General features: G+C 48.7%; 83 protein-coding genes, 5 tRNA genes, 4 pseudogenes and 1 riboswitch (1 of these 93 cut by a window edge). Of the genes and pseudogenes, 57 read left to right on the top strand and 35 right to left on the bottom strand.

All coding sequences use genetic code 11. From position 1 onward, the window contains the following. The 5 genes from GCWU000325_RS02675 to dacB all read left to right on the top strand — a co-directional run. Positions 1–296 carry the final stretch of an isoprenyl transferase gene (locus GCWU000325_RS02675; protein WP_006254486.1) on the top strand. 454 nt of this gene lie to the left of the window's left edge, so 296 of the gene's 750 nt are visible here — the last part of the coding sequence; its start codon lies beyond the left edge, outside the window; its stop codon occupies positions 294–296. A 6-nt stretch (positions 297–302) separates the two neighbouring features. Continuing rightward, positions 303–2,930, top strand: coding sequence for a BamA/OMP85 family outer membrane protein (locus tag GCWU000325_RS02670; protein WP_006254485.1), 2,628 nt, complete (start codon positions 303–305; stop codon positions 2,928–2,930). 119 nt (positions 2,931–3,049) lie between these two features. Continuing rightward, positions 3,050–3,568: an OmpH/Skp family outer membrane protein gene (locus GCWU000325_RS02665; protein WP_040599209.1), complete on the top strand. Its 519-nt coding sequence runs from the start codon at positions 3,050–3,052 to the stop codon at positions 3,566–3,568. 53 nt (positions 3,569–3,621) lie between these two features. Next, positions 3,622–4,152, top strand: coding sequence for an OmpH/Skp family outer membrane protein (locus tag GCWU000325_RS02660; protein ID WP_006254483.1), 531 nt, complete (start codon positions 3,622–3,624; stop codon positions 4,150–4,152). A 102-nt stretch (positions 4,153–4,254) separates the two neighbouring features. After that, positions 4,255–5,475, top strand: a complete 1,221-nt coding sequence (dacB, locus tag GCWU000325_RS02655; protein ID WP_006254482.1) for a D-alanyl-D-alanine carboxypeptidase/D-alanyl-D-alanine endopeptidase — start codon at positions 4,255–4,257, stop codon at positions 5,473–5,475. A gap of 35 nt (positions 5,476–5,510) precedes the next feature. On the opposite strand, the gene GCWU000325_RS11880 is transcribed toward dacB, so the two are convergent. Both GCWU000325_RS11880 and GCWU000325_RS02650 read right to left on the bottom strand, forming a co-directional pair. Beyond that, a complete protein-coding gene (locus tag GCWU000325_RS11880) occupies positions 5,511–5,657 on the bottom strand; it encodes a hypothetical protein (RefSeq protein WP_006254481.1) in 147 nt (48 codons plus the stop codon). 594 nt (positions 5,658–6,251) lie between these two features. Next, positions 6,252–6,995 carry a lipopolysaccharide kinase InaA family protein gene (locus tag GCWU000325_RS02650; protein ID WP_006254477.1) on the bottom strand — a complete coding sequence of 248 codons (744 nt, stop codon included), beginning with the start codon at positions 6,993–6,995 and terminating at the stop codon, positions 6,252–6,254. 192 nt (positions 6,996–7,187) lie between these two features. Between GCWU000325_RS02650 and GCWU000325_RS02645 the strand changes: the two genes are divergently transcribed. Both GCWU000325_RS02645 and GCWU000325_RS02640 read left to right on the top strand, forming a co-directional pair. Next, positions 7,188–8,336 carry a glycosyltransferase family 4 protein gene (locus GCWU000325_RS02645; protein WP_006254475.1) on the top strand — a complete coding sequence of 383 codons (1,149 nt, stop codon included), beginning with the start codon at positions 7,188–7,190 and terminating at the stop codon, positions 8,334–8,336. A gap of 172 nt (positions 8,337–8,508) precedes the next feature. Continuing rightward, positions 8,509–11,076 carry a YfhO family protein gene (locus GCWU000325_RS02640; RefSeq protein ID WP_006254474.1) on the top strand — a complete coding sequence of 856 codons (2,568 nt, stop codon included), beginning with the start codon at positions 8,509–8,511 and terminating at the stop codon, positions 11,074–11,076. 129 nt (positions 11,077–11,205) lie between these two features. Here the strand turns inward: GCWU000325_RS02640 and lipA are convergent, their stop codons facing one another. Continuing rightward, positions 11,206–12,114, bottom strand: a complete 909-nt coding sequence (lipA, locus tag GCWU000325_RS02635; protein ID WP_040599202.1) for a lipoyl synthase — start codon at positions 12,112–12,114, stop codon at positions 11,206–11,208. Between the two features lie 43 nt (positions 12,115–12,157). Here lipA and GCWU000325_RS12135 point away from each other — a divergent pair, with 43 nt between their 5' ends. The 4 genes from GCWU000325_RS12135 to GCWU000325_RS02615 are packed head-to-tail and all read left to right on the top strand — an operon-like array spanning position 12,158 to position 18,153. Continuing rightward, a complete protein-coding gene (locus GCWU000325_RS12135) occupies positions 12,158–12,646 on the top strand; it encodes a hypothetical protein (protein WP_040598804.1) in 489 nt (162 codons plus the stop codon). Beyond that, complete coding sequence (locus GCWU000325_RS02625; RefSeq protein ID WP_006254470.1) at positions 12,631–13,443, top strand: metal ABC transporter permease; 813 nt, start codon at positions 12,631–12,633, stop codon at positions 13,441–13,443. The genes GCWU000325_RS12135 and GCWU000325_RS02625 overlap by 16 nt, the downstream gene beginning before the upstream one ends. Before the next feature lie 29 nt (positions 13,444–13,472). Then, the gene (porW, locus tag GCWU000325_RS02620) at positions 13,473–17,246 is read left to right on the top strand and encodes a type IX secretion system periplasmic lipoprotein PorW/SprE (RefSeq protein WP_006254469.1); all 3,774 of its coding nucleotides are present in this window, start codon (positions 13,473–13,475) and stop codon (positions 17,244–17,246) included. 25 nt (positions 17,247–17,271) lie between these two features. Next, on the top strand, positions 17,272–18,153 hold the full coding sequence (locus GCWU000325_RS02615) for a carbohydrate kinase family protein (RefSeq protein WP_040598802.1): 882 nt from the start codon (positions 17,272–17,274) through the stop codon (positions 18,151–18,153). Between the two features lie 576 nt (positions 18,154–18,729). Here the strand turns inward: GCWU000325_RS02615 and GCWU000325_RS02610 are convergent. Together GCWU000325_RS02610 and GCWU000325_RS02605 are read right to left on the bottom strand one after the other, a co-directional pair. Beyond that, the gene (locus GCWU000325_RS02610; RefSeq protein WP_006254466.1) at positions 18,730–19,812 is read right to left on the bottom strand and encodes a DUF4435 domain-containing protein; all 1,083 of its coding nucleotides are present in this window, start codon (positions 19,810–19,812) and stop codon (positions 18,730–18,732) included. 44 nt (positions 19,813–19,856) lie between these two features. Beyond that, positions 19,857–20,696: an AAA family ATPase gene (locus GCWU000325_RS02605; RefSeq protein WP_006254465.1), complete on the bottom strand. Its 840-nt coding sequence runs from the start codon at positions 20,694–20,696 to the stop codon at positions 19,857–19,859. 253 nt (positions 20,697–20,949) lie between these two features. Here GCWU000325_RS02605 and GCWU000325_RS02600 point away from each other — a divergent pair, with 253 nt between their 5' ends. The 3 genes from GCWU000325_RS02600 to GCWU000325_RS02590 all read left to right on the top strand — a co-directional run bounded on the left by GCWU000325_RS02600 (position 20,950) and on the right by GCWU000325_RS02590 (position 24,930). Then, on the top strand, positions 20,950–23,988 hold the full coding sequence (locus GCWU000325_RS02600) for an outer membrane beta-barrel protein (RefSeq protein WP_006254462.1): 3,039 nt from the start codon (positions 20,950–20,952) through the stop codon (positions 23,986–23,988). 262 nt (positions 23,989–24,250) lie between these two features. Beyond that, the gene (rplS, locus tag GCWU000325_RS02595) at positions 24,251–24,622 is read left to right on the top strand and encodes a 50S ribosomal protein L19 (protein ID WP_006254457.1); all 372 of its coding nucleotides are present in this window, start codon (positions 24,251–24,253) and stop codon (positions 24,620–24,622) included. Positions 24,623–24,854: 232 nt separating this feature from the next. Further along, a tRNA-His gene (locus tag GCWU000325_RS02590) sits at positions 24,855–24,930 on the top strand. A gap of 685 nt (positions 24,931–25,615) precedes the next feature. Here the strand turns inward: GCWU000325_RS02590 and GCWU000325_RS02585 are convergent. From GCWU000325_RS02585 to uvrA, 3 genes are all read right to left on the bottom strand, one after another. Beyond that, a complete protein-coding gene (locus tag GCWU000325_RS02585) occupies positions 25,616–26,683 on the bottom strand; it encodes a glycosyltransferase family 9 protein (RefSeq protein ID WP_006254454.1) in 1,068 nt (355 codons plus the stop codon). A 29-nt stretch (positions 26,684–26,712) separates the two neighbouring features. Further along, positions 26,713–27,324, bottom strand: coding sequence for a DUF4254 domain-containing protein (locus tag GCWU000325_RS02580; RefSeq protein ID WP_006254453.1), 612 nt, complete (start codon positions 27,322–27,324; stop codon positions 26,713–26,715). 150 nt (positions 27,325–27,474) lie between these two features. Next, positions 27,475–30,321: an excinuclease ABC subunit UvrA gene (gene uvrA / locus GCWU000325_RS02575; protein WP_006254452.1), complete on the bottom strand. Its 2,847-nt coding sequence runs from the start codon at positions 30,319–30,321 to the stop codon at positions 27,475–27,477. A gap of 443 nt (positions 30,322–30,764) precedes the next feature. On the opposite strand from uvrA, the gene GCWU000325_RS02565 reads away from it, so the two are divergent. From GCWU000325_RS02565 to GCWU000325_RS02530, 7 genes are all read left to right on the top strand, one after another. Then, positions 30,765–32,900 carry a TonB-dependent receptor gene (locus tag GCWU000325_RS02565; protein WP_006254450.1) on the top strand — a complete coding sequence of 712 codons (2,136 nt, stop codon included), beginning with the start codon at positions 30,765–30,767 and terminating at the stop codon, positions 32,898–32,900. Positions 32,901–33,793: 893 nt separating this feature from the next. Then, positions 33,794–35,269, top strand: a complete 1,476-nt coding sequence (rpoN, locus tag GCWU000325_RS02555) for an RNA polymerase factor sigma-54 (RefSeq protein ID WP_006254446.1) — start codon at positions 33,794–33,796, stop codon at positions 35,267–35,269. 56 nt (positions 35,270–35,325) lie between these two features. Beyond that, positions 35,326–35,943: a phosphatase PAP2 family protein gene (locus tag GCWU000325_RS02550; protein ID WP_006254445.1), complete on the top strand. Its 618-nt coding sequence runs from the start codon at positions 35,326–35,328 to the stop codon at positions 35,941–35,943. Between the two features lie 90 nt (positions 35,944–36,033). After that, positions 36,034–36,540 carry a 5-(carboxyamino)imidazole ribonucleotide mutase gene (purE, locus tag GCWU000325_RS02545; RefSeq protein WP_006254443.1) on the top strand — a complete coding sequence of 169 codons (507 nt, stop codon included), beginning with the start codon at positions 36,034–36,036 and terminating at the stop codon, positions 36,538–36,540. 27 nt (positions 36,541–36,567) lie between these two features. After that, positions 36,568–38,469: a 4-hydroxy-3-methylbut-2-en-1-yl diphosphate synthase gene (locus tag GCWU000325_RS02540; RefSeq protein WP_006254442.1), complete on the top strand. Its 1,902-nt coding sequence runs from the start codon at positions 36,568–36,570 to the stop codon at positions 38,467–38,469. Positions 38,470–38,774: 305 nt separating this feature from the next. Further along, positions 38,775–39,377 (top strand): MarC family protein, encoded by a 603-nt coding sequence (locus tag GCWU000325_RS02535; protein ID WP_040599196.1) that lies wholly within the window; start codon positions 38,775–38,777, stop codon positions 39,375–39,377. Between the two features lie 594 nt (positions 39,378–39,971). Further along, positions 39,972–41,153, top strand: coding sequence for a dicarboxylate/amino acid:cation symporter (locus GCWU000325_RS02530; protein ID WP_006254438.1), 1,182 nt, complete (start codon positions 39,972–39,974; stop codon positions 41,151–41,153). Positions 41,154–41,218: 65 nt separating this feature from the next. Here the strand turns inward: GCWU000325_RS02530 and GCWU000325_RS02525 are convergent, their stop codons facing one another. The 3 genes from GCWU000325_RS02525 to GCWU000325_RS02515 are packed head-to-tail and all read right to left on the bottom strand — an operon-like array spanning position 41,219 to position 44,802. Next, complete coding sequence (locus GCWU000325_RS02525) at positions 41,219–41,959, bottom strand: nitroreductase family protein (protein WP_006254437.1); 741 nt, start codon at positions 41,957–41,959, stop codon at positions 41,219–41,221. 31 nt (positions 41,960–41,990) lie between these two features. Beyond that, positions 41,991–44,318, bottom strand: a complete 2,328-nt coding sequence (locus tag GCWU000325_RS02520; RefSeq protein WP_006254436.1) for a ribonucleoside-diphosphate reductase — start codon at positions 44,316–44,318, stop codon at positions 41,991–41,993. 40 nt (positions 44,319–44,358) lie between these two features. Beyond that, complete coding sequence (locus GCWU000325_RS02515) at positions 44,359–44,802, bottom strand: hypothetical protein (protein WP_040598799.1); 444 nt, start codon at positions 44,800–44,802, stop codon at positions 44,359–44,361. Positions 44,803–45,181: 379 nt separating this feature from the next. Here GCWU000325_RS02515 and GCWU000325_RS02510 point away from each other — a divergent pair, with 379 nt between their 5' ends. Next, entirely contained in the window at positions 45,182–45,769 is a 588-nt protein-coding gene (locus GCWU000325_RS02510) for a hypothetical protein (protein WP_006254433.1), read from the top strand. A 144-nt stretch (positions 45,770–45,913) separates the two neighbouring features. Here the strand turns inward: GCWU000325_RS02510 and GCWU000325_RS02505 are convergent, their stop codons facing one another. The 7 genes from GCWU000325_RS02505 to nusB all read right to left on the bottom strand — a co-directional run bounded on the left by GCWU000325_RS02505 (position 45,914) and on the right by nusB (position 51,502). Next, positions 45,914–47,107, bottom strand: coding sequence for a saccharopine dehydrogenase family protein (locus GCWU000325_RS02505; protein WP_006254432.1), 1,194 nt, complete (start codon positions 47,105–47,107; stop codon positions 45,914–45,916). A 116-nt stretch (positions 47,108–47,223) separates the two neighbouring features. After that, positions 47,224–47,808 (bottom strand): DUF6621 family protein, encoded by a 585-nt coding sequence (locus GCWU000325_RS02500; protein ID WP_006254431.1) that lies wholly within the window; start codon positions 47,806–47,808, stop codon positions 47,224–47,226. After that, entirely contained in the window at positions 47,805–48,242 is a 438-nt protein-coding gene (locus GCWU000325_RS02495; protein ID WP_006254430.1) for a DUF5606 family protein, read from the bottom strand. Before GCWU000325_RS02495 ends, GCWU000325_RS02500 begins: the two co-directional genes overlap by 4 nt. Positions 48,243–48,626: 384 nt before the next feature. Then, complete coding sequence (gene coaE / locus GCWU000325_RS02490) at positions 48,627–49,202, bottom strand: dephospho-CoA kinase (protein ID WP_006254428.1); 576 nt, start codon at positions 49,200–49,202, stop codon at positions 48,627–48,629. Next, positions 49,186–50,199 (bottom strand): CdaR family protein, encoded by a 1,014-nt coding sequence (locus GCWU000325_RS02485; protein ID WP_006254427.1) that lies wholly within the window; start codon positions 50,197–50,199, stop codon positions 49,186–49,188. Before GCWU000325_RS02485 ends, coaE begins: the two co-directional genes overlap by 17 nt. A 48-nt stretch (positions 50,200–50,247) precedes the next feature. Beyond that, positions 50,248–50,550 (bottom strand): preprotein translocase subunit YajC, encoded by a 303-nt coding sequence (yajC, locus tag GCWU000325_RS02480; RefSeq protein WP_006254426.1) that lies wholly within the window; start codon positions 50,548–50,550, stop codon positions 50,248–50,250. Between the two features lie 22 nt (positions 50,551–50,572). Beyond that, positions 50,573–51,502: a transcription antitermination factor NusB gene (nusB, locus tag GCWU000325_RS02475; protein WP_006254425.1), complete on the bottom strand. Its 930-nt coding sequence runs from the start codon at positions 51,500–51,502 to the stop codon at positions 50,573–50,575. 1,124 nt (positions 51,503–52,626) lie between these two features. Between nusB and GCWU000325_RS02470 the strand changes: the two genes are divergently transcribed. The 4 genes from GCWU000325_RS02470 to GCWU000325_RS02455 all read left to right on the top strand — a co-directional run bounded on the left by GCWU000325_RS02470 (position 52,627) and on the right by GCWU000325_RS02455 (position 55,903). Then, complete coding sequence (locus GCWU000325_RS02470; protein ID WP_006254419.1) at positions 52,627–53,997, top strand: alpha/beta hydrolase family protein; 1,371 nt, start codon at positions 52,627–52,629, stop codon at positions 53,995–53,997. A gap of 160 nt (positions 53,998–54,157) precedes the next feature. Further along, positions 54,158–54,778 (top strand): 50S ribosomal protein L25/general stress protein Ctc, encoded by a 621-nt coding sequence (locus tag GCWU000325_RS02465; RefSeq protein WP_006254418.1) that lies wholly within the window; start codon positions 54,158–54,160, stop codon positions 54,776–54,778. 106 nt (positions 54,779–54,884) lie between these two features. Next, positions 54,885–55,448: an aminoacyl-tRNA hydrolase gene (gene pth, locus GCWU000325_RS02460; protein WP_040599192.1), complete on the top strand. Its 564-nt coding sequence runs from the start codon at positions 54,885–54,887 to the stop codon at positions 55,446–55,448. Next, a complete protein-coding gene (locus tag GCWU000325_RS02455) occupies positions 55,445–55,903 on the top strand; it encodes an RNA-binding S4 domain-containing protein (protein WP_006254416.1) in 459 nt (152 codons plus the stop codon). Before pth ends, GCWU000325_RS02455 begins: the two co-directional genes overlap by 4 nt. Positions 55,904–56,230: 327 nt before the next feature. Here GCWU000325_RS02455 and GCWU000325_RS02450 read toward each other — a convergent pair whose 3' ends face one another. The 5 genes from GCWU000325_RS02450 to ftcD all read right to left on the bottom strand — a co-directional run bounded on the left by GCWU000325_RS02450 (position 56,231) and on the right by ftcD (position 65,599). Continuing rightward, positions 56,231–58,132 (bottom strand): GH32 C-terminal domain-containing protein, encoded by a 1,902-nt coding sequence (locus tag GCWU000325_RS02450; RefSeq protein WP_006254414.1) that lies wholly within the window; start codon positions 58,130–58,132, stop codon positions 56,231–56,233. A 704-nt stretch (positions 58,133–58,836) separates the two neighbouring features. After that, complete coding sequence (gene hutI, locus GCWU000325_RS02440; RefSeq protein ID WP_040598797.1) at positions 58,837–60,111, bottom strand: imidazolonepropionase; 1,275 nt, start codon at positions 60,109–60,111, stop codon at positions 58,837–58,839. A gap of 99 nt (positions 60,112–60,210) precedes the next feature. Next, positions 60,211–61,686 (bottom strand): histidine ammonia-lyase, encoded by a 1,476-nt coding sequence (hutH, locus tag GCWU000325_RS02435; protein ID WP_006254410.1) that lies wholly within the window; start codon positions 61,684–61,686, stop codon positions 60,211–60,213. Positions 61,687–61,701: 15 nt separating this feature from the next. After that, positions 61,702–63,720 (bottom strand): urocanate hydratase, encoded by a 2,019-nt coding sequence (locus GCWU000325_RS02430; RefSeq protein WP_006254409.1) that lies wholly within the window; start codon positions 63,718–63,720, stop codon positions 61,702–61,704. Positions 63,721–63,883: 163 nt separating this feature from the next. Further along, positions 63,884–65,599: a glutamate formimidoyltransferase gene (gene ftcD / locus GCWU000325_RS02425; protein WP_006254408.1), complete on the bottom strand. Its 1,716-nt coding sequence runs from the start codon at positions 65,597–65,599 to the stop codon at positions 63,884–63,886. 48 nt (positions 65,600–65,647) lie between these two features. Between ftcD and GCWU000325_RS02420 the strand changes: the two genes are divergently transcribed. The 3 genes from GCWU000325_RS02420 (at position 65,648) to tilS (ending at position 68,703) form a co-directional block, all read left to right on the top strand. After that, positions 65,648–65,869, top strand: a complete 222-nt coding sequence (locus GCWU000325_RS02420) for a hypothetical protein (protein WP_040598795.1) — start codon at positions 65,648–65,650, stop codon at positions 65,867–65,869. Between the two features lie 608 nt (positions 65,870–66,477). After that, positions 66,478–67,254 (top strand): radical SAM protein, encoded by a 777-nt coding sequence (locus GCWU000325_RS02415; protein ID WP_040598794.1) that lies wholly within the window; start codon positions 66,478–66,480, stop codon positions 67,252–67,254. Between the two features lie 6 nt (positions 67,255–67,260). Beyond that, on the top strand, positions 67,261–68,703 hold the full coding sequence (tilS, locus tag GCWU000325_RS02410) for a tRNA lysidine(34) synthetase TilS (RefSeq protein WP_006254403.1): 1,443 nt from the start codon (positions 67,261–67,263) through the stop codon (positions 68,701–68,703). Between the two features lie 144 nt (positions 68,704–68,847). Here the strand turns inward: tilS and GCWU000325_RS02405 are convergent, their stop codons facing one another. Continuing rightward, entirely contained in the window at positions 68,848–70,665 is a 1,818-nt protein-coding gene (locus GCWU000325_RS02405) for a M6 family metalloprotease domain-containing protein (RefSeq protein WP_006254402.1), read from the bottom strand. A gap of 357 nt (positions 70,666–71,022) precedes the next feature. On the opposite strand from GCWU000325_RS02405, the gene dnaA reads away from it, so the two are divergent. The 6 genes from dnaA (at position 71,023) to hpf (ending at position 79,589) form a co-directional block, all read left to right on the top strand. Beyond that, on the top strand, positions 71,023–72,342 hold the full coding sequence (gene dnaA / locus GCWU000325_RS02400) for a chromosomal replication initiator protein DnaA (RefSeq protein WP_040598793.1): 1,320 nt from the start codon (positions 71,023–71,025) through the stop codon (positions 72,340–72,342). A gap of 93 nt (positions 72,343–72,435) precedes the next feature. Continuing rightward, entirely contained in the window at positions 72,436–74,259 is a 1,824-nt protein-coding gene (recQ, locus tag GCWU000325_RS02395) for a DNA helicase RecQ (RefSeq protein WP_006254400.1), read from the top strand. Between the two features lie 781 nt (positions 74,260–75,040). After that, positions 75,041–75,207, top strand: a riboswitch (TPP riboswitch). After that, positions 75,204–77,444, top strand: a complete 2,241-nt coding sequence (locus tag GCWU000325_RS02380; RefSeq protein ID WP_006254396.1) for a TonB-dependent receptor — start codon at positions 75,204–75,206, stop codon at positions 77,442–77,444. Its footprint overlaps the riboswitch before it by 4 nt. Before the next feature lie 63 nt (positions 77,445–77,507). Then, a complete protein-coding gene (pnuC, locus tag GCWU000325_RS02375) occupies positions 77,508–78,110 on the top strand; it encodes a nicotinamide riboside transporter PnuC (RefSeq protein WP_006254395.1) in 603 nt (200 codons plus the stop codon). A gap of 160 nt (positions 78,111–78,270) precedes the next feature. Beyond that, on the top strand, positions 78,271–79,221 hold the full coding sequence (locus GCWU000325_RS02370; RefSeq protein ID WP_244832871.1) for a tyrosine-type recombinase/integrase: 951 nt from the start codon (positions 78,271–78,273) through the stop codon (positions 79,219–79,221). Between the two features lie 23 nt (positions 79,222–79,244). Next, positions 79,245–79,589 carry a ribosome hibernation-promoting factor, HPF/YfiA family gene (gene hpf, locus GCWU000325_RS02365; protein ID WP_006254392.1) on the top strand — a complete coding sequence of 115 codons (345 nt, stop codon included), beginning with the start codon at positions 79,245–79,247 and terminating at the stop codon, positions 79,587–79,589. Between the two features lie 47 nt (positions 79,590–79,636). Here the strand turns inward: hpf and GCWU000325_RS12495 are convergent, their stop codons facing one another. Beyond that, entirely contained in the window at positions 79,637–79,768 is a 132-nt protein-coding gene (locus GCWU000325_RS12495) for a hypothetical protein (protein WP_262480463.1), read from the bottom strand. Positions 79,769–80,223: 455 nt separating this feature from the next. Here GCWU000325_RS12495 and GCWU000325_RS02360 point away from each other — a divergent pair, with 455 nt between their 5' ends. The 17 genes from GCWU000325_RS02360 to GCWU000325_RS02280 all read left to right on the top strand — a co-directional run bounded on the left by GCWU000325_RS02360 (position 80,224) and on the right by GCWU000325_RS02280 (position 98,656). Then, the gene (locus GCWU000325_RS02360) at positions 80,224–80,703 is read left to right on the top strand and encodes a hypothetical protein (RefSeq protein WP_006254390.1); all 480 of its coding nucleotides are present in this window, start codon (positions 80,224–80,226) and stop codon (positions 80,701–80,703) included. A 314-nt stretch (positions 80,704–81,017) separates the two neighbouring features. Then, positions 81,018–81,100: transfer RNA gene (locus tag GCWU000325_RS02355), tRNA-Tyr, on the top strand. Between the two features lie 32 nt (positions 81,101–81,132). Continuing rightward, positions 81,133–81,205, top strand: a tRNA-Gly gene (locus tag GCWU000325_RS02350). 7 nt (positions 81,206–81,212) lie between these two features. Next, a tRNA-Thr gene (locus tag GCWU000325_RS02345) sits at positions 81,213–81,284 on the top strand. A gap of 99 nt (positions 81,285–81,383) precedes the next feature. Further along, positions 81,384–82,577: an elongation factor Tu gene (tuf, locus tag GCWU000325_RS02340; RefSeq protein ID WP_006254388.1), complete on the top strand. Its 1,194-nt coding sequence runs from the start codon at positions 81,384–81,386 to the stop codon at positions 82,575–82,577. A gap of 86 nt (positions 82,578–82,663) precedes the next feature. After that, positions 82,664–82,736: transfer RNA gene (locus GCWU000325_RS02335), tRNA-Trp, on the top strand. A gap of 19 nt (positions 82,737–82,755) precedes the next feature. Next, on the top strand, positions 82,756–82,950 hold the full coding sequence (gene secE / locus GCWU000325_RS12625) for a preprotein translocase subunit SecE (RefSeq protein WP_006254387.1): 195 nt from the start codon (positions 82,756–82,758) through the stop codon (positions 82,948–82,950). 12 nt (positions 82,951–82,962) lie between these two features. After that, positions 82,963–83,505, top strand: a complete 543-nt coding sequence (gene nusG, locus GCWU000325_RS02325; RefSeq protein WP_006254386.1) for a transcription termination/antitermination protein NusG — start codon at positions 82,963–82,965, stop codon at positions 83,503–83,505. Positions 83,506–83,563: 58 nt separating this feature from the next. After that, entirely contained in the window at positions 83,564–84,007 is a 444-nt protein-coding gene (gene rplK, locus GCWU000325_RS02320) for a 50S ribosomal protein L11 (protein WP_006254385.1), read from the top strand. Positions 84,008–84,025: 18 nt separating this feature from the next. Next, on the top strand, positions 84,026–84,724 hold the full coding sequence (gene rplA / locus GCWU000325_RS02315; RefSeq protein WP_006254384.1) for a 50S ribosomal protein L1: 699 nt from the start codon (positions 84,026–84,028) through the stop codon (positions 84,722–84,724). Positions 84,725–84,735: 11 nt separating this feature from the next. Beyond that, positions 84,736–85,254 (top strand): 50S ribosomal protein L10, encoded by a 519-nt coding sequence (gene rplJ / locus GCWU000325_RS02310; protein WP_006254383.1) that lies wholly within the window; start codon positions 84,736–84,738, stop codon positions 85,252–85,254. 55 nt (positions 85,255–85,309) lie between these two features. Then, positions 85,310–85,684, top strand: a complete 375-nt coding sequence (gene rplL / locus GCWU000325_RS02305; RefSeq protein WP_006254382.1) for a 50S ribosomal protein L7/L12 — start codon at positions 85,310–85,312, stop codon at positions 85,682–85,684. Positions 85,685–85,821: 137 nt separating this feature from the next. Next, positions 85,822–89,631, top strand: a complete 3,810-nt coding sequence (rpoB, locus tag GCWU000325_RS02300; protein ID WP_040598790.1) for a DNA-directed RNA polymerase subunit beta — start codon at positions 85,822–85,824, stop codon at positions 89,629–89,631. Positions 89,632–89,650: 19 nt separating this feature from the next. After that, entirely contained in the window at positions 89,651–93,928 is a 4,278-nt protein-coding gene (gene rpoC / locus GCWU000325_RS02295; RefSeq protein WP_006254380.1) for a DNA-directed RNA polymerase subunit beta', read from the top strand. A gap of 505 nt (positions 93,929–94,433) precedes the next feature. Next, the gene (locus tag GCWU000325_RS02290) at positions 94,434–95,621 is read left to right on the top strand and encodes a hypothetical protein (RefSeq protein WP_006254377.1); all 1,188 of its coding nucleotides are present in this window, start codon (positions 94,434–94,436) and stop codon (positions 95,619–95,621) included. 1,113 nt (positions 95,622–96,734) lie between these two features. Next, the gene (locus tag GCWU000325_RS02285) at positions 96,735–96,917 is read left to right on the top strand and encodes a hypothetical protein (protein WP_040598787.1); all 183 of its coding nucleotides are present in this window, start codon (positions 96,735–96,737) and stop codon (positions 96,915–96,917) included. Positions 96,918–96,958: 41 nt separating this feature from the next. Continuing rightward, positions 96,959–98,656 carry a hypothetical protein gene (locus GCWU000325_RS02280; RefSeq protein ID WP_040599183.1) on the top strand — a complete coding sequence of 566 codons (1,698 nt, stop codon included), beginning with the start codon at positions 96,959–96,961 and terminating at the stop codon, positions 98,654–98,656. Positions 98,657–99,137: 481 nt separating this feature from the next. On the opposite strand, the gene GCWU000325_RS02275 is transcribed toward GCWU000325_RS02280, so the two are convergent. From GCWU000325_RS02275 to GCWU000325_RS02265, 3 genes are all read right to left on the bottom strand, one after another. Then, positions 99,138–100,820, bottom strand: coding sequence for a RagB/SusD family nutrient uptake outer membrane protein (locus GCWU000325_RS02275; protein WP_006254372.1), 1,683 nt, complete (start codon positions 100,818–100,820; stop codon positions 99,138–99,140). Positions 100,821–100,894: 74 nt separating this feature from the next. Next, on the bottom strand, positions 100,895–103,603 hold the full coding sequence (locus GCWU000325_RS02270; RefSeq protein ID WP_006254371.1) for a SusC/RagA family TonB-linked outer membrane protein: 2,709 nt from the start codon (positions 103,601–103,603) through the stop codon (positions 100,895–100,897). Positions 103,604–104,235: 632 nt separating this feature from the next. After that, complete coding sequence (locus GCWU000325_RS02265) at positions 104,236–107,262, bottom strand: T9SS type A sorting domain-containing protein (protein WP_006254370.1); 3,027 nt, start codon at positions 107,260–107,262, stop codon at positions 104,236–104,238. Positions 107,263–107,456: 194 nt separating this feature from the next. On the opposite strand from GCWU000325_RS02265, the gene GCWU000325_RS02260 reads away from it, so the two are divergent. Then, positions 107,457–107,633 (top strand): hypothetical protein, encoded by a 177-nt coding sequence (locus tag GCWU000325_RS02260; RefSeq protein ID WP_006254369.1) that lies wholly within the window; start codon positions 107,457–107,459, stop codon positions 107,631–107,633. A 469-nt stretch (positions 107,634–108,102) separates the two neighbouring features. Here GCWU000325_RS02260 and GCWU000325_RS02250 read toward each other — a convergent pair. The 3 genes and pseudogenes from GCWU000325_RS02250 to GCWU000325_RS11870 form a co-directional block, all read right to left on the bottom strand. After that, a pseudogene (locus GCWU000325_RS02250) lies at positions 108,103–109,107 on the bottom strand (hypothetical protein); the annotation flags it as partial. 46 nt (positions 109,108–109,153) lie between these two features. Further along, positions 109,154–109,831: a hypothetical protein gene (locus tag GCWU000325_RS02245; RefSeq protein ID WP_244832869.1), complete on the bottom strand. Its 678-nt coding sequence runs from the start codon at positions 109,829–109,831 to the stop codon at positions 109,154–109,156. Beyond that, on the bottom strand, positions 109,800–110,003 hold the full coding sequence (locus GCWU000325_RS11870) for a hypothetical protein (protein WP_154646553.1): 204 nt from the start codon (positions 110,001–110,003) through the stop codon (positions 109,800–109,802). Before GCWU000325_RS11870 ends, GCWU000325_RS02245 begins: the two co-directional genes overlap by 32 nt. A gap of 138 nt (positions 110,004–110,141) precedes the next feature. Between GCWU000325_RS11870 and GCWU000325_RS12560 the strand changes: the two are divergent. Beyond that, a pseudogene (locus tag GCWU000325_RS12560) lies at positions 110,142–111,443 on the top strand (IS1380 family transposase). 172 nt (positions 111,444–111,615) lie between these two features. On the opposite strand, the gene GCWU000325_RS02230 reads toward GCWU000325_RS12560, so the two are convergent. Further along, the gene (locus tag GCWU000325_RS02230) at positions 111,616–112,293 is read right to left on the bottom strand and encodes a hypothetical protein (RefSeq protein WP_244832867.1); all 678 of its coding nucleotides are present in this window, start codon (positions 112,291–112,293) and stop codon (positions 111,616–111,618) included. Beyond that, a complete protein-coding gene (locus tag GCWU000325_RS11865) occupies positions 112,262–112,465 on the bottom strand; it encodes a hypothetical protein (protein ID WP_154646552.1) in 204 nt (67 codons plus the stop codon). The genes GCWU000325_RS02230 and GCWU000325_RS11865 overlap by 32 nt, the downstream gene beginning before the upstream one ends. A gap of 163 nt (positions 112,466–112,628) precedes the next feature. On the opposite strand from GCWU000325_RS11865, the gene GCWU000325_RS02225 reads away from it, so the two are divergent. After that, positions 112,629–112,838, top strand: coding sequence for a hypothetical protein (locus GCWU000325_RS02225; protein WP_006254360.1), 210 nt, complete (start codon positions 112,629–112,631; stop codon positions 112,836–112,838). A gap of 101 nt (positions 112,839–112,939) precedes the next feature. On the opposite strand, the gene GCWU000325_RS02220 is transcribed toward GCWU000325_RS02225, so the two are convergent. Together GCWU000325_RS02220 and GCWU000325_RS11860 are read right to left on the bottom strand one after the other, a co-directional pair. Beyond that, a complete protein-coding gene (locus GCWU000325_RS02220; protein WP_006254358.1) occupies positions 112,940–113,350 on the bottom strand; it encodes an A1S_2505 family phage non-structural protein in 411 nt (136 codons plus the stop codon). Next, positions 113,350–114,231: a DUF1810 domain-containing protein gene (locus tag GCWU000325_RS11860; RefSeq protein WP_006254357.1), complete on the bottom strand. Its 882-nt coding sequence runs from the start codon at positions 114,229–114,231 to the stop codon at positions 113,350–113,352. Before GCWU000325_RS11860 ends, GCWU000325_RS02220 begins: the two co-directional genes overlap by 1 nt. Before the next feature lie 173 nt (positions 114,232–114,404). Here GCWU000325_RS11860 and GCWU000325_RS02210 point away from each other — a divergent pair. Both GCWU000325_RS02210 and GCWU000325_RS11855 read left to right on the top strand, forming a co-directional pair. Continuing rightward, positions 114,405–115,130: pseudogene (locus tag GCWU000325_RS02210) on the top strand (transposase); the annotation flags it as partial. 101 nt (positions 115,131–115,231) lie between these two features. Next, positions 115,232–115,343, top strand: a pseudogene (locus GCWU000325_RS11855) (IS5/IS1182 family transposase); the annotation flags it as partial.

Here is a 115,343-nt window from a genome sequence, read left to right as displayed (position 1 = left end):
CTGCCCGCACAGCGAAAGGCGAATTGGCACTACAAGATATTACCGAAAAGACCATAACGGAGGCTCTTACAACTTCGTTTATGCCTGATCCGGACTTGCTGATCAGAACGGGAGGCGAGTTGCGTTTGAGCAATTACCTTCTTTGGCAGTGTGCCTATTCCGAACTCTATTTTTGCGATACGTTTTGGCCTGATTTTAATGAAGAGGCCTTTTATGCCGCCGTCGCAGATTACCAAAGTCGCGAAAGACGTTTTGGCAAAACAAGTCGGCAGGTAGAACAAACAACAGAAAAATAATAGTATATGAAAATACGACCGCTGTTAGTCTTGCTCTTCTCCTTGATGGTTGGGGCAGCATACGCTCAGAATACTTTCAAACAAGTTAATCCGGATATTACTTATACTGTTTCGCCCGCGAAATATGTGCTGGGTGGATTGGTCGTCGATGGTGTCAGCGGGTTTGACCCCGATTTGTTGCAGAGCATCGCAGGCTTGGAGATTGGCGCCACGTATGAAGTGCCCGGCGCAGATATGTCGGAAGTAGTGCGCCGCTATTGGGAGCAGAAACTCTTCTCTGACGTTTCACTTACGGCGGATAGTATTGTGGGCAACACAATATATCTGCACGTGCATCTAAAGGCGCAGCCGCGCATTTCCAGCATCGTTTATTCCGGCGTGAAGAAGTCGGAACGTGAAGCCTTGGAAAAGAGTATAGGCTTGAGAGTCGGCGGACAGATTACGCAGGATATGGTTAATCGCGCTAAGATTATCATTAAGCGTTATTTTGATGATAAAGGTTTTAAGAATGCCGCGATCGACATTCGAATGAAGGATGATGTTACGAAAGAAAACAACGTGCTCATCGATATAGATATAGATAAGAGCAATAAAGTTAAAGTCGAGCATATCTATATTACCGGCGTGTCGCACAAAGAAGCTTCCAAACTTAAACGTGCGATGAAGAAAACGCGCGAAAAGAGTTTGATCAACTTCTTTCGCTCGAAAAAATTCTTGCCCGAGAAGTACGAAGAAGATAAGACATACGTGCTCAATCGCCTTAATGCTTGGGGCTATCGCGACGCAATCATAACTGCGGATTCGGTTGCTGCAACGAAGCCGGACTACGTCAACGTCTACATCAATTTAGATAAAGGAAAGAAATATTATATTCGCAATATCAACTGGGTTGGAAATACTGTTTATCCCACTGTGATTTTGCAGAACATTCTACAGTTGAAAAGAGGCGATATCTATAATCAGACGCTTTTGAGTAAGCGCTTAAATGAAGATGACGACGCTGTGCGTAATCTATATTACAACAACGGTTACGTTTTCAACAACGTAGAACCCGTCGAAATGACCATTGATGGCGACTCGATCGACTTGGAGATGCGCGTTAGTGAAGGCCGACAAGCGACGTTTAATCGTGTGAATATTTCCGGCAATACCCGTGTTTACGAAAACGTTATTCGCCGCGAATTGCGCACCAAGCCTGGTGACCTCTTTAGTATGGAGGCTATCAAGCGCTCTGTGATGGATCTTTCACAAATGAATCAGTTTGATCCGGAAGCCTTGGGAAAAGCTATGAGCTCGGCCATCAAGCCCGATCCTCAAAACGGAACGGTAGATATTTCCTATCCGCTGACGCCAAAGGGCGGTGATCAATTTCAGATTTCAGCAGGTTGGGGGCCGACGGGTATTATCGGTACGGTCGGCGTGAAGTTTACCAACTTCTCTATACAGAATCTCTTTAAGAAAGGCGCGAAACACAGAGTCTTCCTCCCGCAAGGCGATAATCAGACGCTCTCGATCAATGCGCAGACCAATGCCTCCTATTATCAGAGCTATTCGCTTTCATTCTTAGAACCCTGGTTCGGCGGAAAGCGCCCCAACCAGCTGTCTTTCTCCATTTCCTATTCAAAGCAGACGTCAGTGGCTTCGAGTTATTACGACCGTAACTACTATAATAATATCTATAATGGGTATATGTATGGCGGTTACGGATCTAATTCCAATTACTACAATTATACAAACTATTACGATCCCGATAAGTACGTCAAGATGTTGGGCATTTCGCTCGGCTTCGGTAAACGTTTGCGTTGGCCGGATGATTATTTTATGTTCACGGCCGAACTCTCCTACACACGCTATATGATGAAATCTTGGGAGTACTTCCTCTTCACCAATGGTAATAGTAATAACATCAACCTCACGTTGAGTTTGAGCCGCAACTCTACGGATAATATGTTCTTCCCGCGCCGCGGTTCTGATTTCCTATTCTCCGTTTCAGCCACTCCGCCTTTCTCTGCGTGGAACGGCAAAGACTATAAAAATCTTGCCACCAATCCGCGAAGCGCCACCTATCAGAAAGAAGCGCAAGAAAAGTACCGTTGGATCGAATATAACAAGTGGAAGCTGAAGTTCCGCACGTATACCGCACTCACCAGTTCCAACAAAACGCCGGTATTGATGACGCGCGCCGAGTTTGGTATCTTAGGTTCTTACAATAAATACAACAAGTCGCCTTTCGAAACCTATTATGTCGGTGGCGATGGTATGGGCGGAATGTCCTATGGCTATGCCACCGAGACCATCGGTTTGCGTGGTTACGACAATGGTTCATTGGCAGGAAATACCGGTACGAATGCTTATGCCTATAGTCGTATGAGCGTAGAGTTGCGCTACCCTCTGCTACTCGAGGGTTCAACCAATATTTTCGTACTCGGATTCTTAGAAGGCGGTAACGCTTGGACCAACGTCAAAGACTTCAATCCCTTCAACATGAAGCGTTCTGCCGGTCTCGGTGTTCGCGTTATGTTGCCGATGATCGGAATTTTAGGTATAGATTGGGCCTACGGTTTTCAAAAGAGAATCAACGGCGTAAAAGCAGGTGGCAGCCAGATCCACTTTATAATGAATCAAGAGTTCTGATCGCCCCGCTTTTTCTTGACGAGTGCATAAATTGTTGCCCGATAGCGTAACAAGCCCCGCGATGAGCCGTCATGAATAATGTATTAAGAAAGAGAACGAACGATAAAAGCATAATTAGAATGAAAAAGTTTTTGATGCTGTTCCTCCTTTTAGGAGCATTTACTTTGCAGGCGGCGGCACAGAAGTTCGCCTTAGTTGATATGGAATACATTATGGGCAACATCCCCGCCTATGAGCGTGCCAACGAGCAATTAAATCAAGTTTCCAAGAAATGGCAAGCCGAAGTCGAGGCCAAAGATACCGAAGCCAAGACCCTCTACAAGAAGTATCAGAGCGAGTCAGTCTTCCTTTCTGCCGACCAGAAGAAAGAGCGCGAGCAAGCCATTGTCGCTAAAGAGAAAGAAGCGTCCGAATTGAAGAAGAAATATTTTGGTCCCGAGGGTGAATTATACAAAAAGCGCGAAAGCCTTATCCGCCCTATTCAGGACGATATTTACAGTGCGATCAAGTCCATCGCCGATCAGCGCGGCTTCCAATTGATTTTGGATCGCGCCAGTGAGACGGCAGGTATCATCTTCGCATCTCCCTCCATTGATATTAGTAACGAAGTACTCGCCAAATTAGGTTACTCCAATTAAATTGCCTACTTTCGCGACATTAAAGTGCATAATAATTAAAAACAGATAGAAACATGTTGAAAAAGATTTTGTTGCTGGCTCTTTTCGTAGCCCCCTTGAGCCTATTTGCTCAAAAGTATGCTCAGTTTGATTACGCTAGCATTATCCAAGATATGCCGGCCTACAAAACAGCACAGACCGAACTGCAAAGCATGCAAGATAAGTTTAAGAAGGATCTTGAAGATATGCAAAAAGAATTGCAGACGAAATACGAAAAGTTCCAACAAGAGGTCAACGACAAGACCCCCGAAAATATCCGCTCTCGTCGTCAGCAAGAATTAGCCGAACTTAGCCAGAAGCTCGACCAAGCCAGAGCCGATGACGAAAAAGCTTTGCAAGAAGCATCTTCGCAAAAAATGCAGCCCATCATCACAAAAGTGATGGATGCTATCAATGCTGTTGCTAAAGAAGGCAATTACGTCTACATTATGGACAGCAATGCAGCCCAATCGGCCGGTATTTTCATCAATCCCGCTTTGAGCGAGAACGTAACGGCAAAGATCCGCACGAAGTTGGGCTTGTCTGCAAGCAGCGCTAAGAAGTAATTTTTTTACGCACTACCGAACTCAAATATTCTATATACTTCCTCTTCCCCCTCGGGGGGAGAGGTTTTCTGCAAAATAACGAATCCTCAAGTTTTCTTTACGATGCACGCCTCCTTCAGAACGCTGCTCCTGCTGCTCCTCTCCGTTATTGGTGGTTTTAGTCTCAGCTTTAGTCCGGCCGAGGCAAAGACGGTCGGCATGCAAATGGCCGACGACAGTACAGCCATCAAAATCTGTCAGCGCGTCGACAGTTTGTTGACGCCCGAGCTCCTCACCCGTTCGCAAGTGGGCCTGCATATTTACGACCTTACGGCCGACAGCACCATCTTAGCTTTTGGTGCTGACCAACTGATGCGCCCCGCGTCCAACCAGAAAGTCATCACCGCCGTGACGGCCCTTTCACAATTAGGTACCGACTTCAACTTTCGCACCTCGCTCTACGGCGAAGGGAGCATCAACGACTCGACGCTCGAAGGCAACATCTACATCAAGGGTGGTTTCGATCCCCGTTTCGGCCACGACGACCTCTGGGCCTTGATCCACGCCTTGAATGCACGAGGTGTGCGCGCCATTGCCGGCGACGTCATTTTAGATCTCTCCCTCAAAGACTCTGCCCGTTTAGGTTGGGGCTGGTGTTGGGACGACGACAACCCGCCGCTCACCCCCTTGCTCTACAATCAGCGCGACAACTTTACCGCAGCCCTCTCTGCCGCTTTGAAAGACGCCGGCATCAGGCTTGCCGGCAGCTTGATCGAGGGGCGCATCTCTTCCGGCGCATCGCTCTGGACCGTGCGCAGCCACACGATTGATCAAATATTGCTCCGCATGATGAAGCAGAGCGACAACCTTTATGCTGAGGCACTCTTTTATCAGTTGGCCGCCCACAGCGGAAAAGCCTATGCCGGCCGCAAACAAGCCGTGGCATATATTAAAGAATTAGCACGCCATCAAGGCCTCGCGCCCGCCGATTTCAGTTTTGCCGACGGAAGCGGCCTCAGTTTATACAATTACGCCTCCCCCCGCTTGCTGACCGCTTTTCTCCGCTACGCCTATACCCACGAAGGCATCTTCCTGCACCTGCAGCCCTCGCTTCCGCTTGCCGGCGTCGACGGCACCTTGCGCAAACGTATGACCTCCGGTCCGGCTTACGCTAACGTCTCCGCAAAGACCGGCACCTTGGAAGGCGTCAGCACCCTCTCGGGCTATTGCACAGCCCCCAACGGCCATACCCTCTGTTTTGCCATTATGAATCAAGGCATCTTGCGCCAGTCGGTAGCCCACCGCTTCCAAGATAAAGTGTGCGAAGCGATGACTGCTCCTTAAGCCTGTCCCGCCGTCGCCGTCTCCCTCGCTTACTTTCAGTCGTTGCATCTTCGTTTGTCAACGCTGCTTTCGCCGCCTTTTATACGCCGCCGAAAGTCTGCACCGCCTCCATTCGGCACGGCGCCATCTTCTTTCTTTTTAGGTGAAACGAACACTTCTTTTCGCCCCTCTATTCTCCACATTTCCCAGCCTGCGTCCTATTGCGCAAGCCGGCTCTCCCTTTTTCGTTCGAGGCATTGCCACACTTCATCGCCCACTCTCCGAATAAGTATTGCTTAGTGCGCCGAAACGCTATGTTTTGCGTGGGATAACGCTCCTATATTCTCCCAACTATTTTTCGCCGAAACGGACCTGCCGCGTTTGCGCTCACGAGAATAAAGGTTTGCGCTCACGAGCGTAAAGGTGTACGCTCACGATAAAAAAGGTGTACGCTCGTGAGCGTAAACTAAAATCGTGGGATGGAGAGACTGAACATACGCGTTGCCGCACGAGGCAAAGTCCAACCTTTGCACACCATTGCCGCGACCGTGTCCCCCAAAAGAGCCTTGCCGCCTCAGGTGAAAAAAACGACGTGTAACGTCGTAAAGTCAGAAGAAAAAGAAAGTGGGTGTGCCGCATCCGCAATTCCATTGGACGTAGATGCCGTAGCTATGTGTAGAGGCGTAGCAGGACTTGTCGACAAAAGAAAAGCTGCCAACGATTATTTATATACATCGTTAGGCGAACTAAAAAGAACGTGGGTTGTCGGCGTTGCACCTTTCGCCTACGCCTTTGCCTCAGAGGTCGATGGCAAAGGGGCGGCTGTGGCGGCGAATATAGCGCAACCAAAATTTTTTGCGGGCTGCCAACATCCATTTCAAGCAGTCGGCCGCATTCGCCCCGCGCGCCTCGGCATATTTCAAGGCGAGCAATTCAAAAAAGCAGGTCTGCCCCCACAGACGGGCGAAGTTTTTGCAGCCGCGGCGCACGCTTACCGGCCCGAAATACATCCGGTTCGTGTCTACTAAAGAGAAGCGCCATTTTCCTTCCACTTGATCAAACAAAATATTGCCCGGCGAGAAGTCGCGATGCAAGATGCCTTGTTCGTGCATGCGAGCTGCCAGGGCGGCAAACTGCGCGATGATTTCCATATTCTCAGGCGTGAGTTGCACTTCCGCAAACTCGTAGAAGCGCCGCGAATAGGGGCATTGCCTACTTACGAAATAGCTGCTCGTAAGCCAAAGTCCCTCGCGCTCTTCCCGATACCCGACGGCTTCCGGCGTCTCTATGCCCGCTGCCAGCAAACGCGCCGGATACGTATAGGCGCGCAAGCCTTTCGGCGTGCGAAAGAGCGAGTAGACCAGCTTGCGCCAGCCGCGCGGACGCCCATAGCGCTTGACGTTAAATTCTTCTCCCTCGAAAACACATACGCGTATGCTGTTGCGACTTTCGCGCAAACTGCGTCCGTTTTCAAACTCGCTCACGATGCGGTCCATAAAAGGACGCGCCGCGTCAATCTTGGGATTCGTCAGAATTTTCAATGTGTGGCGTAATTGATTCAAAAGAGGGTGATCGTAAGGCCTTCGCGCGCGCCTCGTCAGAAGGAACATAGCGGAAAAGGGCACGCGGCGCATTTAAGTGAGGGCAAAAGTAGCGTAGGCCGTAAAAACAGCCAAATTATTTGGTTAAAAACTTAAATTAGCGTATTTTCGTCCGCGATTGAAAACCACTTTATGAGAATTGCTTACGACGCCAAGAGGCTGTTTAACAACTTTACCGGACTGGGAAACTACAGTAGGACGCTGCTGGACGGACAATTGAAAAACTATCCGGAAGATTTGCACCTGCTTTATACGCCCAAGGTGCGCGCTACGGAGCAGACGCAGCCTTATATCCGGCGCAATCGTTGCCGCGTTGTGCGCCCGGGGGCTTTGCTTCCCGGAGGCTTTTGGCGCACTTTCGGCCTTGCCGGCCGCGCTGCTAAAGATCGAGTCGACTTATTCCACGGCTTGAGCCACGAATTGCCCGTCGGCTTGGTGCGGCGGCGCATCCCCTCGGTCGTCACGATGCACGACGTAGCTTGGCATACGTTTCCGCAAATGTATCATGCGATCGATCGGCGCATTTATGACCTCAAAGCGCGCTACGCTTGCCGCTACGCTACGCGCATCGTGGCTATTAGCGAGTCTACAAAGCGCGACGTGATGCAGTATTATGGCGTCGGCGAAGAAAAAATCAGCGTGGTTTATCAGCCTGCGCAACCTTTGTTCTATCATCCTCCGACACCCGAAATGGCGCACAGGATTGCCCGCGTGGCGGTTGAAGATTTGCCGCAGGATTATTTATTATATGTGGGTGCCATCAATTCGCGCAAAAATCTGCTCGGATTGGTGAAAGCCGTAGAGCAACTCCCCGCCGCCGACCGCCTGCCGCTCTTGATCGTAGGACGAGGCCGCGAATACGAAGCCGAGGTGCGGAAGTATGTGGCCGAACACCATTTGGACGCTATCATACGCTTCTTGTCGCACATTCGGAACAACGAGGATCTGCAAGCGCTCTACTGCTGTGCGCGCGCCTTCGTCTATCCTTCTTTCTACGAAGGTTTCGGCCTGCCCGTGGTCGAAGCGATGCTGAGTAGCTGCCCCGTCGTGACCACTTCCGTCTCGAGTTTGCCCGAAGCAGGCGGCCCCGCCGCCTTATACGTCGCGCCCGACAGCGTTGAGGAGTTGACGGCCGCGCTGCAAGTCGTTGTCAATGACGAATCGCGCCGCCAAGCGATGATAACGCGCGGTTTGGAGCACGCACAAACGACTTTCTCGCCCGATACCTTGGCCCGCCGGATGCACGATTTGTACGAAGAGGTTATTACCGGACGTTTGTAAGTCGAAGGCCTGACCTCCGATAACGCTGCGGCGTCTTGCTTAGCGCCGGCGGCCGCCTTCGGCCATAAAGATGGGCCTTTTTCGGGTACAGTAGCGCCTGCGCCGATTATAATTGCTACTTTTGCAAGCGCAGGGCCGATCGCCCTTAACCCAGTCAAAAAATAAAACGACAATGAATACTTTCTTGAAGAAAATTTCCGGCGACGCGATAGCTGTATTGCTGTTTCTCGTGATCGCTTTTACTTATTTTATGACGCCGATTAGCCAAGGGCTGGTCTTGGGCGGCCACGACGCGATGGCCGCTGTGGGCCAAGGGCGTGAGAATGCAGAATACGTGGCCGCAACCGGCGAGCAAACGCGCTGGACGAACACGCTCTTTAGCGGAATGCCGACTTATCAGATCGCGCCGGCCTATGAATCGAGTTCGTATTTGGGATTCTTTGCTAAAGCTTACGGACTCTTTACTTCAGGACCGGTACTCTATCTCTTCCTATTTTTGTTGGGCTTCTACATATTATTGCGCGCCTTCAATTTCCGCCCGTGGCTGGCGGCCTTGGGCGCGATCGTCTGGGCCTTCTCCTCGTACTTCTGCATCATTATTGCGGCGGGGCACATTTGGAAAGTGATGACCTTGACCTTTATTCCGCCCACGATTGCCGGCGTTATACTCTGCTATCGTGGAAAGCTACTCTGGGGATCTTTTGTTACGGCGCTCTTTACCGCCTTTCAAATTATGTCCAACCACATTCAGATGTCCTACTACTTTGCCTTTGTCATGTTCTTCCTTATCTTGGCATACGGCATCGATGCTGCGCGCCGCAAGGTCCTACCTCAGTGGGCCAAAGCTACGGGCGTGGTTCTCTTAGCCGGCGTTGTGGGCTTATTAGCTAACGTTTCTAACCTGTATCATACCTACGAATACTCAAAACTGTCTATGCGTGGACCCGCCGAACTCTCTCCGCTGACGCCCGAGAAAGCACAAGCGACGGACGGCGGCTTAGATCGCGACTATATTACGCAATGGAGCTACGGCGTAGGCGAGAGTTTTACGCTGCTTGTTCCCGATTTTAACGGCGGAGGTTCCGGTAGCATTTTAGATCGTCCCAATGTTGACGAACTCAACGGCTATGATCGCTTTTATCAGGCCGCAGGCCGCTTCCAGGAAATCGCGGCCAAGAGCGGACAACAAGTCACTCCGCCCGGATTAGATCAATATTGGGGCGACCAACCCTTCACCGTCGGCCCCGTTTATGTTGGCGCTTTCGTTTGCTTCCTCTTTATCTTTGGTCTCTTCTTCGTGCGTGGGCCTCTGAAGTGGGCACTTTTGGCTTCCACCGTGCTTTCTTTCCTCTTCGCGTGGGGCCATAACAATCCCGCCTTTACCAATTTCTGTATCGATCATCTGCCGCTTTACAATAAATTCCGCACGCCCAGTTCGGCACTCGTCGTGGCTGAGTTTGCCATTCCTTTGTTGGCCATGTTAGCTTTGGCCCGCCTGATTAAAAGTCCCGCCGACGTCTTCGGAACAAAGCGCGGCAAAATTGCTTTCTCCGTCGCTTCAGCCCTTACGGCCGGCCTCTGCCTGCTTTTGTGGCTATTCCCGAGTCTTGCGGGCGATTGTATCAGCGCGAAAGACGATGCCGCACTCACCGCGATGGGTTCTGCCTTAGGCTTCGACTTTGTCAATAGTTACCGCGGCGCAATTTCCGATATGCACCACGCCATTTTGGCCGCTTCAGCTTTGCGTTCGCTCCTTATTATATTGGTAGGCGTCGGCCTCTTGTGGCTTTATTTGCGCGGTATGATCAAGTCTTGGATGCTTTGCGTTGGCCTGTTTGTCGTTTGCCTCTTTGATTTGTGGCAAGTCGACAAACATTACCTCAACGACGCCTCCTTTACCGATCCCGTACAAATGCAAACGTTGACCCCGTCCGCGGCCGAAGACGTCGTGCGCAAGGATAAAACCGACTTCCGCGTATTGAACCTCAGCGAGGGCAATCCGTTTAACGAGACGAGCAACCGCACGGCCTACTTCTTCCAGAGCATAGGTGGTTACAATGCTGCCAAGTTGCACCGCTATCAAGACCTGATCGACCGCTGCTTGAACGATGAGTTGCAAGGCTTCTTAGGCGCAGTCAATATGGCGGGTGGCGATATGCAGCGCGTTCCTGGCGATAGTTTGGCGCCGGTTTTGAATATGCTCAACGCAAAATGGATCATCTTCGGTGCACAAGCCGCTCAGGCCCTTCAGAATCCTTATGCCAACGGCAATGCTTGGTTCGTGACTGACGTAAAATATGTCGACACGCCCGATGCAGAGATGGCTGCCCTCAAGCGTTTGGATACGAAGCATGCAGCCGTGGCCGACAAGCGCTTCCGCACCGCACTTGACGGCTCGCCTTTAGGCACCGGCAGCGTTCATCTGACGCAGCGCAAGCCAAATGAAGTGCGCTACGAAGTGACCAGCGACAAGGGCGGTTTGATCGTATTTAGCGAAATCTACTATCCCGGCTGGAAGGCCACGGTCGACGGTCAGCCCGTCGAGATTGGCCGCGTCAACTATTTGCTGCGCGCCTTGAAAGTCTCGGCCGGCAAGCATCTTGTGGTGATGGAATATCGCCCGACGAGCATTTCCGTGACAGAAGCGATTGCTTTCAGCGCCATCGCTGTGATTTTTGTCCTCCTGCTGCTCATCGCCTTACGCTTACGTCGCAATCGTCAGGCCGAAGCGAAAGATTAAACGCGCAGCAGGGGGTAAAAGCCCTTGCTGCCGACGCAGATAAACAAGCGAAAAGCCGGGTTTGCTTCAAGCAAACCCGGCTTTTTATATGCCCAATGATGAAACGGGAAGAGCGGCAAACTAATTTCGCTATACTTGTTCCGCTTCCTTTTGGCGCTTTTTCTTAACCAGCATTTCCACGAACGAGCGCTCGGCCATGAAAGACGAGCGCACGAGCGGCGAACTCTCGGCACTATCGAACCCTAAGTTGAGCGCGTAATCTTTATATGCCGCAAATTGATCAGGGTGTACGTATTCTTTGACGTCAACTTGCGCCGGACCGGGCTGCAAGTACTGTCCGATCGTAATCATACGGCAACCCGCAGCGTGCGCATCGCGCAGGAGTTCCTCCACCTCTTCCGGCGTTTCGCCTAAGCCCAGCATAATGCCCGTTTTGGCCAAAAATCCGGCGGCCGCCACTTCCTGCAAGACACCCAAACTGTTCTCATACGTCGCCCTGCTGCGGATAGACGGCGTCAGGCGGCGAACGGTTTCCAGATTGTGGCCTACAATGTCCGGCCGCGCCTCTAATACAGTGCGCAGTTCCTCGCCGCGATAGTCCGGAATCAAGACTTCAATCACCACATCCGGATTGGCAGCTCGTATGGCGCGAATCGTCGCAGCCCAGTGGCCCGCTCCCTTGTCGGGAAGGTCATCGCGGTCAACGGAAGTTATCACACAATGTTTTAGCTCCATCAGCCGAATGCTGCGCGCCACTTTTTCCGGCTCATTCGGTTCGGGCGGAAGCGGTCGGCCCGTAAGCGTGGCGCAGAAGCGGCAGGCCCGCGTACAGCGGTCGCCGAGAATCATAAACGTAGCCGTACCACATTTCCAGCAGTGCCCTTTATTCGGACATTTTCCGCTGGAGCAAATCGTATGCAGTCCGTTTTCCTCTACCGTTTTTTCGACGAAGCTAAACTTTTCTCCGCCTTCTATCTTGCTATAGAGCCAGCGCGGTTTGCGCAGATAGCTCCCGCGTTTTATTTTGTCGTGTTCCATTTCTCTAAATATACGCTTGTAAATTACCAAGCTTGGATAAGTCTTGCAAAGATACATTATTTTTTACGTTCTGCTCAAACTCCCCGCCGATAAAGTGCGGCTACAGTTGCCGGCGTGGCATTTGCCCGTGGACGCAGTTTGTTTTTCCTTGCTGACAGGCAGCCAACGACTCATCAATGTCGCGACGCTGCATCGTTTGCTGCCGCCAAACAATGGTTTGCTGCCGCCAAACGATGATTTGCTCCCACCAAACGATGGTTTGCTCCCACCAAACGATCGCTGGTGGCTGCATTTTCGATTCATTATCAAACTATACAAGTCCACAAATCGCAGCGTTTGCAGGGCCGGTTGCAATCTTTTCCGCGCCGCCGCAGACGGCTTTCTTCGCCAATACTTTGTCCGCGTTCATAAGCCGATGCTGATGCGCTGTCGTCCCGCTTCGGCCGACGCCTTGGCGCGAAGAAAAGAGAGAAAGAATTGGTCGTGTTGTGTGCTTTACCTAACTTTGAAGGCTGAATGGCAGACATGTTAGCATACGAGTTTTTCAGAAACGCCCTCCTTGGCGGCTTGCTCGTCAGCATCCTTTGCGCGATGGTCGGCACTTACGTCGTCACGCGCCGCATGGTGATCGTTGGTGGCGGCATGGCCCACGCTTCGCTCGGCGGCGTGGGATTGGGTGCTTATCTGGGCTTCTCTCCGCTGCTAGGTGCCGCGCTTTTTGCCGTATTTTCCGGTTATAGCATCGATTTTCTCAGTCGGCGCAATGTGCGCGAGGACGCGGCCATCGCCATGCTTTGGACGCTCGGTATGAGTTTGGGCATCTTGTTCGCCTATCTCACGCCCGGCTTTATGACCGATTTGCCCTCCTATCTTTTCGGCAATATCCTCTTCATCACGCACGAAGATCTTTGGCTCCTGCTCCTGCTCGTGGTTGCCGTAGGCCTGTTCTTCGGCCTCCTGCTTACGCCCATCGTCACCATAGCTTATGATCGCGATTTCGCCGTCACGCAGGGCTTGCCCGTCAGATGGATCGAGGCCTTGATGATCCTGTTTATGGCGCTCACGCTCGTCGTTTCGCTGCGTATGGTTGGGATCGTGTTGGTCATATCTTTGCTGTCAGTGCCGCAACAGACGGCCGCCATCTTCTGCCGCACGTTTCGCAGTATGATGCTTTGCGCCGGTCTCTTTGCCTTTTCCGGTATCGTTTGCGGCTTATGGGTCGCCGCTCTGCAAAATCTGCCCGGCGGGGCGTGTATTACGATCTGTATGATCCTGCAATACGGACTTTGTCGCTTCATCAAAGCAATAAAAACAAGGAAAATAAGTTAGTATAGTCATCAACCCTCGTTGTTCGTAAGGTGAAAAAGATTATAGCGCTCCTGATATTGGTCGTTCTTCTCGTTGGATGCTCAACGAAGGAGAACACGGCAAGCACGCGTTTTTGGCAATCCTTTACGACGAAATACAATACCTATTATAATGGGCACGAAGCCTACAAAGAGGGCTTGCAATCAAAGGAAAATACGAACAAAGACAATTATACCAAACTCCTGCCCGTATTTCTCGTGGGCAATGAAGCCTCGCGAAGTGCCGGGAGCGGGCAGTTTGACGTCACCATTGAGAAGTGCGAAAAAGCGATTCGAACCCACTCGATCAAGCGTAAGCCCGTCTTGAATGCCAACAAGACCCGCACGCCGGAAATGAAGGCTTACTTGAAGCGCAAGGAGTTTAACCCCTTCCTCAAAAATGCTTGGTTGCTGATGGGTAAGGCGCAGTTTCAGAAAGGCGACTTCCTCGAGGCTGCATCTACCTTCTCTTACATCACACGCTTATACGCAGCCGAACCCATCGTGGCCAACGAAGCCCGCTTGTGGATGGCGCGCTGCTATGCCCAACTCGATTGGTTCTATGATGCGGAGGATGCGCTCAATCGCCTGCACCGCGACTCCATACCCGGACGCTTGCAGCGCGAGGTTGAGACGACGCAGGCAGATCTCCTCTTGCGCCAAGCGCGCTATGCGGAGGCCTTGCCGCGACTCCGACTTGCTGCAAAGCGTGAACCGCGCCGCTTACTTAAAGCTCGCCTCTACTATTTGCTGGGCCAACTCTGCCGGCAGCAGGGCCGCAACGACGAAGCCTATAAAGCCTTGGGGCGCTGCATTAGTTTGAGTCCGCCTTACGAATTAGCCTTCAACGCTCGCATTCTACAGACTGAAGTCGTGGCTTTTCAAGCCGTCCCTGTCGGCCAATCGGATTCGCTCCGCAGTCCGTCAGACCGCCTGCCGGCGATTAGTACACGCGCCGCTTCGGAAGGGATGATCAGACGCCTCCGCTCAATGGCGCGGGCCGACAAGAACAAAGATTATCTCGACCAAGTTTATTATGCAATGGGCAATATCTACTTGGCTCGGCGCGATACGACAGCTGCGATCACGGCGTATGAACATGGGCGAACGAAAGCGACGAAAGCGGGACCTGAAAAGGGATTGCTCTTGCTGCGACTCGGTGAGTTGTATTGGGATCGTGAGCGCTTCGACTTGGCGCAAGGGTGCTACACGGAGGCACTTGCGTTGATAGATAAAAAAGGTGCGGACTACGAACTGACAGAAAAGCGCACGAAGGTTTTGGACAAACTTGTGCCGCATACGAGTGCGATACAGTTGCAGGATAGTTTGCAGGCCTTGGCCGTAGCTCCGGAATCAGAGCGCAATGCTGCGATAGACCGCGTCATAACTGCCTTGAAAAAGAAAGAAGCCGCGGAGCGCCGCGAGCAAGCTGAGGCTGAACGGCAGCAGGATGGGGGATCGGATTTTGCAAGTGAAACGCCGTTGCGGCCGAGCTTAAGGCGCTCGACGCAGAGTCAGGCCTTCTATTTTTATAATCCGATGCTCGTAGCGCAGGGTAAGCAAGATTTCGCGCGGCAATGGGGCCGGCGTAAGAATGAAGACTATTGGCGCCGCTCGCAAAAGGCCGCCGGCGCTTTCCTTGGGCCCAACGGCGAAGTGAATCCAAATGCCGACAGCTTGAGTCAGGCTGCTGATTCCTTGGCTGCGGATACGGACGAACAAAAACTAAAACCGGAGGACGATCCGCACAATCGGGCGTATTATCTAAAGCAACTTCCTTTCACGGAAGAGGCAAAGGAGGCCTCAAACTTAATCTTGCAGAACGCGCTCTACAATGCCGGCGTCATTGAGAAGGATGATTTGACCGATTTTCCTTTAGCTGCGCGCACGCTGGAGCGACTTGTGCGCCACTATCCTAAGTTTGATCGCTTGCAGGACGCTTATTATCAGCTCTATCTCTTGTATATGCGCTGGCAGAAGCCGCTTGAGGCCGAGCAATACAAGCGTCTGCTCGTCGAACACTTCCCCGACAGCGCGATTAGCAAGCGCTTGCAAGATCCAAACTATTTGCACGACGCGCAATTTGCGGTGCAGTTCGAGGATTCCTTGTATGCCGCTACTTATAATGCGTATCGGAAGGGCGATTTCGCGACCGTCGGCGCCAACTTCGAACGCTCGACGCAGAAATATCCGGATGGGGCAAACCGCGACAAGTTCTTGTTTGTTCAGGCTTTGACGCGCTTGAACCGAGGCGAATACAAATCGGCTGAAGACGCGTTGTCGACGCTCGTCAAGCAGTATCCGAAGAGCGAACTTCAACCTATGGCGGAACAAATCGTGAAAGGCCTGCAAGCAGGACGGAAAGTTGGATCCGGCGGTATGGACTTCGGCGGCCTATGGGCGCTTCGTAATGCGCCGAACGACTCTTTGAGCGCGACGAAAAACGGAAAGGCGCCTACGTTTAATGGGAACCGACGCGCCAACTTCTTGTTCTTGGTGGCTTATATCAGAGATTCGCTCGACGACAACCGTTTGTTGTACGATTTAGCCCAGTTCAATTTCTCTAATTTCTACGTTCGCAATTTCGATATATTGAAGCAAAATATGGCGCTCTACGCCGGCGAGCTCTACAACTTGAAAGGCAAGAACGCGGAGAAAGAGCGCAGTCGCGTACTCAACGTTGTTACCTTCTCCGTAAGCGGATTCAGAAGTTTTGATGAGGCGCACCGCTACGCACAAAGCGTATTCAAGTCGCCGGCATTGGCTAACCAGTTGCGTCGTACCCACGTTTATCTGATTTCAGACGAGAATCTGGCGCTGATACCTCGAGTCTTCAGCTTCGTAGACTATCAGCGGTTCTACGACAAGGCGTTTGCGCCGCTTAAGCTCAATACTGATTTGCCGCTGGATGAGAATTATGCGCCCGGCAGTCAGCGTTATGAAGACAAGATCAATCCGATCTATCCTAAAGTCGTGAAACAGACGGACCAAAAAGATAGTTTGCAGACTGCAAAACCCGGTTTGCCGACCGAAAACGTCGATTCCGTTGCGACCAAGCCTGTAATTATCTCCGATACAGATAAGAGTTATCCCGAGAAAGACAACGTTAATTCTGTTGAGAAGGCGTCGAAGAAGGAGGCGCGTCAGGTAGAACCTGAGCAGAATCAAACTGAACCGTCGAAGGATAAGGCTGAGACCACGAAGGATAAGACCGAACAAAAGCAAGATAAGCAAGAGCCGGCTAAGGACAAGGCCGAACCCACGAAAGATAAGACCGAACAAAAGCAGGATAAGCAAGACCCTGCTAAGGGCAAGACCGATCCGCAGCAGGACAAGGCCGAACCTGCTAAGGGTAAGACTGAGCAAAAGCAAGATAAGCAAGAGCCGACGAAGGATAAGCAAGAGGCCGATCCGAAGGCTGAACCCGCGAAGCAGAAGCAAGAACCGACGCCTCCGCCTCCGCCTGTCGTCCCCGAAGATGATGATAGCTATCCGGACGATCCGCCCGCGAAGACGGAGAAACCGGTAAAGCAGGAAGAAGAACAACAACCGGCTAAAGAACCGGCTAAGCAACAGCCGGCGAAGCAGCAAAAGAAGGGCACGCCGACAAAGAAGACGCCGGCCAAGACGAAGCCGCAGCAGCCTGCAAAGCAAAAGACGACTGATCCGACGCAAAAGAAAGAGACCAAGAACCAAGATAAACAGTCTGAAACGCCGAAAAAGGATACTCCGCAAAAGGAAAATCCGCAAAAGCAAGAGGACGATGGCGAATGGTATCCCGCATAGCAACCACAAACTAAAGAGACGAGATATGAATAATCAGTATGTTGTAGGTATGGGTGAAGTTCTTTTCGATCTTCTCCCCGCCGGCGCCGCCTTAGGTGGCGCTCCCGCCAACTTTGCTTACCACGCCCGCCAACTGGGGTTGCGTAGCTGCGTCGTAAGTGCTTTGGGTGATGACGACTTAGGCCGTTTGGCCCAACAACTGTTGGCTGATAAAGGCTTAGAGGTCAGTTTGCAGATCGTACCCTTCCCAACCGGCACGGTCGAGGTCTCGCTGGATGCCGAGGGAGTTCCTTCTTACCAGATCTTTGAGGGCGTGGCGTGGGACAACATCGCCTTTACGCCCAGTTTGAAGGAGTTGGCGCGCGATACCGTCGCATTCTGTTTTGGCAGTCTCGCACAGCGTAGCGACGTATCTCGGCGCACGATCAACCGCTTCTTGGAAGAAATGCCCGTGGAGAGTTGCAAAATTTTCGATATCAACCTTCGCCAACACTTCTACAGTGCCGGCGTTATCGAAAGTTCGCTGAGAGCCTGCAATATCTTAAAGATCAACGATGAGGAACTTGAAATCGTATCCCATTTGTTCCAATTGAAAGGCAGCATAGCTGAACGTTGTCGCCAGTTGGCCGAGCATTTCTCCATCAAGATCGTCGTTTTGACTTGCGGCATCCAAGGTAGTTACGTCTTCACGGCCGGCGACGAAAGTTTTCTTCCCACCCCCTGCGTAGAAGTGGCTGATACGGTAGGCGCGGGCGACTCCTTTACCGCCGCCTTTGTCGCTTCTTTCCTTTGTGGGCGCGATATTCACTTCGCCCATCGCTTGGCTGTCGACGTCTCCGCCTTTGTTTGCACGCAGCATGGTGCAATGCCCATTTTGCCGGCGAAGATTCGCACCTGCTTAAAATGAGATACAACTGCCCTTAGTGGCAGGTTTTTATGCTGCCGACTGCATTTCATCAAGCCGCATCTATGGCGCGCCTCTCGCACGCCTTACGCATAATCACCTCTTCGCGTTTGATAATCGCAGTATCGTTAAAGCGGCCTACATTTCAGTGAAAATGTAGGCCGCTGCTTTGTTCTTGTGTTGCGCCGCCTTAATCTGTACGTGCGCACCTTTGGCTTTTGGTGGTGCAAAGATCGGCTCTGCAGGTTTTCTATCACGAGCGCAAACCTTTTTTGTCGTGAGCGTAAACCTTTTTTCTCACGAGGTGAAGCCTTTTTTGTCGTGAGAAAAAACTGCGTGCGCCAATTTTTCGCGCGGTCAATGATGATGCGCAGCGGTGCAAAATGGAAATGTTGTACGTTGAAAATCAGTTTGCCACTTCCCTAAAAAAGACGGAAGCATAGACCGTTCGTGTTTTTTCGGGGCGTGATGACACTTCGCAGTAGTGCCGCCAAGCAGAGGCTTCACATTTCAGGACAGCCTCTTATTTGATTGGGTTGAGAAGGGGAGTGTGAGGGGCGATTTTGTCGGTAGGCAGGCCTAAGACTTTGCCGATTGATTGCCAGAAGGCGGGAGATCTGCAGCGGTCGGCGCCGATTGAGCCTCAGCAGGCGGTAGAGGTGCTGGCGTGATGGATTGCAAGAAACGGCGCACGTCGGCTTGCACACGGAGGTAAGCCGGGCAAGTCGTGTAGCCCGCCTGTCGCCTCAGCACATCTTCAATCGGGAGTATGCTGTGGCGATAACCGGCAAGTTCGTTTTGCTCTTGCGTATAATGTACGGCCAAACGGTGAATTTCGCGCTCCCGCTCCTTGCGTAGCGTGTCGCAAATGCCTTGCAAGAGTGGCGCAACGACACCTTCAAACAAATCGTGACCACGCATATATAAATATGTATGGTCTTCGTCTAAGCCTAAGCGCTCCAACTCCTCAGATAATGGTTTGTAGGTGGATTTTGCTTCGGGAAACTGCTGCTGCAAACGGGCTATTTTTGCGTTGACTCTGCGACGTAAGGCTGCGATTGTGCGCTCGGGGTGAAAATAGTCGAGACGCGTGAGCATCACGATGTGATAAAAATCGAGCATGGAAAACTGCGGGTAATAGCCGGTGCGATAACACCAGATGTTCCATATGAACAAGGGATAAATAGCCCGTGAATAGTCGGTCAGAAAAGCCTCGAAGTCGAAGAGATGGTGGTCGTTGAGTGTGGCCATAACGCAAGCTGCGTGGAGCGAAGGGGCATAGCATTGATAGTTTTCAATAGCATAGACGTAGGTATGAAAGACATAAGGATTGGTACACAGGATTCTTGAGGTGAGCGTTGCGCCTTGCAGGGCATAATCATAGTCGGCATCGACGCAGGCTATCATATACTTACCCAATTGCGGCCCCAGCTCGTTTTGCAGTACGGTCTTCTTGCCCTTGCGCAAAGAGGAGCGCGAGGGGAGCATAATCTCAAAATAATAATGCTCGCTCTCGAGCGGCTGTAGCAGGTTTCGCCAGAAGCTGACATCGTCGAAACTCTCGACATAGGCGATGATTCGGCGCCGGCGGTGCTTGCCGTCGAGGCGATTCATTGCTGCTATGTAGTCGGAATTGAGATTGCGCGAAAGACGTTTGGCCATAAAGCATTCAGTAAGAGGAGTAACAGGACGTGGCGATGGAGTTGTTAATGCTTATGCCCGTTGAGCGTAATGTCGGATACTTCCGTGACGGCGTCTTGCCAACCATCCATGATTACAGCGGGCGAGTGTGTGGTCAGGATAATCTGCGCTCGCGGATTTAGTTCGCGCACGAGGGAGATCAATTGCTTTTGCCACTCGAAGTGTAAACTGGCTTCGGGTTCGTCCATAAAGAACACGTAGGGCTGGCGGTCCTCCGTCAGGGCCGTTAAGAGGATGAGAAGAATCTGTTTTTCGCCACTGGATAAGACGTAAGGCGAAAGCGTCTCGTCGTATTGCTGAAATTGCAGTTCGTTGCTTTGTCGGTCTATCGTTTTTCCCGTTTCTGCAAACAAATCATCAATCATGTCTTGGAAGCGCGTCTTGATCTTTGCGGCTTCTTCTGCCTCTTGGCGCGCTTCGGGGCTGCCCTTGGTGAGCAAAGCTATCATTCGGTTGCCCACATTTACCTGGTAGTCGAGATAACGCCGCTGCAAGAGGTATAATTGCCAATCAAGCTCGGTCCAAAGCTTTTGGTCCGTGATCTTGGAAAGTGCCTCGCTCTGCACGATCTGGCGATCAAAACTGCGAATCAGGTCATAGCGGACGCTGTCGGCGCTTTGTGGATGAAAATCAATGCGCACGCCTTGTCGCGTGACGTGTTGTAGTTCGCCCGTTTGCGGCGCTTCGTGCAGATAATGCACGAGTTTGTTGAGGATCGTGCTCTTTCCTTCGCCGTTTCTTCCGCTTAAGACGTTTACATCCGGACGCAAGGTCCAAACAATGTGCTTCCTGCCGCTCCAAAGGCTGGTGATGTCTACTTTTTTTATGTATTCGGCGTATTTCATAATAGATTTTGTTGCAGAATTGTGGGTCAATGGCTCTTCTCTGTTTGATTTTAAGCCCTCAAAGCGAAGATACGAGTTTTTTTTGTCGTTGTAAAGTTTTTAGATGGAAAAACAAAGAAAGATTTTTAATGCGTGCCCATTTCTCATTCATCAGTCATATTCTTCAAAAAGAAACTGCGAGCTGTAAAATGTTTTTGTATTTTTGCCACTTAAACATAAATTTCTACACGCTCAGTAAAGCCTGATTAGTTATATGAAAAGAATAGTGTCCTTACTTCTGCTGCTTTCTGCTTTCTTAATGGTGCAGGCGCAACGCTATCAAGTACAAGGGTCGGTCGAAAATGCGCAAACGATGGCCAAACTCCCTTATGTTTCGATCTCAATTTTGCAGCAAAGCGACAGCGCCTTTGTCAGAGGTGCACTGACGGATAGCCTTGGGCAGTTTGTAATCCATATGGATCAGCCCGGAAGTTATCTCGTGCGGTTTAGTTATACGGGCTACGAAGAGGCACTTCGCTACATTACGATCAATGATCACAACGAAACGGCTGATTTGGGCATCATAAGTATGAAGACGGAGGAGAATACGCTCGCGGCAGCCATAGTTTATGGACGCTCAGCCCGTATGCAGCAGATCGGAGATACGACGCAGTTTAACGCTTCCGCATATCGCACGCCGACAGGCTCGACCGTCGAAGCGCTGGTCAAGCAGTTGCCGGGTGTAAGCGTGAGCGACGATGGCACCATTCGATGGAACGGAAAAACAGTCAAGCAATTCTTACTCAACGGTAAGGACTTCTTTAAAGGAGATACGAAAACGGTGATGAAAAATCTGCCGACGGACATCGTGGGCAAGATTAAAGCGTATGACAAAAAGAGCGACTACGCCCAACAAACGGGAATAGACGACGGAGAAGAGGTGACGGTGCTGGATATTTCGACTAAGAAGGCGCTCAACGATTCTTGGATTACAAATGTTGATCTTGGAGCCGGGAATCACGGACGCTATTCGGATCGTTTGTTTGCTACGCGCTTTACGGATAACAGCCGAATCTCGCTCTTTAGCAGCCTGAACAACACAAATGACCAAGGCTTCGGCGGCCCGCATTCGTTTGGCGGGAATAAAGGCTTGACGGCTTCAAAAATGGTCGGCCTCGACTTTTATTGGGACAACAAGATAGAGCAACAAAAAGCAGGGCACTTTGAAGTAGAAGGAAATGTACGCTATTCGCATCGCGACGTAGACTTAAATTCTATTACTTCGACGGAAAATTTCCTAACCTCGGGCGGAACAAGCTCTTTCGTAAATGGAAATCAACACAGCTACAGCCACACCAACAGCTTTTGGGCTAATGCTGAGTTGCGTTGGAACCCGGATTCATTGACGTTTATTGGAATAGAACCCGGTTTCAGCCATAATGCAACCCGCAACAACGGAAAATCGCGCTCGGCAACGTTTAATAAGAATCCGTACACTTTCGCCGGCGTCGAGAATCCTCTTGATTCTATCTTTAGCAATCACAATACAATCCTGACCCCCATTGCTGTCAACCGCAACTTCTCGGAAACGTTCAGCCACGGCAATACAAATACCGCCAATCTTGAGCTTCATCTCGTTCGGCGCTTTGCTCGCAAGGGCCGCAACGTGAATTTGCGCTTGAATGGAGAATATACGCACGCCAACAGCAAGCGTTTCAACGTTTCAGATATTACTTATTATACCGGAAAGCCCGCAAGTTTCCTCAACCAATACGAAACCTCGCCGACTGAGAGCTATGGCTACAGCGCCCGCTTCGGTTACGTAGAGCCTTTAGGCAAGAATTGGTACGCCCAAGTGCGTTATGAATATTCTTATAAGTACCAAGACGGTCGCAGATCCCTCTATGACTTGGATAAACTTGACCCGCTGACTTACGGGAACGCAAACGCTTACCCGCGCCTTGGCACTTTGCCGACCGATGCGCAGATTTTAGAAACCGTGCGCGATTTAGACAACAGCCAGTATGCCACCTACCGCTACTTCAACAATAGCGTAGATTTGGATCTTCGATATGATACGAAGAATATTCGCTTCTATGCCGGTGTTTCTTTCGATCCGCAGCGCACGAAGATGCAATACACTCGCCCAAGTCAGCTCGATACCCTCATAACGCGCTCTGTCTTTAACGTATCTCCGACCTTGCGCTTCCGTTATCGCATGTCCAAGACCAATTCTATCGACATCCGTTACCGAGGTAAAGCCGGTCAGCCGTCAATGACCAATTTGCTCGACGTCGTCGACAATTCCGATCCGCTTAATATCTCGATGGGTAATCCCGGTCTCAAGCCCTCTTGGACCAATACCTTGCGTGCGTCCTATTATGGTTATAATCCGGCGCGCCAAGCCGGCATTATGGCCCACCTATCCTTTGCACATACGACCAATTCCATCAGTACGCGCGTCATCTACAACGATGCTACGGGTGTGCGCTACTCACGTCCGGAGAACATAAACGGTAGTTGGGACTTAGATGGTACGTTTATCTACAACTTTAGTTTTGGTAAGAACAAACAATTCTCCTTAAGCACCTTCACCGATGTTGAATTCCGCAACGACGTGGGCTTCATTAGTCGCATCAGTTCTCCCGCTTTGGCGCCCGCTTTGTTCCAATCGCTGCTGCGTCCCGCTGCATCCATCAAAGCCAACCCGCGTGCATCCTATTATAATAGTGTGTTCGACTCTACGCCGGCTGTTAAAAATTCCGCGCGGAGCTTAGATATTCGTGAGGACCTCAATTTTACGTATCGCGCCTCCTTCTTTGATATTGGCTTAATCGGCACTTTAGACTACGAACATACGCGCAATTCGCTTCAGACGGCCGGTAATCTGAGCGCTTGGTTGTACGCTTACGGCCTTTCGGGCAATATTTCCTTGCCTTGGGGTATGACTGTTTCTTCCGACATCCAAATGAGCAGTCGCCGCGGCTATGTTGATCGCGCGATGAACACAAACGAGTTGTTGTGGAACGCACAAATCGCGCAAGGCTTCTTACATGATAAGTCCTTGACCCTAAGCGTGCGTTTTTATGATCTGCTTCACCGGCAAAGCAACGTGAGTCGGAGCGTCACAGCTCAAATGCGGCGCGACTCTTGGATCAATGCTGTCAACTCTTACTTTATGATTAACCTCAGCTATCGCTTGAATATCTTCAACGGCAAGGCCGGTAGCCGCGAGAAAGGCGAAGGCGGCCGTCGACGCGGTCAGTTTCCCGGCCCTCCTCTCGGCGGATTTGGCGGCGGACATCGCCGTTAAGTCTGCTTGCAGCGTAAGTACTGACACATTATATAATATAAGGAGGGCTTTTGAGGCTCTCCTTATCTGTTTAGAACCGAAGGTGCAAAGCTAAGCGCAGCATAGTTTTTTACGATAAAGGAAGAATAAATCCTTAAAAATTTCCCTGTTTTCGCCGAAATTCGTATTTTTGCACCGCTTTTCCCGCGCCCACTATCCGGAATCAAAGTGGCCGGACACGACGTGAGGAACCGACATATCAACAAATAAATCCTACAAAACAATGGTCGATTTAATCAAAGTTGCAGAAGAAGCTTTTGCTGCGCAGCAAGAAAGGCCGTCTTTCAAAGCCGGCGACACAGTAACCGTAGCATACAAAATTGTCGAGGGTAACAAAGAACGTATTCAGTTGTATCGTGGTGTTGTTATCAAAATCAAGGGTCACGGCGACAAGAAGCGCTTCACCGTTCGCAAAATGTCAGGTACGGTAGGTGTAGAGCGTATTTTCCCGATGGACTCTCCCAGTATTGACCGCATTGAAGTCAATAAGATTGGTAAAGTACGCCGTGCGAAACTCTACTATCTGCGCAAGCTCACAGGTAAGAAGGCACGTATCCGCGAAAAACGTACCAACCTCTCAGACGCTAAGAAATAAAAGTGCTCAACAACGACGATATAAGCCACGGCATCCGTAAGGGTTTTTGCCGTGGCTTTATTTTTGTTGCCACTCTCCGAAGGCTGCCGGCTACCATCTCACTTTTGCACGAGTAGAAGTGCTTCCTGAAGTAAAAAATCTGCTTCCTGCACAGATTTTTTAGGAAATAGTTTGCGCAAAACGGAAAAACCAGTATCTTTGCACTACTTTTCCAAGCGGGAAGAGTTATTATGGTGCATGTAGTTCAGTTGGTTAGAGCGTCAGATTGTGGTTCTGAATGTCGTGGGTTCGAGTCCCATCTTGCACCCTTCTAAAGGAGTCAGCCGCGCGTTGCCTCCTTTTTTGTACCCCCTCGTTTCTTTTTCTTTACTCGCCCGGTCCTCTTTTTAAGGCTCGTCTGCGACCCATCAAGGTTGCCCAAACGTCCGCTTCCACCCTCTTGGTATGTCGGAAGATCGAAAGGTTGCCGATGGCGCGGCGCAATGGGTCGTCGGCTGACCGGCGTCTTATGCTTCTCCTCGTATTTCGTGCTCCTTCGTCCCCATGATCACTCAGCAGACAAGGTAGTTACAGGCGCGAATATTCTACTGCCGAGGTTTTTTATCGTGAGGTGAAACCTTTTTTCTCACGATAGCACACCTTTTTTATCGTGATGTGAAGCCTTTTTTCTCACGATAACAAGCGCCGCAACTCCCTTTTCGCCACTTGCAGGACTTTGTCTGCGCCGTATTTTTCCGGCCATTAAAGTCTATTATCGCACCTTCGTTTTTGCGCTGTGCCATTTTCGGCGTGCTAAGCCCAAACTTCCGCACCATAGCCAAGCGGGAAGTATGCGCCGACGCGCCGTGCGGATTGATATTTAGACCTGCGTTGTCCTTATCCCCAAAAGAGTTTTGTAATCGAAGGACAAAAGAAAAAGGAATTTCGACTATTGCGCCGAAATTCCTTTTTGCTGCTCATCAAAGTCTATATATCCGTCTTTGTCTTTGCGCCCTAATCTTGTTCGGGTGAGATGATTTCTTCTACTTTGTCAATGATCAGTTGGGGCAAAATGTCGCGTAGACAGCGGAAATCACCATATCGACACGGCGCATTGCCGAAGATGGAGCAGGGGCGGCAATGCAAGTCTTGTTGTACTACGTTTTCCTCCGCTTGATGATAGCCCATAAAGCCGGCAAACGGGTGCGTCTGCCCCCAAATGCTGACTACCGGACAGCCTACGAGCGAGGCCAGATGCATATTGCCGGAGTCCATCGAAACCATAGCGTTTAGTCGCGCCATCAATTGGAGTTCTGCATCCAATCCTTTCAGTATGTCGCATACGAAAACCAATCTTTCAAAGCCTTTGCCCCAAGTTGGGCGTAGCATTTCCATCTCCTTCCTGCTGCCAAAGACGAACAAGCGTCCGTGGGAATGCAACTCGAAGTAGAGCTGCACGACCTCCGTCATTTGCTCTAAAGGGTAAATTTTTCCCTCGTGGGCTGCAAAGGGCGCAAGGCCCAGCCAAGGTTCGTGCAGGGTGTCGGTGGAGAATGGGAAAGGGAGATGCAGCGCATCGCCACCCAACTTTAAGCGTTCAAAGTTGAGCTTTACGGGTAGGCCAAGGCGTGCTAAGGTTTCCGCATAAAGCGCAAACGAGGTGGGTAGTGGGCGAAAGATTTTGTGCTCCACGAGCAGGCGCTTCTCGCGTCGGTGCTTGTCGATCACGGCTAAGCGCTTGCCGCGCAAACGCAGAAAACAACGCAGGATTTTTGTGCGTAAGACGTCGTGCAAATCGGCCACGGCATCGCAATCTTGAAAAGGCGCTGTGCGCGAGAGTTGCCATAGGCCGCGCAGACCGCGATATGTTTTGCGAATGTCGGCTCCGAAGAATTGCACATTGGGCGCTATGTGCTTGAAAAGCGGGGCAAGGAAAGGCTGCGAGGCAACGGTAATCTGCATTTGCGGATACTGCGCAGCCAAGGACGCGACAACCGGAACGGTCATAGCGACATCGCCCAGGGCGGAAAAGCGCAAGATCAGCAGGCGACGAGGATGCTTAACTACCGACGAGGCAGGCATAGTGCAAAGTGGGTGGGTGGGGCAAACTTTTATTTGCCTTTTGCGCCGTAGAGTATGGGATTGGTTGCCGGATCGTTGTACATCTTCATCTGTTTGTAGAGCTTCATGTACTTACGCCCTTCGGCAATGTCCGTGAGCAAGGTATCGAGTGCACTGCTCAAATCCTGCTTTTGCTCACGCAAGACGACCAGTTTCGCCTGGCAACGCTCGCGGTGTGCAGCATCGGCTTCCTGACGCGAAACCTGCTCCTCCATATGGTAGATCTTGAGGTAGAGGATGCTGAGTCGATCCACGGCCCACGCCGGCGTTTCGGTGTTGAGTGTAGCCCCATCGAGCGGGCGTACATCCTTGTACGTCTCCAAAAAATAATGATCGATCTGCTCCACAAGGTCGGTGCGGTCCTGATTACTCTTATCAATGCGGCGCTTGAGCGCGAGGGCCTCAACCGGATCTATGTTCGGGTCGCGTATAATGTCCTCCATGTGCCACTGCACTGTGTCGATCCAGCACTTACGATAGAGCGCGGCTTCGATCGTATTGGCCGGGTGAGGATTTACAAAGTCTGCGTCTATATTATCTGTCTTATGGTAGTCGTCAACCGCGGTGCGGAAGATTTTCCAAGCCTTTTCGGTGAATGTCATAGGGCACTAAGCGTATAATATGTTTTATTGGAATAAATCTGCATTTATCAAGATGAAGCAAAGTTACGTTTTTTACTGAACAGCTCAAAGTTTGGGACTTCTTATTCGCCACTTAAGCACGTATTTACGCCAGTCTGTCGGAATTAGAGCCTACATACGCAGTTTGTCTTTCAAATATTGCGCCGTATAACCCTTGCCGAGTTTCACCAATTCTTCAGGTGTGCCTGCACCGACCAGATATCCGCCGTCGCGTCCGCCTTCCGGTCCGAGATCAATCACATAGTCGGCACATTTGATTACGTCTAAGTTGTGCTCCACGATGAGGATGCTGTGCCCTCGCCCGACTAAGGCATTGAAAGCCTTGAGCAAGGTGTGAATATCGTGGAAGTGGAGTCCCGTAGTCGGCTCGTCGAAGATGAAGAGCGTAGGCTCGCTGCGCTCCAAGCTGAGGAAGTAGGCCAGCTTGACGCGCTGATTCTCGCCGCCGCTGAGGGTGCTGCTGCTCTGACCCAACTTAATGTAGCCCAAACCAACGTCGCGGAGCGGCAAAAGCTTCGCAACAATGCGCTTTTGCCCACCTTCTGAGAAAAAGTCGATGGCCTGATTGACTGTCATCTCAAGTATGTCGTAGATATTCCGACCACGATATTTCACCTCTAAGATATCCTTCTTAAAACGCTTGCCCTCGCAGGCCTCGCAGGGAAGCTCGAGATCGGCCATAAACTGCATCTCAACGTGAACTACGCCCTCGCCTTTGCATTCCTCACATCGGCCGCCGTCTGTGTTGAAACTGAAAAACGCCGGCGAGAAGCCCAACTGCTTGGCCAAGGTTTGCTCGGCCATGAGTTTTCGTATCTCGTCGTAAGCTTTGAGATACGTAACCGGATTGCTGCGCGAGGAGCGCCCAATCGGGTGCTGGTCGACAAACTCCACGCGCTTCACGGCGTCGACAGCGCCCGAGAGTTGCAAGAACTCACCGGGGCGATCGGCCGGTTCGTCGAAGTGGCGCTTCAAAGCAGGGTAGAGGATGCTGCGCACAAGTGTACTCTTGCCCGAACCGGATACGCCCGTCACGACGGTCATCACGTTGAGCGGAAACTCGACCGTGATGCCTTTTAAGTTGTTGGCGCGCGCACCTTCGACCGTGATGCTGCGCGTCCACGAACGCCGCGTAGAGGGTACATCGATCGTCTCTTCGCCCGACAAGTATTTGAGCGTGTAGGATGGAAGTTCGGCCGACTGCTGCGGCAAGTCGGTGCTTGGCGCCTGCCCCTCCGCAAACGGATTTGGCCCTGCGAAGACTACGCGTCCGCCCAAACGGCCCGCATCGGGGCCTATGTCGACAATGTAATCGGCAGCCCGCATGATTTCTTCGTCGTGTTCTACTACAATTACCGTATTCCCGAGATCGCGCAAGGCCTTTAAGACGTGGATAAGGCGCCCCGTATCGCGACTGTGCAAACCGATGCTTGGCTCATCTAATATATAGAGCGATCCAACGAGGCTGCTGCCGAGACTCGTGGCGAGATTGATGCGCTGACTCTCACCGCCGGAAAGCGTATTGGCTGCGCGGTCGAGCGTCAGATAGCCTAAGCCTACGTCGACCAAGAAGCGGAGCCGCTGACGGAGTTCGGTGAGTAAGCGTGCGGCGAGTTGCTCCTCGTGCGGCTCGAGTTTGAGCACGTGTTCAAACCATTCCGATAAGTCGGCTACGGACATACGCACCAAGCGGCTGATGCTTTCGCCTCCGACGCGGACGTAGCCCGCCTCGGGTTTTAACCTGCTGCCTTGGCAGACGGGACAAGTCGTTTTGCCACGGTAACGCGCCAACATTACGCGATACTGAATCTTATATTGATTCTCGCGGAGCATTTCAAAAAAGGCATCAAGCGTTACCTGCTCCACTTTTGGGAGCGCCTGCTCCGTTTTGTCGCCGTGCCACAAAATATTTTTTTCTTCCTGCGTCAGTTCAAAGAAGGGCTTAAACACAGGAAAACCACGCGGTGCTTGACGGCGGCAAAACTCTTCGCGCCATTGGCCCATTTTTTCGCCACGCCAACAGACGACGGCACCATCGTAGATGCTCAAAGCCGTATTGGGCACGACGAGTTGCTCATCGATGCCGATCACTTTTCCAAAGCCTTCGCACTCAGGACAAGCACCGGCCGGAGAGTTGAACGAAAACAGTTGGTCAGAAGGTTCTTCAAATTGTATGCCGTCGGCTTCAAAGCGCTCAGAGAAGCGATGCAGCGCCTTAGAGGGGTAAAAGCGTAACATGCATTCGCCTTTGCCTTCATAAAAGGCGCGCTCTACGGAGTCGGTAAGCCGATTGACAGCCTCGTTAGCGGGATCTACGCTCAGACGATCAATAAGCAAAAAAGCCGCATCCGAAGCCTCGACTTCTCGAAGTCGGTCAGCGTCTTGCAAGACATCGTCGATGTGAAGCATCGTCCCATCAAGATCAAGCCGACTTATGCCCTGCTTGAGATAAACGGCCAACTGCTCGCTCATACTTCTATCTGCGCTGCGCACGATCGGGGCTAAGAGCGTAAAACGCGTGCCGGGCGAATAAGATAAAGCACAATTGATAACGTCGGCCCGCGTGTGGCGTTTCACTTCCGCGCCACTTACGGGAGAAATAGTGCGACCAATGCGGGCAAAAAGCATACGGAGATAGTCGTAAATCTCGGTAGACGTCCCTACCGTTGAGCGCGGGTTGCGCGCCGTCGTCTTCTGCTCGATGGCAATGGCAGGAGGAAGCCCTTTGATATAATCACAATCGGGCTTGTTCATACGGCCTAAAAATTGGCGGGCATACGCTGAAAGGCTCTCAACGTAACGTCGTTGCCCTTCCGCATAGAGCGTGTCAAAAGCCAATGAGGACTTGCCGCTGCCGCTTAAGCCCGTAATGACGATTAGCTGCCCCTGAGGGAGGTTTAAGTCTATATTTTTGAGATTATTTACGCGCGCTCCTTTGAGGCGAATAAGTTCTTCCATACACTTCGTTTTAACGAGCAAAAGTAAACTTTTCCTTGCAGACGGCAAAAGTAAAAGCAACGTGAGTTTGGCGCAAACGCCGATTAAGAGCTTAGAAAAGCAGCTTCCGTGTGATCTTAGTGCAGCCGGAGACGTCGGAAGTCCTTTCCCGTGCTCCGAAAGGGGAGAAGCGCGTTGACGCAATCTACTTCGAGCCATTTCCATCTTGCACACCTCAGTCCGCCGCTATCTCAAAGTCAGCTCGGAGCGCAAGAAAACAATACGTTTACCTTCATACTTCTGCCGCCACTTGTAGCGATGCGTATTCTTTTTGCGGAGATCTTTTTCTCTGTTGCCGAGCTTGAGAAGCGGGCAATGATTTATACCTTGTTTTAGGTATTGCAGGCGACTAAAGGCGGACTTATTTTTGCAAAATAATCAGACTTACACAAAAGCGTATTAAAATGATAAAAAAAGTACTTTATCTATCGTTATGTATCTCGATAACGTCTGCCGCACATTGTGTTGCGCAGACGGAGAACCCGCAGGACTCCACGCGGCAACTTAAGGAAGTCGTCGTGAGTGCGACGCGCATCCCCGAAGTAAAATCGAATGCGGCGGCCACAGTGACAATCATCGACCAACGTCAGATTGCCGAAATGAGCAAGACCGCGCCCGATTTAACCCAACTGCTGGGTTTGCTCACGCCCGGCTTAGCGTTGTCGAGCAATACGACGAGTAGTCGTTCGCAGTCGCTTCGTGGAAGAAGTGCGCTCGTCTTGATTGACGGGATACCCCAATCGACGCCTTTACGTTCGACCGACCGCGATATTCGCACCATCGACATCGCAGCCATCGACCACATTGAAGTTGTGAAGGGGTCGACGGCGCTCTACGGCAACGGCGCTATTGGCGGTTTGATCAACATTGTTACGAAGAAGAACGCTACGAACAGAACGATTGCCGGCCAAACTTCCGTAGCCGGTTCTACTTACAATTTCTTTCAACGAAGCAAGGGGCAGGGCTATCGCCTCAACCAACAGCTTTACGGAAAGGTCGGCAAACTCAACTATCTCGTCAACGGCGCATTCGGACGCACAGGGAGCTGCGTGGATGGTGATGGGCAATACATCTCTCCGCGCTACGGACTCGGCGATACTTACACGACCAACGTCCTCGTTAATTTAGGCTATGCTTTGTCGACGAAGAACCGACTCGAATTGATGTACAACTATTATCGTAGCGTGCAAGATACCAAGCTGATTCCCGCTGCCGGAAAATATCTTATAAAGCCGGCTATTGGTGTCATCGGCAATAAAGATCCGCAAGCTGTAGATGAGGGCACGCGCTACAACCACAACGCCTACCTCAAGTTTACGTCTAAAGAGCTGTTTCGCCATACAGATTTTGAAGCAGCCGTATTTGGCTCAAGTTTATATACGATCTTCGACTTCCGAAAAGCAAACCCCGCCCAGCCTCGCTGGGAAGAAACCAGCGGACAGTCGGCCATAAAAGATCGCAAGTTCGGCTTACGCGCACAGTTTAGTTCACATCTCATATTCTCCGACAACGTCTTTACTCGTCTTGTTTATGGTTACGACTATCTTCTTGACAAGACGGCCCAACCCCTCGTTGATGGGCGTCTGTGGATGCCTTGGCTGACCAGCAACAACCACGCGCCTTTTATTCAAACCAAGACTACGTTGTGGCAATACGTTAACATTAAAATTGGCGGCCGTTACGACTTTATCAACGTCAGCGTACCTGACTATGACGTCCTACGCAATAAGCTCAGCGACCCGCAGGTGCGCGTAAAAGGCGGATCGCTCCACTACAACAACTTCTCTTTTAACATGGGATTGTCCTACAATAAGTATCCTGTGTTCCAGCCGTTTGTTGCCTTTTCGCAAGGCTTCTCTATCTTCGACTTAGGGCGTACGCTCCGTGCAGCAAAGGCCGATGTGCTCTCAAAGATATCTACCGAGCCGGTAAAAACAAACAACTACGAAATCGGTGCTTACGCTAACATTGACAACTGGTTGCAACTCAACGGCTCCTTCTTCTATACTTACTCAAAACTGGGTAGTGATCTCAAAATAGAAAATGGTTTTTGGGTCGTTAACCGCACGCCACAGAAGGTTTACGGCGTTGAGTTGAGCGCAGATGCCAAGCTGACCGACAAGCTGAAGGCCGGAGCTAACTTCTCTTGGCTGGAAGGAAAGATAAAGTCTGCATCAGGCAACTGGGATACTTATATGTCGAACATTTCTATCCCGGCTTCAAAACTATTGATGTATGTCAACTATGCGCCCATCAAGGATACTTACGTCCAACTACAGTATCTCCATACGGGTAAACGCGACCGCTTTTCGCCCAATGCCTCCGGCGTTTATCAAGAAGGCGAAGGGCCCGTCAAACGCATCAACCTTCTCAACCTGATATTGGGGGCAAAGGTAAAAGCCTGGGATTTCAGTCTGGCGATCTCCAATCTCTTGAATCATACTTATTATACTCCTCCCTCCATGCTGATGGCTCGCAACGCGGAATATGCACATGCCGACGGCCGAAAGGTTACCCTCACGGCCACATTCAAATTTTGAAGCATATCCGTCGTTAGATAAGTCAACGGTCGCTTTAAGGAGCGGCGAAGACCACTGAGCATCTTGAGCCTTGGCACTACCAAAAAGGCCCTTCGTATAGCGCATTGCCTATACGAGGGCCTTTTCTGTGTGCCCGCTTCAGCTCTTGCAAGTTCTTTAGCGGCTGCCGTTTGAGCAGTAGCCAGGCAACATAAGTACGAGCATCGATGGCGTTTCCCCGTTTCGTATATGTTTTGTCGCTCCTCGCCCGACAAAGGCGTCCCTCCATAGGCAGATCAATCTGCTAAAGAGCGCTTTCAAGACACCAACCGATGTTGCAAAAATTCGCATAGGAGATCGAAGAAATTCTCTTAGGTGATCAGAAAAATTGTCTTAGGTGATCGAAAAAATTGTCCTATAAGACAATTTTTCTTCTCTTATAGGAAAGTTTTTAGACGCCTTATACTGTTGATAATCAATACTTTTTTTCTATCTTTCTCTCGCTCTTCTCTCTGCGACTCGGCAGCTTCTTTTAATGGTAGACCTCAACTTAGAGCCGAAGTCAACGGCTACTACCCGAAAAGGAATGCAACCGGTTTGCGACATTTGAATCGTAAACTACAAGCATAATAAGAACATCATATCCTTTCTCTTATTCTGATTTGCACTTTAGTTGCAGGGCCATAAAGTTTCAAGGTGACTCCGACGTTTTATTCAGCGGCATTATGACCAATTTGTGTGATTCCATAAAAATAGACCGCACTTATTCTCCTCTGAAATGGAAAAAACGCTTCTGCACTATGGCGTGGAAAGCACTAAGCAGATCGCTCACAGAAAAGCGTGGGGGAAATAAACGCAAGGGAGCTTGGGGCTTCTCTTTGTTTCTTCTAAATTTGCACTTGTAAACGACTTATATGCCTCAGAAACTCATACAAACACAAAAGGAAGAGCAAACGCAACAGCTCTCGGCTGTGCAAGTGGCTATGGCGCGCTTGCTCGAACTGCCTGTGATGGATCTGGAGCAACGTGTGCGCAACGAATTGGAAGATAACGCCGCGTTGGAGGAAGTCGGACCTGATAAAAATGAGGAGGATATGGCGGCAGAAACGACGGAAGCGGACGATAATGAGTCGGAGACCGCTGAAGATGAGCCACACGCCGATGATGAGACGGCCGATTACTTGACGGAAGACGATATTCCGGATTATCTGTTGCGACAACGTAACGAGGCCGAGGAGCGCGAGGTGCAACTGGCGGCGACAAATAATGCGTATGATGAGCTTTATCGACAGATCGGTGAGCACGATCTCGATGAACAGCAACGCCGGATTATGGAATATCTTATCGGCAGTCTGGATAATGATGGCTATCTGCGTAAAGATTTGCGCACCATCGGCGATGAATTGGCGATTTATCAGAATTTGGACGTGTCTGAGGAAGAATTGGAGCGATTGTTGCACCTCTTACAGCGATTTGAACCGCGCGGCATCGGAGCACGTGACTTGCAGGAATGCCTTCGCGTGCAATTGGAAAGTCCGGAGTTCAAGAGTTCTTTTAAGGCGCTCGCCATAGCCATCGTTGATCGCTGCTTTAAGGATTTTACGTATCACCATTGGAACACAATAAAGGTACGATTAAAAACAGACGACGAAAGTCTGCAACAAGCAGCACAGCTGATACGTCGCTTAAATCCGAAACCCGGTAGTGCTTTGAATGAAACGACGATCGGCACGGCGCCAACGGCAATACCCGACTTCTATGTTCACGTTGAAGATGATGGAAGTATCAGCGTGCGACTCAATAATGGAGACGTCCCCGAGTTACGCGTAAGTAAGGCGTTCAAAGATACGGTGCGCGAGTTTGGCGGTCATAAAGATTTGAATAAAAGTCAGCGCGACGCATACGTTTATGCTCGCAAGAAAGTGGGGGATGCACAGCTCTTCCTCGAACTCATCAACCGGCGGCGCAAGACTTTGATGGGCGTGATGCGCGGCATCGTCGAACGACAGCGCGACTTCTTCCTGAATGACGACGATGAAATGCTACTCGTCCCCATGACGCTACGCGATGTCGCAGAGAAGGCCGGCGTAGATATTTCTACCGTTTCACGCGTCACGGGAAGCAAATATGTGCAGACGCAACGCGGACTCTACCCGCTTAAGTTCTTCTTCTCCTCTCAATTTACTTCCGGTGAGGGCGAAGAACTCTCGTCGCGCCAAGCCAAAGCTGCACTGCGTGAGGCCATAGCTGCCGAAGACAAGCGCCACCCCTTAGCCGACGAAGCACTGACGATCGTTATGAAAGAAAAAGGTTTCCCCATCTCGCGGCGCACGGTGGCTAAATATCGAGAGCAATTGGGCATTCCGAAGTCAGGACTGCGCAAGCAATAATACAAACTCAAATACATCATATTCGTAGAAAACTCAAAAAGATCCATTTACAAGCGATGTCCAATAAGTATCTCATCTTATCAGCACAAGCTATTTCGCTGCTTTTCTCGCCGTTTTATATGCCGGTCGTAGCGTTTTTAGCCTTGTTCGTTTTTAGTTATATGAGTTTGCTTCCGCCTTCTTATAAGGCGATGCTTTTGCTTATGGTTTGGCTCTTTACTGTCATTCTGCCGCGCTTGTCCATCTTTACTTATCGCAAGCTCAACGGCTGGACGCGCCACGGTTTAGGCCGCCGCACCAATCGCTACGTACCCTATCTTTTGAGTATGATGAATTATGCGTTGCTGCTCTATTTAATGGAGCGCATGCATATGCCTCGTTTCACGCTTGGCATCATCGCCGGGGCGCTTGCGCTACAGATAGTATGCGCCGTGCTCAACAATTGGATAAAAGTGAGCACCCACGCGGCTGCTTCCGGCGGCGTTATCGGCGCATTGCTGGCTTTCTCCGAGATATTTTCGTTTGACCCCACTTGGTGGCTGTGCTTCTCCATTCTGCTTTGCGGCCTTGTCTGCACAAGCCGGCTGATCTTGCGCCAACATTCGCTTAGCGACATCGGACTGGGCGTCTTGATTGGCATACTTTGCGGCTATCTCTGCGTGCGCTTTATGTAAGCGCCTCGCAAATTGATTGCCCTATCGCGCGACCACACATTATTATATATAGTATCAACGTTACCAACAATCAATATAATACAACGAACAATGCAACCACTCATCAGCATCATTATGGGTAGCACCTCCGATCTGCCCGTTATGGAGAAGGCCGCCAAGTTTCTCGACGAAATGGAAGTGCCATTTGAAATAAACGCCTTATCTGCCCACCGCACGCCAAGTGAAGTCGAAGCCTTTGCACAAGGCGCTGCCGCACGCGGATTGAAAGTGATCATCGCAGGTGCCGGAATGGCAGCCGCTTTGCCCGGCGTTATCGCCGCTTCTACCACCTTGCCCGTAATTGGCGTCCCCATCAAAGGCATGTTAGACGGTTTAGACGCGCTCTTGTCTATCGTACAAATGCCGCCGGGCATCCCCGTTGCCACGGTGGGCGTGAATGGTGCGCAGAATGCTGCGATCCTCGCTTTGGAGATGTTGGCTTTGAGCGACGCCGATTTAGCCGAGCGCCTCTGCCGCCACAAAAGCGGACTCAAAAATAAGATTGTGAAAGCCAACGAAGCCTTGGCCGCAGAGCAATATAAGTATAAGACCAACTAAGGTCGCCATTCCACAACACAACAAGCTATGCAAAAGTATCATTGCGGGGCTGAACTTTTCAATTATACGCCCCGCACCTCGCACGAAGTAAAAGTTGGCAATCGTCCGATGGGCGGGCCGTCCAATCCTATCCGCCTGCAGAGTATGACGACTACCAAGACGACCGATACGGCCGAATCCGTGGCGCAGACAGAAAGGATTGTGGCGGCCGGCGCCGACTATGTGCGCCTGACTACGCAAGGTCTGCGCGAAGCCGAAAACCTACGCAATATCAAGGCCGGATTGCAGGCTGATGGCGTCGATGTTCCCCTCGTGGCCGACGTGCATTTTAATCCTGCCGTGGCAGATGCCGCCGCTGCCATCGTAGAAGGCGTCCGCATCAACCCGGGCAACTACGTCGACCCCGCCCGCACGTTCCGCCATCTCGAATATACCGACGAAGAATACGCCGCCGAATTAGACCGCCTCGAAGCGCGCTTCAAGCAACTCTTAGCCATTTGCCGACAACATCATACGGCCCTCCGCATAGGTGTTAATCACGGCTCGCTATCCGACCGCATTATGAGCCGCTATGGCGATACGCCGGCCGGAATCGTTGAAAGTTGTATGGAATTTTTGCGCATTTGCGTCCGCGAGAACTTCCGCGATGTCGTCATCTCCATCAAAGCGAGCAACACGGTCGTAATGGTGCGCAGCGTCCGCCTGCTTTGTGCCGTGATGGATCGCGAGGGAATGGACTTCCCCTTACACTTGGGCGTGACGGAAGCCGGCGAGGGCGAGGACGGCCGCATCAAGAGTGCTGCCGGCATAGGTGTACTCCTGGCCGACGGCATTGGCGATACGATTCGCGTATCTTTGAGTGAGGCCCCCGAGGCAGAAATTCCTGTGGCCTATAAATTGGCCGCCCACGTTGTTGAGCGCGCCGGCCATCCGTTTATTCCCGGTCGCGCCTTTCCCGGCTTCGACTACGTTTCTCCTGATCGGCGCCCCACGATCGCTGTGGGCAATATCGGCGGCACGCATCCGCCCGTTGTCATCTCCACGCGTCTCGACGGCGATGCGCATTTCAGTGCAACGCTGCCCGATTATGTGTATGCCGGGCGTCAACTTCCCGCCGTTGAGCAGCGAAAAGCGGGCGTCAAGTACATTATAGATGCCGATTTGTGGGCCGGTGAGCCTGATACCTATCCGGTCTTCACGACCGAAACCTTGCCTTTCGTCGGGATGTGCAAGGCTAAGATGAAGTTTCTCTTCCTCACCTATCCTGCCCTCGGAGAAGAAGTCAAGGCCTGCTTGCGCCACCATCCGGAGATGGTCATTATTGCGCAGAGCAACCACGCCAACCGCCTCGGCGAACAGCGTGCGCTCATCCACGAACTATGGTCTGAAAACTTGTCCACGCCTGTGGTTGTCTTTCTTCAATCTGCTTTTGGTGATGATCAGCGCGAGGACTTCCAAATCTGCCATGCGGCTGATGCCGGCGCACTTTTCTTCGACGGTTTGGCAGATGGCTTGATGCTCTTCAATACGACGCCCGAGGGGCACCGTCCTTTGGCACACGATCTTCAGGACGATACGGCTTTCGGCATATTACAAGCCACCCGCCAACGTACGACGAAGACGGAATACATCAGTTGCCCGGGCTGCGGGCGCACACTGTATGACCTGCAACAAACCATCGCTCGCATAAAAGCGGAAACGGGCCACCTAAAGGGCTTAAAAATCGGAATAATGGGCTGTATTGTCAACGGACCCGGCGAAATGGCCGATGCAGATTACGGCTACGTTGGTGCAGGGCCCGAGAAGGTAAGCCTCTATCGCGGCAAGGTCTGCGTCGAGAAGAATATCCCGCAAGCTGATGCCGTAAAGCGCCTGCTGGAGTTGATCGAAAAGGATCGAGCGCGCAATGCGGATACGCAAACTGATTGACGCCGCCGTCTATCATCAAGCAAACCATAACAATGCGCTTCCTTGGCTCACAAGGGGGCGCATTTTGGGATACTGAAAGCTGGCAGCGGAGTGCTTCCGGATTGAACAATAGAGGGCTTTCATCGCTTTTTGCCTAAAATAAAACAAGGAAGTCGCGGTCTAAAAGCCGAAATTTGAGGTCTCTTTTATAAGAAGAAGCGGAGCGAAAAGCAAAAAAATATTTGCGAAGAAAGGTGTTTCTCGTTTCTAACGCGTAACTTTGCACCGCAAAATTAACAGTTGAAAAATTTATGTCATTAGATTACATCCTTTCACGCTTAAGTTGGCAGCAGATTGCCAGTACGTTCATCATCCTGTTTGCCATTATCGACATCTTGGGTTCGACGCCGCTCATCATCAACTTGAAAAAGCTCGACCGACCCATCAATGCCGTCTACGCTACTTTGATTTCAACGGCCTTGTTGATAGGATTTTTCTACGCCGGCGACCTTGTGCTCAAGCTCTTCAGTGTTGACATTCGCAGTTTCGCCGTTGCCGGTGCTATGATCTTGTTTTTCATGGCTATAGAGATGATCTTGGACATCGAATTGTTTAAAAACAACGGCCCTGTAAAGGACGCTACACTTATTCCGATTGTGTTCCCGCTCATCGCAGGTCCCGGTGCGTTTACGACGCTCTTGTCTTTGCGTGCAGAATATGCGCAGGTAAACATCATCATCGGTATTCTGATCAATATGCTCTGGGTATTCTTCGTCTTGAAGATGACTGAGAAAGTCAATACCTATTTGGGGAAAGGTACGATCTATATCATGCGCAAGTTTTTCGGCATTATTCTTTTGGCCATCTCAGTGCGTATGTTTATGGTCAACCTTGCACAATTGCTCCAAGGTACGGGCACAGCAGGATAACGCTTTAAGCGAGGCGGCTTTTCCGTCAATCGCGTAAAACTATTTGAGGAGATTTGTCGACAGATGAATTTCCTCTTTTTTATATCTGTTTTCGCGAGGCGATGGCCTGCTCTGTTTCAGCCTGAGTTGAGGCCTATCCGTCCGGTGCTTAAAGCCGTTTCCGCCCCTTTTTCGCTCGCAAGCGGCCGATCGATAGGTGGTAGAGTAGGGCAATATTTGCTTTCATATCATCGCTTTTTTCTGTGGACTTAGTCCTGTATTTCAACTCCTTTCGTCCCACTCCTTTTCACCCCCGTTGGCAACTATTTCGTGTGCGCTCGTGATAAAAAGAGTTTATCATCGTGATAAAAAGACTTTGCGCTCGTGAGAATAAAGGTTTACGCTCACGAGCGTACACTCAGCTGATGGTGCGTGGCGCTTCAAATGTCTATCCGCGAGGCTTCATTGCCCCGCTTTCGTGTAAAAAATAATGCGGGCGGCGGCTTCGCAAACAAGAAAGCCTGCCCGATAAACAGCTTTCCGCCAATTTCTTTCGGGCAGATTCGATTTTCTCCCCGCAGATTGCTATTTTTGCGCCGTTAATTACAGCACGAAATGAAAAAGTTCCGCCTCGGCTTATTGCCCCGCATTATTATTGCTATTATCTTAGGTATTTTCTTTGGCAATTTCTTGCCCGTTCCGGCAGTTCGCGTCTTTGCCACTTTTAATAGTATCTTCAGCAACTTTCTCCAATTTCTCATACCCTTGATTATTCTGGGCCTCGTAACGCCCGCCATCGCTGATATTGGAAAGGGAGCCGGAAAACTCTTGGCTATTACGGCCTTGATTGCTTATCTTGATACGGTCGGGGCCGGATTGATTTCGTATTTTACGAGTGCTACGCTGTTTCCAAACTTGATTCCGGCTCACAATTCTGTGGCTGCCTTTGCGCAGGTTAAGGCGCCGGGGGCGTATTTTACGATTAACATTCCGCCAATACTGGATGTGATGACTTCGCTTGTGGCCTCGTTTACACTGGGCTTGGGCATTGCCTTCTTTTCTTCGCCTCATTTGAAAGAATTGTGCAACGAATTTAAGGATATTGTGGTCAAAACGATCGAGGTAGTCATACTTCCGCTGCTGCCCGTCTACATTTTTGGCATCTTTTTGAGTATGACGCATACCGGACAGGCGATGCGCGTGATTTCTGTCTTTATTTCCGTGATCGGAATCATCTTCGTGATGCACGTAGTCTTGCTCTTGTTGCAATATGTTGTGGCCGGCACGGTGTCGCATAAGAATCCCTTCCGTCTTTTGGCGAATATGTTGCCCGCATATTTTACCGCGTTGGGCACATCTTCCTCTGCGGCGACCATTCCTGTGACCCTAAAACAGACGGAAAAGAATGGCGTGAGCAGCGCTATTGCCGGTTTCGTCGTCCCGCTTTGTGCGACGATCCATTTATCCGGAAGTATGTTGAAAATTGTCGCGTGTGCGGTCGCGCTAATGTTGATGACGGGAATGCCGTTTGATTTCGGCGCATTCTTAGGCTTTATCTTGATGCTTGGCGTTATGATGGTGGCCGCTCCGGGCGTACCCGGTGGCGCGATAATGGCGGCCCTCGGCGTCCTATCCTCGATGTTGGGCTTCGGGCAAAGTGAACAGGCGCTCATGATCGCACTCTACATCACGATGGACAACTTCGGAACGGCTTGTAACGTGACCGGCGACGGCGCAATTGCGATCGTGATGGACCGTTTCTTTAATAAAAAAAGCGCAACTCTTGCTGCCGCTTGACGGGGAAGCGGTTGCGAGTTGCGCGTATCGCATTTTAGTTTGTACAAGGCAAACTCTGTGTCGTTTTAATCCAAAAAGCCTTGTCGGCGTAAAGCTTCCAGTAGCGTGGCACTCAATGCTTCGTTGTCACGTTTGGTATAGCGGCAATCCGTAAAGACTTGCGCGAGCGTCTCTTTCTGATTTTCTTCAACGAATCTTTGATTCTCGGGTAGCGATTCCTTATAGCGGTAATCGCGATCGATACTTTCGTCCGTAATAGGCTGATACTTTTCCTCGTGTAGTATTGCCGAAAGCGGAAGTCTGTCCGTCAGCGGCGGTTCTTCTGCAGGCCAGCCGAGCGTGATTGTAGCTACAGGCATCACAAGGCGAGGCAAAGCCAGCGCATCTATAATCCCGCTCGGGTTGTATACGGTCGTGCCCAAATAGCACAAGCCCAAACCCGCCTCTTCCGCCAAATGGCAGAACGTTTGGCAAAAGAGGAGCGCGTCAGAAGCCGCATTAAGGAAAGAAAGAATGTTGTTGTAGCCGGGCTGTCCTTTGCGCCGCTTCGCCCATTCCGTTGTGCGGTGAAAATCTGCGCAGAACGTGAGCACCACAGGCGCATCCTGAACCATCGGTTGGTTGAAATGGAGCGGCGCGAGCCGCGCTTTGTTCGCAGGATCCCGTGTGGTGACCACGCTATACAGCTGCAGGTTGCCCATCGTTTGGGTTCGCTCGGCTTTCTTCAAGAGTTCATTCAGCAAATCTGAAGGCACGTCTTCAGCAGTATATTTGCGGATCGTCCGGCGCGTAGTTATGTTGGCCATATCTCAATTTTCGTTTTAGTTATTCCTATTTCTAATTGTGCCGAGCGTACCCACAGTCTTTGCAGACCAATCCCCCGTCGCTGTAGATCAGTGTTTCGAGCCCGCAGTGTGGACATTTTTCCCCGTGCACAAGCGTTCCGTCGGCAATATACTTCTTCAAGGCCCGCTCAACCCCAACTTTCCACGTGTTAATGTTTTCGCTCTCCATCTGCATCGAACTAATCAGCTTGATAACTCTATCGATGGGCATCCGATAACGTAAAATGCCGGAAATGAGTTTGGCATAATTCCAATACTCTTTGTTGAATTTTTCATTGAGTCCTTCTACTGTCGTTTTATAGCCGCGTCTGTTCTCAAATTGGAAGTCGTAGCGGTGCGAGCCGTCCGGATTTGTCGATTTAATGATGCGCCCTTTGGTGACCGATTTCGGCAATACGATTCCTTCGTCGTCATCTTGCAGGCCGGTGAAAATCTCGTAGGGCCGCCCATCTAAAAGGCCGACAAAGGCCACCCATTTTTCTTTGTTGTTCTGAAACCTTACGACGTCGCAATCCAAGCTATAGGGCCGATGCTCCACAACTTCAGGCAAGGCGTAAGCCGTTGCCGATGCTGCCGTCCGGCCTGCTTCTGTGTTTGTCACGAGGTTCTCTGTTGCCGTCCCGATATTGATGTGGCAACTCTGATACCCCGATTTCCACGTCGCAAAATAGCAGTGTGCAATTATCGATTCGTCAGCCGTTTCCGGTAAAGCGAAAGTCGGCCGATTGATGCCTTGCGCCTCGAGTGGCGTTGTCGTGAGCGGTTGTTTCTCTTTAAAATATTCTTGTGCCTGTTCGCGTGCCGCTTTCAGCCACACATCAGTCGTGCCGTTCGCTTGTTGGTCCGGCCTGTTGGGCGTTACGATGGTGCAAGCCAAGTTTCGGCGGCCAATCTTTTGCATCCGATCATACAAGTCAGGCGCCACGTTGCGCAGGCGAAGAATGAGCGAATTTTCAGCTTCACGTCCGGCGTCGTAGTCTGAGAATGCCCCGCGCTCTTCCGCCATTTTTACCGTCGACTCGCAAGTAGCTATGGCCAACGACTGCTTAAGTGCTCGCGTATGTGCCCCCGCGGCCGGCGTATCTTGTGATAGACCGAGCGCAGCGAGCGTTTCCGCCTCGCCCGTGAGCAATAGGCCCGTAGGGCGATAGGTTAACAGGTGACGGCGCACTTTTTCCCAAAGCTTTTGTTCGATCATTTTCGCCTCAGCCGGCACTTCTGCGTCGGCTATGTTTTGCAGCATACTGTCGATCTTCTCTTCCTCAATATCTACGAGGTCATCGGCGAGCCGCTGAACCAGAAATAAATGGCGGCGAAACAGCTTATGATCGAAGATGGCTTGTTCTGTAAAAGGTTGCTCCACGTAGCTGTAGAGATTCACCGTAAGCAGCCGGCTACTGTCGTAAGTGGCGAGTGGAATAGTCGCGTTTAGCGTTGCCGCGAGCGCTTGCGGACGTGCTCCGGCGTAGCATCCGGCCAATTGTTCTTTGAGCATGTTATCACTGAAATGGATTTCCGGCGCCTCATTACGCATCGCCTTGCGCAGGAGTTTCTCCCAAAGCCGGCGAGCGTCGATGTTGGTGGCGAGCAGCGGGCTTTCGGCATCGACGGGAAACTGCTGCCGATAGCTTTCGCCTTTAGCCACGGCATACATGAAGTCGTCGTCGATGAGCAGGCAGCAATTGACGCCCGCTGTCGTTCGCATTCGTGCCCCGGCATCTATAAAAGCCTCTGCGTCGGGATGCTTTATACTCAAGGAGAGTGTGATCGCGCCGCAGGCCGTTAGGCGTGCGGCTTCCTGCCGCGAGCGAGCGTAGCGCTCCAGCGCACTGACAACGTCCGGTGTCGCCTTTTCCGATTGCTCCGTTTGAAGTTGCGCGGGATAAATTCGAGATAAATCGTGCCCCAATGCGGCTCCGCGACGCAAAAGGTAGACTTCCTCCTCATCAGCTTGCAGCAGGTCATTATACGAATAAGCCTTTGGCCCAAAACCGATGGTAAAGGCGTCGGAAACCGGCGCTTGCCGATGCGGATTGCCCAAACCGGCCAGCATAGGTGTGGACAGGCTGACGTGATGCGCGGGGTAGAGAAAATCGAAGATCTCCTCCTCGCTTACGGGGTCGGGATATTTAGCTTCGATGCGGCCCAAAGCGCCGGCACAGCGTCGGAGCGTGGCCTCCGGAGTCGTTTCCAGCAGATTGCCGGACGCATCTTTCAGCGCACAGGTCTCAATCCAATGGCAGGCAGCGGCTTCGTTGCCTTCGTAATATTTGCTTGCGGCGCGTAAGGCCTCATCGTAGGTGGGGGTAGACTGTTTCACGATCGACCAATTGGTGACATAATATATTGATACTGCAAAACTAACTAATAAACGGCAAAACGACAACTGCTCTGCGCCCTCTCTTCGTGCTTTTCGGCAAGTTGGCGATTGCTTTACTTTCTTTTTCTATCTCTCTCGGTCGCAAATGACGCTTAAGGAGATTGTAGTCGGGAAGCGCGAGGTTAAAATTCCAACCTCTTTTGTTGCAAACAGCCCCATCGTCTTTTATTTTTGAGTAGTCCATGCCGGGAATTTTCTGTTCCTTGTCTGTAAATAAGCCCCCAAAACTTAGTTTTTGGAAGGGACGGATTGAGCCATTGTTTATTCCACCTCTGAACCGCGCGCCCCGGAATGGAGCAAGTTCGAGGACAGCTCTTTCGTCGAGATTCGATGATTGGATCTCAATGAAAGTGGCCCTAATTCCGTCCTTGTAAATCGCCTCTTTGTTTGCCGAACAACCGATTGACATACGATGGTTTCCCATCCGCACCATTTGTTATCGTGATAAAAAAGGCTTACGCTCGTGATAAAAAAGGTTTACGCTCGTGATGAAAAAGGTTTACGCTCGTGATGAAAAAGGTTTCGTCTCACGAGAGTAAACAGAGATAATGGGAACGCGAGTTGTTAAAAAAGAGAATCAAAGAGCGTGAAAATAAGGCATTGTAAATATAAAAATGCATAATACGGAGCACTTTATCAGGGAATTTTGTACGCAATGAAGCGCCTTGATATAAAAAGGCCTATTTTTGTCTCATCTTTTATCGCTTCCTACGCAATCGACATACGAGATCGGCAGTAGAAAAAAAGAGGAGTATGCTGAAAGATGCTTTATGGATTACTATTAATTTAAAACAATACAGACCATGATGAAGAAGTACTTGTTAGCATTCGTGGCCGCGGTAATGGCTGTTACCGTTTGGGGCCAATCTGCGTCAGAACATCTTAGATTTAAGGGCGTGCCGATTGCCGGAACGCCGGAGTCGTTTGCGCGACGTTTGAAGCAGAAAGGGTTGACTGTGACGCAAACCGATAGGGACGGGGTTCTTCTTACCGGTAGCTTTGCCGGTTATAGAGATTGCTCGATTACGGTGAGTTCTTCGAAAAATAGAAACACTGTATCTTCAGTGAGCGTTGCCTTTCCAAGCAGAAATTCTTGGAGGGAATTGGAAGGAGATTACAGCAATCTAAAATCTATGCTTACTACAAAGTATGGGGAGCCGCACGAAACTACGGAGATGTTTGAGGGAAGCACGGCGCCGAAAACAGATGAAGATAGGATATACAAAGTAAGGTTTGATCAATGCAAGTATTTTTCTATCTTCCGACCTTCTAAAGGGAGGATTCTGCTTCAAATAGTACATTACGGTACGGAGAACTGCTATGTTTTGCTTAGCTATATTGACGAGATCAATTATGGGACGGTCTATGCGCCGGTTATAGACGACTTGTAAGACGATGTAACAGGTAGCGGGTGATCCCCAATTGCGTTTGCAGTTACGCAAAGCGGGCGATAAGTGGAGCAAAAGTACTTATCGCCCGTTGTTTTATTTATACGCTTCCTCCTGATTGGGAACGAGAAGAGTCGAAGCGCGTTTTTAGAGTTCGAGATCCTGGTTGAAGATTTCGTGCCAAGGCAAGCCCTGTTTGTTAAGTTCGGCCATAAAGTTGTCGGGATCAAACTCCTCGACGTTCCATACGCCCGGACGCTTCCATTCGCCTAACATAAACAATCGCGCTCCAATGCAAGCCGGCACGCCCGTGGTATAACTTACGCCCTGCATGCCCGTTTCTTCATAGGCCGCTTGATGTGAGCAATTATTGTAGATATAATAGGTCTGCTCCTTGCCGTCTTTCAAGCCGCGAATGCGACAACCGATGCTGGTTTCTCCTTCGTAGTTTTCGCCAAGCTCTTGCGGGTTGGGCAATACTGCCTTGAGAAATTGCAGCGGTACAATTTCCATACCGTTATAATTGATCGGCTTGATGCTGGCCATACCGATGTTTTGAATAACTCGGAGGTGCGTCAAGTATTCTTGGCCGAAAGTCATCCAGAACCGTGCGCGGCGAATCGTCGGATAGTTCTTAACGAGGCTTTCCAACTCCTCGTGGTGCAGCAAATAGCTCTCTTTGGGCCCGATGTTAGGATAATTGAGCGTTTTGTGGATCTCTAATGGCTCGGTTTCGCGCCATTGACCGTCTTCCCAAAAGAGTCCCTTTTGCGTAATCTCGCGGATGTTGATCTCCGGATTGAAGTTGGTCGCGAAAGCCTTGTGATGGTCGCCGGCATTACAATCGACGATGTCTAAGTATTGTATCTCGTCGAAATAATGCTTTGCGGCGTAGGCTGTAAATATGCTCGTCACGCCCGGGTCAAAGCCGCAGCCCAAAATAGCCGTGAGTCCGGCAGCCTCGAAGCGCTCTTTGTAGGCCCACTGCCAGCTATATTCGAAATGGGCTTCGTCTTTTGGCTCGTAATTGGCCGTATCAAGATAGCTGCAACCGTGACGTAGGCAAGCCTCCATGATGGTTAGGTCTTGATAAGGTAAGGCGAGGTTCATCACCAAATCAGGTCTAAACTCGTCAAAAAGGCGCACGAGTTCGTCGATATTATCAGCGTCGACGCGCGCCGTCTTGATTTTCGGATTGCCAATTGCACGGACGATGTCATCACATTTAGATTGCGTCCGGCTGGCTATCATAATGTCGCTGAAAACGTCTGCGTTTTTTACTACCTTGTGAGCTGCAACGGTGGCTACACCGCCTGCGCCGATTATGAGTACTCTTCCCATTTTATAATTGATTGTTGTTGATGTCTGTCGGATGATGATTGGTAAGCGGCGGTAGGCTTTGGCTGCCGCTAAGTCGGGGTCTTAGGCGGCCAAATTGCCGCTTATTGCTGTTTGTTTCAGAGTTCGTCGCCGCTGATTCCCAAAGCGCTCATCAGCGAATAGCCTAAAATTTCCTGACTAAAGCCTTGGCCGGTCTGCGGCTCCATTGCAAAGAGCGTTACGTTCTTATTTGTCAGTCGGCCGATGGCGTTTTTGATTTGCGGACCGTAGGTTTCCACGTCGCCGATAATCATTATGCGCTCCACAGCTTCAGCTTCGCCGAGCGCAAGAATCGATTGCGCGAACAATTCACCTTTTGTGATAATCGATTCTACGGGAAAACTATGCAACGTAAACTCGCCCAGATTATCGCGGAAGGCCTTAGCGTCTAATTCGTCGGCAAAAACGGCCGGTTGGAAGTGGTCCAGCTTCTTTTTGCTCGGATCGTGCAAAAAGAAGGCCTGCACTTGGTTGTTTCCCGGGCGCAGTCCGCCGTCTAAAGCCACGCAATCGAGCCAACGACATAAGTCGCCCTGTTCAATGCGGCGTTCCAGCATCCGCTCAAAGTTGACAATCAGGTCAAAAGTTACGCGGTCGAGGTAATCAGCATCGGTCAGGATGACGTTGGGCGACCATTCTGCCGGCGTTAAAGGGGCTTTCAAGCTTTTTCCTCCGTCTCTACTGCTTCAGCGGCCTCCTCCGGATCAACGAAATCTTTGTAGCCGGCCTGAACCAGTATGTTATACCATTGTATGAGTTTAATAATGTCAGATTTATGTACGCGTTCGCGGTCATAATTAGGCAATGCCTGCTCCATAAATTCAGCCAATTCTGCAGCCGATGCTTGTTTTGGAGAGAGCAGGGAGGGTTTGCCGTCAAGCGCTTTGCAAATATTGTCGAAGACATTCATTAAAGGCGTATCTTCCTCGTCTGTATACATTGAAACATCGCTGAGTGCCGTGATTCGATCGCGCAAACCGGCGGGAAAACGGCGCTTTTGCTCGTCAAGGGTTTCAAGTATTAACGTGTTACTGCCCCTGGAAACGAGGCGGAAAAGGCCCGGGCGGCCTGCGATAGCCAATATTTGTTCTTTCATTTTGCTGTTTGTGTTTCTTTTGAAAAGTAACGGCAAAGATAATGTTTGATAAAGGGATAGCCAAGTAAATCCCGCCTTTTGTTGGCATCGATTATCAGGCGCTGCCGTCAAATATCAAAGAATTTTTGTTCCAATTCGCTCGCTGAAGATTAAGCGATAGGAGTCGAAAACCTGGAGATGGCAGGGCGCTAACTTGTGTACGGTTGAGCAAGGCTGCACAGCCTTTAATAAGGTCAAGGCTATGTGTAGCGATGGCTTGATCAAACCAAACGAAGGACATAGTCTTTCGTCGTTTTCGCTTGCCGCTTTGAATGCGCGACCATATATATAATGTGTGGGAGGGGAAGATGCGCAAGGGGAGTATGAACAGGGCTTGCGTGCGCTTTAGTGGGGGAGGAGCGGCGTTAAATTGGGCGCGCTATTGAGTTCGTTGTCGATAACAATGTCGGCGCGCTTTAACTTTTCGACTTCAGGCATTTGCAAACTGATCCAACGCAAGGCCGTCGTGCGGTCTATATTGTCGCGATCCATAATGCGGGCGATGCGGGTGTCTTCGGAAGCGTGAACGAGCACCACTTGGTCCACCAAAACATCAAAGCCAGACTCGTACAAAATGGCACTTTCCATATACGTGATAGGCGCTTTTTGCCGTGCATTCCAATCGAGGTAGCACTTGCGTACGAGAGGGTGGACAATGGCATCGACTTGTTTTGAATAGGCTGGCCCTTGGCAAATGTAGGCTGCCAACTTGGGCTTGTTTAGTTCGCCTGTTGGCGAATAAACATCAGCACCAACCAAGGCTTGCAGGGCTTTTCTTACGTCTGAGTTTGTGCGAATGATGCGTTTGGCTTCATCGTCGCAATAAAAAACGGGGAAACCTTTTTCTTCCAACAATCGGCAGATGTAGCTTTTCCCGCTGCCGATGCCTCCGGTTATTGCTCGCTTAATGGGAGTTACCATTATTGTCGCTGTCGGGATTGTCTTCAATGACGTAATCTACGTCTTGCGGGGAAATGCGAACGTGCCTTACGCCCGGCGGGACAGACTTTAACGAGAGGTGGTAGCGCGACGATCGGTTTTCTAACAGACTTTCGTAGTTGACAACCAGCACAAATTGGTCGGCATTCACAGAGCGGTAGAGGTGCATCCCGACTTGGAATGTGACGCTCACGCTTGAAGGAAAGGTGCGCAGAGTCTTGGAGGCGGGGAAGTTGACTTGCTGCACGGGCACTTGGACGGTCTTCTCCACCAAGCGGTCTACGATAATGTTGAGATTGATCTTCTCGGGGACAAACTTCACGCCGGGCGCCGTCTGAAAGGATACCGCCTTCTTCGTGTTGTCTGTCAGCCCCGTTAATCGTAAGGGGACCGTCTGTGCGGCGCGAATGGCGTTCAACTGATTGCGGGCGGCGTAAACCGTAACGCTATCCGGAACGTGGCGCACTTGCATGACGTAAAACGGATCCGCAGCTTCAAACGTGCCATTAACCACTACGGGCACGCGCTTCCGCTCTCCATAATTAAAATAAAATTCTACCTGCTGCGGGCGTTGAGTTATGATTTGCATGCCTTGTGGCAGGCGTTGCGATAAGAGCTTTGCCAGCTCAGCAGACGAGACTATGCCGTGCCCGGAATTGTCAGTGTAGTCGCTAAAGTTGATTTGAATCGGACTCTCGTCCTTATTTTGCGCAACAGTTAAAAGATTAAAGCCTTTATCGCGCAGACTTACGTGAATGCTCTTTGGAATATCGGTCGTGATAACAACATTCTCGGGGACGTTGACCAACTTGATGGGAAACTCAAACTCTTGTTTGTACGTTTCATTCAAGTTTGTAAAAACCCAAAACGCAAAACTGATGAACAAAAATACTAAAAAGGTGAAGAATTGCTTGTTCCAAATCAAGGAAAAGCCCTTCTTCGCCCACCTGTTTAGCTTTTTGCTCAATCGTTCTTCCATCTGTGCGTTTGCGCAGCCCGCTTTCAACGCCGCAGGCTTGCTTTGGCGTTATTTAGGTTGCCCTTTCGGCATAATTGCGGAGCGATCAAATTTGATTTCAACGCCGGTGCTTACGCTCAGCGTAATGATGTCGTTGTCCTCAATGCGTTTGATTGTGCCGTGGATGCCGCCAATGGTGATGACGTCTTGCCCCACTTCGAGCGCATTGCGAAATTTCTGAATCTCCTTTTGTTTTTTATTTTGCGGGCGAATCATGAAGAAATATACGATGGCAAATAAGCCAACGAGCATCACGATCATCTGAATGCCGCCCCCTTGCGGTTGCGCTGCAGCCAAAGGAATAAAGTTCATAGTCTTAATATTGTTTGGGTGTTTATTTTAAAAGTAATTTTTCAGCTTGGAGATACTTCACAACGTGGTCAAGCAGGCCGTTGATGTACGAAGAACTGCGCGGCGTGCTGTAGATTTTAGCGATGTCTAAGTATTCATTAAACGTCACGTTCAAGGGAATCGTCGGGAAGGTGAGCATTTCCGTCAACGCGATCTGCATAATGATTACGTCCATAAAGGCTAAGCGGCCAAATTCCCAGTTTTTGCTGTTGTTGCGGATCAGGTCGCGCATTTCATCTCCACGCTCGATGGTCGTTTGGAAAAGTTCCAGCGCGAATTGGTGGTCGTCTTCCGTGTCATACTCCGGTAAGATCTCCTGTTTCTCCCCACTTGACGGCGTGAAGCGCTTGATGGTTTTCAAGACGAAGCTGTCTACAACGTCCTTGTCGTCATTCCAATAGAGACTGTGCTCTTCCAGAAAATCGACCAACTCATCATTGTTGCAGACATACGTCTTATAGAGTTTGCGAATCAATTCGCGATCTGCCTCGTAGTCGAAATTTTCTTTGTCCATATACATTTGGAAAATCTCGCTTTCGATAAAGAGCGTGTAGATCTTTTTTACGTAGAGTTCCTCATCGTCCCACTCAGCGTGGTGCTCACGATAAGCGTTCAAGGCCTCGTTTTCGTCCAGTTGGCGCAAGAATTGGTTCTCAGCCAGTCGACTATCGGGTGAATTGCTACCTATTTTCGTTCCCAAGCGCTCTGCTCGAGCGGCTCTCATGCCTTCTTTCTTCTCCGCATATTGGCGGATATTGATCAGGAAACCAAGCAAATATTGATAAAGCTCGTGAGCTTTCGACAAGCTGAAGTTTAATTCCTTCAGCGCAACGTCCATTGTCTTTCCCGGGTTTTGATAATATGCATAGATCAGCTGAACCACTTTCAGCCGAATAAGTTCTCGGTTAATCATTCTTTCGTCTAAGAAAAGTGTTGCTTGTTGATAATGGGGCAAAATTACGAAGAAAACTCGCCTTATTCAACTTTTACCGCTACTTTTTCCAAAGTTATTTGCCGCCGAGGCGTAATGGGGCGTCTGCGGAGTGGGAGCGGGGGGTGCGGCGGCTTCCTTGCGCCTTCTTTGTGGTCGCCGAGTTTTAAGCGAAGTTGTATATAAACAATGTGTGTCGAAGGCCGGGATGCTGCCGGCGCAGCAGTTGGCGCGGGGCTAAGGCGCGGCGCGCACCAAACTTAAGGGCTCTTTCTATGGCGCTTTAGGCGGAAGCGCCAAGTTCTGAGGCCGGCAAGCGCCCTTGCCTATTCCCTGCCCATTTGTTGCATAATTTGTTGGTGATGACTGCAATACAGATCCGCCGATCGCTCGCTTTAGTCGATACGCATTGGCTTGTTGATTCGCCCCTCGCTCTTGCGCAGCATTGCCATCGAGTTGTGCGCCTGTCGGGTTGAGCGTAGTCTGCAAATGAACATCGTAGGCATACGAAACATTTCTCTCTTAAATGCAATAGTTTGATAATTAGCCCTATTTGTTTCGTTTTCTAACAGACAAATACGCGTTGTTTTTCGCTTTTATCCCCTTCGCTCATTGTTTGCTCCCACCAAACTATCGTTTGCTGCCGCCAAACCATTGTTTGCTGCCGGCAAACCATTGTTTGCTCCCGCCAAACGAAAAAATTGCTGGCGCGTAATGAACGCAATATTTGTTGGCCGCACGCGCCGATTTGCTTTCAGCTTATGCAGTATACGTGTTTTTCAGGTGCGAAAGCTTGTTTGCTCTAATAATAAAAGGCGCTAAGCCATCGACCGTGCACTTTGCCCAAGGAGAAGGTAGATATTGTCGGCCGAGGCTAAGCCGTCTTAAACAGAAAATGGGTTGTAAATTTTCAGAAGTGGCACAAAAAGTTGCCCGTTGCAGCCTGCATTCTCCGGAAGTTTGACTATTTTTGTTGACGATAAGTGCAAGTCCTCTCCAAGGGGCGAACCGGTACGCTGACCATTGAAGACGGTGGTTCATCGCTCGGTTTTAGTTGATAAAAATAGCGGACTTCGCAGCGCAGCGTTTCATTAAAATACCAGGATATGTTGAAGAAGATTTTTTGGCTCTTATGCCTGCCGTTTTTCGTAACTACGGCGGCGGCTCAAGGCTTGACGGGCGCTTGGAGCGGTAAGCTTTCGGTGCAAGGAATGCAACTAACCCTCGTGCTCCACGTGAGCAAGGATGCGGCGGGTAAAGACGTCTGCACCATAGATAGTCCCGACCAAAGCGTGAGGGGGATGCCGGCCGAGGTAAATCTGATTACTGACGACTCGCTGAGCATCTCCGTGCCTATGATTGGCGCTGCGTATGCCGGCAAGCTTGATGGTGGCGTGCTGAAAGGCGTATTTCGTCAAGTGGGCTACGCGTTTCCGCTTAATTTAGAGCGCGGCGAGGCGCCCATCTATCGCCCTCAGGAGCCATCGCCCCCATATCCGTATGAGACAAAGGAAGTAACGTTTACAAACCCTGCGGCCGGGGCAACGTTATCCGGCACCTTGTGTTACCCACAAGCCACGGGAGGCAAGCGGAAAGTGCCCGTAGTCTTGATGGTCAGCGGTAGCGGGCAGCAAAATCGAGACGAAGAAATTTTTGACCATAAACCCTTCCTCGTAATAGCCGACTGCTTGGCGCAAATGGGCATTGCCAGTTTGCGTTATGACGACCGCGGCACGGGAAAAAGCACCGGCGACGCCTCGCGCTCCACGATGTTTGACAACGCAGCGGATGCGCTGGCCGGTTTGCAGTATCTGCGCTCGCAGTCGGACTTCGGACCGGTCGGCATTCTCGGACATAGCGAGGGCGGATGCATCGCTTTCATCCTCGCAGCCCAAGGCAAGACCGATTTTATCGTGAGTTTGGCGGGCAGCGGCGTGAAGGGCGATAGTATTTTGCTTGAGCAACTGCGCGTTATGCTTGGTGGGCAGGGCTCGCAGGCAGAGACTGACGCGTTTTGCAAGGTGATGAAAGCCGTGTATGCCTACAAAGCGAGTCACCCGCAAGTGGATAATCCCGACGAAGTGGTCAATAATATCTTGCAACAGACACAAACGAAATTGAATGTGGGGCAAAAGTCCTCTATAATCGACTTCTTGAAGAGCGATAACCCCTGGCTGCAAAGTTTTATTGCAACGGATATGGCCGACTATGTCAAACAAACGCGATGCCCGGTAATGGCTGTCAATGGCGAAAAGGATGTGCAGGTGGCCGCAAAGCCCAACCTCGATGCTTTCAGGCGCTTGCTGCCGGCCAATAAGTTGAATCTGATTAGAGAATATGCGGGGCTGAACCATCTCTTTCAGCATTGCACAACCGGAAAGCCTACCGAATATCGACAGATCGATGAAACGATCTCTTTTGAGGTGGTGCAGGACATTATAGATTGGATTAAAAGTTTGCCCGCTCCAAAGAAATAGCCCGCGAAAACGCCGCCGACGCGAAAAAAACGCCGCTTTAGCTTGGCAAACTTTTGATATAGTTGTAATTTTGCAGCCGATTTGTCCGCCTTGTGGGCGTCTGCTCTTCGTGCGATGGCGAATTAGGTAATTACTAATTTAGAGTAACACAAACAAAACAATGAAGCAAATTTCTATTTCCGGTGTTAAGCGCACCGAAGTTGGTAAGAGAGCGACCAAAGCTCTGCGTCGCGAAGGTCTTATTCCTTGCAACCTTTACGGCCAACAAAAGAATGAGAACGGCGAAGCTGTAGCGATGGCTTTCGCAATCAGCGAAAAAGATGCGCAAAAGTTGATCTACACGCCGCATATCTACCTCGTAGACATCAATATCGATGGCGAAGATCATAAAGCTGTGCTCCGCGAATCTCAATTCCACCCCGTAAAAGATAATATTCTGCACATCGACTTCTTAGAGGTGCACGCAGAGCGTCCGATTGTTATCGGTGTGCCCATCCAAACGCAAGGTTTGGCGGAAGGTGTACGTGCCGGTGGTCGCTTGATGACGTTGATTCGCAAAATTAACGTACGTGCGCTTTACCAAGACATCCCTGAGAAGTTGCAGATCGACGTTACCGAGCTTAAACTCGGTAAGAGCATCAAGGTGGGCGATCTTTCTTACGACAAACTCGAACTCGTTACGCCGAAGGATGTGATTGTCGTGAGCGTTAAGATGACGCGTGCCGCAATGAGTCAGGCTTCTGAGGCAGCAGATGCTGAACCGGAAGAAGCAGAAGCTTAATTTCGACCCTTAAAGATAGATTTGGCAGATGAGTATCCTGTCTCGGCTGGCTTCGCTTTGGACGCGTCGAGCAGATAACTCTGCTGCTGCAATCGTTGAACACGATATGCAATATTTAATTGTCGGTTTAGGCAATATCGGAGACGAATATGCCGAGACGCGACATAACATAGGATTCAGAGTATTGGACGCCCTCGCAACGGCGTCCAATCTCGTTTTTGAAGATCGCCGCTATGGCTTCGTCACGAACTTGCGCGTGAAAAATAAGCGCCTGCTGCTCTTGAAGCCGTCAACGTATATGAACGCCTCGGGCAATGCTGTGCGCTACTGGATGCAGAAAGAAAAAATTCCGGTAGAGCGTGTGCTCGTCGTAGTCGATGATTTGGCGCTCCCGTTTGGCGCTTTGCGCTTACGAGCCGGCGGTAGCGAAGCCGGACATAACGGTTTGCGCAGCATAACCCAATGTTTGGGCACACAACAATACGCCCGCCTTCGCTTTGGTATTGGCAATGATTTTCCGCGCGGCGGTCAGGTCGATTTCGTTTTGGGCAAATTCGGCCCGGAAGACCTGCTGGCGATGCCGAAACGCGTAGAAATGGCCGGCGAGATTGTAAAGAGTTTCGCGCTATCCGGTATTGATTTCACAATGAACCACTACAATAAAAAATGAACGCAGAGGCACGCTTGGATAAATGGCTTTGGGCCGCGCGAATCTTTAAGACGCGCACCTTGGCTGCAGATGCTTGCAAGAATGGTCGCGTTCAGATCAACGGCGCTCAGGCAAAACCGGCACGAAGTGTGAAAGTGGGCGACCGAATTAGCGTTCGTAAGTCGCCCGTGACCTATACGTTTCGCATAAAGTCGGCCATAGAAAAGCGCGTGGGCGCAAAACTGCTTCCGGATGTCTATGAAAACATCACGACGCCCGAACAATACGAGCTTTTGGAGCTAAGTAAGATCAGCGGCTTTGTGAATCGGGCTCGCGGAACGGGGCGCCCCACGAAGAAAGATCGGCGTGCGCTCGACGAGTTTACGATGCCGCAATTTTTTGACGATGATTTTTTTGATGATGAGACGGATTGGAGCGATGAGCACGCAGATTTGAGCGAAGCATCGACCGATTAACGTTTCTTTGTCGCCATCTTTTTTTCATTCCAAAGCATAAGCCTTGCACCGATGTCCGTTTCTGATCGTGCAAGGCTTATGTTTTTTCTCTGCTGTCCTACTGCCTTGAGGCGCAGTCCCACGGTTTGAACCAGATACTGCTGATTCGGCTATTTTACAAACCCGCCGCCGGTCACAACTCGTCCCTTTTCGCCTTGCATCTTCGTGAAGAAGCTTGCTAAAATCCAACTTATCAGGCGAAGTGTTGGGTGGCGAGAGCACCGGCGGCTGTTTGTAAACGACTATTTGCGTAGTCGTGTTCATTATAATCAGGTCTACAAAATTCGTTTACAGCCCTAAGCGGTGTAGCGTCACATTTTTGAAAGTTGCAGTGCCCTTTTGCGTGTAAAATTTCACAGATTCGTAGGGCAACGTCGGGAATACGAGGTTCGTCATCGCAATGCGGCCGCCGTCGACAAAGATTTCCACAGAACATTTATCGACAAAAACGTCCACGTGATACGACTTTCCTTTGCACAGGTTCAGCGGAGCCCACGTCCCCAACGCGAAATCGTTTTTATAATTGACGGGATTCGTTTTGCGCGAGGGCGCTTTTCCGGCCTTTTCTTCGACCAAGTCGAAATCCTTCTCAATCTGGTGCGATTCAGCTTTCTCGCCGAAAGCCGTCAGACCGCTTTCCGTCCGGTCCATCACCAGTTTTCCCGCCTTCGTGTCGAAGTAGATTTTAACCCGCTCGCCTTTACTGTTGTATAGTTCAAAGCCCGCCGTCGCGGCCTCGCTTGGCGTAATGTCCATCTCCAATTCAAAGGCGTCGCCGGTACCGGCTAAGCAGTTTTTCTCCTCTTTTGGCGCTTTCTCTGTTGCTTTTAGCGTGCCGACATATCGCGTCGATTTACGCAAAGCCCTGACTTCAGTGGCCACATTCGCGCCCATAAAAGTTTCCCCATCCTTTGCGAAGAGAAACAACTCGCGCGGAAGTGTATTTGCGCCGCGATATTGCTTGATCGGCGTCACGTTTGCATATTGCCAGTTGCTCATCCAAGCAAGCCCCAATACGCGATCGCCCGTACCCGAGAAGGTTACCGTGGCGTAATGGTCCTTGCCATAGTCTAAAAATTTGGCTTCCTTCGGCCCATCATCGCATACGAAATTCTTGCCGTCAAACTCACCCACAAAATATTCTGTAGCGCTGCCGCCAAACAAGCATCCCGGGTTGATATTGACAATCATAACATACTTTTGATGTTGACTATCGCCGTCGACAGGCAGGCGGAAAAAGTCCGGGCATTCAAATTGGTTGGGTTGTGCCCCATATCCTTGCCCAAAACTGCTGACATACGTCCACTTTTTTAAGTCGGGCGAAGAATAGAAACGCATTTCCTTATCCGCCGATACAATCATGTACCACAAATTCTTGGGTGCGAACCAGAAGACCTTCGGGTCTCGAAAATCTTTGAGTCCATCGAAAGGCCTCAGTACGGGGTTGTGTTCGTATTTCGTAAACTTATAGCCGCCATCCGTGCTATAAGCCAAGCATTGGATCTGTCCGTTTTCGTCGCTTGCCGACGTATAGAGCGCTATGATCGCATCTTTACCAAGGCCGGCTGTGCCCTGCCGGTCAATGACTGCACTTCCGGAGTAAATGTGCCCCATCGGATCGCGATCGAGCGCAGGTGCAGATGCTTTCCAATGGATTAAATCCGTCGTGGTCGCATGTCCCCAATGCATATTTCCCCATTTCGAACCATAAGGATTGTATTGGTAGCAAAGATGATAGACGCCATCTTTATAAAACATTCCGTTGGGGTCATTCATCCAGCCATAGCTTGGCGTATGGTGGTAAATCGGGCGATAGTAGTCTGTGTTTTTTACATCCCATTCGTTGGAAAGTCGAAGGTGCCCTTGTTGAAGAAAGGTTAAAGCCGCTTTGTCGAGATTCAAAATCTTAATCGTACTTTCTTTACCTTCATTTAGCGCGAACGGCACTTCATAATCGACCTTTCCAACTGCCAAGCGCACGTCCATCCACGTGTCGCTCGGGCGTTGATTGTCCAATAATACTTTGGCTTCAGGCTTATCTTCTTCGATCGGAAGAAGCAGATATTTCGGCGAGTTATGAATGTGGATGACGAGCGTATCTCCATACTCGCGCACGTCTAATTGCTGTGCTTGCGTGGTCAATGCTGTGCCAAATAAAGCAGCACCAAGCATTATTGGAATCTTTTTCATAACTTTGATATATAAGCTGTGCGCAACGCCCTGCTGAGTTTGTCGCGTCGAGTGTCCTTACGCCATCACGAAATGCCGATTACGTCTTTTCTGCCACGGCCTTTTGCCGGCAGATGATAAATGAGGGAAAGCACGTTCGTCGTTTTTGTGTTCGTTCGTCTCTATTTTGTGCATGCAAATTTAATGAACAACTTCGACAAATGCAATACTTCGCCGCGTTTCTTCCGGAAGTTTTTTACCGATGCTCATTATAGTAGATCAAGGTTTCTGCGGCGGGGCGCGCCGGCTGCCCGGTCGATGCTGACATTTGCTTGGCGGCACCTTTCCTCTTCGTTTTTTTCTTTCCACCCTTGCTTTTTGCGCCGCCCCTTCAGACAAAAAGCTGCGAAGACTTGACGCGTACCTTTTTTGTCGTGAGAATAAAGGTTTACGCTCGTGATGATAAAGGTTTGCGCTCGTGATAACAAAGGTTTACGCTCACGAGCGTAAACGGAAAAAGCCCGATGGCGGCGTATGAAATCGAGCTTTGCGCGCTTGTTTTTTAGTGTGTTAGAATAAAAAATAAAGTTTGCGGTGCGGCGTCCCGCTCGTCAGCTTTGCGGAAAGGAATGGTCGCAAAAAAATCCTGCGAAGTAAGCTGTACCTCGCAGGATTTTTAGTCGGATATTTACGTCTGCGCCGTTATTTATCGGTTGCGCGGCGATTTAATCTAAACCTTTCAGTCCCTCATACGGCCGGCCACTCAAGAAGGCTTGCTTGATGATGGGAGACGTATAGGCATAAGGCAAATATTCTACAGAAGAGATCGGCTCCGTGAGGAAGAAGTTGGCCACTTTTCCAACGGCAATTGATCCATAATCTTGACTTTCGCCCAGTGCATAAGCCGCATTGATGGTTGCTGCATTGATTGCCTCAGCCGGCAATAGACGCATCTTGATGCAGGCCAAGGAGACGATGAATTTCATATCGCCCGAGGGCGTAGAGCCTGGGTTGTAGTCGCTGGCAAGCGCCACACCGAGGCCGGCGCTGATCATCTTGCGGGCAGGCGTGAAGGGGATGTTGAGGAAGAAGGACGTGCCGGGCAATGCCGTTGGCATCGTTTCGCTGTTAAGCAGCAGTTCGAAGCCCGCTTCGTCCATACTTTCGAGGTGGTCGACGGAGAGTGCGTTGTATTTTACGCCAACGGCTACGCCGCCGGAGGGGGCTAACTCTTCAGCGTGGATTTTCGGGCGGAGGCCGTAGCGTGCGCCGGCTTCAAGAATGCGGGCCGTCTCTTCGACGGTGAAGAAGCCCTCGTCGCAGAATACGTCGATGTAGTCGGCCAACTGCTCTTTGGCTACGGCCGGAATCATCTCATTGATCAACAAATCAACGTATTCGGGCTGCGTATATTGACGGCCTACGGCGTGTGCACCGAGGAAGGTGGCTTTGATCTTGAGTGGCGTTGTCTCTTGCAAACGGCGGATGACGCGCAGCATCTTCAACTCGTCGGCCGTATTGAGCCCGTAGCCGCTTTTCACTTCTACGCAACCCGTACCCTTGCGGATGATCTCGTCAGCGCGACGCAGGGCTTGGCGATAGAGTTCGTCTTCGCTCAATTCGTGGAGATGGTCGGCAGAATTGAGGATGCCGCCGCCGCGGCGGGCGATCTCGGCGTAACTCAATCCGCGGATTTTGTCGACAAATTCGGCCTCGCGACTACCGGCGTAAACAATGTGGGTGTGAGGGTCGCACCAAGAGGGAAAAATGCTGCCGCCGCAGGCATCGATTACTTGATCAAAGCTGCTCTCAGTCGGCATATTGTCGGTCATTTTTCCGAAGCCGCTGAAGCGATCGCCGTCGACGGTGAGGTAGGCATTGTCGATTACCTCTAAATTGGCCATCTCGCTGCCTTGCAGGCGGAGGGGGCGGTGGTTGTCGACGACGAGGTGGGCTATATTTTTGACTAGAAGGGTGCGGGTCTTGCTTGTTGCTTTCATAAGGTGGCAAATTATGATCGAGGGGCAGCCGGATGCGGCACGCCCCTCAATCGTTGTCGTTAGTAATGTTTGATGACGACGATGCTTGTCGCCGTATAGTTAACCGCGCAAGAATTGTACGGACGTCTCAATGTGAGGATACATCACCTCATCTTCGCTGATGAAGGGCACAGCCTTGCGGTAAGCGGCGTGGATCGCTTCGATCGCGGGAGATGACTTGAGCGGGCGACGGAAGTCTAAGGCCTGGGCTGCGTTGAACAGTTCGATAGCCAATACGCGCTCGGTATTGAGGGCCACTTTGTACAACTTGATGGCTGCATTGGCGCCCATACTTACGTGGTCTTCCTGACCTTGGCAGGACGGAATGCTATCTACGGAAGCGGGTGAGCACAACGACTTGTTAAGACTTACGATGGAAGCCGCTGTATATTGCGTGATCATGAAACCGCTGTTTAAGCCCGGATTGGCAACGAGGAAGCTGGGCAGGCCGCGGGTGCCGCTTACTAACTTGTAGATGCGGCGCTCGGAAATGTTAGCCAACTCGTTGAGGGCAATAGCCAAGAAGTCGATGGGCAATGCAATGGGTTCGCCGTGGAAATTGCCGGCTGAGATCACGAGATCTTCGTCGGGGCAAACCGTAGGATTGTCGGTCGCAGAGTTGATTTCCGTGTCGATCACTGATTTTACGTAGTTGATCGTATCTTTCGCAGCGCCGTGTACTTGCGGAACGCAGCGGAAAGAGTAGGGATCTTGGACGTAAGTCTTCGGCTGCTTGATCAATTCGCTGCCTTCTAAGAGTTGCTTGATGTGAGCTGCCGTATCGATCTGGCCTTTGTGCGGTCTAACCGCGTGAACAGCAGGCGTAAACGGCTCGGGGCGGCCTTCGTAGGCGTCGAGAGACATCACGGCGATCTTGTCGGCCCAATCGCTGAGCTTCATAGCTTGGAGAAGTCCCCAAACAGCGAAAGAGCTCATGTTCTGCGTACCATTCAAGAGTGCCAAACCTTCTTTGGAAGCTAAGTGAATGGGCTTCCAGCCTTTCTTCTCCAAAACAGCAGCACCGGTCATAACTTCGCCTTCAAACTCTACTTCGCCTAAACCAACCAAAGGCAAGCTGAGGTGGGCAAGCGGCACGAGGTCGCCGGATGCGCCCAGAGAACCCTGCATATAAACAATGGGGTAGATGTCGTTGTTGAAGAAGTCGATGAGTCGCTCTACAGTGTCGAGTTTGCAGCCTGAGAATCCGTAGCTCAAAGATTGAATCTTTAGGAGCAACATGATTTTTACGATCTCGTTGGGAACGCGATCTCCTACGCCGCAAGCGTGAGACATCATCAAGTTAACTTGAAGTTGTTCTAACTCTTCTGCGCTTACAGAAACGTTGCAAAGGGAGCCGAAACCGGTCGTTACGCCGTAGATCGGTGCTTTGTTTTCTGCAATCTTCTTATCTAAGTATGCTCGACAACGTTGGATGCGTTGGCGGGCGTCGTCGCCCAATTCGAGTTTGTATCCTTTTTCGATGATTTCGCCGACACGTTCGATGGAGAGGTGCTCAGCTGAAATGATATGCTTCATTGCTTTGTTGGTATTTTAGTTGAATAAGTTGTTGATGAGATCATCTTCGACAAGGTTGGGCATAGTTACTTTGAAGCCGGGCGTGCGCTGCATTTCGCGCTCGATAGCGTGCATCGAACCTTCGTTGCGCGCCCAACTGCGGCGAGCAATGCCGTTGTTTACGTCCCAGAAAAGCATTTCTCGGATGTGGCGGGCGCTATCTTCGCTGCCGTCAATGAGCATGCCGAAGCCGCCATTGATTACTTCGCCCCAACCAACGCCGCCGCCGTTGTGGATAGATACCCACGTAGCGCCGCGGAATGAGTCGCCAATGACGTTTTGGATAGCCATATCAGCGCAGAATTGAGAGCCGTCGTAAATATTGCTGGTCTCGCGGAAGGGAGAATCGGTGCCGGAAACGTCGTGGTGGTCGCGGCCGAGTACGACGGGCTTGCTGATTTCTCCTTTCTTGATCGCTTCATTAAATGCGGCAGCGATTTTTGCGCGGCCTTCAGCGTCAGCATAAAGGATGCGCGCTTGAGAACCTACGACAAGGCGATTGCGGCCGGCTTCTTTGATCCAATGGATGTTATCGTCCATTTGGCCTACGATTTCTTCGGGCGCTTCTTGGCGGATTTTCTCCATTACTTCGGCTGCAATGCGGTCGGTCGTCTCCAAATCTTTGGGGTCGCCGGACGTACATACCCAACGGAAAGGTCCAAAGCCGTAGTCGAAGAACATCGGGCCCATAATATCTTGTACGTAGGAAGGATAGCGGAACTTGCCATCGCTGCCTACAATGTCGGCACCGGCGCGTTGACTTTGCAACAAGAAGGCATTACCATAGTCGAAGAAGTACATGCCCTTTGACGTTAATTTGTTGATAGCCATTACTTGGCGGCGCAGAGATTCTTGTACGCGTTCGCGGAACTGATCCGGATCTGCTGCCATCATATCGTTGGATTCTTCGAGCGTCATGCCGACGGGGTAGTAGCCGCCTGCCCACGGGTTGTGCAAAGACGTTTGATCGCTACCCAAGTCTACGTGAATCTTTTCCGCAGCGAGGCGCTCCCACAAATCGACAACGTTGCCGACGTAGGCCATAGAAACCGTCCGCTTCTCAGCTACGGCTTTGCGGATAGCAGGAATGAGTTCGTCGAGATCGCTATGAAGTTCGTCGACCCAACCTTGTGCGTGACGTTTTTCCGCTGCGTGCGGATTGATTTCGGCTACCACACTCACGACGCCGGCAATGTTGCCCGCTTTGGGCTGTGCGCCGGACATACCACCAAGACCGGAGGAGATGAAGAGCATTCCTTTGATTCCGTCTTGGCTCTTGTTGCTGCCCATTTGCTTGCGAGCAGCGTTGAGCACTGTGATTGTCGTGCCGTGAACAATACCTTGCGGGCCGATATACATATAAGAACCCGCCGTCATTTGACCATATTGGCTTACGCCCAAAGCATTGTCGCGCTCCCAATCATCCGGCTTCGAGTAGTTGGGAATTACCATACCATTCGTTACCACTACGCGAGGCGCATTCTTGTGAGAGGGGAAAAGTCCGAGCGGGTGTCCGGAGTACATTACCAAAGTTTGCTCGTCAGTCATCTCACTTAGATATTTCATCACCAAGCGATATTGCGCCCAGTTTTGGAATACGGCGCCGTTTCCGCCGTAAGTAATCAACTCGTGCGGATGTTGCGCTACGGCGGGGTCAAGATTGTTTTGGATCATCAACATAATGCCGGCTGCCTGCAAGGATTTGTGCGGATAGTCCTCTATTGGGCGAGCGTACATATCATATTGAGGGCGGAATCTATACATATATATACGTCCGTACGTGCGCAATTCTTCGGCAAACTCGGGAGCGAGCGTCGCGTGAAACTTCTTGGGGAAGTAGCGCAAAGCATTGCGCAGCGCCAGTTTCTTTTCTTCCGGCGTAAGTATATCTTTGCGTTTCGGAGCGTGACTAACTGAATGGTCATAAGGCCGTAGTTCCGGAAGTATCTCGGGGATACCGGCGCGAATGTCGGCCTGAAATTCTGCTAATGTCATAGTTATGATTATTTATTTAGGATCAAAAGGAAAGAGAGTAAGCCTTGGTGGCCAAACTATGGGCGAGGGAGAAAGGACAGGCGGATAAGACGCCACCATATATATAATGTATATGCAGCCGTCTTATCCGCGTTGTCGTATCATTTAACCATAGCGTGTAATGTTATGCTTCGTTGATTTTACGTTCTACGATACCAATGATTTCAGCTTCTTTCTTTTGTGCTTCCGCAATGAGTTGTTCAGCTTCAGCAATCATTTTATCGGCCGTTTCCCGATCTTTGAGCGATGCCGCGTTGATCTTCACGTTGAGGCCTGCGCCTAAAACTGCTGCTCGTGCAGCCAGAGCGCCTACGCCCGCATCAGAAACGCTGTTGGGGTTACCATGTTCAGCCATAGCTTGGCAGAGCTCGAACGCCCCAAAGGCTGCCTGCATCGTTTGTAAAGGCACTTGCGTCGCAAAGAGCGTTGCCGCCTGAATAGCTTCAGAGCGCAAGCGCTTATCTTCGTCCGTCTTCTTCGGAAGTCCGAAGGCCTCCATAATCTTATTGAAAGCGCGCGTATCTTCGTCAACGAGCACGAGGAGTTCGTCAGAAAGCGCTTGGCCTTTGTCTGCCCAGCGGCTAAATTCTTCCCAGCGATCGTCCCAACCCGGTTTGTGACTGGAGAGATTTGCTACCATTGTGCCCAATGCAGCACCGAGTGCACCCATATAAGCCGCTACGGAGCCGCCACCGGGAGCGGGAGATTCGCGCGAAGTTTCTTCAGCGAAGCCCTTCACCGTCATTTTAACGAGCGCTTTGTCGTCGCCGTTTTCATCTTCGAGCAGATATTCGATCACTTTCTCGCGCGGGTTGAACGGTTTGAGGTCAGACAAGCCGAGCGATTTAATTGCGATGTTGATAATGTCCTCTTTCGGAATACCCGTGGAGCGTTGTTGCTTTTCGAGGAAGTAGCGTCCGGCTTCGAGCAGTGTGCGTTCCGGTACAAGACCTACGATTTCCGTACCCGTAACGCGCACACCACGGTTTTGAGCGCAACGACACACCTCATCAAAGGCCACGTGGAGCGGCGTCACATTGATATTCGTGATATTCATAGACACCTGTGCGATGCCATATTCCTCAATATACCAACCGATGCCCTTTGTGCCTTTCAGCGTGCCCGGGATCATGATTTTCTTTCCGTTCTCGTCGAGCTTCACCTTTCCGGTAATCGGATTGCCCTCGCGAGCGGGGCGGCCTTTTTCGCGCACATCAAACGCGATAGCGTTAGCGCGGCGCGTAGAAGTCGTGTTCAGGTTATAGTTTACAGCAATCAAGAAGTCGCGTGCACCAACATTCGTGCAGCCCGTGCGAGCTACGCCTTCATCGAATGGGCGTGCGCCGAAGTCGGGCGCTTCAGCCGGATCGTTGATTCTTTCAGGGATCGCCTCATATTCACCTCTGCGCACTACCGCCAAGTTTTTGCGCTCCGGCTTCAAAGCTGCGGCCTCATAACAGTAGCACGGGATCTCCAATTCGTCAGCCAAACGCTTTGCCAATTTGCGAGCCAGTTCGGCGCACTCTTCCAGCGTAATGCCGGCAACGGGAACGAGCGGCAACACGTCCGTAGCGCCGCTGCGCGGGTGTGCACCATGGTGCTGGCGCATATCGATCAGCTGAGACGCCTTGCGCACTGCGCGGAAAGCAGCTTCCATTACCGCATCAGGTTCGCCCACAAAGGTAACCACTGTGCGGTTTGTAGCTTCTCCCGGGTCCACATCAAGCAGACGTACGCCTGCAGAATTGCGGATCTCGTCCGTGATTTGGTTGATAACGTTCATATCGCGCCCTTCACTAAAATTGGGCACGCACTCGATAAGTTGCTTTATTTTTGCCATCGTAGCCTAGATTTTATAATCGTGATTAACTCCACAAAAGTATGATTTTTGGCGCAAAATAACAAGGAATGGGCAGATTATTTTGTGCATCTTGTTAAAAAACGTCCGCATCAGGCAGCGCGTCGACCTATTCTATATGCCAAAAGGGAAGCTGCCGGTGGCGGCGTTGTAAGTGGCGCTCGTCGTCGCGCCGTTTTCGTGATGCTAAGCGACAAACAAACACAAGACAGATCAACGCTGGCTATAAGCGTACGAATTCATTGTAAATGAACAGAAAACAACTGACAGTTGCGTTCCGATTTGCCGCCTCTTGTTCGTTTGCTGCCACCAAACGATAGTTTGCTCGGGCCAAACGATGGTATGCTGCCGGCAAACGATGGTTTGCTCCCACCAAACAATCGAATGGGGCTTCCGGTAGCACGTATTTGGCACGCCGGAAAGCACAGGTTTTGATGGTTGGCGACCCAAGTGTGAGGTCGGTCGGTGGCGGTAGCATTGTCCGTCTTCGCAAATCCGCTTCTCTGTCGATATGTAGAAAACTTCTTGCGCCTACGTGTTGGTCGCTCAATCATAATAGGGCGAGCCGGATTAAAAACCAAGCACGAAGCGAGTAGCCTTTGTGGATTAACGGCAAAAGAAGGCTTCCGCCGTTAGCGCAATTGCCCCTTGCGCCGGCGTTGGTTTGAGACGCTTGGCGGCAGACCTACCGCTGCTAAAGTTAAATGTGCCCGCCGCTATCGAAATGCCGCTTTTAGCTGCTCAAACGGCCCTCATCGCAGGCTGAAAAGACCTGCGGAGCGATAAAATAAGGAATGAAACGAGTCGTTTTTCAAATTCTGACTATATTTGTACAATCAATTATCAATCGAATTTCAGTTATGTCAACTATACTTTTCCCGGCTCCTATTTTTGGCCCCGTACATAGTCGGCGCTTGGGCGTTTCTCTGGGCGTCAATCTGATGCCTGCTGATGGAAAACTCTGCTCTTTCGACTGCGTTTATTGCGAATGTGGCTTCAATAAACCGTCCCACTCGGGCAGTAAGCGACCCTCGCGCGTGCAAGTGAAGACCGACTTGGAAAAACAATTGCAAAAGATGGTCGAAGAAGGGCGCCTGCCCGATGTGATTACCTTTGCCGGCAATGGCGAACCAACGCTTCACCCCGACTTTGCGGGCATTATAGACGATACAATCGCACTGCGCGACCGCTATTGTCCGCAGGCGAAAGTCAGCGTCTTGAGCAACGCGACGATGGCCTTTAAACCGGATGTGCGCGATGCACTCTTGAAAGTGGACAACAACATTTTGAAGCTTGATACGGTAGACCCCGATTTCATACAACTTGTCGACAGACCCGTCGGAAAGTTTGATGTCAATAAGATTATCGATGATTTGGCCGCCTTTCATGGGAAAGTCATCGTGCAAACGATGTTTCTAAAAGGTAAATATCAGGGCCGGGATGTCGATAATACGGGCGATTATTACGTGACGCCCTGGCTTAAAGCCTTGGAAAAGATAAAGCCTGAGGCCGTAATGGTATATACGATCGACCGCGAAACGCCTGCGCACGAATTGCTGAAAGCTACGCCGGCCGAACTCGATGCGATCGTAGCGCGAATCAAGGCTTTGGGCATCGAAGCCTCAGCTTCGTATTAACACAAAATGAAGAAACTCCCTACAACCGCCGACTTTCCGCAGCGCGTACTGAAGACGCTGCGCAGACTGCCGGAGGGCTTACTTCCGGTAAAGGATAAGCGCCTCCTGGTGGCTGTCAGTGGTGGAGCAGATTCCGTTGCCCTCTTGCGCGTGCTGCATCAGTTGGGCTATGCTTGCGAGGTGGCCCATTGCAATTTCCATTTGCGTGGCGAGGCTTCAGATCGTGATGCCGCCTTTGTGAGCGATTTGTGTCGCGACTTGGGCGTTCCTTTTCATTTGCGCGACTTTGCCACTGAAGCTTTCGCACGCTCACAGGCGGTGAGTGTGGAGATGGCGGCGCGCGACTTGCGCTACCAATGGTTTGACCAACTCTTGGCTGAACGTAATTTGTCGGCCGTGGCCGTGGCGCATCATAAGGAGGATAATGTCGAAACTTTTTTCCTGCATCTTGCGCGCGGCAGTGGGCTGCACGGCTTGGTCGGTATGCGCTATCAACGCGGGAAAATCATTCGCCCGCTGCTCGATGTATCGAGGCGGGAGATTGAAGCGTGGTTGTCGGCCATAGGTCAGCCATTTGTGACGGACGAAACGAATGCGGACGTTCGCTTTAAGCGCAATCGGCTGCGTAATCGCATCTTGCCCGAATTGCGCCAACTCAATCCGGCCTTTGATGATACGCTGCTGCAAACGATGCGCCGTTTGCGTGAGGCGGACGACTATTTGAATCAAGTGCTCGACGATTTGTGGGCAGATTTCACAAGTGCGCTGCCCATCGGCCTCGCGCTCGATTGCCGGCGCGCCAAGGCGCACCCACTCTTCCGTACGCTACTACACAAGCAACTCACCCCACTGGGCTTCAATGCGGACGAAATAGCAGATGCACTCTGCCGATCGGAAGTGAGGACGGGCGCTTGCTGGGTAGGCGAGGGCTATACGGCAGATTATAATCGTGGCTACTTGGAGATCACGCCTCCGGTGCCCGACTTCATCCGGCGCTCGCTGGAGGTTGGGGAGATTGAATTACCGGAGCAGGCGCATCTTTCCGTTCGAACTTATCAGCTTTCAACATCGCCGGCTTTGGATAAAACGACCCTGCGCTTCACGGGTAGGGAAGGGGATGCAAAAGATGAAACTACGGTCACGATAGATTTGAGAAACACGCTTGAAATCTGCTTAGATCTCGACGAGTTGCAAGGCTTGTGCTATATTCGGCGCGCCCAAGTGGGCGATAGTTTCCGGCCTTTTGGCTTGCAAGGTAGGAAGTTGGTCAGCGATTTGCATACCTCGTTAAAAATATCCCCTGCCCGGCGGAAGCGCACGTTGGTTGTGGGCGACGATTCCGGTCCTTTGTGGGTTGTAGGTCTGCGCCGCGCTGCCGGTGCTCCGATTACGGTAAAGACCAAGCGCCTCTTGCGCCTCACGTTTACGCCCCCGACATCGTCGTTGTAGTTTCGCCTCAAGTAAGCTGTGACCTTCGCCGCCGGAGTTGCTCACATAGTTATATATATACAAAAGACGGACGCCAAAGCGTCCGTCTTTTGTTGTCTGTAAATCGGCAGATAGTGTGCCGGAATGAGGTAGGCTAATCGCCGATCACTTACGAATGATGCGTCGACTGCCTTTATCTGTCTTCAAAATATAAACACCGGGTTGATTATTGTCATCTACGCGACGCCCTTGCAGATCATAGATGCCGAGAACCTTCTCTGCCGGCTCGCTCGTGACGTCAGCAATGCCCGTGCCTTGCTCTTTCAAGAAATCAAATACGATCAAGTTGCCTTGACGGCGGATGTTGTACAAGGGTCTGTTTAATGTGCCACCCGTAAATACGCGCATTGCCGGATGAGAACTGATGGATAGCGTATTGTTGTCAGCGTTGGGGTATAAATCGTTGATCAAAGGCGTCCAATCTTTTTTTCCTTGTGGGTCGTAGCCGTAATATTGTTGCCTCACGCCGTCAGCCGGAACATAAGCCATGCGAGGGTGGTTCTCGATATTGTTGACTACGTTGGTTGCCCACGCTTGTGCATCATAATCAATGTGGAGCACGAGCATACCGGTACCCATTTCCTTCAAGTGATATGGGTTCGCTTGGCGATTCTCAAAGAGATAGTATTCGTTTTCGTTCTTCGGGTTGCGAATGATGTAGGCCGTGTTGTCTCGACCTTCGATGTCGAAGGGTTGAAGCGCATACGTTCTCTCCTCCTTTAGCTCCTCAAGTTTCAGCCAGCCTAAATAAGAGCGCTCGTAGGACGTGAAAGCCACCGGCGTTGCAGCATTGTTAAGATAGCAACCGATGTCCATGTGATCCCAAAGGCCCATTGTCTTCAATCGTTTGCGTACTGCCGGATTGCTTCCCGTATAGTAGCCATCAGGCAAACCTAATGCGTGGCCAAACTCGTGTACAAAGATGTTGATGCCGGCTAATCGTTTTTTCTTAACGCCGCCTTTTTTGTATTCGTTCAATTCATTGCCTACAAAATATGCGCCCACTTTCACGCCTTGATTGCCGATGGTGTAGCCGGAGTACATATAGTCGATGCCGGTCCATTGGTGCGGCCAAATATAATCGTCGGCGTTGTCGTCCGTAGAGTTTGCTTCGCCCGGTCCGGCATACATAATGCTCACCAAAGGCACACAACCCTTGTCGGCTTCCACATATTTGCGGAAATCTACGCCTTGTTCTGCTGCCAAATCGCAAGCCTCTTTTACAAGATCTAAAACGTGGACGTCATTGCGCCCGTTGCTATTCTTACCATAATAAGCATATCCGCGAGAAACCTTAACTTTAGCCACCACTTCAAAAGTCGGATCAAACAAACCTTGGCTCATTGCCAAGAAATAATCACGAGCCGAACCGTTCGTATGAGGCTCGTCGTGATAGCCTTTCTCGTTTAATTGGCGCGTGACCTTCTCTATTGTTACCGTATCTCCCATTTCAACATCGGCATAGCTTACTAAGATCACCGGAATCGTATGTTTGCCAACGCTACTTACAGAGCCATAGCCGGAAACACCCCATTCGCCAAGCCCATCCTTATCGTTGCCGATCATTTTTGTGCGATGCTCGGGCTTGGATAAAAGAATGTCGACCTGCTGAGACGTTGTCGACAGCTGCTTAATCAATTTTAGTTCGGGCGCTTTTCGTTCTTCCGAATTATGCGCCAATTGTTTTGTGGCGATGAGTTTGCCGTCTTTCATCTCGGCATAGTACAAGCTTCGGTCTGCTCCTCTTTGGAGAATCAATCCATCGATTGTCGTATAATAACTAAAGCGTTCGTTGCCGCAACGATAAACTGTAATTTCTGAGCCGTCAGCTTGGCGCACCGTAAATGCATCCGGCCGTGGCGGAATCGCGAATGCGCTTATCTGTACGAGCAAGAAGAGGCAAAAAAGTAAAAAGTTCTTCATAAAAAGTTGTCCAAAATTTTTGCGAAAGTAAAGATAAAAAAAAGACCTTCAAAGTGGAACGATTACAAAACAAGTTTGTGGGGCGAAATTTAACACTTTGCTTCTCTCTTCTTTCTGGTTCGCGTGTCGTAGGCTGGAAGAAGAATCCATGATTTTATATTCTGCTTCGCTTAGATATGGGTTTTTATTTTAAGCAAATGGAGATCAGCATAATAAGTCGCATCGTCATTCGAGAAAAAGGCGGATGGAGGCATTTTCGTCGCAATATTTGTCGGCAAAAAAGGAAGTTCCATCTTGTTGTCCTCAAAAGTTTTTACCAATTTTGCAGACGCTCTTCAGAAAAGATTGAAGTTTGTAATGTCACAGAATAAATGGGATCTTTGTATTAAGACTTTGCAAGCACATTTGTCGGAACAAGCTTTCCGTACGTGGTTTGCTTATTTGAAGTTTGTCAGCCTTGACGCCGACAAACTTGTGATTGGTGCACCCAATAAGTTTGTGATCGATTACATAGAAGGCAACTATCTCGCTTTGTTACAAACCAGCATCAAAGCCCATTTTGGTAATGTTAAAGTAGCTTATTCTTTCCCGAAAGAAGGTGAGGCACCCCGTCGCGAAAAGGTTGAAAAGGTCGAAGACGCTCCCCGCCGCGAGCGATTAGATCCACAACTCAATCGCGATTATACCTTTAAGGCTTTCGTCGAGGGCCGTGCCAACAAATTAGCGCGTGTTATCGGTTTAGCCATTGCCAAAGAGCCCGGAAAACCTGCTTTCAATCCTTTTTTTCTTTACGGTCCCAGCGGCGTAGGTAAGACGCATTTGGTCAACGCCATCGGCTTGCGGATTCTCGAATCGCAGCCCGAGCGGCGCGTGTTATACGTGCCGGCCCACTTGTTTAAGACGCAGTATACCGACTCCGTCCTTCACAATACGATCAACGACTTTATCCATTTTTACCAAACGATAGACGTCCTGATCATCGATGATATACAAGAGATCACCACAGCCAAAACGCAGCAGGCCTTTTTCCATATCTTCAATCACTTGCAACAGAACGGCCGACAGATTATTATCACCTGCGACCGCGCCCCTGTTGATTTCGAAGGTATTGAAGAACGTATGCTTACGCGCTTCAAATGGGGCACGGTGACGGAAATGGAAAAGCCCGACGTTGCCCTTCGGCGCGCCATACTCACGGCAAAAATCAAGCGCGACGGCTTAAAATTTCCGCCCGATGTGATTGATTATATCGCCAACAATGTAGAGAGTAGCGTGCGCGAACTTCAAGGCATTGTCAATTCGATTATGGCTTATTCCGTCGTGGACAACTGTGACATTTGCCAAGATCTGGTCGAGAAAGTCGTGGCGCGGGCGGTCAATCTTGAGAAACACGAGCTGACGCTCGATGATATTGTCAAAGCCGTCTGCAAACGCTACAACGTCAAGTTGAAAGACGTCAATTCAAAGAGTCGCAAGCAGGGCATCGTCTTGGCACGCCAGTTGGCGATGTTCCTCTCCCACAAATATACGACGCTTCCTTACTCGCAAATAGGTCATTTGATCGGACGTAAGGATCATTCTACGGTATTGCACGCCTGCAATACGATTTCCAACCGTATAACAACCGACAAAAACTTCCGACGCGAGGTGGAGGAATTGGAGTCTGTGTTAAAGTAGATCCAAGGCCCGGCCGCTTGGCGCTTCGTTTCCTTTCGCGCCAAGCCGAAAATCGTTGCGCCGCTCCATATACATATATATAACAGACCACCGATGATGACCCCGCGCGAAGCTTTGAAGAAATACTTCGGCTATTCCGACTTCCGCCCACTGCAAGAAGACATCGTAGCCACCACGCTTGCGGGCATCGACTCGCTGGTGCTGATGCCTACGGGCGGCGGAAAATCCATTTGCTTCCAGTTGCCGGCCCTCTTGTTGCCGGGCGTGACGCTGGTGGTCTCTCCCCTGATTTCTTTGATGCAAGACCAAGTGGAGAACCTGCGCGAAGCGGGCATCCCCGCTTGTGCTTTGAATAGCAACCAGACGGCTGATGAGCAACTCCGGCTGCGCCGCGCCTGCCTTGATGGTCGTGTGAAGTTGCTATATATGGCGCCCGAGACCGTATTTAAGGAATTGGACCAACTACTTGCTGCTTTGCCGATCAGTTTAGTGGCTATTGACGAGGCGCATTGCGTAAGTCAGTGGGGCCACGACTTCCGTCCCGAATATGTCCAACTGGGTACACTCCGCAAAGCCTTTGGCAGCGCGCCCTTTATGGCCCTTACGGCTACGGCCGACGAGGTGACGCGGCAAGATATTCGTGAGCGCCTCAACCTGCATTCACCCCGCGTTTTCATTTCTTCGTTCGACCGCCCGAATCTTTCGCTCAACGTCTTCCGCGGCTTAAACGGTGCGGAGAAACTCAAGGCTATCAATCGCTTCCTCGGCATGCGCGCCGGCGAAAGCGGGATTGTCTACTGCCTATCGCGGAAAACGACGGAGCAACTGGCCGAAAAACTCGAGGCCTTGGGCGTATCGGCGCGCCCCTACCACGCAGGTTTGTCGGCCGATAAGCGCCGCGAGACGCAACAGGCTTTTATTGCCGACCAATTACGGGTGGTTGTGGCCACCATCGCCTTTGGCATGGGCATAGATAAAAGCAATGTGCGCTGGGTCATTCATTATAATTTGCCCAAGAGCATCGAGAGTTATTACCAAGAAATCGGGCGTGCCGGTCGCGATGGCGACCCTGCCGATACTTTGCTCTTTTACAACTACGCCGACATCGTGCAATTGGAGAAGTTTGCGCGCGAAAGCCATTTGCGCGAGATCAATTTGGAGCGCCTTGATCGCATGCGCGAATATGCCGAATCCAATGTTTGCCGCCGACGCATTCTCTTAAATTATTTTGGCGAAGTATCTGCCGCCGACTGTGGCAATTGCGACGTCTGCAAGAGTCCGCCCGAGCGCTTCGATGGTACGCGCGAGGCGCAGATGGCTTTGAGTGCGATTGTGCGCAGCGGAGAGCGAATCTCTATGCCCGTAGTCGTGGATATTTTGCGCGCAGTTTACTCTCCCGCCGTGAAAGAAGGAGGCTACGACCGGTTGAAAACTTTTGGCGTAGGCCGCGCTTTGAGTGCAGCAACCTGGCGCGATTATCTCTTGCAATGTTTGCAAATGGGACTCTTCACCATCAATTACGTTGACCAACTCCATCTGCAAGTGACCGAGCTTGGGCGCGACGTCCTCTATGGGCGCAGTGCGATTATGCTTGCTGTTTATCGTCCGCCCGAGCGTGTGGAAAAGCCGGCGAAGAAGAAAGGGCGAAAGTCGCGCGCGTCCCAATCCGCCGATGTGGAGACCGATTTGCAACAAATGGAGGTCGATAAAAATCTCTTTGAGCGCTTGCATGCCCTTCGCTTAGAGTTGGCCAACAAACAAGGCTATCCCCCTTACATTATCATGAGTGACCGCACGCTGCGCCTCTTGGCTACAATTCGCCCGAAGACCTTGGACGAATTGAGCAATATCTCCGGTATCGGCGAGTATAAGCGCGATAAGTACGGTCCGGCTTTCTTGAAAGTGATCAATGCCTAAGCCCCCGCCGCTCGGCGAAGCCCACGAGCGACGAACCGACTTCTCACTTTGTCAAAAGGGGGTATGCTTTTCAGCAAACAAAGTAGCGCTTGTCGCCCTTCATCTCTATCTTTTCACATCCTTTTCTTTACCCTTTTATACAGACCGCCTGCCGCCTTATCGCCTGGCAGGCACTGCTGTCGTGCCATCCTTTTATCAGCATCCACAAATCTTTGGATGAGCAGAATTCCGTCTTATTTTTCTGCGGTCAAGACTTTGACAACAAGCGTTTAGCACGTTGTTCATCGCCCTTAAGGCTGACAGACGTAGTTTTTTATCACGATAAAAAAGGTTTACGCTCACGATAAAAAAGGTTTGCGCTCGTGATGAAAAACGCTTACGCTCACGATGAAAAAGCGAGTAGCGGAGATTTTTTTGTGCGAAACGGCGTTTGTCGACGAGCGTTTATGCGTAAGCAGCACTTTATTTCCGGTCTTTCTTGACCTGACTCCAATCGTTCGCCTCGTTTCGCAGGTACAAGAAAAGCGTTTATGCGTAAGTATCTTTATTTTTTACTTCATCGCCACGCCTTGGTTTGATAAGGGCGTGTGGAGGCGGCTTGTCCTGATGTTCGTGCAGTATCTGCGGCGCGCAAGGCTTGAGGAAGTCCGCCGCTTCGAGGGGGCTAAAAAGGCCGCTTCAGGTGTAAAGCGTTACGTCTTTTGCCTTGAACAGAGACGATATCGGAGAAACGGCGATAAAACATTGGCCGTTATACTTTTTCACTGTATCTTTGCCGCGAATAATAATTTAGGGGTGCCTACTCGTGCCTTGCGGACGCTTTGCGCCGTGAGCTATTCGGTTGAAGCAGTGAGCTGACGAACACGAGCTCCGCGGGGAGCGGCTGAGAACAAACCCTTATAACCTGATCCGGGTAATGCCGGCGAAGAGAAAATTACTGTTATATGCGAAGAACTTTATTCTTGGCAGTCTTATCCTTGACTGCCGGATGCGCTTTCGCGGATGAAAGCGACACGTTGAAAACCTATCGTTTGCAAGAAGTGCAAGTTACGTCTACGCGAGCCGGTCGGAAGACCCCCGTAGCTTTTACCAACTTGTCGAAAAAGTATCTTTCCAATCTCGATTTTGGGAAAGATATGCCCGCTCTCTTGTCCTTAACGCCGAGCGTGACGACTTCGAGCGATGCCGGTATAGGCATCGGCTATTCGGACTTGCGCGTGCGCGGCACAGACCCAACGCGTATCAACATTACGGCCAATGGTATTCCGCTCAATGATGCAGAAAGCAATAAGGTTTATTGGGTGAATATGGGCGATTTTGCGTCGACCTTGGGTAGCGTCCAGTTGCAGCGCGGCGTAGGTACGTCGACCAACGGCAGTGGTGCGTTCGGCGCGACGCTGAATATGCAGACGGAGAGCATAGCTGAGCTGCCCTATGTGCAACTTGATGCTTCGGGCGGTAGTTATGCCACTCATCGCGAGAGTTTGCGCTTTGGTACGGGGCGTCTGAATGGACATTGGGGCTTGGATGGGCGCTTGTCGAACATCGGAAGTCAAGGCTACATCGACCGCGCCAGTTCGCGCTTGAATTCTTACTTCTTGCAGGGCGGTTATTTTTCAGACCAAACGGTCGTGAAATTGGTCACGTTTAACGGTACGGAGCGTACGTATCACGCGTGGGACTATGCTACGGAAGAGCAAATGAAGAAGTATGGGCGCCGCTACAACCCTTGTGGAAAATATAAGGACGCGGCCGGCAATACGGTCTATTATAAGGATCAGATCGACAACTATCATCAGCAGCATTATCAGTTGTTCTGGAATCAACTCTTGAACGACGCTTGGGATTTTAATCTCGCATTGCATTATACGCACGGTAAAGGCTACTACGAACAGTATAAGACGAATCAAAAACTGTATAAATATCTGCTCCAACCGCGTTCGGGATCGAAGAGCGACTTGATTCGTCGAAAATATTCCGCGGCCGATTTTTACGGAACGGTGTTCTCGGCCAATTATCATGCGGATCGGTTGACCGCAAACTTAGGCGGCGGATGGAATAACTACAAGGGCGACCACTACGGACGTGTCCTGTGGGTGGCAGAGTTTGACGGCAAGCAACAGCCGAACCATCCGTATTACGACAATCAAGCCGATAAGAAGGATTTTAACGTATATGCGAAAGCCAATTTCGAATTGCTGAAAGGCCTGAACCTATATGGTGACCTGCAATACAGATATGTGAAATACAATATCGATGGCCCGAGCGATCAGTTTGATGCTGCGAAACAGCAAGTGGCCTATAATGTGCACGAAACCTTCAACTTCTTCAATCCGAAAGCGGGCTTGTCGTGGACAATAGCGCCCCGGCATACGGCTTACTTGTCTTATGCGATGGCGCATAAAGAGCCTACGCGCAACGATTACGAGAATGTGTTGCAAAATTCCTCAAAGCCGCGCCACGAAACCTTGAACGACTTCGAGCTGGGCTATAACTTCTCCGGCGAGCGCTTGTCGTTCGGCGTCAATTTCTATTATATGCGCTACAAAGATCAGTTTGTGCTGACCGGAGAACAAAACGCCATCGGCGAAATGATTTCCAAAAACGTCGGCGATTCCTATCGTCGCGGCGTGGAGTTGCAAGCTGCTTGGCGCCCCTTCGACTTCCTGCGCTGGGATGCCAACCTTACGTGGAGCCATAATCGCGAAAAAAATACGTTGGTCCAAATGAACGACACGGGAGAGACGGTAAACTTGGGCAATACGCCGTTGAGCTTTTCTCCAAATCTGATTTTTAATAACGTATTTACAGCCGAATATCGCGGATTTCGCGCTTCTTTGCAGACGCAATACGTAAGTCGGCAGCTGATGACGCGAACCGGCTTCACGCAATTTGAGGAAGACGGCCACATAGTCCATACTTCGATCGATCCATATTTGGTTAGTAATCTCGATTGTTCCTATACTTTCAGTCGCCTAAAAGCTTTTAAGGCCCTGACGGTTGGCTTTACGATCTACAATTTGATGAATGCGAAGTATGAAAGCAACGGTGCGGCCAACGTAGTCTTGAAGAAGGACGCTGCGGGCAAGGTTATCGCATATCAAGATAGCGACTACAACGCTTATTCCGTGTTTTCGGCGCAAGCACCGCTTCACTTCCTAGCCCATATCTCCATTCGTTTTTAATTTTAATCTCATCTTCCCGCCCCGCCGCCCCGTTTGAGGGCGCGGGCGGCTTGATGCTTTTTTATGGAAGAGCTACTTACGTTTTTGCAAACCCACCATCACGCGCTCTTAGACGGGCTTGGTGCGCTCTTGGGCTTCATTTATCTTTGGTATGAGTATCATGCGGACGCCCGACTTTGGCCTGTGAGTATGATTATGCCGGCTATCGACATTTATCTCTATTATAAGGTCGGTCTTTATGCCGACTTTGGGATGGCCATTTACTATTTCTGCGCTGCGGCTTACGGCTGGTTTGCTTGGAGTGTTCGCCGCGGGGCGACGAAAGCGCAAGTGCTGCCTATCACGCACCTTCCGAAGCGTGTGGCTGCCTATTCTTTAGGCGTTTTCCTTCCGATTTGGGGCGCGCTATATTATATATTGTCCGTCTGGACCAATTCTACCGTTCCCTTCCTCGATAGTTTGGCCAACGCGCTAAGCATTATCGCGCTCTGGATGTTGGCTCGTAAATACGTAGAGCAATGGCTCGTTTGGATAGTCGTTGATATAATTCTCTGCGGGCTGTATGTATACAAAGGCGTTCCCTTCCACGGCGTACTCTACGGCGCTTACGTGCTGATAGCCTTGGTTGGTTTCCGAAAATGGCGTACTATGGCGGTGCGAGCATAGCGATTTGCAGTACAACAATAAGACGAGAGAACGGCAGAATCAGCTGCTGTTCTCTCTTTTTCTTTGTTTTAAGTTGGAAAAATGCGCGAAACAATTGCTTTTACTAAGAAAAATGCCTATATTCGCCAATGAAAACATTTCGCCATCTTGATTGGGCGATTTGACAACACAATTGCCGAAAAAATCAGTAGAAGTAACGCACACGAAATCTATGCAGCAAGAAAACAAAGCCTTAACCCAGCGCTTTTTGTCCTACTTGGCGAGCGACAAAGGCTATTCTCCGCTCACGATCATGAAATATCGCGACGTCTTGGAGGGCTTTGAGGCGTTTTATATCAGCCAAGAGGCTACGCTGACTTGGCAGACGATCGACGCCGACTTGGTGCGCCGCTGGATTGTTTGGCGTATGGACGACGGCATCGTAGGAAGGACGGTCCGAAGAGACCTTAGCGCGCTGCGCAGCTTTTATCGCTATCTGCTGGTTTTGGGTTTGATCGAAAAAGATCCGATGTGCTTTGTCAAAAATCCCAAGTCGGCTCAGCCCTTGCCCGCTTTCGTGCGGCAAAGTGAGATGGATCGCTTATTTGATAAGACCCATTTCCCCGAAACGTTTGAAGGGCAGCGCGACTATCTCATTCTGCTTACTTTTTATAGTACCGGCGTGCGACGAGCCGAACTTTTGGCCATGCAATGGGTCGATATTGATCTGAGTCGCTGCGAAGTGCGCGTCACCGGAAAGCGCAATAAGCAGCGCATCATCCCCTTTGGCGCCGAGTTGGCCGAGGCTTTTCAAGCCTATTACGCCGCGCGGATGGATTTAGTCAAGCACATGAGCGGCCCACTCTTTATCCAAAGCAACGGGCGCCCATTGCAGCCGACGCAAGTAGGGCGTATCGTTCACGATTACTTGTCGCTCGTGACGAATATCAAGAAAAGGAGTCCACACGTGTTGCGTCATTCCTTTGCAACGGCAATGCTTAACAATGGTGCCGACTTGATGGCCGTCAAGGAACTCTTAGGTCACAGCAACTTAAACACAACGGCGATCTACACGCACGTGACGCCCGAGGAACTACTCAAAGAATATAAACACGCCCATCCCAGGGCTTAACCCGATAATCAAAGGAGGTTTTTATGGAACTAAAGATTCAATCGATCCAATTCAACGTTACGGAAAAGTTGCAGGCTTTTATCCAAAAGAAGTTTGCGAAAATTGCGAAGTTCAACGAAAATATTTCTGCAGCAGAAGTTATTCTTAAGGTGACAAAGCCTGAAACGGCCAACAACAAGTCGACAGTGCTGAACATCAATGTGCCGGGAGAAAACTTCCACGTCGAGAAAGTTTGCGACACATTCGAAGAAGGCGTAGACCTTTGTATGGAATCTATGCTGCGCCAATTGAGTAAATACAAAGAAAAGCAGCGCGGCAAAAAGGCCGACCCCATTCGCAAGATGGAAGGTGGCTTCGAGGCCGAATAAGCACCACATTTTTGTACCTTTACTACTGATTAAGCAATAGATTCACGCTATTGATATTGTAGATTGTTGTAGTCCGTCGAGTCAAATGCTCGGCGGGCTATTTTTTTGTCGGAGTGGAGGAGGAGCAGGGCAATGTTGCCACTCCGTGTGACGGTCATTCTTATCGCTAAAGTTTCCATCTTTATCGCGAATATGCTATTCGGTAAGCTTCCTTGGGAATATTGCTCAAGGCGAGGCGCATTTTTGCCCGCCCGGCGCTGAAGATTCTTTGCCTTTTGCGCGCTGTTTGGTCGTTTGCTGCCGCCAAACTATCGTTTGCTCCCACCAAACCATTGTTTGCTCGGGACATACTATCGTTTGGTGGGAGCAAACGAAGTGCGCGAAGGCTTTTAGTCTTTACCATCTTGCCTGAAATCCTCGCATTTTCTGCTGATCAGAAGCCTCGACCGCGTGCAGCGGATGTTTTGCAGCTGCGGCCTTTTCCTTTTCACAGATTTTCGGCGGCCAAATGCAAAGAATCGAGGTGAAATATGCATCTTGTAAGACGAATTATGGATTTATGACAAAAAAAACGACGAGACGTCTTTTCAAAGCAGGAGATTTTGTATCTTTGCCTTGAATTAATGTAACTGACATGAAACACAAAGTTATTTTTCCTGCCTTAGCTCTTTTGCTGCTATGTGGTGCGTCGCTGTTTTCTGCTTGTCATAATGAGGATTTACCGCCAATGGGAGGCGAAGATCCTACTCCCAATAAGACTTTATTTGATCTGACGGAAGCGCATTCAAAAGATACGCTGCGCGTGCTCGGTTTGAGTAGTAGAATTTCTGATTTGAAGATCGTGGAAAAAGATACAAAAACCAAATTGGGAGAGATCTTTTTCGCGGGAAATCCTACAACGACCCCTTATGCAGAGATTACGTATGAATCTCCCGGCATTTTCTCTAAAGTAATCATAAATAATTGGGTCGAGATTAGGAAACTCGAACCGGTAGGCGATGAAAATATCTATGTTTTCAAGCGCATCGGAGATCGCAATAAGGATAAGAAATTGCAAATCCAACTCCGGCTGTGGGCAGATATACCTTACCACGAACCCGTAAGGGTTGAATAGCCCGTCAATGCTAAACGCAGCCTCATTATTTCGGATAATGGGGCTGTATTTTTTGACGCTATATATAATATTGTGTGGGCCTCTTTCGGTATAAGGCTGACCACGCATTACTCGTTAAAAGACCGGGCCTCGCCCCGCCACTATTTTTTACGGCGGAGATGAATGTGGTAAATCTTTTTCAGGAAAAGGAACGAAATAAATTGCACTTTTGTTTTGCGGATTAGAATTATTACCTAACTTTGCAGCCGTTTCGAGGTAGGCCCAAGAGCTTATGTGGTTTAGACTATAGTCTTTTGGGAATCTGCTCGCGGCTCGGGCAAATACCAGAGTGGCCAAATGGGGCAGACTGTAAATCTGCTGGCTTATGCCTTCGGTGGTTCGAATCCATCTTTGCCCACCTCGGGGTGCGTAAGACTACGAAACTTTATTGCGGAAATAGCTCAGTTGATAGAGCACTAGCCTTCCAAGCTGGGGGTCGCGGGTTTGAGTCCCGTTTTCCGCTCACTCTTGCTGTAATAGCTCAGCGGTAGAGCACTTCCTTGGTAAGGAAGAGGTCCCGAGTTCAAATCTCGGTTACAGCTCTGCTCGGCTTGAAAATGTATGGCGCGCAGGGAAAATCTTTCCTTGGGTTCCTTGCTTACTCAAAATAACGAACATTCATATTTTAAATAAATACAGCTATGGCTAAAGAAAAATTTGAGCGGACCAAACCGCACGTAAACATCGGTACGATTGGTCACGTCGATCACGGTAAGACGACCTTGACGGCAGCCATTACGAAAGTACTTGCTGAGAAAGGTTTTTCTAAATCTGACGAGATCAAATCTTTCGATCAGATTGATAATGCTCCTGAGGAAAAAGAGCGTGGTATTACGATTAATACGTCGCACGTTGAATATGAAACAGAAAAGCGTCACTATGCACACGTAGACTGCCCGGGTCACGCCGACTATGTGAAGAACATGGTAACGGGTGCTGCGCAGATGGACGGCGCTATCCTTGTAGTTGCTGCTACGGATGGTCCGATGCCTCAAACGCGTGAGCACATTCTTCTCGCTCGTCAGGTGAACGTTCCTCGTCTCGTTGTCTTCTTGAACAAGTGTGACATGGTTGAGGACGAAGAGTTGATCGAACTCGTTGAAATGGAAGTTCGTGAATTGCTCGAAGAATACGACTATGAAGGCGATACTCCTATCATCCGCGGTTCTGCACTCGGTGCGTTGAACGGTGTTGCTAAGTGGGAGGATAGCGTTATCGAATTGATGAACGCTGTTGATACTTGGATTGAAGAGCCTGTTCGCGACGTTGAGAAGCCTTTCTTGATGCCTGTGGAGGACGTGTTCTCTATCACGGGTCGTGGTACTGTTGCTACCGGCCGTATCGAAACCGGTGTGGTTAAGGTGGGCGACGAAGTTCAGATCCTCGGTCTTGGTGAAGACAAGAAGTCAGTTGTTACTGGCGTTGAGATGTTCCGTAAGATTTTGGATACAGGTGAAGCTGGCGATAACGTAGGTCTTCTTCTTCGTGGTATCGAAAAAGACGAAATCAAACGCGGTATGGTTATCACGCACCCGGGAACTATCAAACCTCACTCTAAGTTTAAGGCTTCTATCTACGTATTGAAGAAGGAAGAGGGTGGCCGTCACACTCCGTTCGGCAATAAATATCGTCCTCAGTTCTATCTCCGTACGATGGACTGCACGGGTGAAATTCACCTCCCTGAAGGCGTAGAAATGGTTATGCCTGGCGATAATGTTGAGATTTCTGTAGAATTGATCTATCCGGTAGCATTGAACGTAGGTCTTCGCTTCGCAATCCGTGAAGGTGGTCGTACGGTAGGTTCTGGTCAGATCACTGAGATCCTTGACGATTAATAGGCTTCTCGTCTTTAAGTAGGCGAAACCTATCTCTATAAAGAATCAGTAATGAGCGCTCGCCTTTTATGGCGAGGCTCATTCTTACGGGAATAGCTCAGTTGGTAGAGCACTGGTCTCCAAAACCAGGTGTCGGGAGTTCGAGCCTCTCTTCCCGTGCTTAAAGAATAGCTACTCTATGTTCAAGGGTATAATTACATATTGTAAAGAATCTTACGAAGAACTCGCATATAAAACCACGTGGCCAACGCGTCGGGAGTTGACTCATACCGCAATTGTCGTTCTTGTTGCTTCCATTGTGATTGCGTTAATGGTGTTCGTAATGGACACGGCGTTTGACTACTTGATGAAGTTCATCTACCCCACTGTTTAATTTCTTACGAAAATGGCTGGATTTGAAATGGCGTGGTACGTGTTACGAGCTATCAGCGGTAAAGAGAATAAGGTTAAGGAGTATATTGATGCTGAAATTAAGCTAAATGCTTTTCAGGGCAATGTCTCCCAAGTTCTCGTGCCGACTGAGAAGATCGTGCAAGTTCACAACGGTAAGCGTACTGTAAAAGAACGCAATTATTTACCCGGCTATGTATTAGTGGAAGCAAAATTGGTGGGCGAGATTACGCACATGCTTCGCAATACGCCCAATGTTTTGGGTTTTTTGCCGGATACGAACGACCCGACACCGTTGCGCGAATCAGAAGTGAATCGTATTCTCGGTAAGGCTGATGAAGAACCGGACGTTAATGAGGCACTTACTGTGCCGTTTGTTATTGGCGACTCGGTAAAGGTTACGGAAGGTCCGTTCAGCGGTTTCTCTGGTACGGTTGAAAAGATCGACGATGAGAAGAAAAAAGTTACTGTTACAGTAAAAGTCTTCGGCCGTAGTACGGGTCTTGATTTAGGTTTTATGCAAGTAGAGAAGGAATGAGATTTGTTGTTACGCTAGTCTTTTTCCTCCTCACGATAATCAATTAATAATACAAACAATGGCAAAAGAAGTTGCTGGATTAATCAAATTACAGATTAAAGGTGGTGCAGCGAATCCGTCTCCTCCCGTAGGACCTGCTCTGGGTTCTAAGGGTATCAATATTATGGATTTCTGCAAGCAGTTCAACGCCAGAACACAGGATAAGGCCGGTAAGGTGCTTCCGGTTGTCATTACTTACTTTAATGACAAATCTTTTACCTTTGAGGTAAAGACTCCTCCTGCTGCCGTTCAATTGTTGGAAGCCGCCAAAAAGAAAAGCGGTTCTGCCCAGCCGAATCGTCAGAAAGTGGCTGCCGTAACTTGGGAACAAGTGCGCGCTATCGCTGAGGATAAAATGCCGGACTTGAATTGTTTTACAATCGAAAGTGCAATGCGCCTGATTGCAGGTACTGCACGTAGTATGGGTATCACCGTTAAAGGTGAATTCCCCGGAAAGAATTAACTTCAATTTTAAACAACAATGAGTAAACTGACAAAAAATCAGAAAATTGTAGCTGGTAAAGTTGAAGCGGGGAAAGCTTATACACTAAAGGAAGCAAGTTCTTTGGTGAAAGAAATCACGACGACGAAGTTTGATGCTTCTGTCGATATTGATGTGCGTCTTGGAGTTGACCCTCGTAAGGCGAATCAAATGGTTCGTGGTGTCGTTTCTCTTCCTAACGGAACCGGTAAGACAGTTCGCGTTCTTTGCCTCTGCACTCCTGACAAAGAAGAGGCTGCTAAGGCTGCAGGCGCTGACTATGTAGGTCTCGATGAATACATTGAGAAAATTAAAGGTGGTTGGACTGATATCGACGTTATTATTACGATGCCGGCTATCATGGGTAAAATTGGCGCTCTCGGTCGTGTGCTTGGTCCGCGTGGCTTGATGCCGAACCCTAAGAGCGGAACTGTGACGATGGACGTTGAGAAGGCTATCAAAGAAGTGAAGCAAGGTAAGATTGACTTTAAGGTTGACAAGACGGGTATTGTACACGCTTCAATCGGTAAAGTATCATTCGCACCTGATCAAATCTTTGGCAATGCTAAAGAGTTTATTTCAACGATCATTAAGCTCAAACCTTCTTCTTCTAAAGGTACTTATGTTAAGAGCATTTATCTTTCCTCTACTATGAGTCAGGGGATCAAGATTGATCCTAAATCAATAGAGGAGGCTTAATAGTAAAAGATATGAGAAAGGAAGATAAAAGCAGAATCATCGAGCAACTCGGTGAGTACATCAAGGAATATTCACATCTCTATTTAGTAGATGTAACTGGCCTCAATGCTGAAGCTACAAGCAGCTTGCGAAGAAAGTGTTTCGGTTCACAGATCAAAATGGTTGTAGTGAAAAACACTTTGCTCCACAAGGCTTTTGAAGCATCAGAGAAAGATTACGCACCTCTATATGATACGTTGAAAGGAACTACTGCACTATTCTTATGCAATACTGCAAATGTTCCAGCCAAATTGATCAAAGAGGTTGGTAAAGAAGGCATTCCCTCACTCAAGGCTGCTTACGTAGAAGAAGAATTCTATGTAGGTGCTGAAAATCTTGAAACGCTGTGCGCAATTAAGAGCAAAGCAGAACTCATCGCCGAGGTGGTTTCTCTATTGCAATCTCCTGCGAAGAATGTTATTGGTTCACTTCAATCTGCTGGCCAAACAATTCACGGTGTACTCAAGACCTTAGGAGAGCGTCCTGAATAAGTATAGATAATCTCTCCACCCCTTACAAAGTAGAAACAATAAAATTATATTTGAAATGGCAGATATTAAAGCTATTGCTGAAGAATTGGTAAATTTGACAGTAAAAGAAGTTAATGAGTTGGCAACTGTCCTCAAGGACGAGTATGGTATAGAACCCGCTGCTGCAGCTGTTGCAGTTGCTGCTGGTCCTGCTGCTGGTGCAGCAGCAGCTGAAGAGAAGACAGCGTTCGATGTTATTCTCAAGGCTGCAGGTTCTGCAAAGCTTCAAGTTGTTAAGGCTGTGAAAGAAAACTGCGGCCTTGGCTTGAAGGAAGCTAAAGATCTCGTAGACGGCGTTCCTAGCAAGTTGAAGGAAGGCGTTGCTAAAGAAGAAGCAGAATCTCTCAAGAAGGTTCTTGAAGAAGCTGGTGCTGAAGTAGAGATTGCATAATTTCTCTACGGCTCTATAATGAGTTACGGTTAAGAATCCTCTGGTAGGGGGTTCTTAACCTTTTTGCATCTATAAATATTCCGATTACTCAGGGTTGCTCTTGATGCATTGTTGCAGCCTTCATTAATACATAACGAATGTCCCAAGTAATTAATAACCGAGTTAATTTTGCATCTGTTCATAATCCGATGCCCTATCCGGATTTCCTCGATGTTCAATTGAAATCATTTAAAGATTTCCTTCAGTTGGATACGCCGGCTGAACAGAGAAAGAATGACGGATTGTACAAGGTGTTTGCTGAAAATTTTCCAATCGCAGACACACGAAATAACTTTGTTCTGGAGTTTCTTGACTACTACATTGATGCTCCTCGCTATTCTGTAGAAGAGTGTTTGGAAAGAGGCTTGACTTATAGTGTTCCTCTTAAGGCAAAGTTGAAGCTCTATTGCACAGATCCAGATCATGAAGATTTTGATACTGTCGTACAAGATGTCTTTTTGGGACCTATCCCTTATATGACAGAGAATGGTACATTCGTAATTAATGGAGCTGAGCGCGTTGTGGTATCTCAGTTGCACCGCTCTCCGGGTGTTTTCTTTGGCTCTAGTATTCATGCAAATGGTACGCAATTATATAGCGCGCGTATCATTCCTTTCAAGGGTTCTTGGATTGAGTTCGCAACGGATATCAACAACGTGATGTATGCCTATATTGATCGTAAGAAGAAACTTCCTGTTACGACTTTGTTGCGTGCAATTGGCTTCGAAAAGGATAAAGACATTCTTCAAATCTTTGGCCTTTCTGAAGAGGTTAAAGTGACTAAGGCTAATTTAAAAAAATACATCGGTCGTAAATTGGCTGCGCGTGTTTTGAAAACATGGGTAGAAGATTTCGTAGATGAAGAGACAGGTGAAGTTGTTTCTATTGAGCGTACAGAAGTTATCCTTGAGCGAGAAACTGAGATTACAGCCGATAATGTTGAGGAAATTCTAAATAGCGGGTCGAAGACGATAGAAGTGCATTTAGACTCATCTATAGGTATCGACTACTCGATTATCTTCAATACGTTCCAGAAGGATCCGTGTAACTCAGAGAAAGAGGCCGTCAACTACATTTATCGTTTGTTGCGTAATGCAGATCCTGCAGATGATGCGAGTGCGCGTGAGGTTATTAATAATCTGTTCTTCTCTGAAAAGCGTTACGATTTAGGCGAAGTCGGACGTTATCGCATGAATCGTAAGTTGGGCTTATCAACAGATGGCGATACCCGCGTGTTGACGAGAGAAGATATCATTGAAATTATCAAGTATCTTATAGAACTCATCAACTCTAAGGCTTCCGTCGATGATATTGACCACTTGAGCAACCGGAGAGTAAGAACCGTTGGCGAACAATTAGCGAATCAGTTCTCGGTAGGTCTTGCTCGTATGACTCGTACAATTCGTGAGCGAATGAATGTGCGAGACAATGAGGTGTTTACCCCTACTGACTTGATTAACGCGAAGACGATTTCTTCTGTTATCAATTCTTTTTTTGGGACAAATGCTTTGTCTCAATTTATGGACCAAACCAACCCGCTGTCAGAGGTTACGCACAAACGTCGTCTCTCGGCCTTAGGTCCCGGCGGTTTGTCGCGTGAACGCGCAGGCTTCGAGGTTCGTGACGTGCACTATACCCACTATGGTCGCCTTTGTCCTATTGAATCCCCTGAAGGCCCGAATATTGGTTTGATCTCTTCTTTGTGTGTATATGCAAAGATTGACAGCCTTGGTTTTATTGAGACTCCCTATCGTAAAGTTGAAAACTCTAAGGTAGATCTAGAGAATAAGGATGTTGTTTACTTGAGTGCAGAAGAGGAGGAAGATAAGATTATCGGACAAGGTAATGCTCCCTTGAATTCTGATGGTACGTTTATCCTTTCTAAGGTTAAGTGTCGTCAAGATGCCGATTATCCTGTCGTTTCGCCGGAACAAGTCGAGTTAATGGACGTTGCTCCTCAGCAGATTGCATCTATCGCAGCCGGTCTGATTCCTTTCTTGGAGCACGACGATGCTCACCGTGCGTTGATGGGATCTAACATGATGCGCCAAGCTGTACCATTGATTCGTTCTGAAGCTCCGATTGTAGGTACGGGTATTGAAAGACAAGTATGTGTCGACTCTCGCACAATGATTAGTGCTGAGGGCGACGGCGTTGTTGATTTTGTGGATGCAACGACGATTCGAGTACTATATGATCGTACAGAAGATGAAGAGTTTGTAAGCTTCGAACCTGCTCTTAAAGAATACCGCATCCCTAAATTCCGCCGCACGAACCAGAATATGGTCTTCGACTTAAGACCGATTTGTGAAAAGGGGCAACGTGTTAAGAAAGGAGATATCCTTACAGAAGGCTATGCTACGGAGAGTGGTGAATTAGCGCTTGGACGCAATCTTCTCGTAGCCTATATGCCTTGGAAGGGTTACAACTATGAGGATGCTATCGTGCTAAATGAACGCTTGGTTCGCGATGACATCTTGACGTCAGTACACGTAGATGAATTCTCTTTGGATGTTCGTGAAACGAAGCGAGGCGTTGAAGAGCTGACCAATGATATCCCTAACGTTAGCGAAGAAGCTACGAAAGACTTGGATGAAAATGGTATTATTCGGATCGGTGCTCGTGTCGTTCCCGGTGATATCTTGATTGGTAAGATTACCCCTAAAGGTGAAAGTGATCCTACGCCTGAAGAGAAATTGTTGCGTGCCATCTTTGGCGATAAGGCTGGCGATGTGAAAGATGCATCTCTTAAAGCCAATCCCTCTTTGTCCGGTGTGGTTATTGATCGCCGTTTGTATTCAAAGGCGCAAAAGAGTCGCTCTTCTAAGGCAGCGGATAAGTCAACCTTGTTAGAACTCGACGAGCAATTCGATAAGGAAACATCAGCATTGAAGTCTGCGATGATTGATAAGTTGCTAGTGTTGACAAAAGGAAAAACGTCTTTAGGCGTTAAAGATACCATCGGCACGGAGATTATTGCTAAAGGCACTAAGTTCTCGAAGTCTTTGCTTGACTCGTTGAGCTATACGTCTTTGCAATTGAATGATTGGACGAATGATGAGCATACTAATCTCTTAATTCGTACTTTGGTCCTCAACTATTTGAAGAAGTATAATAAGATGGATGCCGTCTTGAAGCGTCGTAAGTTTGCCATTACGATTGGCGATGAACTTCCTTCAGGCATTATTCAGCAAGCCAAAGTCTATATTGCTAAGAAGCGCAAGATCGGTGTCGGAGATAAGATGGCCGGTCGCCACGGTAATAAGGGTATTGTGTCAAAGATTGTTCGTCAGGAAGATATGCCGTTCTTGGCTGACGGTCGTCCTGTAGACATTGTCTTGAATCCGCTGGGTGTGCCTTCTCGTATGAATTTAGGACAGATCTTTGAGGCGATTCTTGGTGCAGCAGGTAAGCGCTTAGGTGTGAAGTTTGCTACTCCGATCTTCGATGGTGCAAAGTTGGATGAACTTTGCGAATGGACTGATAAAGCCGGCTTGCCTCGCTATTGCGCAGAGCAGCTTTTTGACGGTGGAACCGGTGAACCATTTGACCAAAAGGCTACTGTAGGTGTTACCTATATGCTGAAGCTCGGCCATATGGTTGAAGATAAGATGCATGCCCGTAGCATTGGTCCATATTCTCTGATTACACAGCAACCTCTTGGAGGTAAGGCGCAGTTTGGTGGTCAGCGTTTTGGTGAGATGGAGGTTTGGGCTATTGAGGCCTTTGGCGCTTCTCACGTCTTGCAAGAGATTTTGACTATTAAGTCTGATGATGTTACCGGCCGTGCAAAAGCTTATGAAGCCGTAGTTAAGGGAGAGACGATGCCAACTCCGGGCATTCCTGAATCGCTTAATGTCTTGCTGCACGAGTTGCGTGGATTAGGTTTGAGTATTACGCTGGATTAACGACTAAATTCAAAAGAAAATGGCTTTTAAAAGAGATAATAAGATAAAGAGCAACTTTACGAAAATCACGATTGGCTTAGCTTCTCCAGAGGAGATTTTAGCTAATTCATATGGTGAAGTGCTCAAGCCTGAGACGATAAACTACCGCACCTACAAACCCGAACGTGACGGACTCTTCTGCGAGCGTATTTTTGGACCGACAAAAGACTACGAGTGTCATTGCGGTAAATACAAGCGTATTCGCTATAAAGGTATTGTTTGCGATCGTTGCGGTGTTGAAGTTACAGAGAAAAAGGTAAGACGCGAGCGTGCCGGCCATATTGCTTTGGTCGTTCCCGTTGTGCATATTTGGTACTTCCGCTCTTTACCCAATAAGATCGGTTATCTTTTAGGACTCCCAACGAAGAAGCTCGATACCATTATATATTATGAGCGCTATGTCGTTATCCAGCCGGGCGTATTGGGTGAAGAAGTTGAGGTAAACCAACTCCTCACCGAAGATGAATATCTCGACTTGTTGCGCAAATTGCCGAAAGAGAATCAATATTTAGACGATTCTGACCCCAACAAGTTCATTGCGAAGATGGGTGCAGAAGCTGTTCTAGATATGCTTCAGCGCATTGACCTGGACCAGTTGAGCTATGATCTTCGAGATCGTGCTAATTCTGATCGTTCTGCGCAGCGCAAGAATGAGGCCTTGAAGCGCCTTCAAGTTGTAGAGTCCTTCCGAGCAAGCAAGGAGCGCAATAAGCCCGAGTGGATGATTATGAAGATCTTACCCGTTATTCCGCCAGATCTTCGCCCGCTTGTGCCTCTGGATGGTGGGCGCTTTGCCACTTCCGACCTAAACGACCTTTATCGTCGCGTATTGATTCGCAACAACCGCTTGAAGCGCTTATTGGAAATTAAGGCTCCTGAGGTGATTCTTCGCAATGAGAAGCGTATGTTGCAGGAAGCTGTTGACAGCCTCTTTGATAATTCTCGCAAGTCATCAGCAGTTAAGAGTGATAGCAATCGTCCGTTAAAGTCTTTGTCTGATGCCTTGAAGGGTAAGCAAGGACGTTTTCGCCAGAACCTACTCGGTAAGCGTGTTGACTATTCAGCCCGTTCAGTTATCGTCGTTGGTCCGGAGTTGAAGATGGGAGAGTGCGGTCTTCCGAAGTTAATGGCTGCTGAACTCTATAAACCATTTATTATTCGTCGCTTGATTGAGCGCGGTATTGTCAAGACAGTAAAGAGCGCGAAGAAGATCGTGGATCGTCGTGATGCCATTATTTGGGACATTCTCGAATTTGTCATGAAAGGTCATCCCGTTCTGCTTAACCGTGCTCCGACCTTGCACCGTCTTGGTATTCAAGCTTTCCAACCGAAATTGATTGAAGGTAAGGCAATTCAGTTGCACCCCTTGGCTTGTACCGCATTTAATGCCGACTTCGATGGTGACCAGATGGCTGTTCACCTCCCGCTGAGCAATGAAGCTATTATTGAAGCACAGATTTTGATGCTTCAGAGCCACAATATCCTCAATCCGGCTAATGGTGCGCCGATTACCGTTCCTTCTCAGGATATGGTGTTGGGGCTCTATTATATCACCAAGCTGCGCAAGGGTGCTAAAGGCGAAGGCCTGACTTTCTATGGCCCTGAAGAAGCTATTATTGCTTACAATGAGCGCCGCGTAGAAGTTCATGCTCCGATCAAGGTTATTGTAGACGATCTTGATGAGAATGGCACGTTGGTTAAGCGAATGCTTGAGACTTCTGTAGGTCGTGTAATTGTCAATGAGATTATTCCGAAGGAAGTGGGCTATTTCAATGGTATTATCTCCAAGAAGTCTTTACGCGACATTATTGCTCGTGTGATCAAGACCGTAGGTATGGCTCGTGCGTGCGAGTTCTTGGATGGTATCAAGAACTTAGGCTATCGCAAGTCCTATGAAGGTGGTCTTTCTTTCAACTTAGACGACATCATTATCCCGCAAGAGAAGCAAGACATCGTAGCGAAGGGTAACGAAGAGATTGACCAGATTATGGCCAATTATAATATGGGTTTCATCACCGATAATGAGCGTTACAACCAAGTTATTGACACCTGGACGCACGCCAATACCAATTTGAAGCGTACCCTGATGAAGCAGATGACGGAAGCTGATCAAGGTTTCAATGCCGTATTCATGATGTTAGACTCCGGTGCCCGTGGTTCTGCTGACCAGATTGCCCAGTTGGCCGGTATGCGTGGTTTGATGGCTAAGCCGCAGAAGGCTGGTGCAGAAGGTGCGCAGATTATTGAAAACCCGATTCTCTCCAACTTCAAGGAAGGTATGAGCGTATTGGAGTACTTCATCTCTACTCACGGTGCGCGTAAGGGTTTGGCCGATACAGCTTTGAAAACGGCCGATGCCGGTTATCTGACGCGTCGTTTGGTCGATGTGTCTCACGATGTGATCATTACCGAAGAAGATTGCGGCACTTTGCGTGGACTCGTTTGCACTGCCCTTAAAGATGGCGATGAGGTGATATCATCACTGAGCGAGCGTATCTTGGGCCGCGTATCTGTTCACGACATTGTTCATCCGATGACGGGTCGCCTCATTGTTGCTGCCGGTGAAGAAATTACCGAGCCGATTGCTGCTGAGATTGAGGCTTCGCCGATCGAAAGCGTAGAAATTCGCTCCGTCCTTACTTGCGAGAGCAAGCACGGCGTTTGTCAGAAGTGTTATGGTCGCAACTTAGCTACTTCTCGTATGGTTCAGAAGGGTGAAGCCGTTGGTGTTATTGCAGCTCAGTCTATTGGTGAGCCGGGTACACAGTTGACGCTTCGTACCTTCCACGCCGGTGGTATTGCCTCCAATGCAGCTGCCAATGCCTCGATCATTTCTAAGCAAGACTGCCGCGTCGAGTTTGAAGAAATGCGTACGGTCGACATTATCAACGAAGACGGTGCTGCCGGCAAGATTGTTGTCGGTCGTTTGGCTGAAGTACACTTCATCGACATCAATACCGGTATCGTTTTGTCTTCGCAGAATATCCCCTATGGTGCACAGTTGTTTGTAGGCGATAAAGAGAAAGTAGAGAAGGGTACGATGGTAGCCAAGTGGGATCCGTTTAATGCCGTTATTGTCACTGAGTTGGCTGGTAAAATCCATTTCAACGATGTGATTGAAGGTGTTACGTATCGCGTCGAAGAAGATGAAGCTACAGGTCTTCGTGAGCGTATCATTATAGAAGCTAAGGAGCGTAACCGCATTCCTTCAGCGGATATTTTGGATGAGAAAGGCAACATCATTCGTTCTTACAACTTCCCCATCAATGGTCACTTGGCCGTAGAAGATGGCGAAGAGTTGAGAGCCGGTGCTGTCCTGGTGAAGATTCCGCGTGCCGTAGGTAAGGCTGGTGATATTACCGGTGGTCTGCCGCGTGTTACGGAACTCTTTGAGGCGCGCAATCCGTCTAACCCTGCCGTTGTTTCTGAAATTGATGGCGAGGTGAAGATGGGCACGATTAAGCGTGGTAACCGTGAGATCATCATTACGTCCAAACTCGGAGAGGTTAAGGCCTACCTCGTGCCGCTGTCTAAGCAGATCTTGGTACAGGAAAACGACTACGTTCGTGCAGGTGAAGCACTCAGCGATGGCTCGATCACACCGGCCGATATTTTGGCCATCAAGGGTCCTACCGCAGTGCAAGAATATATTGTTAATGAGATACAAGACGTCTATCGTCTGCAGGGCGTTAAGATCAATGATAAGCATTTCGAAGTTATCGTTCGTCAGATGATGCGCAAAGTGCAGATCAACGACCCGGGAGATACACGTTTCTTGGAGTTGCAAGTAGTCGACAAACTAGATTTTGCTGAGGAGAATGACCGTATTTGGAGTAAGAAAGTCGTAGTAGATGCCGGCGATAGCGAGATGATGAAGAAGGGTATGATCATTACGGCGCGCAAGCTCCGCGATGAAAATTCCCGTCTCAAGCGCCTTGACCTTAAGTTGGTGAAAGTGCGCGATGCCGTGCCGGCTACGTCTACACAGATCTTGCAAGGCATTACGCGCGCAGCGTTGCAGACCAAGAGCTTTATGTCCGCAGCTTCCTTCCAGGAGACTACAAAAGTCTTAAACGAGGCTGCTATCAGCGGAAAGATAGACTATTTGGAAGGTATGAAGGAAAACGTGATTTGCGGCCACTTAATCCCGGCCGGCACGGGTCTCCGAGAGTTCTCCAATCTCGTCGTTGCTGATGCTGAAGAATATGCCCGCGTTCAGGCAGAGAGAGCAGCTGCTATGGCAGCAGATCAGGCCTGATCGCTGATTTAATAAACTAAAGGCGGCCGTCTTATTCTTGCAAACCCTTTGTAAGGGGTAGCGAAAATAAGACGGCCGCCTTTTTTGTGCGGATTAGCATTGGTGGCGTGCGAGGGGCGAGTATGCCATAATAGCACGTGAGCCGGATAGGAGAGAATTCCGCTAAAAGTCGTGAGACCTTTGTGTGGATATTATTCTTGTTTCGTTGTTTGTTGGCCGGCAAGAATAGTTCAAATTGTAAAGGTCATAGGAGTGAGCTTTCATTTGTATTTGTTTTATGTTTAAATACGAAGTTGTGAGGAATACACTACTTTTATATCTTTTATGGGATTTTTTATTACTGAAATATCTGATTGTGGTAAAATAAAATCGTAGCTTTGTAAGCAGAAAGGTAGTTGCAACTTTTCTAGACTTTAAGGACAACACAACAATACTAATTCTGGCTGAATTAAATTAGCTTGATAATTGAGTGTACAATAGTTTAACCAGTTTAATCATCAATCAAATGAAAAAGTCATTACCTCTTTTCATCGTCCCAATTATGCTCTTTGCCTTAGTTCAGAGCGTAAAAGCACAAGACCAGTCACCCAAGTATTTCTTTCAAGGTGTCGAAAGATTAAATTCCAAAGCCGGCTTCCGCTACGTCTATGACGCACAGAACAAGATCAAGGCTTCCGTCTATTATGATTCCCAAGGAAAGGTGCCTCATGTGGACTCTATCTATTATGACGGACAGGGCAGAATCAACCGCGTTGACCAATATCAGGTCCTTTCCGGCGAAATTCCAGATCCGCTCCCCTTGGATACTCGTTTCCAATATACTTATGACGAGAAGGACAGAGTGCATGAAAGAATTATGTACTACGGATATGCACTTGATAATCCGGCCGGCAAGAAAGAATTGATCTATGACGAGCACGGCAACAATATAATTATCCGTACTTACCTGCTCTCAATCGGTAAAACGGTTGATATGAGATACATCTATAACGAGAAGAACCAACTTATCAAGTCAGGTTATCCTTCAGATGAAGATCCGAACAAGATCACAACCAACATCAAGACATACGAATATGATGAAAATGGCAATCTGATTAAGGAGAATTCATATACAGACGAGCCGAATCCTATGCTCAACGGTTACGTGCAGTACACCTATAAGGATAAGAATCTGACGGATATGCTGCTCATGGACATCAATCCGGAAACAACGGCAGAGAAAGTCTATTTGATCTTCAAGTTTGAATATAACAACCAAGCAATGGGTAAAGACGCATATTATCCTGTTTACCCATTCTCTTATGACGGACCGATGTTCCACAATTCAATCGTAGAAGATGCACTGAGCAATGGTAACCTGAGAACTACGATGATTAGCATTGATCCGGATGTGGAAGAAAGCAAGCAGAAAACGACTTTTGCATATCTTTACAAGAATAACGACCCGGCATCTGTTGAAAGAGTAGGGGCTGCAAAAGAATTTAAGGCTTACAAGAATGGCGGCGTTCTTACTATCGAGGGCTACCGGATTTCTAAGACAAGCGTTTACGACATGAACGGAAAAGTCGTGGCAAATGTAGACGCTCAGGCCGACAGAATCGATATTCCGGTTGAGGCACTTGGTCGTGGCGTATTCGTCGTTGTTGCGCAGAACGTCAAAGGTCAAAAAATGAACGTGAAGGTGATCTTGTAATACGATCTCATATATGATGGGAAACGCAAACATCTTTAAAAACGTTTCGTTTTGATTAAGGAATGAAAGGATGCGTCAAAACTCTTGGCGCATTCTTTTTATATATCTCTTTATCTGCGCCGCACAAACAGCTTAACGCGTAAAGCTTGCACACTTGGGATATTCCTAAAGAAAATTAAAATCGTTTCATTCGTATTATACACCGTTTGAGACCTATTGGAAAAGCGGAATGTAGCCTCATACGCTACGGCATTTGCGCCGGTTTTTAGTTTGTTCTTATCGCAGACTTTACCTGCAAACTAATTCAGCAATTGCGCCCATCCCGTCAATTTTTTTTCTCTCATCAGTACTCCTCAAAATTAGCTTAGGGGCAAATGAAAACTGTCTTAGGAGAAAATAAAAACACACTCCTAAGACAATTAAAATTCTCTCCTAAGACAATTTTTACTTTCACCTAAGAAAGTTTTTGCACTCTTGGTAGTGTTGATTTTCAATGTGTTATTAGGCTTTATTTTTCGTGCTTAACCGTCATGTGCCGCCAATCTTACTTTTTCCACTGTAAACATTTTTCGCATATATCCGATAGACCTTGTAACAGGTATAATGGGGAGTAAGGATAAACATTGTAAGCTTCGCCTCAATGCTGCCGCGGATTGCCGGAATAATCTCAAGTTCTTAGGCTTGGTCTCTCAAGACATGCCATAGCGAATAGATGAGAGCATCTTTTCGCCCACGATATTTGCAGGTCTCAATAAAACGTCTTACCTTTGCCGTCAATTAGGTGCTTAGTGGGTGAGCGTGAAGATGATAGCAAAAACAAATATAAACATATCTCATAAGGTGATGCGGAGCGATGCTGATGGCTCTGTATCTTTTAACAGTTTATATTTGGCCCGTTTGGATATTTTGCTAACACACACACACACACACACACACAAGGCACCTGGCGTAACTTCACACTTATTAAACCTTTTTATACGCGCGCGCGAAGCGTGCCGTAAACCTTGTAAACAAAGGGCTCTCGCGAGTTCCCTTTGTTCGCTTTATCATAACCTTTTACCTCATCGGATAAATGGGAAATAAGCACGATTTAATCCAATTAAATAAAAGCATATGAAACAGACAGAAAACAAGAAACGCACTTACGTGACGCCGCAGGTGGAGGTCGTCTCCCTCGACCACTGCTCCCCGCTGCTGCAGTTCTCCGGCGGGCACAATGATGCGGGCAATGACGGCCAACCCTTGGACGCCCCCCGCAACGAGTTCTTCGATACGGAGGAAGAAGAAAGCCTGTAGAAAGGCTGGCATAATTGGTAATGAACGAAAACAAGAAAACAATGAAAAGAAAGATGAAGACAAACATTTTATCCCTCTTTGTCCTCGCCTCTCTGCTGTTCGCAGCCTGCGCCACCGACAATGTCGAGCCGGGCAAGCAGAAACAGGGGCAAGAGATCGATACTGCAGGGATGACATCCTTTTCCGTAAACAACGAGGCGCCGCCCATAGACCTCACAAACCCTGTGACACCCGCGACGCGCACAGCCGGCGAATATACCGGTACGGGTATCAAGTTTTATTGGACAGCAGCCGATCGGCTCGGGGTGGTGGGAAGGCTCGATCCCGTTACCCAAGAGAAAGTGTTCTATGAGAACCGCGAGAGCGACATTCAAGCTCAGCTTCATGCCTCGGGTAAGGACCGTACGCCCAGGGCCACGTTCTGGTTTGATGGCGACTACACTGCTCCCCAATATCCTATGCGCTATGTTGGAAACTGGGACTATCCTATGTTTTACAATGTCTTAATAGAGAACAAGCAAAAGCAGACCAAGCCCAACGATGCCGCAGAGCTTGGCAAATACGGCGACTGCGGTACAGGTACAGCGTACCGACAAGCCGATGGGCATTACACTTTCATGATCGACCATAAGGCCTCCTACATCACCTTCCTACCCTATACCTTGCAGAAAGGTGTTGCCAAAGCCAAGATTGCGCAAATCAAAGTGACGGCCGACAAAGCTGTCTGCGGAAAGTTTGATTTCGATGACGATGGCATCAACCTCAACTCTCGTCCTGCCACCACAAGGTACAATAACTATATAGAACTGACCTTGGATAATTTCCCCATCCCGTTGACAGCTCCCGATGCTGATGCCAATGCTGCCATTATGCTCATCGCGCCGGGCACGTATAGCAAGTTCACCGTGGAGTACACCCTCTACGAGCCCAAATTCAATTTCCAAGGCACCATCATCAAAGAGTACAAAAACGTAACTTTCACAGCCGGCAAGAATAAGGTTATCAGCCAGAACTTGAAAGTGCCCGAATACCCGGCCGACAGCTATTATATGTGGGATGCCGCCGTGGGGCAACACTATTGGAAAGGTTATGAATGGAATAGCCCTAATCCCGAACAGCCTACTTTCGCTTGGGAACAAACCGGCTCTACCCATTATCCCAAGGATAACAAGGACCCCCGTTGGCATAGAGAGTTCCCGTTAGACCTTGCCCCCGGCAGCAGCTTGGAAGCCACCCGCAGCTGCAAGGACTGCCCAAACGCCAACGAACTTTGCTGGTATGTAGAAAAGGGAGACGCACATTGGGTTGACTCTCTTTGGGTCTGTATGGATCGTCTTTTCTTCGGGGGTATTTGGTTGAAAAAACTGAGCGTCATAGCCAAAGAGAATAGTAAATCCATATCCGACTTAAAGAATGCTGCACCTGATGGACATGATTATAGGAAGCAATATTTATACTCTCTTACAAGGAATACCACTCAAGATGTCATGCCCGAAAAGAGAGAGGATTATTTCTTCCTTCCTGCACTTGGCTATTACAGGGATGGCGTTGGTGGCCCGGCGTCAGTTGGTTACTATTGGTCAAGCACACCTTGGTGTTGGTGGGGTGATAATACTTTACCTCATTACTTCTATAGTGCCCATTGTCTGTACTTCTTTGGTGGCACCATAATGACCAATACCGGCGCTTCAGGAGGAAGTACCGGAATAGGAATACAACTTTGGCCGGCAAACCGCTAAGAGAGTAGAACACAAAATGTAGCTGACAGCTCGGCGGATAAGTAGGGAGCAGAAACTGCATCTTATATCGTCCGTCTGGGATACCTTATATTACATTGACATAAGGACTTAAGTATAAATCCTCAATACCCTTAAGTATAGGTTCGGCGGAAGTGAGGATATAAGGGTGGGACAAGGGGCTATATCGTATTCGTCAAAGAAGCGTTGCTCACAAGGCGTGTGTTCATTTACTCACTAATTTTATAGAAACTGTGATTTCTTGATTTGTTTGTCGACTCTCCCAATAACGATAATAGGACTGACTCTACACGAAAGAGTCAGTCCTATTATTATCTCCTAAGAACTTTTATCGGACAGTAAGAATTAACCTGAGTTTGGCACAAGGTGTTGCCAAGCCCCTTATAAGGAATATAGGAATATCGCCTATTTATCCATCCTCTCCATTACCCGTCGGAGTTTCGGCCGGAAGATGAGGGGGCACTTAGAAGGAGGACGACTTATAGCCGGGGTTCTGACTTAAAAGTGGGTTGAGTGAAAGGACGTTGAGCGGTATAGGGAAGACGGTCGTAAAGCCTGATGCCTCGCCGGGTAATTGAGGGCGGTCTGCATAAGCACGCGTAAACTTCCCAAAGCGGATTAAGTCGGGACGGCGGTAGCCTTCCCAAGCCAATTCCAATAGGCGCTCTGCCAAGATGTTGTCCAACGTAGCCGGCCGCGGACTCATTCCGACTCGCGCTCGCACAGCATTCAGTTCAGCTGTACCATCTTCTCCATTGCGCACTTTCGCCTCACTCTTCATCAAGAGTGCATCAGCATAGCGAAAGAGTACAATGTCGTTGTCCATAAGCTTACCATCTTTGGTCGCCGTCTTATCAATCGCATATTTCTTCATACGCGCTCCGGCTGTCACACGATGCGGCGAGGAGTACATATCAAGTTTTACCTCCCACGGATAATAAATGAGCGTATCTCCATTTTCTAAACGAACGACTTCACCATTAAGGTCTCGCACGACGCCGGCGTAATAGGTGTATTCAAAGCGTTTGTCTTGTTCGGCCGTTTCATAACCAAAAGTATTCAAAGCGTCAATGGTAGCGCTCGATCCGTTCTCTCCGGAGAAGCCGTAAGCCCCCGCGTGTCGATAATGATAGGAGCGGAAGAGGTTTTGATTCTGATAAGGCAAGGTCTGCTTATCCAAGGGAATGGTCAGAATATTCTCCAAACTGTTTTCATTATGAACGGCAAAATTATCTCTAAAATCAGCACTCAGCGTATAGCCAAAGGCGCTCAGGCTATCACAATAAGCGATACACGTCTGCCAAGCATTGAGTTTGTGCCCACCGACTTGGAAAAAGATGTCGCGCCCCGAAGGACGATTCCCATCCGTCCAATTGTCGTCCGTATACACTTCTGCATTGAGTGCCAAACGCGCCAATAAGAAATAAGCCACTGGGCGCGTGATTCGCCCATAACCCTCCCCTAAAGCATTGCTGCGCACGTTGGGAAGGCGGGGCGCTACGGTTTGCAACTCATCGACGATAAAGCGAAATACTTCCGAGCGCTCATACTGCTTCACCTCTCGCATACTTACATCCGCAGAGGTAACAAGCGGCAGGCGGCCATAAAGATCCATCAATTCATAATAATACAAGGCGCGAATGGCGCGCACCTCTGCTTCGTAATCTTGGCGTTGTTCAGGGCTTAGACGTGCAGCGTATTTCTCAATTCCGGCTAAAGACCGATTGCTAAGCGTGACAACTTTATATAGATATTTCCAAGTGGATGCCAAGACGCTGTTGGATACGCCCCAGCGATGTAGGTATAAGTCCTGCCACAAACCGCCGTCATACCAATCGCCGCCACGCGTTGGCAAGATGGCTTCATCCGTCGTAAACGTATTGAGATCGTATAGACCGCGATATGTGCCCTGCAAGCCCTGACTATCTTGATAGCCGCCGAAGTAAGAGTAAAGAGAGCCGACCGCGTTGCGGTAAATGCTTGCTGCATCGTGATAAGCCTGATCTTCTGTCTGATAATCTTTGGGCTTTTCTTCCAAGAAGTCGGAGCAAGCTGTCAAGGTCCAGAAAGCTGCCAACATTAGGCACCAAGCAATTGCGGTGAACGAGCGATCAAAGATCTTCAAAAAGGAATTTGTCTTTTGCATAAACAATATGTTTCTATCCGAGTGGTCCGCTGGCTTTTCAAATAAAGAGCTGCTACCAAACGTCGGTTATGTGCTTAGAATTGAATACTTACACCCAGTGCATAAGAGCGATAGAGTGGATAGCTGCGCTTGTCGTCCGTGCCGAGCGTCGGCCCGACTATGCTGCTGTTGATCATCGGGGTTAGTCCTGAATAGCCGGTAAGCGTCAGTAGGTTGTTGATAGAGAAAGAAAGTCGCAAGCTCCGTATATAGCGGGTCTGCTTAAGCGGCACCATCCAGCCGAAGTTGAGATAGGCTACGTGTATGTAATCGCCCTTTTCCAGCCAATAGTCAGTAGCTGTTTGATCATAAATGTTGCGTGCCGGCGCGTCTTGCATAACATTATAAAAAGGCAAACTGCCAACGTTCATATAAGTGAGTGCCGTCGCATTGTAAATCTTATGGCCGAAAGCGCCGTTGATTTGCATTGAAATATCGAAGTCCTTATAGCGCAGACCGAGATTAGCACCCAGCAAAACCTTTGGTGTAGCTTGTCCGGCAATATATCTGTCGCCTCCGTCTTCGATATTGACAACTCCGTCGCCATCCAAGTCGGCTATGTCATAGCGATACGTACCGTCGGCATTTTTAATTAAGCCTTTGCAGTGGGGCAAATAAAATACGCCGAGCGGTTGGCCTACGATCTGATAGACGATATTGTTGTTTCCTCCGTGAAATCCGGCGCCGGTAAGACTCGTGATAGGCTGGTAAGCCGGCGCAGAGAGATATTCTCCGCGATACATACCGCTGAGCGAGAGGAGTTTGTTTTGCTGAAAGGCCAAATTGACGCCCAAATTAAGCTCCACATCTTTATTACGCAGTAAGATGCCGGCTAAGCCGATCTCCAAACCACTGTTACGCATAGCGCCCAGATTAGCCAGTAACTTATCGTAGGCAAATGGCGGCACAGAGACGTCATAGAGATACAACATATCTTTCGTCTTGGCATTGTAATAGTCGAGCGTTAGCAAGAAGCGGCCCGAGAAAAGCGAGAGATCCACGCCCACATTAAAAGTCTTTTTGATTTCCCATTTAAGATCCGGATTAGCATTGCGTATCAAGCCGATAGTAACAGTGGGCGTGCCGTCAACATAAACAATGCCATTGGGCTTTAAGAGTTCAAGAGAGTTATAGCAATCGATTGCCGACAAATTTCCGGAGAGACCATAGCCTGCCCGCAACTTCAGGTCTATAGGGTAATGTAAGTTTCGCATCCACGGCTCCTTACTAACAGTCCAAGCGCCGGCAACGGAAGGGAAGAAGCCCCAGCGATTATTGCGACCTACTTTAGAACTGCCGTCTGCGCGCGTATTGATCGTCAAGGCGTAGCGGTCGTCATACGTATAGGTTACGCGTCCTAGGAAAGAGGCTAAAGCCGGATTCTCATAAGAAGAACCTGTAGCTTCCCATAAGCGGACAGCGCCGGCCGAGAGATCATAATAGCCGGTGGCATTGGTGCTCAGGTTGGACACTTGCGTATGAAAAGCTTTTAAGATATTCTTTGAGGCCTCCCCCAGGGCTAAGGCTTCCAGTCGGTGGCGTCCGAAAAAGCGGTTAAATGTTAAAGAAATATTGCCCAGCAATGCTTCTGTGCGCGTCTCTCCGCGTAAGATTTGCCCGTGACTCCATACGTAAATGGGGTTGAAGCCCGCTACATCCAGCGAACTATACGAGTAACTTCCGAAGGCCGATAGTTTGAGTCCGCTGCCCAAGTCGTAGGCTGCACGCACATGTGCATTGAAGCCCGCTTGCTCCTCGTGATCCAGCATATCGAGCAATGATTGTGGATTGGTGATCTGACTGGCGTCGGAATATTGCGCCCACGTTCCGTCCGGATTCTTGCCGCGACGAAACGTCGGATTGAAGGAAGCCGCCGAATAAAAGAGCTTTTGCACGTCGAGGATGTATTTATTCTTCTGAATATTGCCGAATACCCCTAAATCGATCTGCAAGCGGTCATCAAAGCCCTTTTGCGAGATGTCGAATTTAGCCGTAAAGTTGCGACTGCCTATCGTTTGGATCACCTGATTGTGCTGCATAAAGCCCAAGGACGCGCGATAATTGGATTGATTCGTCCCGCCGCCGAAAGCAATGTGATGGTTCTGCACGAACCCTGTCCGCGTAATGGCGTCTTGAAAATCAGTATTAAATCCTTTGTCTACCAAATAATTTCCCCTTGAACGTACGGCAGCGCGGTAGCCATCTGCCGTGAGCATCTTGAGTTGCTTGTAGATAAGTTCCGGCCCCGTCGTGACATCATAACTGATATGAAAGTCGCCGAGTCGGCCTTTCTTCGTATCGACCACGATTACACCAGAGGCCCCTCTACTACCATATTGAGAAGTCTCACTCGCATCTTTCAGAATCTGAAAGCGCTCGATGTCGGCAGGGAAAACGTTGCTCAACGTCGTCAAGTCAGCATAGACACCGTCGATAATCACCAAGGGATCATTTCCACCCGTCAATGAAGTCGTACCACGCACGCGCACTGCGTGGAGCATAGCCTCCGTATTATTGGGGTCAGCTATCGTTACGCCTACCGCTTGTCCGTGAAGCGCATCGAGTGCTCCCGTTAGGAGACCTTTATTCATGCGTTTTGTTGTGATGTTGTCGATGTTTCCCGTCAAGACACGTAGTGGCTCATCGTTGCTTGGGCTTCGTAGCGAGTCGGTCTTCGATTGAGCATAAGCGCCGCTGGTTACCAACAGAAAAAGCGACAAAATAAAAAGGGCGCGTTTGGTCATAAAAGTAAAATGCAGTTAGTTCAAGTCTGGTTTTATTTATCCGGCGCAAACTTCATTTCTTTCTTACACTGTGTGATATAAAGTTGGCACAGGCCGAAAGCATCGGATACGGCAAATTTATATATTCCTGCACAATAACGCCCGTTTTTGCCGGACTCTTTTCCTAAAAGTACTAAAATCCACAGCCTTTGCTTGGTTATGGATCTTAGGTACCGTGATTTGTGATAAGCAATACCTGTTTTTTTTGCCTTAAAACAGTCTCAACATAAGTCCCAAAATAAGATTGTCTTTCGTATATCTATACATTACACCCCAACACTACATGTCGAAATACCCATAAAAAGATACGCTGCCTTTCCCCAAAAGATACGCTCCTTTTCACTAAAAACTGCGCTGCTTTTCCCAAAAAGGTAGGCTGCTTTCGACTGAAAGGTACGTAACTTTTGGCCTCGAAGATTTGAGAATGCAGCCTTTAAGAGTTCTATGGCTATGGGTACTAAATTTTAGGGAGAAACCCTTTCAGCTATGGGTAGCTGTCTAAAACAATTGACCTTTAATTATGGTGAAGCTGCCATAATTAAAGGTCAATCGCAGTGTAATATGTTCTTAAGAACAAAGTTCTTTACTTCATCTTAATTGTTGATGGTAATCTTTTGGGTAAATCTTTGATTATTATATTCAACCAATACGATGTAGATACCCGAAGAAATGTTGCCTAACGGAATGATTCTCTTGGTGCTCTTGGCTACACAATGCCCATCGGCCGAATAGAGGCGCAGCGTTCCTTTAGCATTCAACCTTATTGCAGACTTGTCTACCGATAAGACAGACTTGTTTACCAACGGTGCTATTCCATTGACTAAGTCGAGTATGTACGGTGTAGAAGCCAAAGACTCTTTTCCGTCATTGTAGTATGCCACGACGGTATATTCAGCCTTGTCGAGCGGCTGCTTGTCGATATAGCGTGTTACTTCGAAAGGAATGCAGACGTTGTTCAGCTGCACACCGTTGCGGAAAACGTTGTAACCGATAAGAGTATTATCCTCTTCTGTGACAGCATCGTTAGGCTGGTCGGTAATGTTACCTGTAATTCGCCAGCAGCAAGAGCCCATCTGTGGGTCGTTTTCGTAGAAGTCGCGCACGGTTTTCCAAGTCTTTCCGTTGTCTTCAGAGTAGAGGTCGCTCTTTCCGGTTACGCTCGATTTCGTACTTTCGTAAGTCAGAGGAATCTGGTCGGCATCGTAATCGTGAATCTTAATGCCCACAATGAGTTCCTTTCCGCTGTCAATCTTGATAGGCTGATTGAGCTTTAGGGTTGTGTTCTCGTTGTACTTGATGTTCTCTATCTCCTGTTCGCAGATGAGTTTTCCGTCTTCAAACACCACAACAGCTGCGTGAAGGCCCTTGTCGCCGCTTGCATCGTCGTAGTAGTTGATGTAGCTTGTTACCGAAGTAAGGTACTTGCCGTGGTATGGGGCGAGCTCGCTTTGCGTGAATTTGTTTGCTCCGATGAGTTCCTTTCCTTCATTGCCGAGTGTGTAGCCCGGCGATTCCGGGTCGGAAAGATAGTTGAGCGAGTAGCCGTTTCGGCTGTTCTTCCACATCAGGAAGAGTTCGTTGTTCATCACTTTACCCGTGAATCCCTTTGGTGCATCAACGTTGTCGCCACTGCCAATCATAATGTTGTCAAGGTAGAAATAGTATGACACTGCACCCTTTCCGTGCTTGCGGAACCTTATTTGGAATACTTTGCCAGCAACTTGCTTCGTTAAATCGACCGTCAAGATGCCTTCCAAGTTTGGCAATTCCTTCACGGTCCATTCCTTGGCTACGCTCCACGACTTGCCGCCATCTACTGTATATTCAACGCTGAGTGTGTCTTTGGTCAAATCAACCTCACCGCCTCCCTGTGCAGGTTCTTGGTTGCAAAGAGTCAAGAACGAACATTTCACCTTGTTTATCTTGGTTGCATCGAGCGGACGACTTATCATACTTGAAGAGTAAGGATTGAATGTGCACGCTCCGGTAGTCACTCCCATTGAGGCGTCGTGCCCTACTTGGGCTGCCACCAACCACTCTGTATCGGCTTCGTCGCCGTAATCCTTGCTCTTCGTCCAGTAGTTAGTATTCAGCGAACCTCTCTCGAAATCTTCGAAAAGTGGGAACGCATAATCGTCGGGAACGGCAATTACTTCAGGGTTTGAGCGTGGCGAAAGCATCTCTTTTCCCTGTTTGTCGGTGTATATCGCTTCGATTGCAAACTTACGGTAGCCTGCATAGACATCTTTCTGTGCAAATGTCATCTCGTCTTGCAATTCCTTCAAAGTCGCAATCTTTTTACCATCACAGTAGACATTGTAGCCTTTCAGCGTCAATGAATTGTAAGTTGCCTTGTCTATCTTCCACGAAAGCTGAATTTGGTGTAACCCTGTTGAACCTCCTTTTGGCTTATTGGGGGTAGCAGGAATTTCCACTTCGCGCTTGGTTACATTCAATACCCAAGCCTTAGGAATTTGCCCAAACGCAATATTCGTGTCTCTATTGCCGGCAACAACATTTCCGTTTGCCGACACTGCCGACGGGAAGACCTGTGCTTGGTCTTCATAATTCATTGGGAACGGCATCTTCAGTTGCGGATTGAACAAATACAGATAATAAGAGAAATCGAAGATTCTGTCTGAAGAATATTGATACCAGAAACTTCTGTATGCAACTTCGCCCATAGTAGCTGTGCTGTAAGTTATTGCACCGAACACGTCGCCATTGTCGGCAACCGTCGGTACGCGCATTGTCTCGTTTCGCTCAAAGGTGGGCAATATGCGATATGTGCCTTTCTCTACATCGAAAAGTCGGTAGTCGGAACGGCTTGAAAGCGAGAAGATGAAGTACTTGCCATTAGGGCTCATATCAATCATACGCATCTGTTTCATCTTCGCCAGCTCGTCATCTTCGCTCTTGCAGTTCACGGTATAGCATTTCCCGTCTATCCAATAACACGCAATTGCTCTACCTCCTTCCATTGCTAACCCCACAATCGTGCGTCCGTCAGACGACACATTGATTGCAAGACCATATTTATAGGTATCGGGCAAGGGCAGTTGCTCCAATTTCCACTCGTTGTTTGCGCCACGCGTCCACTTGCAAGGATAGCTGTAAGCGAAATTAGAACATTTGCAATAGCCTACGACTACTTTTCCATCATTCGACAGTGCTGCCGCAAAGGTTCCGTCTTCGTGTTGTTTTATTTTTTGTATATCCAAATCTCCATAAGGAAGTTTCACAACTTTCCCATTCTCAAATATGGCTGCAATGTTGGTGGGAGCGTTTGTTCCGTAGAAGTCTATGAAGTGGTCTAAGTCTTTAACCGAGCCGCACAGCGTACCGGCATCGTTCACGTTTTTGAACAAACCGCAGGTTTCCCAATTCTCAGAATCGTCGGTCGTTACCCATTTGAGGCTTCCGCTGCCGACATCGTACCGGAAACTCTCCGTTCCGATTCCGGATTTGACTTTAGTTGGATTGTATCCCACAAGATACTTACCATTTGGAGAAATGGCTAAGGAAAAGGTGTTTTCCTCTAAAACTTTCACTTCGTCCGCCTGCATACCGCAGAAGAAGGAAAAAAATAGAGATAGAACCCACAAATAATGCATTTTCATAATAAAGATGTTTTTAGTTCTTTAATTTAGCAGTTTTATAACTCTTAAAAAAGTAAGCGATAAAAGGGTAAAATAGTTAGTTAAAGCTTACATGTATCAATACTTCATTTACTTTCGTACTGCTTAAAACGCTAATAAATGAGTTTTTTTGACACTTCGCAAAGATAAGTATATCTTTTGAAAAAACATTGTTTTTGGCAGATTCTATTTTACAAAAAAAGAGTTATTCATATTATCAGACACCACAACGTGCGGACTATCAGTACGCCGGACATAACTCTAAGCCTAATACAAAAGCACGCCGCAAGCACCATAAAGCAAACATTTTCGAAGCAGAAGGGGCAGCCATACTGCACGTTGACTATCCTTGAATTTAGAAAGAAACAGTCGTAAATATGTAATGAATTTGTATAGGCGAATGTTTGGCGCGACCGGATATGTGTAATGTCCTAGAATTGGTTGACAACTTTGGTTTCTTAATTTCATTCTTCTTTGACAAGTTTATTTGCTAAGTTCAAATATGCTTGTCGCAGTCTTTTCTTAACTACACAGTTAGTTGACAGTTGTCTTCTAATTGCAAAATTACTCTTTATATTTTCTTGTTGCGGTTGTTTCTGCCTCCTTCTTTTATTGTTCGACTTAATAATGTGTGCCGAGGAAGTTATGCCGTCAACCTTCCGACTTCTTCCATTGGCGTTTTCATCTGCAGACTCTGATGCGGTCTGAACGTGTTGTATAGTTTGTATGGTTGATGGTCCATTACCTAACAATAGGACAAACCTTTGTGCTCAGATAGATCACGTAAAATATTCCTCTTCGTAACCTAAAATGAAGGTCGAAGGAAATAACGGTGTTATAGCCTACGCCCGTATTTTCCGGGTCGACATAGTTGCCCTTCATCGTGGGCACACCTGGCGGCGTGCCGAGCTTCTTGTAATACTCCTCACGCTGTGCTTCTATGTTCTGCATTCGAGCGGCATAATCGCACTGTCCTGCCGTAACTATATTTCCATTGATGCCATAAACGTTATTGAACTGCCCGACACCGATTTTAGAGGCTATGCGTTTATCGCCGATGAAATAATGCTTGGTAAAGCGATTCTTATTGATGCTGATAATCGATGCCGGGTAAAGCGTATAGTTACCGTTCTCATGGAAAGTAATCCCCTGCGGTGCGCCGTTGATATAGACGCCCTCCATGGTTCCATGGCTCTTGATGATGCGTTCGCCACCGGCATTGTAGGTATAGCGGCTCGTCTTGCCGTTATCCGAAAGCACCATCAGCCGATTGTCTTCGTCCCAATACATCTCGCGCGTCTCGCTCGTCGAGTCATTCGTTATCGTCAATGGATTCCCGCCCGCATCGTAGGTATAATGGTTATGCCCGATTTGCGAGGGCGCCGTGGGGTGCTTGCAGTCCTCGTACAGATAAGCAAACGCATACGACTGCGCCACTTTGCTCGAATCCACCTTTTGTTTCTTGGTAAGCGGTTCGCCCATGATGCCGTAGGTCATATCCAATTGGTACGACGCCGTCTTGGCTTTACCGTTTGCCGAAATCAGCCGGTTGATGTCGTCGTAGACATAGCTGTGGCTATATGCCCCGCCAAGCTTCGCCTTGTTCTTCTCGGCGATATTCTGCGGATCGGCAGTGTTGATGATACCGAGGATATTATCCACCAAGTCCAAGTTGTACTTGTACTTGTTCTGCATGACGGTATTACCCGACGAGATGAGCATCACCTCTTGCAAACATTCGTGCTGCGTGTTGTAAGTGTAATTGCTTTCCATCCCATTGCCGAACTTAGTAGAAACGGTATGTTCATAACCTAACTTCTCGATAATAGTCCATTCTTACCCGAATTTATTGCTCATGAGACAGTCTTTCTTATTATCTTAAACTCGCATATGTTATTCTAATCTCATTTTTTTCTTTCCCTAAAGTTGTTATATATATAATTCTACCATAATTATCATATTTGTACTGACATCTGTAAATAACGGTCTCGTCAGAAAAATCTGGCATGTATTCATATCGGAACTCTTTAAGTAAGCCTTTTTCTATAACTATTGTGAGTGTTAAAACATAATCGACTCTTGCATTAATATATGTGTAATATTTGTTGATTTTTAATATATTAATTGTTTTACAATCGCCTTTTGTTTGAATAAAAGATTGAATTTCCGACTTATCATAATTGGATAATATATCAGAGATAATACAAAGGTCTTCGAAAATAACCTCCGGATATTTTATAATCACCCCCCACGATTCCAAGTATTTTAATTGTTCGAAAAAGACATTTTGCATATCTTTCTCGACTTTTGTGAGCCTTATAGGTTTCTTTTTCTTGCTTTTATAGACAGCTTCTTTCTTTCCATTTATATATAGACTCTTGGAAATATACCCAGATTCATACGATAAGGTAACATCCACCTGATGATCTTCCGCTACTTTACTGTTAAGAGGAAAATATAATAATAAAAGAAGTAAAAACACTTTCATAATTAATATCTTGTATAATGACATATTTTTATTAATTTGTTTTCCAAAATATTGTTCTACCATATACAGCAGTGGATTGTAACCGCATTTTTCCCGCATTAGGGTTAGGAATTGACTTCTTTGTTACTGAGTTATAAAAAGAATCCCGTGCAGCACGAATCATAGGTGCTTTGAATGATTTACCAATATTATTTTTCCACTGAGCATAATGTTTTGGAGAAATATTCCAACCCATAGTATTCCTTAATTCCGCAGCATAAATTCTTGTAAAAACTCCAAGTGTCTGAGAAACAAAGTTCTCAAAACACTTGGATATGTCAGAAATTTCACCTATCTTGGTGCTGCAAACATAACAAGTAAGCAAAAATCTGACATAACAAAGGTAGCAATTAAAAACGAGAATATCACTTCCTTCGGTGGAATTTATCACATCATGGACGTTTTCTCAAAGTTGGGCTTTGAAAAACTTACCGAATCTGTATTGGGCAAACGTGGAAGTAGCGGCAAAGCATTCAGCCATGGAAGTATTTTCGGCTCTCTCTTCTTCAGCTACCTTTGTGGTGGAGAATGCCTTGAGGACATCAATGCGCTTACAGGACAGTTCAGGCAGAGACCTGATACGCTGTTACCCGGTGCCGACACCGTGGGGCGAGGACTGAAGGAGCTTGCCGAGAAGAATATTGTCTATAAGGGCGAGACCTCCGACAAGTCGTATAGTTTCAACACGGCACAGAAGTTGAATACCTTACTTTTACGGATGATACGGAGGATGTGGCTTATAAAAGTGGGCAGTCATGTTGACTTAGACTTTGAACATCAGTTTATTCCAGCCCACAAGTTCGATGCAAAGTATTCTTACAAGCAGGATTCTGGCTATTTCCCTGGTTGGGTTTCCATTGGGGGAATCATAGTCGGAGGTGAGAATCGTGACGAAAACACCAATGTGAGATTCCATCAAGAAGACACGCTCCGTCGCATTATGGACCGTGTAACCTCAGAACTTGGTGTGGTAATAGAGCGTTTCCATGCCGATTGTGGATAGTTCTCAAAGGAAATTATCCAAACCGTAGAGCAGCGCTGCAACACGTTCTATATACGTGCAGCCAACTGCGACAGCCGACACGAGGACTTCCGCCAGCTGAAAGAATGGAAGAGTGTTGAGGTTGGTTATGAGAGATGCGATGTCACCTCCGTCAGCATAGACAACTTAATAGAAGGAAAGTCATACAGGCTTGTCGTACAGCGTAGTCCTTTGAAAGGCAAGGATGGCAAGCAACAGACAGATATCTTCGGAGTAATATACACATACCGCTGTATCCTCACCAATAACTGGATGTCTACCGAGAAAGACATCATTACATTTTATAATGAGCGTGGAGCAAGCGAAAAGAACTTCAATATACAGAACAATGACTTCGGATGGTCACATCTGCCCTTTTCCTTTATGGCTGAGAACATGGTTTTCATGATGGTTACCGCCATGCTGAAGAACTTCTATCTCTATCTCGTCCGTCATATCAGCGAGAAGGTCAAGCCATTGAAAAAGACAAGCAGGCTGAAAGCCTTTATCCTCCATTTTGTCAGCGTGCCAGCAAGATGGGTGCGCACTGGAAGGCAGAACGTTCTGAACCTATATACAAATAAAACCTACTACTCTGAGGTCTTCATTGAATAAACAGTATTTCTTTGTGGTTTTTCATACTTCCCCATTGGTTTGGGTGGGGGATTTCATGCTTAAAAAAGACCCAAGAAACACCGAAGCACCTCATATCAGCATATAGAACCCCCAAAAAGACATCTCAACATATAAAATTTTATCACAAGAAAAAATACTGCGGAATTAAGGATTATCTTAAACTCGCATATGTTATTCTAATCTCATTTTTTTCTTTCCCCAAAGTTGTTATATATATAATCCTACCATAATTATCATATTTGTACTGACATCTGTAAATAACGGTCTCGTCAGAAAAATCTGGCATGTATTCATATCGGAACTCTTTAAGTAAGCCTTTTTCTATAACTATTGTGAGCGTTAAAACATAATCGACTCTTGCATTAATATATGTGTAATATTTGTTGATTTTTAATATATTAATTGTTTTACAATCGCCTTTTGTTTGAATAAAAGATTGAATTTCCGACTTATCATAATTGGATAATATATCAGAGATAATACAAAGGTCTTCGAAAATAACCTCCGGATATTTTATAATCACCCCCCACGATTCCAAGTATTTTAATTGTTCGAAAAAGATATTTTGCATATCTTTCTCGACTTTTGTGAGCCTTATAGGTTTCTTTTTCTTGCTTTTATAGACAGCTTCTTTCTTTCCATTTATATATAGACTCTTGGAAATATACCCAGATTCATACGATAAGGTAACATCCACCTGATGATCTTCCGCTACTTTACTATTAAGAGGAAAATATAATAATAAAAGAAGTAAAAACACTTTCATAATTAATATCTTGTATAATGACAGATTTTTATTAATTTGTTTTCCAAAATATTGTTCTACCATATACAGCAGTGGATTGTAACCGCATTTTTCCCGCATTAGGGTTAGGAATTGACTTCTTTGTTACTGAGTTATAAAAAGAATCCCGTGCAGCACGAATTATAGATGCTTTGAATGATTTACCAATATTATTTTTCCACTGAACATAATGTTTTGGAGAAATATTCCAACCCATAGTATTCACATGTATTTCAAAATGACCATTACCTTAATTCCGCAGCATAAATTCTTGTGAGAACTCCAAGTGTCTGAGAAACAAAGTTCTCAAAACACTTGAATATGTCAGAATTCTCACCTATCTTGGTGCTGCAAACATAACAAGTAAGCAAAAATCTGACATGACAAAGGTCGCAATTAAAAACGAGAATATCACTTCTTTCGATGGAATTTATCATATTACGGACGTTTTCTCAAAGTTGGGCTTTGAAAAACTTACCGAATCTGTATTGGGCAAACGTGGAAGTAGCGGCAAAGCATTCTGTTATGGAAGTATTTTTTGTGGTTTTTCATACTTCCCCATTGGTTTGGGTGGGGGATTTCATGCATAGAAAAGACCCAAGAAACACCGAAGCACCTCATATCAACATATAGAGCCCCAAAAAGACATCTCAACATATAAAATTTTCTCACAAGAAAAAATACTGCGGAATTAAGGATAGAAAGATTTGGGTAAGCAAATATTCTTGATTCCTATAGATTCCTTAAACAAAGGTGCTATGTCACTGTCCTTGAAACCTGCAATGCCACAACCGATGCGTGTGACATAGAAGAATAATTCGGTATGCTCCTTGGCAAACTCAATAAACTGGTCAACATAAGATTTTATAGTCTCTACGCCTCCTTGCATGGTGGGAATTGCATAACTTTGACCTTGCAACCCAACACCTTGTCCCCATATTGCACCGAACTTTTTACAGGCAGCCCTGGCTGCACCACCTCCATGAAGACCATGAAGGTTACTTCCAAAGACGAATATCTCATCTAATTTCAGAGAAGAAATGGCATCAGGAGTATATTCTGGACGTACTATGCCATTATATGTTCGCTCATCGGTTTTCACTATTGTGAACAAAGAGAATCCTTTATCAACATATCTAAAACTGGTTTTATGTTCTTGTCATCACAATGAGCCTGCATAAACTCATCGATAGCATCCGCTATCAGGAACACACTATCATCTTTGGCAAATTCATACTGACAGTAGATACCGTTCATTTCCTTGTATAATGAATCATCATGTACATTATCTACAATTTTTTGGAAGAAAGACCTCATGTAAAAAAGGATGGTGTGCTTAACGCCAGATACTCGATAGACAGAGAAATCTTTTGTCCAAAAATAGCGAGACAACAGTTTCCGCATGGTCTCACCACGTCCCAACAAATCCCAAAGCGTTCCGATACTTTGTTTATATTCAATCTGATTAGACTCATAGGTTCCACTCTCAAAGAAAGCCCTGGCTGGTTCGTGGATACCATTTCTTCGAAAAGCATCATCTTCCTTATAATATGACAATTCCGATGCGACTATCTTTAGACTCTTCTGGCAACGCTCTTTATTGAAATAGTTCCCCAAAAAGTCTGAGAAGATGTCGCCTGGAGATACAAGGTCAAAGAGCGTCAGGCAAGAACGCAGCTTCATTGCATCTAACGCTCCGAAAATATCTTCCGCATCTCCAAAGACAGGAAGAGCCTCCATCGCGTCATAAAGGCGTTTGCCCAATGTCTCATCTTCCAAGAATGCTTTGGCTTCAAGCAGTGATTTGATACTATATCGTTGTGACATACTGCTATGTCCCAAACCATGAATTTGAGGAAAGACGTACCACATCCAATGAGATTCCTTCCTTCCATTCTTTATCTCCTGAAGTGCGGTGTCATACGAATCGTAAGTGTCCTGCACTTTTACGAATCTTTCTAAATCAAACAAATCGACGTTCATATTATATCTGACTTTTTATTGATTAACGAATTGATCTAATTCCTTAATTCCGCAGCATAAAATCTTTTAGGAAATCCAAGTGCCTGAGAAACAAAGTTCTCGAAACACTTGGATATGTCAGAAATTTCACCTATCTTGGTGTTGTAAACATAATAAGTAAGCAAAAATCTGACATGACAAAGGTAGCAATTAAAAACGAGAATATCACTTCCTTCGGAGGAATTTATCACATCATGGACGTTTTTTCAAAGTTGGGCTTTGAAAAACTTACCGAATCTGTATTGGGCAAACGTGGAAGTAGTGGCAAAGCATTCAGCCATGGAAGTATTTTCGGCTCTCTCTTCTTCAGTTACCTTTGTGGTGGAGATTGCCTTGAGGACATCAATGCGCTTACAGGACAGTTCAGGCAGAGACCTGGTACGCTATTACCCGGTGCCGACACCGTGGGGCGAGGACTGAAGGAGCTTGCCGAAGAGAACATTATCTACAAGAGCGAGACATCAGGCAAGTCTTATAGTTTCAACACGGCACAGAAGCTGAACACCTTACTTTTACGGATGATACGAAGAATGGGGCTTATAAAAGTGGGCAGTCATGTTGACTTAGACTTTGATCATCAGTTTATTCCAGCCCACAAGTTCGATGCAAAGTATTCTTACAAGCAGGATTTTGGCTATTTCCCCGGTTGGGCTTCCATTGGGGGAATCATAGTCGGAGGTGAGAATCGTGACGGAAACACCAATGTGAGATTCCATCAAGAAGACACGCTCCGTCGCATTATGGACCGTGTAACCTCAGAACTTGGTGTGGTAATAGAGCGTTTCCGTGCTGACTGCGGGTCGTTCTCAAAGGAAATCATCCAAACCGTAGAGCAGCGCTGCAACACGTTCTATATGAGACCTTTGCACAGCGATTGGTGTGTATTTTGTTTGTTAATTCATTGTATAATAGGAAGTTATTTCGTATATTTGAGCATTAAAAACAGCATAATACTCCTCCCATGGCATACCAATCCAAGAATACCGATGAGCATGTAACATTTGCAGACGCACTCCTTTCAAAGCGTTATCGCAAAGCACAAAACGACTTCCTCAATCAGGTTGACACGCTTA

Source organism: Alloprevotella tannerae ATCC 51259 (assembly GCF_000159995.1).
In the GTDB taxonomy this organism is placed as follows: Bacteria; Bacteroidota; Bacteroidia; order Bacteroidales; family Bacteroidaceae; genus Alloprevotella; species Alloprevotella tannerae.
Note: the sequence above shows the minus strand (reverse complement) of the source record. Positions and strands in the feature narration are given on the sequence as shown.

Excerpts from the sequence above, each read along its gene's own strand:
- GCWU000325_RS02470 (WP_006254419.1), top strand. The coding sequence starts at position 52,627 with ATGTTGAAGAAGATTTTTTGGCTCTTATGCCTGCCGTTTTTCGTAACT.
- GCWU000325_RS02230 (WP_244832867.1), bottom strand. The coding sequence starts at position 112,293 with ATGGTAGAACAATATTTTGGAAAACAAATTAATAAAAATCTGTCATTA.
- tuf (WP_006254388.1), top strand. The coding sequence starts at position 81,384 with ATGGCTAAAGAAAAATTTGAGCGGACCAAACCGCACGTAAACATCGGT.
- GCWU000325_RS02550 (WP_006254445.1), top strand. The coding sequence starts at position 35,326 with ATGTCCAATAAGTATCTCATCTTATCAGCACAAGCTATTTCGCTGCTT.
- GCWU000325_RS02415 (WP_040598794.1), top strand. The coding sequence starts at position 66,478 with ATGTCAACTATACTTTTCCCGGCTCCTATTTTTGGCCCCGTACATAGT.
- yajC (WP_006254426.1), bottom strand. The coding sequence starts at position 50,550 with ATGAACTTTATTCCTTTGGCTGCAGCGCAACCGCAAGGGGGCGGCATT.
- GCWU000325_RS02510 (WP_006254433.1), top strand. The coding sequence starts at position 45,182 with ATGATGAAGAAGTACTTGTTAGCATTCGTGGCCGCGGTAATGGCTGTT.
- GCWU000325_RS02660 (WP_006254483.1), top strand. The coding sequence starts at position 3,622 with ATGTTGAAAAAGATTTTGTTGCTGGCTCTTTTCGTAGCCCCCTTGAGC.
- GCWU000325_RS02245 (WP_244832869.1), bottom strand. The coding sequence starts at position 109,831 with ATGGTAGAACAATATTTTGGAAAACAAATTAATAAAAATATGTCATTA.
- pth (WP_040599192.1), top strand. The coding sequence starts at position 54,885 with ATGCAATATTTAATTGTCGGTTTAGGCAATATCGGAGACGAATATGCC.
- dnaA (WP_040598793.1), top strand. The coding sequence starts at position 71,023 with ATGTCACAGAATAAATGGGATCTTTGTATTAAGACTTTGCAAGCACAT.
- GCWU000325_RS11860 (WP_006254357.1), bottom strand. The coding sequence starts at position 114,231 with ATGAACGTCGATTTGTTTGATTTAGAAAGATTCGTAAAAGTGCAGGAC.
- GCWU000325_RS02465 (WP_006254418.1), top strand. The coding sequence starts at position 54,158 with ATGAAGCAAATTTCTATTTCCGGTGTTAAGCGCACCGAAGTTGGTAAG.
- hpf (WP_006254392.1), top strand. The coding sequence starts at position 79,245 with ATGGAACTAAAGATTCAATCGATCCAATTCAACGTTACGGAAAAGTTG.
- hutH (WP_006254410.1), bottom strand. The coding sequence starts at position 61,686 with ATGAAGCATATCATTTCAGCTGAGCACCTCTCCATCGAACGTGTCGGC.
- rpoN (WP_006254446.1), top strand. The coding sequence starts at position 33,794 with ATGCCTCAGAAACTCATACAAACACAAAAGGAAGAGCAAACGCAACAG.
- GCWU000325_RS02540 (WP_006254442.1), top strand. The coding sequence starts at position 36,568 with ATGCAAAAGTATCATTGCGGGGCTGAACTTTTCAATTATACGCCCCGC.
- uvrA (WP_006254452.1), bottom strand. The coding sequence starts at position 30,321 with ATGGAAGAACTTATTCGCCTCAAAGGAGCGCGCGTAAATAATCTCAAA.
- GCWU000325_RS02665 (WP_040599209.1), top strand. The coding sequence starts at position 3,050 with ATGAAAAAGTTTTTGATGCTGTTCCTCCTTTTAGGAGCATTTACTTTG.
- GCWU000325_RS02605 (WP_006254465.1), bottom strand. The coding sequence starts at position 20,696 with ATGAAATACGCCGAATACATAAAAAAAGTAGACATCACCAGCCTTTGG.
- GCWU000325_RS02515 (WP_040598799.1), bottom strand. The coding sequence starts at position 44,802 with ATGGGAAACCATCGTATGTCAATCGGTTGTTCGGCAAACAAAGAGGCG.
- GCWU000325_RS02505 (WP_006254432.1), bottom strand. The coding sequence starts at position 47,107 with ATGGGAAGAGTACTCATAATCGGCGCAGGCGGTGTAGCCACCGTTGCA.
- GCWU000325_RS02580 (WP_006254453.1), bottom strand. The coding sequence starts at position 27,324 with ATGACATTCACCGAAAAGGCTTGGAAAATCTTCCGCACCGCGGTTGAC.
- GCWU000325_RS02485 (WP_006254427.1), bottom strand. The coding sequence starts at position 50,199 with ATGGAAGAACGATTGAGCAAAAAGCTAAACAGGTGGGCGAAGAAGGGC.
- secE (WP_006254387.1), top strand. The coding sequence starts at position 82,756 with ATGTTCAAGGGTATAATTACATATTGTAAAGAATCTTACGAAGAACTC.
- GCWU000325_RS02615 (WP_040598802.1), top strand. The coding sequence starts at position 17,272 with ATGAATAATCAGTATGTTGTAGGTATGGGTGAAGTTCTTTTCGATCTT.
- GCWU000325_RS02640 (WP_006254474.1), top strand. The coding sequence starts at position 8,509 with ATGAATACTTTCTTGAAGAAAATTTCCGGCGACGCGATAGCTGTATTG.
- coaE (WP_006254428.1), bottom strand. The coding sequence starts at position 49,202 with ATGGTAACTCCCATTAAGCGAGCAATAACCGGAGGCATCGGCAGCGGG.
- pnuC (WP_006254395.1), top strand. The coding sequence starts at position 77,508 with ATGGAAGAGCTACTTACGTTTTTGCAAACCCACCATCACGCGCTCTTA.
- ftcD (WP_006254408.1), bottom strand. The coding sequence starts at position 65,599 with ATGGCAAAAATAAAGCAACTTATCGAGTGCGTGCCCAATTTTAGTGAA.
- rplA (WP_006254384.1), top strand. The coding sequence starts at position 84,026 with ATGAGTAAACTGACAAAAAATCAGAAAATTGTAGCTGGTAAAGTTGAA.
- GCWU000325_RS02600 (WP_006254462.1), top strand. The coding sequence starts at position 20,950 with ATGAAAAGAATAGTGTCCTTACTTCTGCTGCTTTCTGCTTTCTTAATG.
- GCWU000325_RS02625 (WP_006254470.1), top strand. The coding sequence starts at position 12,631 with ATGGCAGACATGTTAGCATACGAGTTTTTCAGAAACGCCCTCCTTGGC.
- nusG (WP_006254386.1), top strand. The coding sequence starts at position 82,963 with ATGGCTGGATTTGAAATGGCGTGGTACGTGTTACGAGCTATCAGCGGT.
- recQ (WP_006254400.1), top strand. The coding sequence starts at position 72,436 with ATGATGACCCCGCGCGAAGCTTTGAAGAAATACTTCGGCTATTCCGAC.
- lipA (WP_040599202.1), bottom strand. The coding sequence starts at position 12,114 with ATGGAACACGACAAAATAAAACGCGGGAGCTATCTGCGCAAACCGCGC.
- GCWU000325_RS02585 (WP_006254454.1), bottom strand. The coding sequence starts at position 26,683 with ATGCCTGCCTCGTCGGTAGTTAAGCATCCTCGTCGCCTGCTGATCTTG.
- GCWU000325_RS02280 (WP_040599183.1), top strand. The coding sequence starts at position 96,959 with ATGAAAAGAAAGATGAAGACAAACATTTTATCCCTCTTTGTCCTCGCC.
- dacB (WP_006254482.1), top strand. The coding sequence starts at position 4,255 with ATGCACGCCTCCTTCAGAACGCTGCTCCTGCTGCTCCTCTCCGTTATT.
- GCWU000325_RS02360 (WP_006254390.1), top strand. The coding sequence starts at position 80,224 with ATGAAACACAAAGTTATTTTTCCTGCCTTAGCTCTTTTGCTGCTATGT.
- GCWU000325_RS02645 (WP_006254475.1), top strand. The coding sequence starts at position 7,188 with ATGAGAATTGCTTACGACGCCAAGAGGCTGTTTAACAACTTTACCGGA.
- rplJ (WP_006254383.1), top strand. The coding sequence starts at position 84,736 with ATGAGAAAGGAAGATAAAAGCAGAATCATCGAGCAACTCGGTGAGTAC.
- GCWU000325_RS02290 (WP_006254377.1), top strand. The coding sequence starts at position 94,434 with ATGAAAAAGTCATTACCTCTTTTCATCGTCCCAATTATGCTCTTTGCC.
- tilS (WP_006254403.1), top strand. The coding sequence starts at position 67,261 with ATGAAGAAACTCCCTACAACCGCCGACTTTCCGCAGCGCGTACTGAAG.
- GCWU000325_RS11870 (WP_154646553.1), bottom strand. The coding sequence starts at position 110,003 with ATGGGTTGGAATATTTCTCCAAAACATTATGCTCAGTGGAAAAATAAT.
- nusB (WP_006254425.1), bottom strand. The coding sequence starts at position 51,502 with ATGATTAACCGAGAACTTATTCGGCTGAAAGTGGTTCAGCTGATCTAT.
- GCWU000325_RS02430 (WP_006254409.1), bottom strand. The coding sequence starts at position 63,720 with ATGACATTAGCAGAATTTCAGGCCGACATTCGCGCCGGTATCCCCGAG.
- GCWU000325_RS02380 (WP_006254396.1), top strand. The coding sequence starts at position 75,204 with ATGCGAAGAACTTTATTCTTGGCAGTCTTATCCTTGACTGCCGGATGC.
- GCWU000325_RS02275 (WP_006254372.1), bottom strand. The coding sequence starts at position 100,820 with ATGCAAAAGACAAATTCCTTTTTGAAGATCTTTGATCGCTCGTTCACC.
- GCWU000325_RS02455 (WP_006254416.1), top strand. The coding sequence starts at position 55,445 with ATGAACGCAGAGGCACGCTTGGATAAATGGCTTTGGGCCGCGCGAATC.
- rpoB (WP_040598790.1), top strand. The coding sequence starts at position 85,822 with ATGTCCCAAGTAATTAATAACCGAGTTAATTTTGCATCTGTTCATAAT.
- GCWU000325_RS11865 (WP_154646552.1), bottom strand. The coding sequence starts at position 112,465 with ATGGGTTGGAATATTTCTCCAAAACATTATGTTCAGTGGAAAAATAAT.
- GCWU000325_RS12495 (WP_262480463.1), bottom strand. The coding sequence starts at position 79,768 with ATGGAAACTTTAGCGATAAGAATGACCGTCACACGGAGTGGCAACATT.
- GCWU000325_RS02265 (WP_006254370.1), bottom strand. The coding sequence starts at position 107,262 with ATGAAAATGCATTATTTGTGGGTTCTATCTCTATTTTTTTCCTTCTTC.
- rplK (WP_006254385.1), top strand. The coding sequence starts at position 83,564 with ATGGCAAAAGAAGTTGCTGGATTAATCAAATTACAGATTAAAGGTGGT.
- GCWU000325_RS02525 (WP_006254437.1), bottom strand. The coding sequence starts at position 41,959 with ATGGCCAACATAACTACGCGCCGGACGATCCGCAAATATACTGCTGAA.
- GCWU000325_RS02610 (WP_006254466.1), bottom strand. The coding sequence starts at position 19,812 with ATGGCCAAACGTCTTTCGCGCAATCTCAATTCCGACTACATAGCAGCA.
- GCWU000325_RS02270 (WP_006254371.1), bottom strand. The coding sequence starts at position 103,603 with ATGACCAAACGCGCCCTTTTTATTTTGTCGCTTTTTCTGTTGGTAACC.
- rpoC (WP_006254380.1), top strand. The coding sequence starts at position 89,651 with ATGGCTTTTAAAAGAGATAATAAGATAAAGAGCAACTTTACGAAAATC.
- rplL (WP_006254382.1), top strand. The coding sequence starts at position 85,310 with ATGGCAGATATTAAAGCTATTGCTGAAGAATTGGTAAATTTGACAGTA.
- GCWU000325_RS02225 (WP_006254360.1), top strand. The coding sequence starts at position 112,629 with ATGACAAAGGTCGCAATTAAAAACGAGAATATCACTTCTTTCGATGGA.
- GCWU000325_RS02450 (WP_006254414.1), bottom strand. The coding sequence starts at position 58,132 with ATGAAAAAGATTCCAATAATGCTTGGTGCTGCTTTATTTGGCACAGCA.
- GCWU000325_RS02530 (WP_006254438.1), top strand. The coding sequence starts at position 39,972 with ATGAAAAAGTTCCGCCTCGGCTTATTGCCCCGCATTATTATTGCTATT.
- GCWU000325_RS02285 (WP_040598787.1), top strand. The coding sequence starts at position 96,735 with ATGAAACAGACAGAAAACAAGAAACGCACTTACGTGACGCCGCAGGTG.
- GCWU000325_RS02405 (WP_006254402.1), bottom strand. The coding sequence starts at position 70,665 with ATGAAGAACTTTTTACTTTTTTGCCTCTTCTTGCTCGTACAGATAAGC.
- rplS (WP_006254457.1), top strand. The coding sequence starts at position 24,251 with ATGGTCGATTTAATCAAAGTTGCAGAAGAAGCTTTTGCTGCGCAGCAA.
- GCWU000325_RS11880 (WP_006254481.1), bottom strand. The coding sequence starts at position 5,657 with ATGTGGAGAATAGAGGGGCGAAAAGAAGTGTTCGTTTCACCTAAAAAG.
- GCWU000325_RS02670 (WP_006254485.1), top strand. The coding sequence starts at position 303 with ATGAAAATACGACCGCTGTTAGTCTTGCTCTTCTCCTTGATGGTTGGG.
- hutI (WP_040598797.1), bottom strand. The coding sequence starts at position 60,111 with ATGAAAGCAACAAGCAAGACCCGCACCCTTCTAGTCAAAAATATAGCC.
- purE (WP_006254443.1), top strand. The coding sequence starts at position 36,034 with ATGCAACCACTCATCAGCATCATTATGGGTAGCACCTCCGATCTGCCC.
- GCWU000325_RS02495 (WP_006254430.1), bottom strand. The coding sequence starts at position 48,242 with ATGAAAGAACAAATATTGGCTATCGCAGGCCGCCCGGGCCTTTTCCGC.
- GCWU000325_RS02565 (WP_006254450.1), top strand. The coding sequence starts at position 30,765 with ATGATAAAAAAAGTACTTTATCTATCGTTATGTATCTCGATAACGTCT.